This is a genomic window from Nostoc sp., from assembly GCF_036919615.1.
In the GTDB taxonomy this organism is placed as follows: domain Bacteria; phylum Cyanobacteriota; class Cyanobacteriia; order Cyanobacteriales; family Nostocaceae; genus Nostoc.
In genome coordinates this window covers 1-115343 of sequence record NZ_JBALCN010000039.1, presented here as the reverse complement: position 1 = coordinate 115343, position 115343 = coordinate 1, and the positions used below count along the sequence as shown (strand labels likewise).

Genomic DNA, 115343 nt, shown 5'->3' with positions numbered 1-115343 from the left:
GGTGTCAATAATCACCACTCGCTTCAGCAGATCATCTGCCAAAACACGGGCAATTTCCCGTAAGGCAGTAGTTTTGCCCACGCCTGGACGCCCCAGCATGAGAATCGATTTACCAGTTTCTACCAAATCGCGGATCATGCCAATGGTTCCAAATACCGCCCGACCAACACGACAGGTCAAGCCAATAATCTTACCCGTGCGGTTGCGGATGGCGCTGATCCGATGCAAAGTTTGCTCAATTCCTGCCCGATTATCTCCGCCAAAGATTCCGACTCGTTGAATACAATCATCTATCTGTTCTTGAGTAACGGGTACTTCGCTCAGATACTCCGCTTGATTAGGAAAGCGAGCCTCTGGGCGACGACCCAAATCCAAAACCACTTCTACTAAACTATCTTGTTTGGGATGACTCTCTAGTACTTGTCGCAGGTCTTGGGGCAAAATGTCTAATAACTTTTGGAGATCGTCTGTAATCGTCATGCTTTCTATGGTGACGTTTTTAGAGATAGCGAGGACACTTGCGTGCAGGAGAAGCCGCTTTGGGAAATTTTCAAAGAACCAGGGATTAGCGCTCCTGCTGTGACTTGATCTGGGAAACGAGAGAATGGGCAAGTTCTACAGCTTGCCAAAGTAATGTATCATCTTCTTCTAGGCAAATAGTCGCCTTCACATTGGTGTTACTTACCTCCTTATTCTCTAACTGTTCGAGAATCGGTGACAGCAGTACACGGGCGTAGCTACCGTAGGCGACCCCGGAAATGGAGCAGGAGGGGGACAAGGAGGACAAGGGGGATCTCCCTTGTCTCCCGCCTCTCCCTTGTCCTCCTCCCTTCAGCAGTCCCATCGCCTTTAACTTAGCAACGGTATAGCTATTAGTGCCGCCTGCTAACTGCACATATCCTGGTAACTTAGCTGCCAAAACTTTTTGCCCTAATTTCACCGCGGCTATTGTAGTGCCATCGCCAATATCACCACTCATGGGACGACCGTCGGTTTGCCAAATTAAAGCACTCTTAAGTGGGGCAATCAGGTCATATATTGCTCTCAGGTAGTCAGTCATCCCCTCGCCATCAGGACAGCTGATGGCTAGTAACTTTAATTGATCAGCCCACGGTGAAATTGCTTGCCATAATTGCTCAAATTCTGCCAACCGCCCGACTTTTGTATGGATTTCTACGGCATCTACTCCCGTTGACATTACCAATGGCGCGATCGCTCCCGGCGTTGACATATATGAACTAGTATAAATTATACTATAGGGACAAACTGGTATACAACGACCGCAGCCATAGCATTTTTGTGATAATACTCCCGAAAAGTCTTTTTTTATACTATTAAACACGATTGCTTGTGCCGGACAAATCCGTTCACAGGGTCTAGGGCAGTCTGTAGGACACTCAGTAGGATTAAATTCTGCTTTCCGAAAATGGGGGTCTTCTCCATCGTTCAGGCTGACCATCAAAAAGGGTGAGTTGCCTTTATAGTCAAAGCCTCGCTTTTGGGCATCCCTAGCAAAAGTTTTGGCTACTTGTAGTGCTACTTGCGCCGCTGCAATCACCGCTGGATCAGCTGCGACATCAATGCAGTCAGCGCCCGCCAAAGTATAGGCTAACGTTAAACTTCTGACTGCCGGCAAATGCTGGAAGCTGGCTCCGCAGATAAGCTTGAACCAGTCACCTTGTTTGAGAGATTGTAAAGGGACGAACAGATCAGTCACATTTCTATTATGCGTTTATACGACTAAAAAGAGTAGTCTGTAATCAATAAAAAGTCCGGATTTCCTAATTAAGGGACTTCCAAGTGAAAAAATATCCAACTATTTTTTGTGGGTTGAGCGAGACCCTCCGTCCCTTGTGCAGCGACTATAGAAGAAGTTCTGATGACTTCTGGTGCGTCCGCTACGTGTCAGCTTGCAGGGGTACGGCGCGGTGCTCAAACTTCTCTATATACCACAAGATTGGATAATTTATTTGTTGAAAATCCCTGACCGCAAACCTGGGTTAAATTTGATTACTTTTCCCAAAAGAGCATTAAAGCTAAAAGATGGTCAATAAATTGGGGTTACACTTCACGCAATAACTCAGATTAGTTGCTCCACCCAACAGATGAGGTAGAATTGCTGAACCAACTAGTGGTGCAACTAGCGATCGCCATTCAACAAGCCCAATACCACAAACTGCAAACCCTCAACACCGAATTAAAAGCCAAAATGCAGGAAAGCACATCTAAATTCCTGCCTCCTTCACAGTTCAGCTGCCGTTGAGGCTGTCAGAGTGATTAGTGACACAACGGGTTAATCAACAGTTAAACTCAAGGCATGATGAAAATTCAAACGCTCAACAGTAATTTATGCCTGCGAAGGACATTTTTCATGATGCGGTAAAACACGCTTTAGAGAAAGATGGTTGGCTGATCACCAATGACCCTCTCTTCCTACGTTTTGGTGGATTGGATATGTACATAGACCTTGGTGCAGAGAAAATTTTAGCAGCTGAACGAGACGAAGAAAAAATTGCTGTTGAAGTCAAAAGTTTTGTTAGTCCATCTGCTACAACAGAATTTAGTACTGCTTTGGGACAGTTTCTCAAATACCAACTGGCACTTGAAGAAGAACAACCCCAGAGACTCCTATATTTAGCAGTTCCTTTTGATACATATCGTTCCTTTTTCACTTTAGAACTGCCGCGCTTGTTAATCCAACGTTACCAAGTTCGACTGATTATTTTCGACCCAGAAGAGGAGATGATCGTCAAATGGCAAAAGTAGAACAATACCGACAAATAATTCAAGAATTGTTACAGGCTTACAGTCAAATTAAATCTAGTAACGAAGAAGTCGAAGCCGAAGTAATTTTTGATAACGAGCGCGATCGCTATCAACTTGTTCATGCAGGCTGGTCAAATAAACGACGTGTATATGGCTGTGTTTTACATCTAGATATTAAAAACGAAAAAATTTGGATTCAGCACGATGGTACTGAAGGAGGTATTGCCAATGAGCTTACGAATCGAGGTGTACCGAAACAAGATATTGTATTGGCTTTTCATTCCCCCTTCAAACGACAATTTACCGAGTTTGCTGTTGGCTAAATTTTTACAAAGAAAGTCACTAACTCCGCTGTGAAAAAACGGCGTAAGCAGAAGACTTACTATCTTTCAAATCCGAGACTAAAAAAGTGTCTAGCTATTTAGCTATTATGCGGAGTTTGAGAACGAGATGTTCTCACTTAACGCTCAGTTTGCTCTATGGGAATTTTGATCGCAAACTCTGCTCCTTTGCCAACAGACGAGGTGTAGGTAATCTGTCCTCGGTGTTTTTGCACAATAATCTGATAGCTAATCGATAATCCTAGCCCACTACCTTTACCTACAGATTTTGTCGTAAAAAATGGGTCAAATAAACGCGATCGCAACGACTCTTTTATACCAGAGCCATTATCAGCGATCGCAATTTTGACCATATTCAAGTCTGTCACCTCTGTATGAATCCGAATTTGGGGAGTGAATAGTTGGGAGTCAGGAGTAGGAGATTGATTTCCCACTCTCTCTTCTATTGCATCAATAGCATTATTCAACAGATGCATAAATACTTGATTTAGTTCACTTGGATAACAAGTGACTAGGGGCAAGTTACTATAATCTTTCACTACAAGAATTGCAGAATGGTCTACTGCTTGGCTGAGTCGATGTTGTAACATCACCAAAGTGTTTTCGATGTCTTCATGGATATTTACCCGCTTCATTTCTGCTTCATCATGCCGAGAAAAGTGTTGTAGCGCCAGGACAATTTCCCGAATGCGATCAGATCCTCTATACATTGCACCTATCAGGTTTTGCAAATCCTTAATCAGAAAATTCAGGTCTATATTTTTGGCTATTTGCTGAATTTTTGGTGTGGGTTTGGGATATTCCTGTTGATAGACCTCAATCATATTCACTAGGTCTTGCATATATTGGCCTGCATATTGGAGATTTCCATAAATAAAACTGATCGGGTTATTGATCTCATGAGCAAGCCCAGCCACTAATTGCCCCAGCGCCACCATCTTTTCATTCTGAATCTGTTGAACTTGAGAGGCTTTCAAGTTGTCAAGAGCCTGTTGAAGTAAAAAGTTTTTTTCTTGCAGTTTAACTTGGAGTAAACGTAAATTAATCTGATTTTCAATTCGCAACACAACCTCTGCCCCATGAAAAGGTTTGGCAATATAATCTACACCACCAACATCAAAGGCTTTTACCTTATCTACAACATCATCCAGAGCGCTAATAAAAATTACTGGGACTTCACAAGTTTTTTTATCAGCTTTCAGTAGTTGACAAACTTGATAGCCATCCATCTCTGGCATATTAATATCCAACAAAATTACATCTGGCAAAACCATTTGACACGCAGTCAGTGCCATTTTACCGTTTAAAGCTTTGCGAACTTCAAAACCTTGTGCAGTCAACATAGCCGATAAAAGCCGCAAATTATCTGGGGTATCATCTACCACTAAAATATTTCTTTTCTGATAGTTAGTTTGATTAAAATGCATTATTATCAAAAGCTAGGCGAATAATTATTGAGGATAAGCTAAACCACATCTAGTTTGCATAACCTGAAATTGTACATTTATTGTAGGGTGGGCGACACGAGTGCCCAATATCTGCTTTGGTTTTTGTCCAATAGCTTAGTAAATACTTCTTTGAAATCACCCTGAAATTTGTTGATTAATTTCACCAAAATACTTATATTTATAGTTTAACTCCCACAGTGGCTGGAGAGTTTTACAGACTATCAAAGCTATTAGCCAGTTACAGCGTTTTTCAGGTAAATTAGGTACACAGGTAGGGGCACAACAATATTCATGCGTGTCAACTTAACGTCAAAGCCTAGTCTGATAAGAAGAGTGAAAATTCTTCGATGTAGCACCGAGATTTTAAATCCCCCCTAACCCCCCTTTTTAAGGGGGGAATTAGAATCGAGTGCCCCCTTTTTAAGGGGGTTAGGGGATCTAAAACGAGGATAAATAAAGTGTTTGAGCTTAAGTTGACACCAATGAACATTGTTATGCCCTTAGAATAATCTGTACCTCACTAAGTCGCAATCTGCTGTATGAAGTTTGCGAACCTGATAGCCTGCTTACCGCAGTATAGTAGATAGCACGCGCAGATTATCTAGGCAAGTGTCAACAATGAAATTTTCCCAGGTGCTATTTGATAGCTACCATTGAGGTGCTGCGGCAAGCAACTTAAGAACCAATTGTTGTTCTATGGGTTTAGAAAACAGATATCCTTGAGCAAAATTACAGTTTAAACTTCTCAATTGGGCTAACTGTTTTTGTGTTTCGACACCTTCAGCGATCGCATTCATCCCCATCGAGTTGGCAATGCCAATCATTGCTGGTACTAATCCCATATTCTCTTTGTTCTCCTGCATCCGTTTGACGAAAGATTTATCAATTTTGAGTGCATTTAAAGGAAAGATGTGCAGGTAACTCAAAGAGGAATATCCTGTACCAAAGTCATCCATAATCAACTTGATTTTTCGCTGCTTTAGTTTTTGAAGAATTATTTTAATCGCATTAGTATTTTCCATAATGACACTTTCTGTAATTTCTAATTCTAAGTATGCAGGATTTATTTTATTTTCATAAATTATTCGGTCAATTTGTTCTACTAAATTGGGCTGTGAAAATAACCTTGCACTCAAATTGACACTAATAGTTAGAGGTTCTAGTGTCACTGGATGATGTTGCCAGATGCTTAGTTGATGACAAGCTGACTGTAATACCCAAGTATTGATGGCATTAATCAAACCTGTTTCTTCTGCTACAGGAATAAATTCTGTGGGATAAACTAGACCACGAATCGGATGTTGCCAGCGCACCAAAGCTTCAAATCCAGAAATTTTCCCTGTAGTCAAGGAAACAATTGGCTGATAATAAACGAGGAATTCTTGCCTTTCTACAGCCCTTCGCAGGTCATTTTCTAACTCTAAAAGCTGAATAGCTTCCTGATGCATTGCTGGATTGAAAACGTGATATTTGCCTCTTCCTTGAGCCTTGGCCCGATACATTGCCGTATCAGCATCTCGCAGCAAATAGTCTGGGCAATCGTAATCTTTATTACCCCAACTAATACCAATACAGGCATTCATAAATACTTCATATCTTGACAGTTTAAAAGCAAGTGATAGCTGTTGCAGAATCTGTTCGACAACTTGGATTGCTATGTTGATGTCTGTGATATTTTCTAGGATAATTCCAAATTCATCACCGCCTAATCGTGCTAGAGTATCAATAGGTATCAGACATGCTTGCAGGCGGCGAGCAATGGCTATCAGCAATTCATCTCCCACCAAATGACCAAGAGAATCATTGACAACTTTGAAGCGATCGCAGTCCAAAAAAAGTACCACAAACTGATAACTAGATTCTTGCTTTGCCCGATTTAGAGCATTTTCTAGTCGCCTGATAAACAAAACTCGGTTTGGTAATCCAGTCAGTGAATCATGCAGCGCCATATCTAGCAGTTGACTTTGCAATTTCTGGCGGGAAGTGATTTCTTCTTGGAGTTTTTCTAGAGCTTTTTCTAGCTCCCCAGTCCGCTGCTTTACCCGATGTTCTAGTTCGACATTTAGTTTCAATATTTCTAATCGCGCCGACCTCAATGCCAGTTGATTTTGCACGCGCACTAAAACTTCTTGAAACTCAAAAGGTTTGGTGATGTAGTCTACACCACCTACCCTAAAGGCTTTAACTTTGTCAAAAACATCATCTAAAGCGCTAATAAAAATTACCGGAATATCGGCTGTTAATTCCCAAGCTTTAAAGGTCTGACAAATTTGATAGCCATCTACTTCTGGCATCATAATATCAAGTAAAATTAAATCCGGTAATACTGTTTGAGTTGCTGTCAGTGCCATTTGCCAGTTCAAGGCTTTACGAACGTTGTACCCATTCTTTGTCAATATGGAGGATAAAACCCGGAGGTTGTCCGCCATATCGTCAATGATCAAAATATCTTTTTTATCAGCGTCTAAATGCTCGTAATTCATTCTACGTTTGTTCTAGTCAATTCCATGATTTTCTCAAACTGGTAGTTATTCGCTAAATCCCGGAGAACTTGGAAAACTTGACCATTATCTGATGGAATTTGCTTGAGTAACTCTAAAATCAGTTCATCACTACAGCTGGCTACCGCATAGTGTATCTGTTGGAACCACTTAGATAATATTTGTGATAAATGGCTCAGGAGTTGGGCAACACTGACAAGCATCTGTGTAGGGTGATCGATAACTCCTGTGTTTATGGTTTCTACTTGGTTAGTATACTTTACACCTAGATGTTAGCTCAGTTTTTCCAATAATACTTCCTGCGTGAATGGCTTGCGAATAAAATCATCGCAGCCAATTGACAAATTTTCTGGCGTTCTTCCTCAAAGGTGCTGGCAGTTAGGGCAATAATAATCGTGTGTGTAGTGGTTGCCAAGATTCCCAATTAGCGATCGCTTCAGTACCATCTGTAGCTTCTCTGACTTCAAAGCCTATAAATGTGACAATTTTAACTAGGCGATCGCCAATTTCATTTTCTAATTGAGTAGCAAACTCAAGAAAAATCCAAAAAATTTACTTTGTATTTTTTATTTTGAATAAATATTAATTTTATTATAAAAGTATTTCAACCTCATCACCGATTTGTAAAATTTTTCTGGCTGACGATGGGGGTAATTGAGTATTGACACTCAATCTGTAAAAGTGATTAAAAGGCGATGAAGTAACCCAATTTGGCAGAGTAGCTTGTCGCTTGGTTGCAAAGATTTTTTGAAAGTTTGGGTAAGCTTCCCCCAAGTAAGAATCGCGTGTTGGGACTATACAACGCTGACATGGGTTAACCCCAAAAAAGTGTACATCTCCCACTCGAAAGGAGACTAAATCACCTTGTTTACTAAATAGCTGATCTTCCCAAAATGGTGGTACACCATCAATCTCGATGTTGGCACGCATCCGACGGCGGATTTCATCTACACTTAAACCGGGAAACCAAGAAGATACTTCTACCAACGTTGCCGTACTAATTACCGTTGGCCCGAGTGAGTGTGTATCGTCAGGAAAACCAATCAGACAGTTTTGTCCCAATGTGACAGCAAACTCAAAAAAATCACTCAAAGCTGCTTCTAATGCTTGCCGTTCCTCATCCAGATGAAAAATGTGTTCTAAGTCGCCGTCTGGAATTTGCAACGAGATAGTTCTATTTAAGAGTGCAAATTGCGCCCTTAGTAAATGGATTTTAGGATGACGCTTGCCATTGACAAATCTACCCTGTTCGTCAAAAATGGCAAACTCGCGGTCATGCTGTAGTCCGCCACTGGCAAGAACTCTAGCATTCTCAACTTCAATACCATCTAGTGACTTAACTGGATACAGTAAAATCTTGGCTAGGTAAGGCATCATCGCAATTTTGGATTTTGGACTTCGGCTCCTTTCGACTTCTCTACGAGACGCTCTTGCTAGCTTGCTTCCCCGGAGGGGTACGCTCAAGGCTAAGTCGCTCAGTCGAACGATTTTGGATTAAAGATTGGTGATTTAGCAGTCTTTAATCTAAAATCTAAAATTCTTTTGTTATTTGTCCATCTTACCAATATTGTTAATATTGTTAATTATGGATATAGTGGCGATTTATCTATTCCTCCAACATGATTTAAAGGCCAGAAGCGAACTACAACACGTCCAATAATATTTTAGCGGGGGACAACACCCCAGCAGCGACCATCATAACTGTTCTGACGATTATCACCTAGTACTAAATATGAGTCGGCTGGTATAGTCTGGGGTTTTGCCAAAAAAGCTGGCTGTGGTGCTGATTGGCAAACATCAATTGCTGTACTCTGTCCTGAACTGAGATAATTAGCTTCTGGTAGGGGTTTGTTATTAACATAGACTTTGCCATCTCTAAGTTGTACTTGTTCTCCAGGTAAGCCAATTACCCCTTTGATAAAAGCATTCTGGTATTGTTCTTTTTGTAGTTCCTCTGTAGGTAAAAATACTACTATATCTCCCCGCTGTGGTGCAGCAAATTTATACTTCAACTTATCGACAATGATTTTGTCTGCCTCCGACTGGTTTGGCGTACCATGCAGAGTCGGTTCCATATTGCCAGAAGGAATCCAGCGAGCTTCGGTAAAAATAAGGATATATAGACCAATAGTCCAGAAGATTAGTATTACAGTACCCTCGATAATGGTCTTACATCTGATATTGGGCATATCCCATTCTCTTTTGCTTTCTTATGGAAGCTAGCTGATTGCTCAAGCAAAGAATATAACAGTCCTAAATTCTTCTTGAGCAAGAGCATCAAGCTAATTATTCGTCATGAAGTTGTTTATGGATATAGTGGTGATTTATCTATTCCTCCAACATGATTTAGAGGCCAGAAGCGAACTACAGCCCGTCCAATAATATTCTGACGGGGGACAACACCCCAGCAGCGACCATCATAACTGTTGTTACGATTGTCACCTAGTACTAAATATGAATCGGCTGGTATAGTCTGGGGTTTTGCCAAAAAGGCTGGCTGTGGTGCTGATTGGCAAACATCAATTATTGTACTCTGCCCTGAACTGAGATAATTAGCTTCTGGGAGGAGTTTGTTGTTGATATAAACTTTGCCATCCTTAAGTTGTACTTGTTCTCCAGGTAAGCCAATTACCCGTTTAATAAAAGCATCCTGGTATTGTTCTTTTTGTAATTCTTTTGTAGGTGAAAATACTACAATATCTCCCCGCTGCGGGTCAGCAAATTTATACTTCAACTTATCGACAATGATTTTGTCTGCCTCCCACTGGTTTGGCGTACCATGCAGAGTCGGTTCCATCGATCCAGAAGGAATCCAGCGTGCTTCAGCAACAAAGGTACGAATTCCCAGAGCTAGAACAATGCTCAATACAATTGTTCTACCTAGCTCTGCGATCCAGGAATTATCAGGTTGTTGACTAGAGTTGTTATCAGACACTTGATTATGCATGAAATTACTTAACTGAAGAAAAGATATAGGTAATTAACTCGCCTAGTGAGACTTTATCTGTTAATCTTAACGGGAAAACTTTAATTTCCTAGTCATGTTTGCATCTTGACTACCAATTTTAGATTGTGGATTTGAGATTTTGGATTGGGAGTGTTTATTCTGGTTCATGACTCGCCTCTGGTGGGCGAAACCAATTTAAAATTCCCAAACCATATCCTTTCTAGGATAAGGTCAATCCCTTCGGCTTGGTGCACTCGCTCATAGGGAGCCACTGCGGTGAGTCCAGCACTGCGGGAGGGTTTCCCTCCGCAGGTGACTGGCGAACCCGTAAGGGTGGACGGGTTAAGAGGCATAAAGCAAGTGGCGTGGAAACCCCCTACAGCCCTTCGGGCATCCTACGGCAGGCGCTAGCCTCTCCCAATGTGAGAAGAGCGCCCTGCTTCACCAAAATCCCAAATCTAAAATCCAAAATTGATTGACGGGGTTCTTCATAAATTAAAAATAAATTTTTTTTAATAGGTGGCAAAATTGCTCACTCTGATCGCGACTCAGTTTAACCTAAAAGCATAGTTCTCTGTAATACATAAGCTGCCTTTGCTTAAGAAAGCGTCCGGAAAATAGCCATAACTCTTGCCACGATTGAATCTATTCATTTTTAATTGTTGAACCCTATGTCATCTCCACAAATTCTACTGATTCGCCGCGCTCGCATAATCCTACCCAATGGTGAACTGATGATTGGGGATGTGTTGACGCGCGATCGCCAAATAGTCGAAGTTGCGCCAGAAATCTCCCAAACGCCACTAGCCATAGAAATTGACGCAGAAGGGTTAACTTTGTTGCCAGGAGTTATTGATCCGCAGGTGCATTTTCGAGAACCTGGACTAGAACACAAGGAAGATTTATTCACCGCCAGTTGTGCCTGTGCTAAAGGCGGAGTCACTTCCTTTTTGGAAATGCCCAATACACGCCCCCTGACAACTACACAGCAAGCTTTAGACGACAAGCTAGAACGTGCCTCAAACAAGTGCTTGGTTAATTATGGCTTTTTTATTGGGGCAACAGCAGAGAATCTTCCAGATTTGCTTTTGGCAAAGCCAACACCGGGAATTAAGATTTTCATGGGGTCGATGCATGGTCAGTTGCTGGTTGATGGTGAAACAGCCCTCTCTGCAATATTTGCTAAAGGCGATCGCTTGATTGCGGTTCATGCCGAAGATCAAGCTAGAATCAACCAACGACGCCAAGAATTTGCCAACATCCACTATCCAGCCATTCACTCCCAAATTCAAGATAATCAAGCGGCTTTGCTTGCAACCCAACTAGCATTAAAACTTTCTCAAAAATATCAACGTCGTCTGCATATTCTGCATATGTCAACAGCTGAAGAAGCAGATTTGCTGCGTCAGCATAAACCTAGTTGGGTAACAGCAGAAGTAACACCACAGCATTTGTTGTTAAATACTAGTGCCTATGAGCAGATTGGCACATTAGCACAGATGAATCCACCTTTGCGATCGCCCCACGATAACGAAGTTCTCTGGCAAGCTTTGCGCGATGGCGTGATTGATTTCATCGCTACAGATCACGCGCCGCACACTTTAGAAGAAAAAGCTCAAGAATACCCCAATAGTCCTTCAGGAATGCCTGGGGTGGAAACTTCCCTAGCTTTGATGTTAACTGCGGCGATGCAGGGACAGTGTACTGTGGCTCAAGTTGTCAACTGGATGTCCAAAGCTGTAGCTGTGGCTTATGGTATTCCTAATAAAGGAGCGATCGCACCTGGCTATGATGCCGATTTAGTGCTTGTAGATTTAAACATATACCGTCCAGTTCGGCGTGAGGAACTTTTAACAAAATCCCGTTGGAGTCCCTTTGAGGGCTGGAACCTCACTGGCTGGGCTAAAACCACCATTGTCGGTGGTGAAATAGTTTATGACAAAGGCCAGGTAAATACGCAAGTGCGGGGTCAAGCTTTAACTTTCTTATAGCAAATATTTATTTAAGATTACGTAGTAGACAAATAATTATACATCGAAGTCATACTTGAACATACCAGATAGGAGTAAATAAGCTAACAGAAATAATCAAGGAGAATTGCTATGTCCTTCAAAATTTTGGCTTTAGACGGTGGCGGTATTCGTGGAGTCGTTGCAGCACGAATACTTCAACAAGTAGAACAAGAAATTAGAAATCAGGGGAAAGGAAACTTTTTACACGAATACTTTGACCTGATTGCAGGCACTTCTACCGGTTCAATATTAGCAGGAGGGATTGCTCTAGGAAAGGAAAGTAATGAACTCATTAAACTGTATATAGATAGAGGTAAAGATATATTCCCGCTCAGTAGAAAAGAGCGCTATCAAAACTTCCCGTCTATCATCAAACCAATTCTTGATGTATTTTCAGCACCTAAATATTCTCATGATGGAATTATTAGCGTCCTCAAAGATGCGTATAAAGCCACAAGAATAAAGGATATTGAAAAACCGATTATCTTGATTCTTGCTTACGATACGCTATATCGTAATACAACCTTTTTTACAAATTGTCATCCCGATCTAGGAGACAAATGGTACGACGACTGTTATTTATGGGAGATATGTACCGCTTCTGCCTCAGCTCCCACTTTTTTCCCACCATATAAATTAAAACCTGTAGATCAACAAAAATTTGGTGATTGGGAATTTCCACACATTGATGGAGGAGTTTCTGCTAATAACCCCTCTCTTGCAGCTTTGAGTCTAGTTCTGAGGATTAGTCAGTCTTCAGTCTCTCCAACAATCAAGCAAAAATATAAACTTGATAATCTGCGATTGGAAGATATTTCTATCCTTTCTATTGGCACAGGTCAAACTGGTGAACCATATCAATATGAGCAAATAAGCAAATGGAGAGGCTTGAACTGGGCACAACATCTTACTAATATATTTATGGAACCTACATCTGAGATTGGTAGTACCATTTGCCGACAAATCATGGGTGGATACGATTCTAAACGTTACTTACGTCTTCAGTTTGACTTAAATGAGACATTTAAACCCAAACCAAAAGAGACTTATAAAGATCCTCGCATTGTATTACCTCCAGAAGATCGAAAAAACCGATTTACAGGCGAAAAAGTCACTGAAGAAATAGATAACGCTAGTTCAGAGATTCTTAAGCAGTTAATAGATACTACCTCTGCATTCATTGATCGAGGTCTGACGGATTATACCAGAGACGATTCCGGTTATCCGATAAAAAAGGCGATCGCCTCTTTCGTTAGAGATAACTAGTACGCCACGGCGTAAATAGAGCAACAATTTAAAATCCTTAAAAAGCCCATTCCATAATACTTTTGAATGAGTGAATGAGTAACTTCTGCCTTGCGGTACTAGTACTTTGTAAAGCTAGTGCAAGAGGTTTTGTAGTAAGCACGAAGAGTGCTTAGAAAATAAGGACTAAAGTCCTTACCCTTTTCCTAACAAAGACGCGCAAAGGACGGGTGAGGCTCAAACACAAACAGCGTGTCACAGACAAGACTCGAAAAGTATCATGCAGTTACAGGCCTGGCTATTAGCCGTAAGTTAACTGATGGGAGAATTTTAAGGCATTTACATAAACCAGGACAACATAAATTATGGTTCAAATCACACTAAAGACAGGTATTAGAACGGCTGTCTGTAGATTAAGGAAAAATTAAACCCCTGCTCTTGCAATGTTTGTTTATCTCCAGAGACGCTAATTAGGGGTATACCCCAATCAAATCGAGCCGTGAGGCGATCGCTCATATTGAACAGCAACCCTGAACCAATCGAAACTAAATCAAAATGATTTTGGGAAGGATTGACGACACTTTCCTGGTTAAAGCCATGACCAAAGTCTACAAAGGGGGTGAGTTGTAAGACCATTTTTGAATCACGAATTCTAAAGATGGGAATTCTGACTTCAGCAGACAGAAAGATGCCACTATCTGTAAGTAATAGGTCTTGGCGATAACCCCGGACGCTTTCCTCTCCTCCCAGTCCAAATTGTTCTAAGGGAACCAGGACTTTGTTTGCCAGTTGAATATCTCCTCGCAGCAGCAGCGATGTATCTTCAGCTAACAACCGGACATATTGTGCCTGTCCTCTCCACGAGAAAAAGTTGCCTTCAGGAGTAGAAGTATTGGGCGTAGCATTTAAAGCGTTTAAAGCACCCAATCCAAAACTGAACTGAGAACGAAGAGCCACCACTTGTTTACTGTTCTGGATTGTGTAATCTTGAAAAAACCGCAGGGCTGTAATGGCAGTCGTTCCTCCAGCATCGGCTCCCACTGATGGGAATGGGATCTCGCCTCCCAGCAGCGTTGCTCCACTTTCCCGATAGCTGCCTGTCAATCCGAGAGCAAACTCCTGAGTTGTGGTTCGTATAATTGGTTGACGCACCGTCAGTTCAATGTAATTGGAATTAGAGTCGATATCGAGGACATCAAATGGTTTCTCGATTACATGGCTGAAGGCAAAACCGCCGCTTAATGTAATCGTACCATTATGGGGATTGAAAGGAATGGTATAGCTGGTATCGAGGGAATTACTACCATCAGTATTGGTATAGGCCAGGAATAGACTGTCGCCCAAGCCCAGAAGGTCAAAATTGGTCAGTTGCAGTTGGCGACGAAAAGTACCCACACTAGGTGTGCGTGCGTTATCGAGGGTGAGTTGAGCCTCCCAAATCGGAGCTTCGGTCACTTGGATCTCCAGCAAACTTTCACCTGGCTGCGTCCCCGTAGACAGTTCAGCTGAAATATTCTTAATCAACCGATCATCTTTGAGTCGCAGAAGCTGGAGGGCTTCTACCAAACGCTTTTGATTCAGGGGTTTAGTTGTGGCTAGTGCTACACGATTGCGGACATAGTTCGGATTGAGATGCCGAGTTCCCGTAACTTTGATGTCTTCCACTCCCCCTTCACTAATTTGAATTTTGACCACTCCGCCTTCTAAATCTTGGGGCGGAATATAGGCTCCAGAAGTGATGTAGCCATTATCTAAATAGAGTTTAGTAATCTTGGATCGCATCTCAAATAGTTCTGCTAGAGAGATGGGATGGTTGGTGTAAGGTCTAGTGATATCGGCAAAATCTTGCTGTCTGAATACCGTACTCCCGATGACCTCAAATCGCGTGACTGTAATTGTGGCAGGAACATTCCCTGGTATGGGTGCCGAAGGTGGAGTAATTGGGGTGCCGGGTTGAAGGATTGGGGCTGAAGAGGGCGGTTGGGGTGAGGTGGGCGCAGGCGGGAGGGTAGGAGGCGTTGGAGAGGGAAGGGGGATGACATCCTGTGGGAGTGGCAGGGTAGGGGTGGGAGCTTGAGCAGAATTGATAGTTTGGGCATTGAGTGGTTTTACAGATAGATTACCGATCACTGCCAAACTCAAACAGAACCAGGGTAGATGGGATTTATTCAACATAGGGAACATATACTGATTTAGGAGTGCTGTAGCAATACTTACAAAACCCAATTTCATAAAATAGTGAAATATAGTCAGATAAACAGCAAAATTGCGCTTTACGAAAAATTTTCTGGTAAATTTTTATCACAATTGTAAGCATTAATCCGATAAAAGCTGGGTTAATAAATATTGCTAGATATTTAGCTTTTCACCAATATTTCTTCTGTCTAGTACACGATGAATATTTTTTTTAGGAGAATAAATATTAGTAATGTAATAAACAATTATCGTAACAGTTTACAGGGCGAGAAAAAATGTTCGATATGGAATCACGCGCAAACAGTACAATAACCAGTCTAGATTAGATTTTTTTCGATTAATTTTAAATAGTCAACGGTGCTATACTAGTTTGTAACTTTTCTTGTGGACATTTTGTAGGTACTATTAGCAGATATAATAAATCAGTCCCAATCCTTGCTAAACAACAGCTTTAGCATTTCAACGAATGATCTACCTCTGTGAACGGTTACTAAGTATTTCGGTAATTGCATCATTTCAAAGAAACAAAGCTTGTAGGATCTTGCGAAATCTAAGATTAAAAAACAAAGTTAATGATAAAAAATACACCTAAAATCTGGTTTGCAGTCAGAAATGCGATCGCCTACGGTGGAGCTTTGTCCATCGCATTTCTGACCAGCGTTAGTCCAGCGCAGGCGCAGATTGTGCCTGACAAGACGCTGCCGGTAAACTCGCAGGTGTCACCGGGAATGTGTGCTGCCTGTACGGTGATTAATGGCGGTACGGTGCGGGGGGCAAACCTGTTTCACAGTTTCCGCGAGTTTTCCATCCCCACGGGCGGGGAAGCCTATTTCAACAATGCCACTCAGATTCAAAATATCCTGACGCGGGTTACTGGCTCATCAATGTCGAATATTGATGGCTTGATTAGAGCGAATGGCATCGCCAATCTGTATCTGCTCAACCCGAATGGGATTGTGTTTGGTCCTAATGCCAGTCTGAATATTGGCGGTTCCTTTGTAGGGACGACTGCGGGAAGTCTGAAGTTGCCGGATGGCAGCGAGTATAGCGCGATAAATCCCCAGGCTCCCTCGTTGTTGGCGGTGAATTTAGTGCCGGGGGTGCAGTTTGGGGCGAGGCCATCGGGATCAACGATTACGAATGGCGGTAACTTAACCACAGGAAAAGACCTGACTCTGGCAGCAGATAATCTAGACTTGCATGGACAATTGCAGGCAGGTAGGGATTTGACGTTGCTGGCAACCAATACGGTGACAGCAAAAGACAGTCCAACAGTTCCGTTTGTAGCAGCGGCGGGGGGCAATCTTCTGATACAGGGAAATCAGGGGATTGATATTGCTGCCCTAAGTCACCCAAATAGTGGATTGTTTGCGGGTGAAAATTTGGTGTTGCGATCTGATAACACAGTAGGCGGTGATGCCCACTTTTGGAGTGGTGGTAATTTCAGAACTGAGCGCTTAGATGGCAGCTTAGGAAGTTTATTCAGCCCCCATGACCCAATTATCAAGACTGGTGGAGATGTCACCTTTGACACTTACACCGGAACTTCATTGCACATTCTGGCAGGTGGGAGCGTCACGATTACAGGTGATGTCAAAATTACAGGTAATGCTCCTTTTGGGCAAGCTCTTATAGAGAATGTCACCCTATCTGATGGAACGATAGTTCCTATTGATAGTAGTAATCAACCTACAGTGGATATTCGGTCTGGTGTAGATTCAAGTGCGATCAGTAATCCATTTCTAACTGGCGCGGGCACTTTTACCCCTGCACTTCCAGTTTCAACCCCCGCTCCAACAAGCGCAAATATTGCGATCGCTAATATTAGCATTGACCAGTCGAACGGATTAGTCTTCTTGAGCAATCAATATAAACCAAATAGCTCATTGGCAGGTAACATTACTTTAAACAACAATAATAATAAAAGAATAGATACTCGTGGTGGTCCAGTTGTCATTGATTCCCGTGGAGATATTAATATCAATGAAAAGGTTGTAGCGTCTACCACCGCCGGTGTTAGTGGCAATGTTGATACTATTTTCTTAATTGCTGCCAATTCTCTCAATGTTAATCCAGGTGCACAATTATCTAGTGCAAGCTTCGCAACGGGAAATGCAGGCGATATAAATATTTTTGCTGGTAAATCTGTAACGTTTGATGGTTCTCAGGCTTTCTCTACTTTAGAGCCTGGTGCTGATGGCACTGGTGGTAATATCACTATTACCACTGGAACACTTTCTTTAAAGAACGCAAGTTTGCAAACCCTTGTTGGTAGAAAAGACAACCCAAAACCGGCAACAGGGGATGCGGGCAATATAAATATTGTTGCCAGTAAATCTGTGACATTTGATAATAGTCAAGTCCTTAGCTCAGTCAGTTCTGGCTCAATTGGAAACGCAGGGGATATCTTCATTAATGCTCACGATCAGGTTTTAATTCAAAATAACAGCGAAGTTTCCAGCCAGGGTAATAATGGACGAATTTTGATTGGAACCAATTTGAATTCTGATAGGTCAACTACCCAAGAGTCCTTAAGTTCTTTTAAGCTGGATAACTCTAAAATTACAACAACTAATTTGGGTAGTGGTTTGGCAGGGGACATATTCATTAATGCCCGCGATCAAGTCTTGATTCAAAATAGCAGCGAAGTCTCCAGCCAGGGTGATTTTGGACGAATTTTGATTGGAACCAACTTGAATTCTGATAAAAGATCAACTACCCAAGGCTTGCTAAGTTCTTTGACGCTGGATAACTCTAAAATTACAACCAATGACTCTCCTGATCCTACAAAGCCTAATACAGATCCTCAAATTGAAGCAGGGAATATCTTCATTAATGCCCACGATCAGGTTTTAATTCAAAATAACAGCGAAGTTTCCAGCCAGGGTAATAATGGACGAATTTTGATTGGAACCAATTTGAATTCTGATAGGTCAACTACCCAAGAGTCCTTAAGTTCTTTTAAGCTGGATAACTCTAAAATTACAACAACTAATTTGGGTAGTGGTTTGGCAGGGGACATATTCATTAATGCCCGCGATCAAGTCTTGATTCAAAATAGCAGCGAAGTCTCCAGCCAGGGTGATTTTGGACGAATTTTGATTGGAACCAACTTGAATTCTGATAAAAGATCAACTACCCAAGGCTTGCTAAGTTCTTTGACGCTGGATAACTCTAAAATTACAACCAATGACTCTCCTGATCCTACAAAGCCTAATACAGATCCTCAAATTGAAGCAGGGAATATCTTCATTAATGCCCACGATCAGGTTTTAATTCAAAATAACAGCGAAGTTTCCAGCCAGGGTAATAATGGACGAATTTTGATTGGAACCAATTTGAATTCTGATAGGTCAACTACCCAAGAGTCCTTAAGTTCTTTTAAGCTGGATAACTCTAAAATTACAACAACTAATTTGGGTAGTGGTTTGGCAGGGGACATATTCATTAATGCCCGCGATCAAGTCTTGATTCAAAATAGCAGCGAAGTCTCCAGCCAGGGTGATTTTGGACGAATTTTGATTGGAACCAATTTGAATTCTGATAATAGATCAACTACTCAAGGCTCGTTAAGTTCTTTGACGCTGAATACCTCTAAAATTACAACAACTAATTCTGGTAGTGGTATAGCAGGGTTTATCTTTCTTAATGCCCGCGATCAAGTCTTGATCCAAGATAAAAGCGAAGTCTCTAGCGAGGGAAATGTTGGACGAATTTTTATTGGAACCAATTTGAATTCTGATAATAGCTCAACTACCCAAGGCTCGTTAAGTTCTTTGACGCTGGATAACTCTAAAATTACAACCGATGACTCTCCTGATTCCAAAAAGCCTAATACAGATCCTAAAATTCAAGCAGGGTATATCATAATTAATGCCCGCGATCAGGTTTTTATCAAAGGTAACAGCACAGTTCTCAGCCAGGGTAATAATGGACGAATTTTTATTGGAACCAACTTGAATTCTGATAATAGATCAACTACCCAAGGATCGCTAAGTTCTTTGACGCTGGATAACTCTAAAATTACAACCAGTGACTCTCCTGATCCTGATAAGCCTAATACAACTCCTCAAATTAAAGCAGGGGATATCTTCATTAATGCCCGCGATCAAGTCCTGATTCAAAAGGGCAGCGAAGTCTCCAGTGATGGTAATAATGGAGGGATTTTTATTGGAACCAACTTGAATTCTGATGGAAAATTAATTACCCAAGGCTCGCTACGTTCTTTGACGCTGCTGAATAACTCTAAAATTACAACCAATGACTCTTCTGATTCCACAAATCCTAACATTCAAGCAGGGAGTATCTTTTTTAATGCCCGCAATCGAATCACTCTTGATAATAATTCTTCTGTGACTGCTACTAGCAAAAACGGTAATGGGGGCAACATCACGATTGATCCCGATATTTTGCTGCTACGTCGCGGCAGTAAGATTTCTACCACTTCAGGTACAGATGGGTCTGGCAGTGGTAATGGTGGTAACATCACAATTGACAGCACATTTATCGTTTCTGACCCACTAAAAAATAATGATATTACTGCCAACGCCTTTGGTGGCAGTGGCGGTAAAGTAACGATCAATGCCAAAAACCTCTTTTGGATTTTCCCGTTAAGTCGGCAGGATCTAGCTACACGGTTAGGGTTATCCCCTAACACTACAGATTTCAACCAACTGGACCCCAGTAATGTAACTTTAAATAAAGCGAATTTTCAGAATGATATTACTGCCATCTCCCAGACTAATCCCACGTTGAATGGTGTTGTCACTGTTAACGCACTCAATCTGGATGTTACTCAGGGATTGGAAGAACTCAACCTAGTACCAATTGACACTTCACGACTGATTGCTCAGGGTTGTGCCACTGGTAAACGGTTTACCTTGAATGAAAATAAATTTGTGGTAACAGGTCGGAGTGGCATTCCCGCCAGTCCAGAGGATGTCTTCCCCAGCTCCCGCGTCCTCACCGAACTAGGCACCCCCACAGTTACAAATAATCTTGCCAACAGCCCCGCTACCCCTGCTACTACCACCCCCCGCACCTCACCCCACCCCATCATCGAAGCCCAAGGATGGATTGTTGCCCCTAATGGCAAGATTCGCCTAGTTGCCCAATCCACCAACCCGATCGCATCACCCCTCCAGCAGAACCCGATCACCTGTCCAGCCGATTCCAGCCTCCTGAAGCCCTAAAAAGGAATTAACCATGCAATTACCGCTTTTACGGCAGATGAAACGTTTATTACGATTCTTGGGTTTAGGAATTGGCACAACTCTATTGATTCTGGTTTTGAGCCTCATTTATATTCCTAGTAATGCACAACTGATTCCAGCTCATCGCCATCCCCCTGATTTCGCCCCCCCTCTGTTTCAGGGGAGTGGGGATCTGGCTTCATCCACGCAAAGTAATTTCCCCGCTCAAGCTAATCAATCAACCAGTTCTGCCCTTGATCTAGTGCAGCAAGGTAAAACCAATTACCAGAAAGGGCAACTGGAACAGGCAGTCACCCTTTGGCAACAAGCAGCAGATGCCTTTGCCGCTCAAGGCGATCGCTTGCATCAAGCCATGACCCTGAGCTACCTGGCTCAGGCATACCAGCAATTAGGCGCATGGAACAAAGCCAATCCGGCGATCGCTCAGAGTCTGCAACTGCTGAAACAACCCAATCAGGGAACCACGGGTGAGTGGCTACATATTTTGGCAGAAGCCCAAACCATTCAAGGTAGCCTACAACTAGACCAGGGACAGGCATCCGATGCCTTCACTAGCTGGCAACTCGCCGCTAATGCCTTTCAACAGGCAGGCGATCAAGCCGATGTTGTCCGTAGTCAAATCAACCAGTCCCAAGCATTAGTAACCCTCGGTCTCTACAAGCGAGCGAATAATCTGCTGGGGTCACTGTATGAAAAACTGCCACCAGAAGAACCCCTCCAGCTGGCCATTCTCCTCAACTATGGCGAAACTTTGAGATTAGTCGGGTACTTACAAGCAGATCAACTGGCGCAGCCCCAAACGTCGCAGCCATCCCAAAACTCCGCAGCCATCTTACAGCAAGGTCTGGAACTGGCTCGAAAATTAAAGGCTTCCGTTGACATCACCAAAGCCCAGATTAGCTTAGGCAATACCTACCGCGCCATTTATCAACAGCAAAAACGGCTACAACCCGCTCCATGTCTTCAGCCGGAAGTGCGAGCATATCGAAGCAAGGCGCTGAAATATTATCTGCAGGCGGCTCAAGAAACTGACTCCCCAACTAGCAAAATTCAGGCCCTATCCAATCAACAAAGTCTGCTGTTGGCTACTCAGTCTGATTATGAACCGATTAATGTCGATAATGCCCAACCAACGCAGGAAGTTTTGGCGATCGCAACCAAAATTCAAGGGCAACTCGATCGCCTGCCACTCAGTCGGATAGCCCTTTATGCACAAATTCAACTAGCGCATAATCTGTTGCAGCTAGACCAGCTCCCATCAAAACTCAAAGACAGCAAAGCCAGCAATCAAGCCGCTCAACTTCTAGAAGTTGCAGTCAAACAAGCCCAAACACTAGGCGATCAGGCAGCACAATCCTATGCATTAGGTTATTTGGGTCAAGCCTATGCCCAACAGCAGCAGGGCAATAATGCCTTCAAGCTGACAGCCCAGGCGTTGAGCCTCACAACTAAAGCGCTGAACCTAGCCAAAACGATCAATGCTCCCGAAATTGCCTATCGCTGGTTTTGGCAGTTAGGTCGTCTCGACCGGGCAAACAATCCAGAGCGGGCAATCAAAAACTACAATCAAGCCTATAACACCCTACAACTGCTCAGAACAGATTTGGTATTCGATAACTCGGATCTGCAATTCTCGTTTCAAGAACATCCAGTAGAACAAGCCTATCGGGAATTTGCCGATTTGCTGCTGCAACCTCAAATTACCGGAGCAAAAGAACTCCAACAGACAAAAGAGGCAGATGATACAAATCTGCAAACAGCACGTGAGGTCATGCGATCGCTGCAAATTACCGAATTGCAAAACTTCCTTCAGCAACCCTGTGCTGAAAAAAGCTTGCAACAGCTTGACAAGATTATGGATAAGCCCAATTCTCTGACCGCGATCCTCTCTCCGATCATCTTTGGCGATCGCATTGAGGTGATCGTCAGACTACCCAATCAAAAGCTGTTCCACTATCGAACCGATTTACCTGAAGCAACCGCTAAGGCTACGATCACCCAATTTCAACGCGATCTGCAAGAGTCTTATACCTTTGATGCCGTCAAAGGGAACGGGCAGAAGATTTACAAATGGCTAATTCAGCCTGCCCAGAAACAGTTGGAAAGCGCACACATAAAAACGATTGTTTTTGTTCTGGATGGGCCTTTCCGTAACATCCCGATGACTGCGCTTTATGACGGAGAGCATTATCTGATTGAGAAATATGCGGTTTCGGTTTCTCTGGGGTTAGATTTGAGTAATCCTCAGCCACTTCCAAACGAGCACTTAAAAGTATTGGCAGCTAGCCTCGCCAATCCTCCGTATCAATCTGGGGACAAGTTTAAGTTTGCCAAATTAACCAATGTAGAGGGGGAGTTGGATGCGATTCAAAAGATTGAAAAAACGATGCGAGTCACAGCGACTCTGATTCGGGATGAAAAATTTACACGCGATTTGTTCAATCAAAAATTCAATGATTCTTCCTTTCAAATTGTTCACCTCGCGACCCACGGACAGTTTAGCTCCAACCCTCAGGATACCTTCATCTTAACCGCGGCCAGCAAGCTTTTTCTCAATGGCAAAATCCGGTTGAAAGATTTTGATGAAATGTTCCGTACCCGCGTCCTCAATCGAGCCGATGCCATTGAACTGCTGATCCTGAGTGCCTGTGAAACCGCTTCCGGTGACGATCGTGCCACCTTGGGAATTGCCGGAGCGGCTGTTAAAGCTGGCGCGCGGAGTGCGATCGCTTCCCTCTGGAGCTTGGACGACGAATCCAGTCAAAAGTTGATCTCAACGTTCTACAATAGCATCACTCAGCCCCACACAAGCCGCGCTGAAGCCCTGCGCCAAGCCCAACTCGCATTATTAGCGGATAGCCTCTATAGCCACCCCCGCTACTGGGCGCCCTTCTTACTGGTTGGAAACTGGCTCTAGCCCATCTTTAGCCCCATCTAAAATAACACATGGAGGATGCGAATGCTCAATGAACATCTCTATTTCAATGGGATCGATGGTGCCACTGGTGAGTATCTCCTCCCACCACTGACTCCTGAGCAAGTCGCCAAAATTGCTCAGGGCGAAGAATTTAACCCAGCGCACTTGCAAGAACTCCAGCGTAAAGACCGCTATGTTAAAGGGTTAGAACCAGATTTTGCCCCATTAGAGGGCGTTGATCCCAAAAATTTGGCAGAAACTGGCTGGGGAGTAATCTTTGCCTGTGACCCAGAGGCAAAAGGTCCTAATCCAGCCATAAAAGAAGCGTTGCGGGAATTATTAGAGCATCGGCAAACGCAAGCAACCCAGAACAACGAGAAATACTACCAGGAATACCTCTATCGTCCTGGTGAATCAAAAAATAAGTTTTTAGCCCGGTATAGCGTTGGGCCAGGACCCGCCGATCCGGACAAAATGCCCTATTATTTACTGATCGTGGGCGATCCCGAAAGCATTCCCTATCGCTTTCAGTATCAACTTGATGTGCAATATGCCGTAGGTCGAATTTGCTTCGACAAACCTGAAGAGTATGCTCAGTATGCTCGCAGTGTAGTAGAAGCGGAAACTGGTCACTTTTCACTGCCATGTCAGGCTAGCTTCTTTGGTGTCTGCAATCACGAAGATAATGCCACACAACTGAGTACTGCTCATCTAGTTCAACCCCTAGCCGAATGGATGACTCAAGACCAACCAGACTGGGAGGTGCAGTCGATCCTTCGAGAAGCAGCCACTAAAACCCGCTTAAGCGAGTTACTAGGCGGCAATGCCACCCCAGGATTACTGTTTACCGCCAGTCATGGGATGGGGTTTCCCAACGGAGATATTCGCCAAGCTCCACATCAGGGCGCATTGCTTTGTCAGGATTGGCCAGGTTCGCAGTGGCGCAGTGCAATTCCAGAAGACTTTTACTTTTCAGCAGGTGATGTCAGTGACGAAGCGCAATTGCTCGGTTTAATAGCCTTTCACTTCGCCTGTTACGGGGCAGGTACGCCCAAACTGGATGACTTTCTCCATCGAGACAACCTAGCCGGAGGAAATAGTACCGAACGATCGGCGATCGCCCCCCATGCCTTTGTTGCCCGCTTACCCCAACGACTGCTGAGTCATCCCAAGGGCGGTGCATTGGCCGTCATCGGGCATGTAGAGCGCGCCTGGGGCTGCTCTTTCTCTTGGTCAGACATTCGCGGGACTGATGTCGCTCGCAGACAGCTAGGGGTTTTTCAAAGCACTCTGAAGCGGCTGCTAGAAGGGCATCCGGTCGGATCTGCTGTAGAATATTTTAACGAACGCTATGCCGAACTTTCCTCCGATCTGAGTGTCGAACTGGAAGACATTAAGTTCGGCAAAACTGCCGATGATTTGAATTTAGCAAGTCTGTGGACAGCGAATAATGATGCCCGCAGCTATGCCATTATCGGCGATCCGGCGGTAAAGTAGGGTCAACGGTTGAGGGTTATCCAACATTTTGGTTTTATCTTCCTCCTTACCAACCTTCAGTAAAATTAGCAAAATTTGTGCTGTTAGATGAAAACAGACATCTTGTTCAAGCCCCTGTTTATGCCCAACTTCCTCAGACCTTAGGAGAGTTTCAGCTTTCTAAAAATCCAGGTATCATTGCCGGATTGACACTGTCAAGCAAAGAAAAAGCCCTGGAAATTGGTAAACAATATAGTTGGTATTTCTCGATTCTGTGTGATCTTCAAAAGCCGTCCAGAAACCCTGAGGTGGCTGGACAGATTCAACGAGTTCTTCCAGGTCTACTGCCCAGGGTTCCGGAACCCGCGTATATTGTCCATAGCGATACTCACAATAGCATTGAGAATGTAGTGTTTTACGATACTGTGACCCAACTGGTTAAAAAACGTCACACTTATTCATCTGCCTGGAACACTTTACTGCTCGAATCAGACGTTCCCAGTTCTGTTGAGACGGTTGAATTGAAAATTCTGTATGAAACTCCAAAAATCTGTGATTCCCCGGCTATCTAAGAGAGCGATTTTTTCTAGAACTGCAAAGCTTGCTAGAGCAGTAGTGTCTCAAGAGTTGCCAAGTAATTGCCGGAGGAATTATTAGAGAAGCTTTTTAATTACTTGATACAAAGCTTAGAAAAGAAAGTGGAAGAAGAACATTTGTGGTGTGGTCACAATGGGAAGGTAATAGACGGTTCAACTGTCTCTATGCCGGACACCGTAGAGAACCAAAAAGAATACCCTCAATCTAGTAGCCAGAAACCCGGATGTGGATTCCCAATTGCCAAAATTGGTGTGATATTCAATTTAGTGACGATGTAAAACACCCTCAATGATACGCAAAGAAATTTACGTTTTTTTGCTGGCTTACAATCTACTTCGTAGCTTAATGTGGTCGGCTGTAACTACTTACACCACTCCTCCATTACGCTTATCGTTGCAAGGTACTCGCCACCATTTAATTAACTTTATTCCCAAATTATTAGCAGCAACTTCAACAAAACATCTCCGAGTTTATCGCACTTTGCTAAAAGTTATTGCTCACAAGGCTTTAATATATTAGGATTTAGAAAAAGATTATACGGAGAGTTTCCGTATAATAAATAGTTATGCAGCTTAGATTGTTGGTTAGGGCAGCGATTTGAAGTTGTCGTTGGGGTAATTAATCTTTAAGGTGGTGTGGAGTTTAAGCAACTATTCAGAGGAGGCTCAATGATTCCAGTGATTCTAGCCCTGCTATTGAACTCTGCTCTTCTTACAGGCAACGAATTTGCTGTAGCTGCGTTTATACATCCGTCCTTGTCTCGTCAAGATCATCGTTCAAATCTCTCTGCGATACAGCGTTTTGCACATCTTTATGGCGGAGTGATGCCGATATGGATGGCGGTAACTACAGCGCTACACATTTTTGTATGCGTGATGGCATGGTTCTACTCTCCATCCGCGTTTCCTTGGTTATGTGCTGCTGCCTTAATTTGGGTTATTGTGATTCCCTTCAGCCTCATCTTTCCAGTTCCTTTGAATAATCAAGTTAAGGAATGGGATCTCAACAATTTACCTTCAGATTGGGAGAGTATCAGGAGCAGATGGGACTTGTATAACTGGCTCAGAGTCATACTTTTAATATCTGCATTTGTTTTGTTATCAGTGGGATTGAAGAACTATTCTTCTTAAGCTACTAAATCTGAAGCTCTAAAATCGGGTTTCAGTAAGCGTGGGAAGTAGTCTGTTTTGTAAGTACGAGCTCGCTGCATAACAACTCAGATATTGCTTGTTTAATTGTAGATTCTGGCAATAATTCTTTAAAAGGTAGTCCTAAACTTTGACTAAATTATCAAGTGAGGATTTGTACTCGTAGTGTCACAGTAGTAATTATGGTATTTGCTTGCTCGTCTCAAAGAAAGTATTTCATGAACGAGTAAGCTTTTTCTACCTCCAAAAAATTTTTAGACAACTGTACATCATTCCTCCATCTGTGATCGCCTGACTCATGCCATGACTGCGGGAACTGGCATTAAAGCTGTAGCCCTTATTCCACATACCTTAGAGCTTTTCTTAGTGCCATTCGGACATGATATAGTTCACAATCCAAGCGGACAAAATATACTTCAAATTTATAATTCAAGTTTAAAAAACCTAAAACTTAGCTACAGCAAGTAATTTGGCTAAAAAAGTTTCAAGAGAGCGATCGCGCTTCAAGGCGTAAAACATACGAGGCTGCACAAACTGCACTTGAATCTATTTTCCCTCAAATAGTCGTGTCTCTTCTTTTACTTGAGATTGAACGATTAATTCCTCTTATATCATGTCCGCTTGATTGCTTATTAAACCTGAAGAACCCCACCCCCAACCCCTCCCCACAGGCGGGGAGGGGAGCTAAAGCGTAGCTTTTGCGGGGTGGGGTTCTTTTATTATGGGTAATTTGGCGGACATGATATTACACGTAGTTGCATTTTTGACATTATAATTCCAGGTGCAAGATGTGAGTTGAGCGTCTCGTTGGCGCAGCCTAAGAAGAGAAGACAGTTGCTCATGGAGAAAACCCCCAGACGCCTGCAGGCTCCCCTTCTACCTTTGGGAGAAGCTAGCGCCTGCCGTAGGATGCCCGTTCGCGGAGCGTCTCGTAGAGAAGGGCTGTAGGCAGAAGACTGCGCTAACTCACTACGAACTTGTTTACCCATTAATTTAAACTTGACAGACTACTAGCGGGCACGTAAATAAACCAACCATACCCTCCGGGAAGCCGCTCTGCATCTACAAAATGGTGCAAGAGCAAGGAATATAATTCTTTTGAATGAGCGAATGAATGACTTTTAACTTCCGCCTTGCGGTACTAGTGCATCCACGTAGGCATATTAATGTCAACTAATATAGGATAAAATATCTCGTATTTCTACATAAAATCGTAGAAATACGAGATGTTGTATTTAAAAAATGCTTGATATCAGTGCTAATTACAGATGTGAATATAAGAATTATTTGCTAGTTAAAATAATTTAAAATAATTTAAAAAAATCATAAACTAGTTTTTTATTTTGTATAGATTATGAATATAACTGGGGAATACTAAGTGTAAGGAAAGTTAGACGACTTATACAGAACTTAATTGTTGTCTAACCTTTTCTCTACTAGCTTTCGCTGCTAAATAATCCCGATTGTATTTCCGAATGACAGTCGGGAACTAATCTGGTTTAAGCAAGCTGACTAAGTTCTGTAAAAACTCTCATTTAACCCAACAACAGTTTATTTACGTTTGCGTGATTAATACACCATCTAAATCAGTTTTTAACTGCTTATTACAGCAAGAAAGCTAGTAAATGCCAATTTTGAATATCTATCAATAGCGTTCAGTTAAAATCACTGTAGGTTCAATACTATTCGGATAAGATCCTTCCGTCTGCATTGTCTCCCTTTTTAAGGGGGTAAAGGGAAAAAACTCAACCTATTTGTGCCTCTGTTTTTAGCTTGAATTGAACCCTATTGCAAGATATCTGCTGTTGAACAATTCTTTGTTTATTTTTGGTTGAGATAACAATGTTAGTGACTTACAATGGCGAACGTGGTAGTGGCAGATAGGACGAGTGTGGAGTTCTCCCTCGACTATTTGCAGAAATTTTTTAGTGTTGTGACGGGAAAAGTGAAATCCCTCGTACTTCAGTCGGGAGATGAGCTTAAATCGCAGTAATGACTTCGCTAATGGCACAATTAAATGGTATGAGTTCGACTTGACGAGTGCCCCCATGCTCATAAGTCAAACTCATACTTAAATAACTATCTGGCTTGTAGGGCATTCGTTCTGCCCATTCAACTGCCACAATTCCTGGTATGACTTCAACACCTTCCCAGTAACTTTCTAAATTCAGGGCTGCAACTTCTTGTGGTTCTAAACGATATAAATCCAGGTGGTAAAGGGGGAAGCGTCCTTCCGTGTACTCATTAATCAGCATGAAAGTAGGACTGACAATGGGTTCAGCGATTCCCAAACCCTTGCCAATACCTTGAACTAGGGTAGTTTTACCAGCACCTAAATCACCTTTTAGTAAAATTACACTACCAGGGGTTAGGGATTTACCAAGAGTAATACCTAAGCGTAGCGTCGCCTCTGTATCTGCAAGAAAAATTTTCATAATTAGTCAAGAGTCAAGAGCTAGCTCACAATGAATTTCGGACTATTAACTCATCTTCCATGATGAACTCTACCGTACCACCGCAACAACACTTGTGCTAGTTTCTGCGGATTGTGACGGACAAAACCTGTTTCATCTTCATACAAAACATTAGCTGGAACAATCCTGCGCCCTAGCTGAGTTACGGCTTCTCTATCCAGGAAAACGGGATGGGAGTTTTGTTGGGCGTAGCGGATGAGTGATTGCTCCGAAGGGGATTTTTTGTGGATTAGCACGGCATCGAATAGCCGTCTTTGCCCACAAGCAGCATCAATTGCTCTGATGTGATCGGCAACAGTGTAGCCTTCAGTTTCTCCTGGTTGAGTCATTATATTGCAGATATAAATACGGGGGGCATCTGTTTGAGCGATCGCATCGGCAATTTCTGGTACTAATAAATTAGGAATCAGGCTAGTATAAAGGCTACCTGGGCCAATAATGATGTAATCAGCTTCTTTAAGTGCCTTAATAGCTGCTGGTATCGCTGGAGGATTAGCTGGAATGCAGCCAATTTTGACAATTTTACCGCCAGCTTTGGGAATGCTAGACTCCCCATCAATGCGGCGACCATCGGCTAATTCTGCCCAGAGGCGAACATCACTGAGAGTTGCTGGTAGTACTTGTCCCCGTACCGCTAGCACTTTGGAACTGGCTGCAACTGCTTGTTCTAAATCTCCAGTAATATCACTCATTGCCGTTAAAAACAAATTGCCAAAACTGTGACCCGTCAATCCATCTCCAGCCCGAAAACGGTATTGAAACAATTCTGTTAATAACTTTTCTTCATCTGCTAGTGCAGCCAAACAATTGCGAATATCCCCTGGTGGTAGCACTCCAAATTCTTGACGCAACCGCCCAGAAGATCCACCATCATCGGCGACAGTGACAATAGCAGTAATATTAGCACTGTAGGTTTTCAGTCCCCTTAACAACGTAGAAAGTCCCGTACCACCACCAATTACCACTATTTTCGGGCCTCGGTACAATCGATGATGTGCCAGCAAGACATCGATAAGTTCTTCTCCGCCTTCTGCTCTTAGTACCTTAGTAATTGAGCCTACAGTGCGAGTTTGCCCCCAAAGCACTAACAGCAAGCCGCCAACCAGCACCAAAGGCCCACTGACATAGTTGGGTAAGATGTTGGTAATTACTCCCAGAAAACTCCTAAACAACTCGATCATTAAAAAAATGGGGGTCAGCTTAATCCAAATAGCTAACCCCAAACTCGCCAGCAGTACACCCCCAATACTGATTAACAACCAACGTTTTACCGATAGTCCAGGGGATAACCATTTGAACCACTGGTTAACCCGATAGGAAGTACGAGAACGCGACTGCTTTTGCAGGGCGTTGAGGGCTTGTCTGAGAAAACCAATTGACATACCTGATTTGGAGCAGTGCTACAAACAATAATTAACAGAAAATGTACACCACTTGGTTTAAATCACCAGGCGTGAAACTATTATATTTGTCAATCCCATTAGACTAAGAGCAAGTCGTGAAGATTGCCAGTATTCCTAGTTAAACAATAGCCTGGCTTGGTAAAAGTGAATTTAATGGAAAAACGAATTTTAGGATTAGATCCAGGACTAGCAATTTTAGGATTTGGGGTAATTACCTGCACACAAACTCCTAACAAGGTGCAAGAGACTACAGTAAATATGCTGGATTTTGGGGTAATTAAAACGTCAGCAGGTGTAGAAATGGGACAGCGCCTCTGTACCTTGTTTGATGATTTACACACCCTGTTGGAGGAATTTCAACCAGATTTGGTGGCGATCGAGAAACTATTCTTCTATCGGATGTCAAGTACAATCATAGTTGCACAGGCGCGGGGTGTACTCATTTTGGTCTTGGGCCAGCGTCGTCTTCCCTACGTAGAGTATACTCCTGCTCAAATTAAGCAAGCTTTAACAGGCTATGGCAATGCTGATAAGTCAGAAGTGCAAGAGGCGGTAGCGCGGGAGCTGGATTTAGATGAAATTCCCAAGCCTGATGATGCTGCGGATGCATTGGCGGTAGCATTAACGGCTTCGTATCAGTTGTAAGTTTGAATGCAAACAATAAAGTTCTTTACTAACTGGTAAAGTCCTTTACTGGTTCGTAAAGTTCTGGGGATTAATAGAACTGCGATACCCCGAACGACTAAATCACCCTCAGCAGGCATACAAAACGGTATCTTCACCAAATACAGAAATTAACTAGGCTTCTGAAACTCCGCCATCTGTGCAAAACTCATAAAACACCGCGTTGACATTAAAAGTGAACTAAAGCATTTTTTCTAAAAATTGCTTGGCCCTTTGGGACTGAGGATTTTCAAAAAACTTGTTGGGAGTCGTATCTTCTGCTAAAGTCCCTTGATCGAGAAACATAATTCGACTAGCCACAACTCTAGCAAATCCCATTTCATGGGTAACAATCGCCATTGTTATCCCTGTTTGAGCTAAATCTTGGATCACTTGAAGCACATCTTTGACCATTTCTGGGTCTAAAGCAGAGGTGGGTTCATCAAATAAAATCATCTCTGGTGACATTGCCAAAGTGCGGGCTATAGCTACCCTTTGTTTCTGTCCCCCTGATAATTTGGATGGAAAGACATCTGCTTTTTCCTCTAAGCCCACCTTTGTCAATAACTCCATTCCTTGATTTCGGGCTAACTGCCGATTTACTCCTTTCACCTTGATCGGAGCATAGGTGACATTTTGCAATACTGTCATGTGGGGAAATAGATTAAAATGTTGAAACACCATCACCAGCTGTTGACGAACCTTGGCAATATTTACCTTGGGATGAGTGATTTCTTGCTCTTGAAAATAGATTCTGCCTTTAGTGGGGCGTTCTAGCAGGTTCATGCACCGCAGAAAGGTAGATTTACCTGAACCAGAAGGCCCAAGAATAGCAACAACTTCCCCTTGGTGAATCTCCGTAGAAATATCTTTGAGGACGTCGAGTTTGCCAAAGGATTTACACAAGAATTCTGTCCGAATTACGACTTTACTCACTTTGTCTTAACTTCCTTTCTAAAACGGATGCACTCCTAGTCAGACCCATAACTAAAATATAGTAAATTAACCCTGCAAACAGCAGAGGTTCAAAATAAATATACTTATTCGCACCAATAATTTGGGCACTGCGTAATATTTCCACTACACCAATTGTTGATACCAAAGCTGAGTCTTTCAACAGTCCAATAGTTTCATTCACCAATGCAGGTAGAATGTTCTTCAATGCTTGGGGCAAAATGATGTCCCACATCATCAAACGATAAGGAACACCCATAGACATCGCTGCCTCAGTTTGTCCTTTATCTACTGCTTGAATTCCACCCCGGATGGTTTCTGACATATAAGCCCCAGAGTTAAGGGTAAAAGTTAGCACCCCTGCTTCTAAAGCCGAGATATCATAACCTGTGAGCTGGGGTGTGGCATAGTAAACTAAAGCCAACTGTAACAGCAGGGGTGTGCCTCGAAATACGGAGGTGTAGGCGTTGGCAAGCCAGGTGAAGGGCTTAATACCAGTGATTTTGCACAAAGAAAGAACTGTACCCCAAATTAACCCGAGAAATACTGACAAAAGCGTAAACAACAATGTCAAAGGGATGCCTTTGAGAATAAAAGGAATGTCTGGGATAATTCTGGTAAAGTCTAGATTCAGCCCACCTTTAGCAGGAGATTTAGATACAGTAGCGGTTGAGGTAGTTTGTGAAAACCACTTGGTGACTAATTTTTCTAGTTCTTTTTTGGACTTCATTTGTTGCAGGACTTTATTAAAAGGTTCTACTAAGCCCGAATCTTTAGGAAAAGCGATCGCCGAGCCACTCACCTCATCTGAGGAAATAACGTTAAACTCTAAATCTGTGTTGGCTTGGGCAAATCCTCTAGCAACGGTGTCCTCAACAATTGCTGCATCAATTCGCCCCGATTTGAGTTCCTGAATTATTTCTGGTACTTTATTGAGTTGTTTTAGCTGAATCCCTGTAATTTTTTGGGCAATTTTTTTAGCATTTTGCTCTTGGATAGTCCCCAATTGTACCCCGACTTTTTTAAAAGCTAGGTCTTGGGTCTGTTTAAGATTGCTATTTTTGGGAGCGACAATCGTATCTTTTGCTTGGTAATAAATAATTGAAAAATCAACATTTTTCTGACGTTCTGGGGTGGGAGTCATCCCAGCCATAACAAAGTCAGCCCGCTTCGCTTGCAGTGCAGGAATTAATCCATTGAAATCTGATTCTATTACCTTTAGTTGAAATCCTAGCTCTTGAGCAAGAGTCTTGGCTATATCTACATCAAAGCCAACAATTTGCCTCTCACCTCCCTTAGTATCATAAAACTCATAAGGTGGATAATCTGGGGAAGTAATCATCGTCAGCGTATCTTTGCCTAAAGATGAGGCTGCTTTTAAAGAATGGCTATAACCTGTGATGATACTAATCAATACCATTGTTGCAAATAGCATCATTAATAACCATATTTTTCTTTGATTCATGAACTTGATAATTATTTAGGGAAACAGTGTATAACTCTCAAACATGAACAATAGCCAAAGAAACAAAAATTAATGTCACATCTAAAACTCTATATTGATCTGGTGTTTGTGGCGATGAGACAAACTATTCAAAAAGATTTCAATTTTTGGGGCTACCGCATCAGCTAACTAGTCAATATATTCCTCAAACTCTGATTATGCCAAAGTTTGGCTGTAAAATACCTCTTGTGTAATCATGTTAATGACTTCATTGATGGGGTTCGACAAAAGGCGATGTCTACGACGGGCTATGACGCTCGTTCGCCTTTGGCGTCTCCCCTTGGGAGAAGACTCGCTAACGCTTCGCTATCGGCGTCGCGGACTCTTCCCAGAGAGCGATCGCACTTTATCTTCTCAGCCAATTACACCTTGAGGTGCTTTGCCAAACGTTTTTTGAGATAATTGAGGGGATAACTAATTATCCGGACTTGATATTACACGGTATAGGATCTCGCCAGCCTTGGGAACAAGCAAGATACCTTCATCTTCACGGTTAGCCCATTCTGTGGGTTTAATGGTAGCCGGGTCACAATAGTTCAAGTTATGAGCAGCACAGCGTTCAGTAGAAATACCAGTAGCTAAAGTAACGCGAATCCGCGCTTGTTCCCCTTCTATGGGACCAAAAGTACCCATACCTTTTAAATGAGTACTATGAGCCAGCACTCCACCAGGATATGCTTGAAATTTATCCCACTGTTTGAGGAAGTAATCCCGCACATGATAGCCAATTTGGGCTAGGATTTCGCCGTGCGTATAGCTAAACTCAGTAATGTGAGGGGCATATATAATTACCTCGCCTCCGTCGGTCACTACTGGCTCTAGCTTGTACATTCCTTTAGCTGCTGTCCAAATGTCATCATACATTTGGGGCATTACTGAAAGCACTTGTTTAAAAGGCTGATCTACATATTTAATATGCAGTTTGGCTGATAATTTTGCAGCAGCTTCCCAAGCTGACTCTGGTTTATCTATATAAAGTCCAGCTAGCTGATTCGTTTTGGGTGCAACCACCATCGCCAGACAAAGCTTTGGGGTAGAAATTAGGTTAGCGGCTCGGTTAATCAAGCGCCGAACTGGTGTTATTCCCGGTGTACCAATGATTTCGTAACAGGTAATTAAAGCACCCAACCAGTGTGATAGATCAATTACTTCCTGACCACCAATACCGGGAAAAAAGTATTTATTTCCACCAGAGAAACCGACAACTTCGTGGGGAAAGACCGGGCCGCAAATCATTATTAGATCGTACTTTGTTACAAGCTTGTTAACACGTACTTCAACTGCTTGATGTAGCATTCCCCGGCTGATCTGTCCTATCTCATCTGCCGAAATTACTCCACAAGAAATAAAAGTATCTGGTATATTCCAAAGGTGGTTAAAAATTTGAACCTTTTTAAAAGTTGTCTCTCGCTCCTGGTGTGTTACCCCCACCAAGCGATTGATCTGTTCTTCACTCATGGGATTATGTGTACCCAGAGCAATTAAAAAATCCAGAGCCGCTACCCTTTTACCCAACTCATTATGAAGCAATCGAAACATTTGAGGTATGGGAGCAGTGCGAGTTCCATCTGGAATTAATACTAGGATGCGCTGTCCATCCAACTTAGGGTCTGCTAAAGCTTGATGAACCAGTTCGGAAACTTGCTCGTCTGAAAGTGTTCCGTTAGTTACGGCTAGTGAATACATTATTATTAAACTCCGCTGTAGATATTAAACCCACCGTCTACAGGTACGACTACTCCGTTAACGAAACTAGAACCAGAACTACATAACCAAATCAAGGTGCTGAGTAATTCATCCGGTTTTCCGAAACGTCCAGCAGGGGTATGGTCGATAATTTTTTGCCCGCGTATAGTCAAACTGCCATCTGCATTTAACAGTAAATCTCGATTTTGTTCCCCAATAAAGAAACCTGGTGCGATCGCATTTACTCGCATTCCATCTCCATACTTTTGGGCGAGTTCTACCGCTAGCCAGCGAGTAAAGTTATCTATCCCGGCTTTAGCGGCTGAGTAGCCAAGCACGCGGCTAATCACCCGAATGGCAGACATAGAAGAAATATTCACAATACAACCGTGGGGCTGATTTTTTTCCACCATTGCTTGACCAAAAACTTGGCTGGGGAGTAGAGTACCGACTAAGTTTAGGCTAACTACTTCCTCAAAAGCTGCGTGTGGCAGATCAAAAATAGTCGCATCAGCAGTAATTGTGGCAGCAGGAATATTACCACCAGCCATGTTTACCAGGATGTCTATCTGACCCCAACGCTGTATAATGTCATCCCTGGCGATTTCTAATTGGGAGCGATCGCTAACATCTGCCAGTACAGCTATGCTTTCTCCACCGTTATTGGTAATTTCAGCCACTACCGCACTCGCTCGTGCTTCATTGCGACCCAAAACGGCGACTCGCGCTCCAGCAAGGGCCAAACCCTTTGCCATAGCCCCACCAAGCACACCAGAACCGCCAGTGACTACTATTACCTGCTCTTTTAGGCTAAAAAGTTTATTTAAAATCCAGTCTGACATCAATGATTCCCCTGCTTATTCCAATTCGTAATTCGTAATTAAAAAAGTCAATATTTAATCTGGGTTTCTAAGTTTTCTCTGTAGCTAGGACTAAGGCGTGTTTTCAAACTACTCGTTAAGTCTCCTAACTTTTTAGATTTCCCTAAATCTCTCGATAAATTGGGGGACTTTAAGAGGATGTTTTAAAAGTCCTATTGTCGGTATCAAAACGTTCTAGATCCTCCTAAATCCCCCTTAAAAAGGGGGACTTTGATTCCGGTTCCCCCTTTTTTAGGGGAGCCAGCGCGGTCTTCTCCCAAAAGGAGAGACTAACGCCTGCCGTAGGATGCCCGAAGGGCTGTAGGGGGTTTCCCCCATGAGCGACTGGCGTGGGTTAGGGGGGATCTAGAAGTGCCTAAAGTCACAGCAAAACACTTTTCAAACAACCTCTAAGAGACTCTTAGCTCCACTTAAAAAGGCTAAAGTGTACACACAAGTCCTAAAAACCTAGCTTGATGAGGCTTTCCTGATTCTCATGCAAAGCATAGGAACCAGTAAAATGCTATTGTCAGTCAACACAATGCTGTTGTTATTCAACACAATGCTATTGTTATTCAACACAATGCTGTTGTTATTCAACACAATGCTATTGTCAGTCAATACAATGCCATTGCAGGTGAAAAGACTTGTGTAGACTGTAGCTTTAAAAGGGAGGTTGGGGGGATCTAATACTTTGAAAACACGCCCTAGTGCTAATAGCTTGATTTTAGAAAATTGGTATTAATCCAACTTGTAAGCAACCTTAGCGAGGTCGTAAGCCAAAGCGCGGGCCATATCATACCCTTCTTCTTCCTCAACTAATCCCCGTGTGACTAATCCGGCTAACCAGTTACAAGCTACTCGCCGCCAGATATTGTGACGAGCTGGAATAGAGACGAAAGCGCGGGTATCATCATTAAACCCAGCAGTATTATAAATTCCGGCAGTTTCCATTACCTGATTAAAGTAGCGCTCCATACCATTTACGCTGTCGTGAAACCACCAAGGCGGCCCGAGCAATATAGTGGGATAATGACCGGCTAGCGGAGCCATTTCTCGGCTCAGGGTGCTTTCATCCATACCAAAAATGATTAGGTGGAAGCGCTGATCATTACCGTAAGCTGATAACAACGGGTGCAGATTTTGAGTCCATTCTATTTTCAGTGGAATATCAGCACCTTTATCAGATCCAAATCTCTCAAATAAAGTGGCGTTATGGTTACGCATAACACCACAATGCATTTGCATCACCAAACCATCTTCCACACTCATCCGCGCCATTTCCATAAACATATGACCGATAAACTGTTCTACATCACCTGGATTCAGCTTGTCGGCTAATGCTCTAGCAAAGATAGCTTCTGCTTCCTGGTCAGAAAGGCGTGTGGTATAAGGTGTAGCTGCACCTTGATCGGTAGCTGTCGCGCCCATTTTTTTAAAGAAAGCCCGACGTTCTTCTAGAGCTTGCACAAAAGTAGCATAAGTGTTAATTTCTCTGTCTACGGTGCTTTCCAACTTTGCAAGATTTTTGCGCCAACCAGGAGTATCCAGATTAACTACTGCATCTGGTCGAAAAGTTGGTCTAATTTGAGTAAAACCTTCTTCGTGGAGCGATCGCTGATTCTCTAGGGTATCACTGGCTGCATCGGTGGTACAAAGCACTTCGATGTTAAAGCGTTTGAATAAAGCACGAGGGGAAAACTCAGGCAAGGCTAACAGACCTTCTAGGTAATCATAAATATGTCCAGCATTGCAAGAATTTAAAGGTTCATCTACGCCAAAGACGTTAGTTAGTTCGTCTTTGAGCCACAACCCGGATGGAGTACCCTGGAATAGATAAAAATGTTCGGCGAACAGCTGCCAGATTTTGCGGTGGTCGGTTTGTGCTGGTGCATCACTAGTAGGTATGCCCAAAGCTTGTAGAGGTACGCCTCGACTGTAGAGCATCCGCAAAAGGTAGTGGTCAGGGATAATAAATAATTCCGTCGGTGTACCAAAACGGGCGGCGGGATTCGCTAACAAGGCTGGATCTACGTGGCCGTGTGGGCAGACCAGAGGTAACGCAGATATACTGTCAAAAAATTGATGGGCTAGTCGTCTTTGCACTGGTTCTGGAGAAAAGCAGCGATCGGGAGATAAACTCGGTTTTTTGGTTAACATATTTTTGTCCGGTTAAAATTTTGGCGTTGCTGCCTGAAAACATGAATTTGCCGGGCTACGCCCCGCTAACGCTAACACGCAGAGATGCAGAGGTAAGAGTTTGCAATTTTTTCAAATTAAACCCCGTCCATTTTTAAACCTGGAGTTTTTAAGGAGAGGATATTTTCAGTTGTGGCTTGAAGATCAGCTTTCCTCTGATTACAAAAAAACTACAATTTTCAAGCTAGACACGCTTTAAGATTATTTTCTTAATGCTGCACTACTACCACGCTGTACTAGAAAAGGAGATAAAATGCGGTTTTCTACAGTTTTTTCTTCTAATAAATCGAGTAACATTTGCATGGCTATGCCACCAATTTCTAACATTGGCTGGCTGACTGTGGTGAGTGCAGGCGTAACGTAACGCCCCAAAGCAATACCATCAAATCCAACCAGACTCAAATTTCGCGGCACTAAAATACCTAGTTCTTGGCAGACCAGTAGAGCGCCAACTGCCACCATATCGTTGTAACAAAAGATGCCTGTCACCTCAGCAGTCAATAGTTTAGATAGCATCTGTTGTCCAGTACTAACATCGCTTATTCTGGTATCATCTTCATCACTAATTGCAACCCAATCAGTATTTTGTGGTAGACCAGCTTCAGCAAGAGCCATTCGATATCCTTCCAGGCGCTGCTGGTTCGATCTGCTGCGATCGCCTACACCCAGATAACCAATAGTGGTGTGTCCCAGACTTATTAAATGCTCTGTGGCTAATCTAGCACCTAAGCGATCGTCTATTGCCACTGAGTGAAATATTTCGCATTGATCTTCGGTCTGGCTGTTAATCAGAACTGTTGGCACAGCAAATTGCGTAAGTTGTTTGGTATGCTGTTTACTAATTCGTGAGTCCGCTACTAAGATCCCGTCCACTCGACGGCGATGAAAAGTATCAATAGCTGCTATTTCCTGCTCAAAATTTCGGTGTGAAGCACTCAACAAAACACTCAAGCCTGCGGGTCTAGCTATCTTCTCAATTCCCTCTACTACTTCAGCAAAAAAGGGATCTGCGATGGAAGTTACTACTACACCAATGGTATTAGTACGTTTATTTTGCAAGCTTTGAGCAATTGCATTCGGCACATAGCTCATCTCTTGCGCCAGTCGCTTAATTTCTTCTCGCACTTTCGGGCTAATTAGAGCGTTATCTCGCAAAGCGCGTGAAACTGTGGAATGAGAAACACCTGCTCTTTGAGCAATATCTTCAATTGAAATTCTTCGTTTATTCATTTTTTATCTGAGCTTTAAAATATTGCACACGTGTGCATTTAGTATGTATTATAGAAAATAATCGTTATTTGTCAAGAGATTTTAATACAACTCACATCACATTTTGCATGGAAAAGAGTTAGGAGTCCTGATTTCTATCTCCATTTCAATAACTTAACTTTTCTTAAGAAAAATATGATTAAGCAGTCGATGATTATTCTGGTAATGGGTATATCCGGTTCTGGCAAAACTGAGACCAATGCTTAAATAGCAAGGCTTTATGTTTATTTCCCCTAGATTACTACTCATTTGTGACTCAAGTCAGCTATTCTTACCCCGATTTTTGGCGATCGCTGCTTGCGATCGCGCTACTCAGAGATGGGGGCTTTTTCAGTATTTTTCATGCAGTGGTAACTATATTCATGTATGGGGATAAGGCACGGGCGAATAAATTTGCTGTTAAATATTGAACAAGGATAAAGGAGTGCAGTGTTGATGGAAAGACTTAAACTTGGACGTTCTGGGCTAGAAGTATCACGATTATGTTTTGGTGGCAATGTGTTTGGGTGGACTATTGATGAAGATACTTCATTTGAGATTTTAGATCACTTCATCAAGGCTGGAGGTAATTTTATTGACACTGCTGATGTCTATTCCAAATGGGTTACAGGCAATCAGGGTGGAGAGTCGGAGATCATCTTAGGGAAGTGGCTCAAGCAGCGAGGCAACCGTGACCAAGTGGTGATCGCTACTAAAGTTGGCAATGATATGGGTATTCAAGGCAAAGGGCTTTCTCGCAAACATATCCAACAAGCTGTTGAAGACTCATTGCACAGGTTACAAACCGATTATATTGATTTGTACCAATCACATATCGATGATCAAAGCACTTCCCTTGCAGAAACCCTAGAAACTTATGGGGAATTAATTGATCAGGGAAAAGTGCGCTTCATTGGTGCTTCCAACTATAGTGCAGAGCGTTTGGTAGAGGCATTGCAAATCAGCCAGCAGCATAATTATCCTCGCTATGAGAGCCTTCAGCCTCGTTATAATTTGTATGACCGAGCCGAGTACGAGCAGGAGCTACAACAAATCTCCCAAGAACACTCAATTGGTGTGATTAACTATTCCTCTCTGTGTAGTGGCTTTCTCTCTGGTAAATATCGTTCAGAAAAAGACCTCTCTATTAGTGCTCGTGGTAATTCTGTCAAGAAATATTTGAATGCTCGTGGTTTAGCAATTCTAGAGGCACTGGATGAAGTCGCCAAGATTTATAATGTGACTTCCACCCAAGTTGCTCTAGCCTGGCTAATTGCACGTCCCACTATTACCGCTCCTATTGTTAGTGCTACAAAAATTGAGCAGCTTCAAGATATCATCAAATCTGTAGGTCTTAAACTTGAGCCAGATGCTATTCACCTTCTAAATCAAGCCAGTTCCTGAAACAAGTAGTTCAATAACAATTCGACCAACAAGCCAGATACCACCAACAAGCCCCCTACAATGAGTTGACGTAGTAAGAGAAGATAAGTCCAGATGGGCGGACTACCCTTCCCTGCGGGGTGCTACGCGTAGCGGGCTTTTGAGTAGGGGTACGCCTAAGTTTGTGTAGCCGCGACTTCCAGTTGTTCGGGCTGCTAAAATTTTGCTTAGTCTCTAATCTGTAGAAAATGCTTCGACACCGTAACCAAACAATATTTATTATTTTTTCTGTGCTCATCGTTGTACCGATGGGCTTTTTGTTTAAATATTATAACGGGCCTGCCCATCACTGGTTTAATGATTACGGAGCAGCTGTATTTTACGAAATATTTTGGTGTCTGTTTGCATTTTGGTTTTTCAGAAGTCGGACGGCGGTAATTCAAATTCCTATATGGGTTTTTGTCATCACCTCTATACTAGAATTCTTGCAACTTTGGCATCCGCCACTATTAGAGGAGATTCGCGCCACCTTAATAGGTAAATTGTTACTTGGTACTACTTTTGTTTGGTGGGATTTTCCTCATTATGTATTGGGTTGTGTTTTAGGTTGGTTGTGGCTGCGACAATTACATGGAATAAGTCATGCAAAAAAAAGTCAAGGTTAAACCTAATTCAAAACAGCAAAAGATTGAAGAACAACCTGATGGGAGTTTGACTGTGTATTTAAAATCACCCCCAATTGATGGTAAAGTGAATCGAGAGTTAATTAAACTACTAGCAGAGAAATTTAATGTAACTAAATCTCATATCAGAATTAAGTCAGGTTTGTCTTCCAGGCAAAAGCTGATAGAAATTAATACAGATATCTAGTTGCTGTTTAGTAACATCTTCAATGAAGACTTTGCCTGCCTCCTGAAAATGAGGCAATGTCCCACCCAGTACATCCTCTACTAGAGCCAAAAAACGAGAGACAGAAACTCGCAAAATATAATTTTTATGCTTGTGTAATACTGATATACCTTGGTTGAGATTTGACTCTTTCTATCCAAGCTTGGATAGCAGGAAATTGTATTAAATTAAACCCACCTTCATCAGCTACATGAGTATAAGCGAATAAGGCAATATCAGCGATCGTGTAACGCTCTCCCACAAAAAAAGTCTGAGAAGTTAAATGTTTTTCCATCAAGTTAAGTGCTGCATAACCTGGTTCACGTTTTTGCTTGATAGCTTCACTATATTCTTCAGTTTTACCTAAAATAGAAATCCAAAATCTTGATGTAGCAATAAAAGGTTCATGGCTATACTGTTCAAAACATAACCATTGCAGCACCTGTGCTCGTAAAAATCGGTCATAGGGTAAAAATTCTGTGCATTCACTCAGATACACCAATATGGCATTTGATTCTGCCAAGTATCTCCCTGGCTTAATTTCCAAAATGGGTATCTTACCATTAGGATTTTTACTTAAAAATTCTGGTGTTCGAGTCTCGCCTTTCAAGATGTTAAGCTCTACCCTCTCAAAAGGCATACCTAGTTGTGTCAATAATAGACGTATCTTATAACCATTGCCAGAAGGTAAAAAATCGTACAAATGCAGTAGTTCCATGCTAGAATACAGTTAGGAATATGTTGATAAGTGAAGGTTTGAAATACAATATCTTACCAAAAGATTCTCCCAAAACCGGATAATTGTTTTTATATGTTAGCTTCTGAGTACTAGATAAAATTATTCCAAAAAATAAAAAAAGTATTATTTATTTCTAGATTGAGATGTTTAATTCAGTGAGTAGTGGAGAATAAAAGTATGTGTGGAAGATTTACTCTAAACCAGTCGGCAGCAAGTTTAGCTCAAGCTTTCCATGTTGAACCAGTTTCAGATTTAGCAGCAGAATATAACATTGCACCTACGCAAATGGTTGCTACAGTGTTACAAAATCCCGAAAGCAAAAAGCGTGAATTTAAGCAGTTGCATTGGGGCTTAATTCCGTCATGGGCGAAAGATGCAGGAATGGGGGCAAAGCTGATTAACGCTAGGGCAGAAACTGTTGCCGAAAAACCTGCTTTCCGCTCGGCTTTTAAGCACAGACGCTGTTTAGTGCTAGCTGATGGCTTTTATGAGTGGCAACGCCAACAAGGCAAAAAGCAGCCGTTTTATTTTCGCCTTCAAGATGGGCAAACCTTCGGCTTTGCAGGTTTGTGGGAAAGATGGCGATCGCCTGCTGACGAGGAAATAATCTCTTGTACAATTTTGACAACGGCAGCTAACGAATTACTCCAACCTATCCACGAGCGGATGCCAGTGATTCTAGAGCCACAAGATTACGATTTATGGCTAGATTCCCAAGTGCAAACGCCCCAAACCTTACAGCAACTATTGCGTCCTTATCCAGCGCCAGCAATGACTGCCTATCCAGTTAGCACTTTGGTCAATAACGCTCGGCATAATAATTCGCAATGCATCATACCCCTCAGTGAGAAGAATGCACCCGCAAATCAGTTAAATTAGCTATTGAGTGTACTAGGGGATTGGGGAGATGAGGAAGCAGGGGAAGAAAAACTATTGATTATTGCCCAATGCCCAATGCCCCAATCCCTAATACTCAATCCCCAATCCCCAATCCCCAGAGACAAATATGCCAAGAACACAAAAAAACGATAATTTTGTTGACAAATCCTTTACAGTAATGGCAGATATCATTCTGAAAATCCTGCCAACCAATAAAAAAGCTAAAGAAGCGTTTGTTTATTATCGAGATGGCATGTCAGCCCAAGCAGAAGGGGAATATGCTGAAGCATTGGAATACTATGAAGAAGCTCTAACACTAGAGGAAGACACCAACGATCGCGGCTATATTCTTTACAATATGGGGCTAATCTATGCCAGCAACGGCGACCACAAAAAAGCTTTAGAACTGTATCACCAGGCAGTTGAGTTAAACCCACGTATGCCCCAAGCCTTAAACAACATCGCCGTGATTTATCACTACCAAGGCGAAAGGGAGAAAGAAGCTGGAGATAACGAGGCTGGCGAAGCACTGTTTGACCAAGCAGCAGACTATTGGATTCGGGCTATTCGCATGGCTCCCAATAACTACATCGAAGCCCAAAACTGGCTGAAAACCACTAAGCGATCGCAAATTGACGTATTCTTCTAAAAGTGATGAGTTAGGAATTATGAATCATTCACTCCTAACTCCTGTACAGACGCGATTAATCGCGTCTCTCTTCACTCCTAACAAAAAAAATATGATTGACCAAGAACAAGTTCACAAAGTAGCTAATCTTGCTCGTTTAGAATTGACTTCAGAAGAAGAGGAACAATTGACTACCCAGTTAGGAAATATTCTGGATTATATTGAACAGTTGAATGAACTTGATGTCAGTAATGTGTCCCCAACAACACGGGCAATTGATGTCAGCAACATCACACGAGAGGATAAATTGCAACCTTATTCAGACCGAGAAAGTATTCTTAACAGTGCGCCTGAACAGGAAGGTGAATTTTTTAAAGTACCAAAAATCCTCAACGCTGAATAATCAAGCAATTTTGGATTTTGGACTTTCCTGCGGAACGCTGCGCGTACCTTACTTCTCCGTTCGCGGAGCGTCTGTCTGCGACACGCTGCGCGAACGTAGAGAAGGAGTACGGCTACGCCCTTCTCTTCTTAGGCTGCGCCTTAAGCGAAGCTATGCCGCAGGCTTTACGACGCCGCTCAGGCTACGCTCAGTCGAACAATTTTAGATTGACTCCAGCAATCAAGTCACTTGCTTGTCAAAAAATGTTTGGATTTTGGATAATAGAATTATTCTCACGTTTAAATTCGTTTGCTCTCAAACATGCATTAAATAATGGAACACAAGAATCTTCTCTAGGAGAGGCTCCGCCAACAATTCCATTTTCCAAAATTTAAACATTGTACAATTCGGTCAAAAGTCAAAAGTCGAGAGTTTTAGATTCTTGACTCTTGACTAATAACTAAGTACAACATTTTATTAATTTGTAGCGAAATAAATTAGGCAAAACTCTGTGTCACTTTGCGTTTACTTTGCATCCCTCTGCGTTTAAAAACATTACGCTTTTACGCAAAACTGTACTAAGGAGATAATTATGGGTTTGGGAATTCTTAAGGATGGTCAGTGGATATCTCAAAGAGATGAAGAAGACTCAGAAGGTAAATTTATCCGTCCATCAACAACTTTCCGCAACCAGATTACAGCTGATGGTTCTAGTGGTTTGAAAGCTGAAGCAGGACGCTATCATCTGTATATTTCTTGGGCTTGCCCTTGGGCGTGTCGCACCGCCATCATCCGCCAATTGAAAGGACTTCAAGATGTTATTGGGTTATCGGTTGTTGCAGCAGAAATTCCTCAAAATAGCTGGGAATTTGGCGATGAACCGGGGTGCATTCCCGATACAGTCAACGGTACTCAATATCTTTGGCAACTTTATCTGAAAGCTGACCCTAATTATAGTGGCCGGGTGACGGTTCCAGTTTTATGGGATATCCAAAATAGGACAATTGTCAATAATGAGTCCCGTGAAATCATCCGGATGTTTGATACAGAATTCAATGCTTTCGCTAAACAAAATATTAACTTTTATCCCGAACATTTACAAAAAGTAATTGACGAGACGATTGATACAATTTATCAACCAATAAATAACGGTGTCTACCGGGCGGGATTTGCTACCACTCAGTCGGCTTATGATGAAGCGGTAACGGAATTATTCATGGCTCTCGACTACTGGCAAAAAGTATTGGGAAATCAACGCTATCTTTGCGGAAATGAAATTACTGAGGCGGACTGGTGTATGTTCACTACTCTGTTTCGTTTTGATGTAGTTTATTATATGCATTTCAAATGCAACTTACGCAGGATTATAGATTATCCGAATCTGTGGAATTATCTCAAAGAACTTTACCAACTGCCGGGAGTCAAAGAGACTTGCAATCTTGACCACATCAAACGGCATTATTATAAGAGCCATCCCCAGGTTAACCCAACTCGCATCGTCCCCAAAGGCCCACTGATTGATTTTGATGCACCCCATAACCGAGATAAAATATTTGCTTGATTAACACTGCTGACCTTTAACTATTTTGTTCGCTTGTCGCGTCATCGCTTGGGGCTTCTCTTTTTTCCAAACAATATAGTCAACACGACTCTGTTAATCGACAAACTGACGCAGCAGCCTGTCCCAAAGTTCAAAATTAATCATTCTTACTTGTATAATTTAGAGTGATAAAATCAAAACGCTAGCACTTTTAAAACTGTTGATTATATGAGTAATGTTACCTCCTCAACTGAAGCTTTAAATAACGTTCCTGTAACATGGGAACGTTTGATTCCTAATCGTTTAGCTAAAGATTTAGCTAGTCGCAAGATTCTGGAGTTACATATTGGGCGCTACGAAATTGCAACTAACTATGTTTTAGGCAAAAGAGTTTTAGATATCGCATGTGGTAGTGGATATGGTAGCCAAATGCTACGTGTTGCAGGCGCAAGTAGTGTAGTTGGAGTCGATATATCCTCACCGATTGTAGAATATGCTCAGAAACAGTACCAAATACCCGGAATAGATTTCATTTGCGCTGATGCAGAGCAGTTTGAGTGTTCAGAGCCTTTTGACGTTGTTGTATCATTTGAGACGATAGAACATTTAAAAGATCCGACCAATTTTTTGAAAAAGCTTCGTAATTATCTAGCTATTAATGGTGTATTGATAATATCTGTACCATTGGGTGAAACACGCCATTTCGATCCATACCACCTTCATGCCTTCACTCAGGATCAAATATTTACGCTTTTAGAAAAAACAGGTTTTTGTGTAGATTACTACCGTTGTGACCAGTGTTTTTTGACTCGTAATGAGATGCTTTCCTGGAAACAGTTATACTCAGAATCCAGCCCATCGTTTTGGGAGCTATTGTTTACTCGAAGGGGATGGCAGATAATACACGACCTTGTACTTAAGGGCGGTTTTGATGTTCCTCAACTATTGGTTACTGCTTATAAGAGACTTCCATAAAATAAAATCCTCACTGAGAGCGATGCCTTCAGTAAGCAGTAGATTGGAAGTTAATTGAGTAGACCCCTTCCCTAACCTCCCCAAGGCATCGGGGAGGATGGGTTAGTGTACCTTACTTAGATGAAAAGCGCTGTCAATTGACAACATTGAGTCTACTTTGTTTGGGCAACTGGCTGGACACGCAAACCCTCTGTCTCATCAACCGTAGGAGTGGCAATCAGCGATTCATTTCCTGTCAGACCTGATGTAATTTCTACTTCAGTACCATAATCTCGCCCAACGACAACTTTTTGATAATGCACTGTTTGGTCTTTGGTTAGAGTTGCTACCTGCGTACCTCCGGCGTTAACAACTAAGGCACTATCTGGCACAACAAAGGGAGTATTAGTGCGGTTAATCGCAAATTTGACAGTGGCATACATCCCAGGTCGCAGCGTCGCGTTGTAGTTCTCCACTTCTAGTTGTGTCAGCAAAGTGCGAGTATTTGGATCTATAGCGTTGCTAGTACGCACTACTTTACCCGTAAACACTCGTTGTGGTAACTCTTTGACTGTAATTTCTGCTGTTTGACCAGTTTGAAAAGACGGTGATAAACTCTGTGGAACATTCACATTCACGTCTAACTTGTCATAAGCAGCAATGGTATAAAGGCTGGTATTGCTAGTGTTGGTGTTGCTGGTACTGGTGTTACTACTAGTATTGCTGGTGCCACTACCTGCTGAAATTAAAACACCTGTATTTACATTACGTGCGGTAATTACTCCTGCGAAAGGAGCAGTGACTTTTTTATAAGACTGCAATACGGTATTACGCTGGAAGTTTGCTTGACTTGCATAAACGTTAGCTTGTGCTGCTTTGACGTTAGCAGAGTCAGAATTGACAGTATTTTTTGCTGCCTCAACGTTGGCAAGATTAGCCTGATATGTGGCATATCTTGTATCTGCATCTTGTTGAGGCACTGCACCTTGCTTGACAAGAACACTCCAGCGCAACCAACTCTGACGTGCGATCAATAAATTAGCCTGGGCTTGCTTCAAATCAGAAACGCCTTTAGCTAAACTAGCACGACTTTGAAGGACGTTAGCTTGTGCTTGTGCTAACTCTGCTTTCGCTTGTAAAACTTGCTGATCTATATCTGGTGAATCAATCTCTGCTAATAATTGACCAGCCTGCACGCGATCGCCAATGTCTGCGTACCACCGCCGCAAATACCCAGTACTGCGAGCGTAGATGGTCGTTTGGTTAAGGGCTACAACACTGCCAGGTAGTTCCAAATTGGTAGTAGCAGCAGCGCGACGGGGAGTGATAATGTTGACTGAGGTTAAGGTGCTTGCTTCCTTGACTGCTGCTTTTAATTCTGACCTTTGGCTTAACCGGGGCAGAATACCTATGGCTAATAGGCTACCAAAAAAAACAACACCAATTACAGTCCAACCAATTCGACCGATGCCGCGCCTTTGTTTTCTAGAAGTCGTTTGTTGTTCTAAATCAGGAGATGCAGGAGGCTGAGAATCCATAGGTAAGCTGTCCCATATTATCTAATTTGCAGAAATTCAGCAGCTAGAGTCATTACCATTATTGGCTTTGGCAATTTTGAACTTTGAATTGCGGCGTTGCATAAATGCAGGATGAATTAGCGACTGAAACTATTAATAATTCGCTCAACATCGCCTGAAATCATCTCATGATTCAGCAACGCCTGAATTGCTTACTCCTTGCCTTGGGATGATGACAAAGAATATGCGGTCTGTGGATCTGAGAAATTTAAATCCTCATCATCCTGATCAATAGGACGAGGTTGTTTACGCCGTAACATGCTGTATACAACAGGTACAAAGATGAGAGTCGCAACTGTTGCAGCTGACAAGCCGCCAATTACAGCGCGACCCAAGGGCGCATTCTGCTCACCACCTTCACCAAGACCGAGAGACATTGGCACCATCCCAATGAGCATGGCTAAGGCAGTCATTAACACAGGACGCAATCGCGTGTGACCCGCTGCTTGCGCTGCTTTATAGGCATTTTGACCTTCTTGACGCTGGTCATTCGCAAAAGTGATCATTAGAATACTGTTTGATGTCGCCACACCTATACTCATAATTGCACCCATTAACGAAGGAACGCTGAAAGTAGTGCGGGTGACAAACAGCATCCAGACAATACCAGCTAAAGCACTCGGCAATGCCATCATAATAATCAGGGGATCGAGCCAAGATTGGAAGTTCACCACCATTAAGCAGTAAACCAGCACAATTGCAAACACAAGTCCGAAACCAAGTCCCAAAAACGAAGAGTTCATCGTTTGCACTTGCCCGCGGACATTAATCTGACTACCGTGAGGCAATTTTTTCTTATAATCAGCGATGATTCGATCTACATCGCGGGCAACTCCCCCCAGATCGCGATCGTAGGAATTAGCGTAGATATCAAAAACTGGCTGAATATTGTAGTGATTTACAACTTGCATCACTGTGTCGCGTTTGACACTAGCCAAATTACCTAAAAGTTGGGGTGCAGTTTGACCATTACTAACTGGCGTATTTTTCAGGCTGTCAATAGAGTCAATTTTGTACTGGGGAACTTGTACAGCAAGGGTGTAACTCACACCTTTTTTGGGATCGAGCCATTGATTGATTGCGGCTTGACCGCTTGAACTTAAAGAAGTAAGAACGCTATTGGCAACATCACGCTGAGTCATACCCAGTTGTTGAGCCTCAGTGCGATCAACATTAAGACGTAACTCTGGAGCATCGACAACTTGCTGCATGTGTACATCTACAGCACCAGGAATCAGCGTCATTCGGGCTTCGATTTGTTTGGCAATTTTAAAGTTGGCCTTTGAGTTTTGCAGAGGGCCAGATACTTGCACGTCAACAGCAGCAGGCAAACCGAAATTCAGAATTTGAGTAACAATATCAGCCGGTTCAAAAAAGAAGGTGTAATTGGGAAATGTCGCTTTCAATTTCTGGCGGAGTTGCTTGACATAAGAAAAAGTTGAACCAGATTTTTTTAGGGACACAAGAATGTCAGCATCAGCCGGGCCAATTGTAGCACCGTTGTAGCCATAAGTAAGGTTAATGCCACTGTTGGGTAAGCCGATGTTATCCAGAATCTTCGAGAGATTTTCTTTCGGTACAGTTTGGCGGATAACGCCTTCGACTTGGCTGACAATTCTTTCTGTCTCTTCCAAACGAGTACCAGGTAAGGCTCGAACATGCAAGCTAAACTGACCACCATCGACTTCAGGGAAAAAATCTTGACCGACGAACGGCAACAAAACTCCTGCACTTACGATAAAAGCACCAAACAGCACAAAGACTATGCGACGGTGATTTAATGCTGAGGTCAGGACATCGTAGTACCAACTGCGAAATTTCTCAAATTGTCGGTTAAACTTTTCGTGTAGCCGCCATATCCAATCTTTCTTAACAGGTTCAGCAGTTTTTGTTGTTGCTTCTTCTGTTTGGTGGTGGTTGTCGCGACCATTATTATTTTGGACTGACGAATTATGGTGGTTGTCGCGACTATCATGGATTTCGACTAGTGAATGGATGTGGCGATCGCCATGACCATTATTGTTTTGGACTGGCGAATCTAGATGATGGTTGTCGCGACCATTATTGTTTTGGACTGGCGAATCTATATTATGGCGATCGCCATGACCATTATGATCCTCATTTTCTCTATGCAAATCCGCTTCATGTGGTAGGAGATAATTTGCCATCGTCGGTACTACAGTCCGAGATAGCAGATAGGAAGCAAGCATAGCAAATACTACCGCCATCGCTAAGGGGACAAACAGGTATTTTGCCACTCCACTCAAAAACACAACCGGCACAAAAACAATACAAATACATAATGTTGCTACAAGTGCTGGAGTTGCGATTTGCTGCGCCCCATCCAAGATTGCTCGCTTGATTGGTTTGCCTTGTCCAAGATTTCGGTGGATATTTTCAATTTCGACTGTGGCATCATCTACGAGAATACCGACAGCTAAGGACAAACCACCCAAAGTCATAATATTGAAAGTTTGTCCCAAACGACTCATCACAATAATCGAAACCAGCATCGAGAGGGGAATCGATACGGCTACAATTACAGTGCTGCGCCAACTTCCCAGGAAAATCAAAATCATCAACGCAGTGAGACACCCGGCAATCAATCCTTCTTTAAGAACGCCTTGAATCGAAGCTTTAACAAATATAGATTGATCGAACAAAAAAGCTAAATTCAGTCCTGGGGGTAAAGTGGATTGGATGCGAGGCAAAGTTTTTTTCACTCGATCAATCACATCAATAGTTGAGGCATTGCCACTCTTGAGAATACTCAGTAAGCTTGATCGCCTGCCATTTTCACGTACTATGTTCGTTTGCACGGCAAAGCCATCCCGTACCTGCGCCACATCGCGAATGTAAGTCACATCACCATTAACTTGCTTAATCGGCAAATTGTTGAGGGCTGCCACTATATCTGGACTATTGTTGATTTGTACAGCAAAGTCGCGAGTGCCTATCTTCATATCGCCTGCTGGCAAAACCAAGTTTTGGGCACTGACAGCATTAGTCACGTCTTGGGCAGAAACGCCTTTAGCCAACATCGCTTGGGGATCGATATCAACCATAATTTGCCGAGCTTTACCACCATAGGGCAAAGGTACACTCGCCCCTTGTACTGTTGCTAACTGGGTACGGACAAAGTTGGTAGCATAGTCGTTGAGCGCTTGTTCCGGCAAGTTTTTGCTGCTGACACTCATCTGGATAATCGGCACGCTAGAAGCGTTGTATTGAATGATGAATGGCGGCGTGATACCGGGTGGCAAAGGGCGGAGAATTGTTTGGCTGACAGAGGTGATTTGAGCGACTGCTGAGGCTATATTGACGCTCGGTTGGAAGAAAACCTTGACGACACTAACACCGCTCAAAGATTGAGACTCAATGTGTTCGATGTCTCCAACAGTTGTTGTCATAGCACGTTCGCTAATTGTCACAATTCGCTGTGCCATTTCCTCAGATGTCGTACCAGTATAAGTCCAAACTATACTGACAACCGGAATGTTGATTGCGGGAAAAATATCAACCGCTGTGCCAAATATCGTTACTACACCCAGGATCACAATCATCAAGGCAGCGATCGCGAATGTATATGGAAGACGTAAAGCAATTTTGACGATCCACATGCAATTTCCTTTTAAATGGGTTTAGCCCTCTATTATCACTATTGCCAGAGAATAATTTAGAATCCTTCTTACAAGTGGCTTTTGTCAAAAAGTCACAATTTTGTGCATTGTATTAGAAAATAAAAACTAAACCCATTTCTTGTCTTGTATTAAAAATGGCATCTGATTTTTCGTTTTCTAAAAGTGATGAAACAGAGTTAGATATATAAAGGTCTACTGAAGACATTGTAAATAAATGTAACGCGTTTTTTCTTTTGTGATCCGTGTCACCAGTCATAAATGCTATTAACGAAATATTTCTTAACATTAACTAGACAGGTGTCGGGTCAATAGGGTTCAGTTAAGCTTTTGGTTTCTGGGTGGATACTCATTCAGCCCCAAAGTTCCGAAATTTGGGCATCCATAGCTTGAAAACAACTAGCAGTGCTACGCGGTTCTTCTCCTAAGAGAAGTTACTGAATTTTGGTTTAACCTTCGGCTAGAGCGTCCAACATTAGAGCATAGTGAAGATCCCCAGCACCCGGATGCAACCCTCTAAAGATAGCCCAAAAGAGTGGCCGCTGAATAATTAACTTGTGAGAAAGGTCTTCATGAGTTTCTCTTCGTGAGTTTCTACGGTTATAACTGAAGCCGACATTAGGATACACTGGCTTTTAAATACACTGGAAGTTCAGCAGAGACAAACAAAGTCGCTGCTGGTGACTTCCTGCCTAGTACAGCACGCCTAAATAAACCAACCCCTTCGGGTTCGGCAGTTCCTCATGGGGGAACCCCAAGACCGGACTGCCTCACCATTCAAAATGGCGCAAGAGCAAGGAATATAATTCTTTTGACTTTTGACCCTTCGACTGCGCTCAGGGTCAAGGTTGAGCGAACGCGAACAGCGTCTCGTAGAGAAGCCGAAGCCTTGACTTTTAACTTCCGCCTTGCGGTACTAGTATCCTATCGCTTTTTGCTGTATGAAACTTACTCCAATCTATGAAAGTCTCCCTTAAGAAGGTTTCTTAGCATCTACAACGACTCCTACTGTTTTGAGGCTATAGCCTTAGAATATTTACAAGCTTTACTTACGAATTAGCTCTCTCTAAAAAAAGTACTGTTTTTGCTGTCTAAGCTGACATTCTACCTATTTCTATCCGGATTTGTGTAGCTTAACAAATCAGCGGATTCATTAATATTAAGCTTGTTTTACTATTTAGTTTCTTACCCTGACCTATTAGACAGCTAGAGTGTTCATTTTACTTTGTTCAATAGCTATTAGCCCTTATCGCTCCCATGCTGACCCATCACCGCAAGCCCGTGTGCTTATCACTTATTTCCACTGACCTACCAATCTGGTCTGTTGTTGAAACTGCCGGGACATTGTATCAAAAAGACACTGATAGATTCCACTTACTATTGACCGCACCGCCCCTAATTAGCTGCGAAGTAGAGAGTGTCATAAGGCCAAAGGACACACTTCCCCAAAGTAAGAGTAAAGCATATGCCCCTAACAGTCCCAGAATTTTGTGGCTGGAGATTTCCCCTTATCGGGTAATCATGACTATGCAAGGTAACGCTCAAGTGAGTTACCGTCACTTTTGGGAACAGGGCGTTTATGGTATTAGCCGTTATTGGTTGCCAACTGAATCGTTGCAACCTAATGATCCGATTCGTTTACGAAATTTTACTAGTAGCCTAACTCTTAACGGACATCCATTGCCAGAGCATTTGCGTCTGGAATATGAATTATGGGCAGAAAAAGTCCAATTAGGATGCTACATACTAAATTTGGAAATTAAACACTAATACTCATGGGGACTGGGGATTGGGGACTGGGGACTAAGAAGATTTCCCAATACCCAATACTTAGAACACCGATTCACTAATAAAACACGAGACTGAAAAACCCTATTTAAACGTCTTTTACAACCAACCATTACTTGTTGCAATCCCCAAAATCCTGGTTTTTTCGTCATGATTATGAATACTGAATCGGTGTTCTAGTACGTCATGGCGTAAATAGAGTAACCATTTAAAAACTCTAAAAATCCCATTTTATAATACTTTTGACTTTTGACTTTTACTTTTCTACGAGAGGCTGCGCCTTAAGCGAAGCTATGCCGCAGGCTTTACGGCTTTGCTCGGTACAAGTGGCTTTTGACTTCCGCCTTGCGGTACTAGTCCTTTTCAACCAAAATAACTGGGTTGGTTTCCAAGTTTCCATTTAATGTTGCAACCAACACTCGGTTTTTGCTCATTCGTAACAGGTTTATCCGCCAGCACTGCTTCAATGGCTGCGCGTAAATCTGCGCCTGTTACAGGTTTACCATTACTAGGGCGGCTATCATCTAATTGTCCCCGATAAACAAGTTGGCGTTGGTCATCAAATACAAAAAAATCAGGTGTACAAGCTGCTGTGTAAGCCTTTGCCGTTTCCTGGCTCTCGTCGTAGCATAAGGTAAAATTAAATCCTTGTTCTGTAACAAATGCTTGTAACGACTCTGGTGCATCATCTGGATAATTGTGTGCATCGTTAGCACTGATAGCAACGATCGCTAAATTACCTGTAAAATAATCTTTTCCTAACTGCGCTAATTCTTTTTGGACGTGCTTTACAAATGGGCAATGCCGACATATAAACATTACCAACAGCGCTTTTTTATCTGCAAAGGTAGAAAGTGAAGTTGCCTTTCCAGATACCACTTCCGGTAGATCAAAATCTGGTGCTTTTGTGCCTAGCGGCAACATAGTTGAAGTAGTTAAAGCCATAATTTACCTGATAACTTTACGCTGATAACTAACGGCTTTTGCTATCAGTATATTTTTACTCTAGCACTAAGTTTTCCATAAATTAAGAGACGGTAAATTTACCGTCTCTTACATTTGTTGAGAGTTATGTTACAGGAATCAGTTTTTACAGGCTTGTAAAAATACCAACGATGCCGTGTCCTGTGAATACTTCTAATGCTATCAGAGAGACAAAACCAATCATTGCTAAACGACCGTTGAGCAGTTCTGCAAAAGGAGTGAAGCCTGTGCGATCGCCTTGCTCATCTATATAAACCCTAGGCTCGATCGCAAAGTTGTTCAGTTTTCCTTGGTCGTCAATTATAGCAGTGTTTGTACGCATGGTTTTTTCCCTGTCTTCTCTTTATGTAAATAACTGTAACAAATTTATTAATATTTGTAAAGCAAATGCAGTGATTTATAAAATATTGGCTGTGTATTAAGTACACTCCCAAAGCCTAACCTTCGATAAAACCACTACCAATGTTAGATTTAGGTTATACTCAAAGATTATTAACTTTTTAATTTTTAGCCAATCATGACAGCAACGGGTAAGGCAACCCAATTCGAGTACAAAGCACTGCACAAGCCCAACCAGCTTATTTATGGTCTAGGTCAGACGGCAGTGATTACAGGATGGACAGTAAAGCAGGCGATCGCTAAACACCTACAACCCGAAGAGTATGCTGTAATTGGACAACTATACTCGCCAACCCGTGGGATAAACTTACTAATTCGCAATTTGCTGTTGAATCCCCACGTTCGCTATTTAGTTGTTCTCAACGCTACGAAGGAAGACAAGAACGCAGGCGGATGTCAGTGCCTGCTGGACTTTTTTCGCAATGGTTTTGAAGAAGGAAGGAGTGACACTGGACGGCGTTGTTGGATAATTCGGTCTGCTATTCTTAGTTATATTGATATTGATATTGATATTAATGCCCTGGAAAAATTACGACAGTCCGTAGACTGGAAAGAAGCCAAATTAATTACTGATGCAGTTAATCAAGTTAAGTCCTATGCCGAACGAAACGTGATTGAACCGTGGAGTTTGCCGTTAAGGTTTGATATGTCAACTGTTGAATCAACTGTTTTACCTGGTCCACGCTACGGACACCGAATTGAAGGCAAGACCATAGCTGAAACTTGGGTAAAAATTATCCACCGCATTAAAACAACAGGCACGATTCGCCCTACGCTTCATGATGGGCAATGGCAAGAACTGATTGACTTAATGGCAATTGTCACAGATGAGCCTGATGAATTCTATTTTCCAGAACCTAATTACTTACCATTTGATCGCTCTTTTATTGATCCTTATACCTCAAACATTTTAGATGATATTTCTCACAGTGAAGAAGGAGTAAAGTATACATATGGTCAACTTCTCCGTTCAGGGTTTTATGAAATTGATCAAATTAAGGCAGTAATTAAAAAACTTTCAGATAATATTGATTCAGCTAGGGTAGTGATGTCTCTTTGGAATGTACGTAATGACCTTCTCTTAAACGATAGTCCACCTTGCCTTAATCACATTTGGATACGAGTGGTTGATCAGGAACTATCTTTAACAGCAACTTTCCGCAGTAATGATATGTTTTCAGCATGGCCTGCTAATGCTATGGGGTTAAGAGCTTTGCAAAAACATATTTGGGATGAAGTGACTAAACAATCAACGCATCATCTAAAAATGGGGCCATTAATTACTATTAGCCAGAGTGCCCATATTTATGATGACTGTTTTGAAAATGCTGATAAGCTGATTCAACATCAGTACCCCAAAATTTTTAAGCAAAAGGATTACATTGATCCTTCAGGTAACTTTATGATCAGTGTACAGGATGGCATTATTTTACTAGAACACACAACACCTGGATCTGGAGAAGTCGTTAATTGTTATTCAGGTAAATCTGCAAGTCAACTTTATGGGCAAATAGCAGATGATTGTCCAGGTTTACAAGTAGAACATGCAATGTACTTGGGAGCAGAGTTGCAAAAAGCAGAAGTTGCTTTGTCAATAAGCCAAGGTCTAATTTATGAACAAGATAAGCCGTTAAAAACCTATTTGGTTTCAAAATAAATTTACTTTATGGGTGGCGCTGATGGTATTAACTACAGTGTTTATATGCAAAACCTGACAAAATTTGCAGTGGTATAAAGCGATTTATAGGGCTGGATTCAGAGCGATGTCTACGACGGGCTACGCCTAGGCCCAATGGTATGAAAAGCAGCGTCTGGGTAAGGCAAGACTAGCACCTTAATGGATAAAATTGAGATACCAGTCAAGTGTCCTGATCAATTCTCATAAAGAGCTAAATGGCTAAAGACCGCTTTCATGATGCAGTTAGAATGGCTTTGGAGAAAGAAGGATGGTCAATTACTGCCGATCCCTACGAGATCAGCGTTGGAGATGTAGATTTTGAAATAGATTTAGCAGCAGAAATGTTAGCTGCCGAACGAGCAGACGAAAAAATTGCAGTTGAAATTAAGAGTTTTATTGGGCGATCAAGTGTCTCAGAATTCCACACAGCCCTTGGACAATTTATCAATTATCAATTTGCTCTCGAAGAATTGGAACCGGAACGCAAACTTTATCTTGCAGTGCCTGAATCAATTCATAACTCATTTTTTCAGCGTCGTTTTATCCGGTCAGTGATTTCACGAACTCAAATTCGGCTATTGGTTTACGATGAAAAACAGGAGGTTATTGTCCAATGGCTGTAGAGCAGTATCGTCAAATCATTCAACAGTTAATTTTAGAACGAGCAAAAAGAGGTTTATCACTAGAGGAAATGGAAACACAAGCCATTCTAGATACGGAACGTGACCACTACCTCTTGCTACATACAGGCTGGCGCGGGAATCGTCGAACACATGGATGCAGCCTACATCTCGATATCAAAGATGGTAAAATCTGGATACAGCATGATGGAACCGAAGTCGGCATTGCGACACAACTCCTCGAACTAGGTATACCAAAAGAAGATATCGTTTTGGCGTTTCATTCTCCCTATATGCGCCAATTTACAGAGTTTGCCATCAATTGAGCTTTAGAGATTGCGCGATGTCTACGACGGGCTATTCGGCGTCGCCCAATGGTATGAAAAGCAGTGTCTAAGTAGAGTAAGGTTAGCACCCTAAATCTCTAAACAGGATATTTAGATCAAAATCAGCGAACGTACAGCAGTCAGGCGCAGCACCTGGTTTAGCAGCATAGTTCTCACCTACAGACCAAATTGGGCTGACTACCGTACAACCGAAATAACGGCTGGTGACTAACTTTTACATTGCTATGCCGCAGATTGAAATCTGTCGGTTGGAGTCGATACTCGGCAAAAAGCCGCAGCAGTTCCGCTTCGTGTTCGATGGCGAACACCAAGAATAGATCCGGTCGGCGATCCCCAGTTAGAACATTGATCGCCTGATGCACTGGCTCAGGGATGAAGAACGGGGGATCAACGACAATCATATCAAATTCTCGGTTAATCGGCTGTGGCTCCCGCAAATCATAAGGGAAAAACTCCGCGAATTCGGCAAACTTCGGGTCGATGTCTAGAAGCGTGACCTGACGCCCTCGTCGAGACCATTCGGCTGCAAGCCGAGGCGTACAAAGGCAACAGGGATTCGCATATATATCCAACGCGCACACGAGCGTGGAAGCGGTTTGTTGTGTAAAGAAAATCTGGCTCAGCGTGAAGTCAGGAGGCACGAACTGGTCGATGGGATCTACTCTAGACTCAAACCACGGCTGACCAGGGCCGATTGCCATCCGCTCCGTCAAAACCCGCTTAAGTTGATCTTTGTCCATACGTAGACCTCTTGCGACATCTGCATAACGTCTCAAATCAGCGGCTACTGAGGTCTTTGATCCACCACTAGGATCTGGTATCAGTCCGCTGCATTGTAATGTTAGCCCGAATTTCTCGCTTGTGAGAAAAAATAATTTAGGTGATTTTTGAATAAACAGTTGCTAAATAAATAACCCAAAACCCTTTCCCCAAGAGCTATTTAGACCTGATAATGTGTTTGAGTAGGTTAATTAAACCGGATGAAGTTCCAACAAATGAATCAGATTCCGGGGTGTCAAAACTTGCAATGGCGTACCTGCTCTTTCCGGTGGCGATCGGATTCTCGGAATTTTTTCGCGTTCAACCAGCACCTTAGATATTGGCGTCTCAGCCTTTTTATACGGCTACGCATCTTGGCGCTCCGAATTTTGAAGTTGGATTCAGGGCGATCGCTCCAACTCCTGCCTTAGAGCTAGAATCTGATGAAGGTTTAGACTATCTCATATAGACATTTGCAGGACAATGGATATTGAAAAAGTTCTATGCGATCGCCGAATTATTTCCTCTAATCCATGATTAAGCTATATATTCGCTTCCCATCTTCCAGTGATCGCCGTGACTGTGTTGATAGCCCTAATAGTTAATTAGATTCTAGATATGAGTGACTCAAAAACCCCAAACCATCAACCAGGATTAATTTTCATGCCAGGCTCTGAAGGTTGGTGGGATTCCGAACGAGTATCTTCGCCACAGGTTTTATTTTGTGCTGATGGAACTTGGAGGATGTGGTATTACGGTCGGGATGCATCTTTTGATCGGCAAATAAATTTGCCCACAGGTAGATGTGGTTTAGCGATTTCTGCTGATGGAATTGATTGGCAACGCGTCCAGGGATTATTAACTAGGGGGGCTGTCTTTGAGCCTCATCCAGATCCAAATCGGTTCGACTCAGCCCATGTTGGTGTGAGCAATGTGTATTTTCAGGATGGTCTTTATTGGATGTGGTATTTTGGGGGCGATCACACAGTTGTTGATCGGGGAGGGTTTAAAGCGAAAGGGTTAAATATGCGCCCTGGCTGTGCTATATCGCGTGATGGGATAAATTGGGTACGGTTGGAAAGTACTTACCAAGGAGCCTTTCTAGATTTAGGCAAGGCAGGGGAGTTTGATGCCTTGTTTTGTGCCTGGCCACAAGTTTTACCTGATGATAATGGAATGTGGAAATTGTACTACCATACCTTAAATCCTGAGAAAGGATTCTTAGTAGGTTTAGCTGTGTCTAGCGATGGTTTTCATTGGCAAAAAGTCGGTCAGATTTTAGAAGCAGGTAAATCTGGAAGTTTTGATGAGAGAGGCATTGGTACTCGCCATGTTCTGAAAATAAACGGCGAGTACGTAATGTTCTACGAAGGTGTTAACAGCAGCGGTTATCACTCCATCGGTCTAGCTGTTTCTGAGGACGGGATTCATTGGCAAAAAGTTCCAGGAGAGCAACTTGGAGGTTCAGTATTTTCCCATGCTCAAAAGGGTTCTGGTCGTTGGGATGCACGAGCAGTAGGCACACCTTGTGTAGTCGCAATGGATGATGGCAGTTTCCGTATGTACTATATTGGCGCAAACGAAGGTGGCTATGATGAACTTTCCTCACAACACCAAATTGGTTTAGCTGTGAGTGCCGGAACTAATTTTCGCCAGTGGGATCGCTGGGGTGAACATTAAACCAATATTTTGATGTACATCCTTTCCCAAACAGGTGAATGAGTGACTTTTAACTTCCGCCTTGCGGTACTAGCGTGATTTTCTGGTTTGATTTTAGGCGATCGCACAATCGTATGAAAAGCAGGGTCTAGGTAAGGCGAGATTAGCACCTTAAAAAATTGGGTATCTAGCAAATTATGTAGAGTATAATAAATTACACCATTTCACAAGCATAAAACAATGAGTGTTATCCCATTTATATTGGATGGTAGTAATAGAACAGTCGTAGAGACTAGGGAAGAGTATGAGAAAGCTGGTGGTCTTGAAGGAAATGTAATTTTTATACAGAATTTGAATATCAAACAAATTCATAATACGAAGTCTAGCAATGCTAGCTATGATTTAAGAGTTGGTGATGAATATAGAGATCATAGAGACTCCGGTAAGACTGATTTGTTAGAGAATGGCATAATATCTCTTCAACCAGGTTCTGCCGTAATTATTGAGACAGTTGAATCAGTTCAATTTCCAAAATCTAGATTTGGCCATGTAGTTCCAAAAGTATCTCTTCTGCAAGATGGGTTATCTAACACCTCATCAAAGATAGACCCTGGATATGAAGGAAAACTTTCTATCACAGTTTTCAATTTAGGCAAAAGAACCGTTCAGCTTAAGAAAGGACAAGATTTTTGTACACTCTATGTACTTGATGTTAGAGAAGGAGTTATTCCTTATACAAAAGACCCGAAAAAAATTGCTGGAAACTCTAGAAAGGATTTATTAAGTAGACTTAGAGATTTTATTGAGACAAATCAGACGTATTTTACTATTATTTTAACTATCGCAACCATAGTTTTAATAATAGTTCAAATTGTGCAGCCTTTAGGTAAACAGGAAGTACAGACACTTCCCAAAGAAAGCAAAGAGAAAACTAAATAATTATTTTGAAGTTTAAACCTTAGCCAGAGTTACACCATTTAGCTGGTCTTGATACTTACCCTGTCGTGCTTCGTAATTAACAGCGCAGGGTTCTCCTTCCAAAAACATCAACTGTACTATTCCTTCACTGGCGTAAATGCGGCAGTCAGCACTAGAAGCATTGGATAATTCTAATGTCAAGTAACCACGCCAAGCAGCTTCGGCTGGAGTTACATTTGCAATTATTCCGCAACGAGCATAAGTACTCTTACCTATACAAATTACTGTAATATTATCTGGTATTTCCAGCCTTTCGAGGGCAACCCCAAGCCCATATGAGTGGGCAGGCAGAATGAAGTATTTGCCATTAACATCTGTATGGAGTGCTGTTCGCTCTAAGTTTTCAGGATTAAAATTCTTAGGATCTACGACAGTGCCTGGAATATGCTTAAAAATGCGAAAATCATCTGGTGATAGTCTGATGTCATAGCCAAAGCTGCTAAGACCATATGAAATTACAGGTAAATTCTCAAGGTGACGTATTAAACTTGGCTCAAAGGGCGAAATCAAACCCTGTTGAGCCATTTTAGTAATCCAGATATCGTTCTTAATCACAAGTTCGCTGCTAAGGTTAATTCAAACCGACTTGATATATTAGCACGAACTGAGTATTTTGTTTAAGGCCGATAACTCCGTCGAATTTCTGTAATTTGATCTGCCACATCCAAGAGAGATTTCGGCATCTCTGGCCCTGTGAGAATGATATCAACGTGGGGAGGGCGTTTTGCCAGAAAGGCTAAAACTTCGCTTTCAGGAATTAAACCAAAGTTAATCGCTAAACTTAACTCATCCAAGACTACGAGAGAATACTTATTCTCACACACTACCTGCTGTGTATACTGCCACAGCTTTTGTAAGGCTTGGTTTTCCGTATCGTCTAAATGTGGTGTATCAATATAACGAGGCAAATCACAGCGAATCCAATCTAAATTTTGTCCTAGTTGTATGGGTCGCTCCTGTCCTTGACAAATACCTCCTTTGAGGAACTGCACTATTAATACTGGCGTTCCTTGTCCAGCTATTCTCAGTGATTGAGCCATAACACTTGTAAAAAAATTGCGATGGGAGCTAGTGAAAACTTGCACTAGTCCTTCAACTGGATATGGTAACGTTAGATTTGAATTTATACTTGGAGTTTCTAGCTGGGCAACCATAGGGTGAAGTTCAAAAAGTTACAATAAATTAAAGGTTTGTGCTGGCGGTACTTATTACAAATCTGCCTGTATAATCAATCTGTTTTTCACAGGTGTGGTGGATTTGGCAAATTGCATTCTTAGTCAAACACTACGTTTGTGCTGAAGTCAAGAGTTATTTTTGTTTTTTCTCTGAAAGCAGTTGTAAAAATGAAAACACATGAGTTAGAGTTCCAATTATTTAAAAAAGCTGGAGATAACGGCTGAAAATCGCTAAATGTTAGATTTTCCGGTTGTTTGAGCAAAACAGACTTAGCAAGTAGTCAATTTGACAGGATTAGGAGTTAATTGTTGTGAGATTGGTGTTTCTAGGAGGTTCAGGATCGGGTAAAAGCACTCAAGCACAAAGGCTTTGCAGATACTTTGAGATTCCTTTGATTTCTACAGGTGAGATTTTACGGGAAGCAATATCTGGCGATCAGATCCTCCCGGAGTTGCAATGGTCACAAGCCGATCCCCGGACTTCTCTTTCGGTTTACGCTAGCCTGAGTGAACTAGGTTACCACGTGCGACCTTACATGGAAAAAGGGGAGTTAGTTCCAGACGAAATGATCATTGAATTGATCCGAATTCGCCTTAGACAACCAGATATTAACTGCGATTGGGTCTTAGAAGGCTATCCCCGTAACGCCTTCCAAGCTGAAGAATTAGATTTTTTATTGGATAATTTAAGGCAAAAGCTAGATTGGGCAATTTATCTCCAAGTCCCAGAAGCTGTCATGGTTAGCCGATCCTTGGGGCGATCGCTACCAGATGACCAACCAGAAATCGTGCAACGCCGGATAGAATTATTCTATGATCGCACCATTCCCATCCTAGAATATTACGACCGTCGTCGCTGCTTGTTGACCATCAACGGCGACCAGTCACCAGAAATGGTGCAGCAAAATATTTTGACTCTGCTTTCGGTTCCTTAAAAAAGAAGCAGGGGAGACAAATCAATTCAAAATTCAAAATGACGCTCTCTTACGAGACGCTGCGCGAATGCGGACTCGCTCTAAGCGAACGCGAATAGCGTCTCTAAGAGTTGCCATGCCGCAGGCTTTATGCTGCGCTAACAAAATTCAAAATTAAAGATTAAAGAACTTCTGCCTCCTCTTTCCCAATGCCCCTCAAATGATGATTTGCAACACTAAGGTAACCTTAAGGCAGTATTGTAAAACTTGAGGCAACTCCAATGGCTTGGCAGCGTCCAGATGGTCGGATTCCTTACGAACTACGTCCGATCAGCTTTTACCCCAGTTTCACCCGCTTTGCCCCCGGTTCTGTTCTTGCAAGATGCGGTGATACTCAAGTACTTTGTACTGTTAGCGTTAATAAGGGAGTTCCGAAGTTTCTTGAAGGAACTGGTAAAGGCTGGTTAACTGCTGAGTACCGGATGCTACCATCTGCTACTCAAAAACGGCAAGAAAGGGAATTATTGAAATTATCTGGACGGACGCAAGAAATTCAACGTCTAATTGGCCGCAGCTTACGTGCAGCAGTGGATTTTAAGGCACTGGGAGAACGCACGCTAACTGTGGATGCTGATGTGTTACAAGCAGACGCTGGAACTCGGACAACAGCGATTACAGGCTCTTTTGTAGCGTTGGCTCATGCGATTTCTAAATTGTTGCAGGAGGGCGTGTTGGAGCGATCGCCTCTGTGTGGACAGGTAGCAGCGGTTTCCGTAGGATTAGTGGAGGGAGAGCCATTTTTGGATCTTAATTATATTGAAGATATGGCTGCAACAGTAGATTTCAACGTAGTGATGAATCAACATTTGGGAATCATTGAAGTCCAAGGAACAGCTGAAGAAGGCAGCTTTAGCCGCACTCAGTTGGATCAGCTGCTAGATGTCGCCCAAAAAGGAATTCAGCAATTATTAATTGCCCAACGTGAAGCGATCGCTGACTGGGAAACGTTGTTTGTGATTAATTAGTTTTATTAATTTTTAATAAGAATTAATAAATGTATCCTCTGTGGCGTTAATCAACCAAGTATCAAGTAACTGGGTGTAAATAAAAATAATCATCAGAGTAGTTAGTACCTTAGTACGACTGACTACTGACAATTTACCGTTAAGGGTGATAAAGTGCGTCTAGGTTTTTCCAGCCTACCTAATCCACGATGTTAAATGTTTCAAAAGTTCAAAAGGGGGATTGGAATAAGTTCGGTATTGTATTGCTGGAAGCAAGCAATATGATCATGAAGCCATGAACAAAACCGTTGAAGTTCTACCGGATCTGCCAGCGCTGGTTGCACGGGCGCTAGAATTAATTCTGTCCAAGTTAGAAACTGCCATTGAGCAGCGGGGGCGGTTTACCATCGCCTTATCTGGCGGCAGTACACCTAAACCGTTATATGAAGCGATCGCTAATCAAAAACTGCCTTGGGATAAAATTCATATATTCTGGGGGGATGAGCGTTACGTACCACCAGATCACCCCGATAGCAATGAACTGATGACGCGTCGTGCGTGGCTAGATCACGTTGATATCCCAGCAGCTAACATTCATCCCGTATCAACTTTAGAAGCCAATCCAGAACTAGCTGCTGCTAAGTATGAACAAGAACTCAAAGAATTTTTCAATTCTTCTGGGGTCGAGTTTCCCTCGTTGGATGTAGTATTACTAGGAATGGGTGATGATGCACATACCGCATCTTTGTTTCCCCACACAGAGGCTCTGAAAGTACGCGATCGCCTGCTGACCGTGGGTAACAAAAACGGAAACCCCAGGATAAGTTTCACATACCCCTTGATCAACTCTGCTCACAGCGTGATTTTTTTGGTTGCTGGTGCTAATAAACGACCAGCTTTGGCGCAAGTCTTTGCACCTGTAGCCGATGACTTCACTTACCCATCCCGCTTAATTCAGCCCCAAGGAGAACTTTGGTGGCTGCTGGATGCGGCAGCAGGTTTGGAACTCCAACATTGAACAGGTAATTAGTAATTCATAGTTCGTAATGACGCTCTCTACCAGATGTGCAAGGGACAAATATTCGGTTTAGCTACGCTAACGTAATTCGTAATTAGCTGATCAAGGTTTTAAAGTTACTAAACTTGGTTATGGAAAAGAAAAAAACACATTCCTTGCCCTAAGTCAGCGCATTTATGTGTAAAACAATTACGAATTATGTTAGCCGCAGGGTAACGAGTCCGCGTCCCTTGTGCGTCTTGTAGAGAGCGTCATTATCAATTACGAATTATTCTAACCATCAGCAGTAATTGTTAGAATCTAAAGCTAGGGCCGCCCTCTGCTTGCCAGTCCTACCTATATTTATGATGATCTTGAACAAAGGCTAAATATCGATGATCGTCTGCCCTAATTGCAATCATCCCAACCCTGATGGCGCTGTCCAGTGTGAAGCTTGCTATACACCGTTACCCGCGACTACTAACTGTCCCAGTTGTGGGGCAACTGTGCAGGCAGATGCTGCATTTTGCGGTCAGTGTGGCTATAACCTTCACTCTGCAGGAGTTCCACACGTTCATACTCCGGTAGCTGCAACAGTTACTCCCGATATTCCTGTGGAAGTACCGCCGTTAGTTTCACCTGATCCACTGTTAGAACTTTTAGAACCAGATGCTTTGGGAATAAGCGGTTCTACTAACTCCCATTCCCCTGGCTCATCTTTACCACCAACAACGGTGGCAGTTTCCCCAGTAGCTCCGCCACAGGTACCTGTTACAGAAAGCAGCTCCCCAGAACCACCGCCAACTGTCCTCGCTCAACCTGTAGTCTCTGGACAAAGTATTCCTACTCCACCACCTGTGGAACCAGCACCAGCCTCTAAAGCCGAAGTACCTCCATCAGCAGCACCAGCACCAACTGCAACTGCTGCTAGAACGCAATTACAGCAGGTTACAGCGCGGTTAATCCACGTTCAAAGCGATCGGTTAATTGAATTGCCACAAAATTTCTCTGTGATTCATATCGGCAAGCCCAATGATCGGATTCCCCCAGATATAGATGTTTCAGGATTTCCCAATTCAGAAGTTGTCTCGCGGATTCATGCAGATATTCGCGTCGAGGGAGATGCCCATTATGTAGAAGATGTGGGAAGTTCTAATGGCACCTACATTAATAATTTGCCGCTTTTACCGGGGAATCGTCATCGATTGCGACCAGGCGATCGCATCAGCTTGGGTAAAGGAGACTTGATGACATTCCTGTTTCAACTTGCTTAACTGATTCTCGATCAATTGTGACATCAGTCTAGGCATTTTCTACCCATCCTCCGGCATCATTGAAGGAGGATAAACAAATGAACCGCATCAGACAAGCGACGGATAACTATGTTGTTCTTGATAGCGCCATAGTTTACAGCCGTCGCTTTGATGTGCGAATTGTTGCATTGCCCAGCAACCCCACTACCTTAATAATTACACTAGGATGGATAAAAATACACTGCGAATTTTAGATTTCGAATTTTGGATTTTAGGTTGAAGGGATAATCTAGAATCTAAAATCCCAAATTGAATGTCCCCAGATTAATTCCTGGGGATAATCTAGAATCTAAAATCCCAAATTGAATGTACCCAGATTAATTCCTGGGGATAATCTAAAATCTAAAATCTAAAATCTAAAATTGAGTGACCTATGAGGGAACCAAGCAAAAATTTTGAACCCTTGCTGACCAAAGAAGCCCCGCGAGTTGTTGAACGCATGGGGCTAACGTGGCTAGTTGCAGCGGCGATCGCAACTGCTTTACTGTGGCAAGTACCAGGAGGGGATTATATCTTATACCCGTTTACAATTCTGGCAACCTGGTTTCATGAAATGGGTCACGGCTTAATGGCACTGCTATTAGGGGGACAGTTTCAGAAATTGCAGATTTTTAGCAATGGTTCCGGTGTGGCAACTTATGGCATTCAGTCGTCATTGGGGCCAATTGGGCCAGCAATGGTCGCAGCAGCAGGGCCAATGGGGCCGCCTCTTGCCGGTGCAGCTTTGATTCTGGCTTCCCGCAGTTTTAGAGCAGCAACCCTCTGTTTAAAAATTTTAGGGAGTTTTTTACTCTTCTCCACATTAATTTGGGTACGTTCTTGGTTTGGATTGGTGGCAATTCCCTTACTGGGTTTAATAATCTTGGGTATCGCTCTAAAAGCCCCTCGCTGGACACAAGGGTTTGTTATTCAATTTCTGGGTGTGCAAGCTTGTGTAAGTACGTACCATCAACTTGATTATCTATTTAGTCAGTCTGCTGGCCCCCTTGGAGTCTCTGATACAGCACAAATGCAGCGGTATTTGCTTTTACCTTACTGGTTTTGGGGCGGGTTAATGGCGATCGCATCTCTGGTGATTTTAGTCCAAAGTCTCCGCGTTGCCTATCGTTCAGAATGAATATCCTCCCTTAGCGATCGCTCTGTTGCAGTCACTAATTCAACCTCAGTACCTTGATTGCTGAATTAGATACAGAGTGGCTGAAAGTACAAGCCAAAGTTTAACCAGTTACAGTTATCTAGTTTAACTGCTAACCAACAAGCTGAAATTCTTGACAGACTCCTAGCTGCTGCGGTTCATCTGCATAATCATTGTGACGAAGATTTTCAGACGCTAATTACTGAGGAAATCGAGAATTTGCCTGATAATCAGGATTGACTGGTGATTTTAGTCCAAAGTTTTTGCGATCGCCAACCATTATCTAAGTTGACGGTTGAATGCGAATTTCATTGGCACAAGGACGACCCTGTTCAACATCAGCAATATTAGCTAAAGTTGTTTCTGCAATATTGTACAGAGCTTCTGCTGTAAAAAAGGCTTGATGTCCGGTAATCAGTACATTGGGGAACGTTGTCAAACGCTGGAAAATATCATCTTGAATAATTTCGCCAGACAAATCCTCAAAGAACAATTCTGATTCTTGTTCGTAGACATCTACACCGAGATAGCCAATCTTACCAGACTTCAATCCCTCAATCACTGCTTGGGTATCAATCAGCGCTCCTCGGCTAGTGTTAATTAGCATCACGCCTGACTTGATCTGTTTTATAGACTCAGCGTTAATCAAGTGATGCGTTTCCGGAGTCAGAGGGCAATGCAGGGAGATAATATCAGAGTTTGCAAATAGCTCAGGTAGTTCTACATACTTTCCACCTAGCGCCTCCAATTCTGGATTGCGATAAACGTCATAGGCAAGTAGGTGACAGCCAAACCCCCTCATAATCTGTCCTAAAATCAGACCGATTTTGCCAGTGCCAACAATCCCCACTGTGCGCTGATGCAAATTAAATCCTAATAGTCCATCTAGGGAAAAATTGCCTTCTCGGACACGGTTATAGGCACGATGAATTTTGCGATCCAAGCTTAAAATCAATCCTACAGCATGTTCTGCTACTCCGTAGGGTGAATAGGCGGGAACACGGACAACGGTAATTCCTAAATCTGCTGCGGCTTGTAAGTCTACATTGTTAAACCCTGCACAGCGAAGGACAACCAGCCGAGTTCCCCATGAGGCGAGAAGCTCTAAAGTTGGGGCATCAACCTGATCATGCACAAATACGCAAACCGTCGGAAATCCGGCGGCGAGGATAGCAGTATCCTGATTTAAACGGGGTTCAAAAAACACTAATTCGTGTTGGGTGGGAGAATTTGCAGCTGACAAAAAATGCCGATCATAGACTTTTGTACTGAAGACTGCTACTTTCATGCAAAACCTCAAACTGTATGCTGCACGATATTCGACTAGATAATACCTTGGCAGTTAGAAGAAGCGATGTCTACGACGAGCGTAGCTGCGGCATCTTTGAAGATTGCCAGTTATTAGGTAGGACTTACGCACACTCTACGATTCTTCTCTACGAGACGCTGCGCGTTGGCGTCAGCCTCTCCAAGAGTTGGCAGTTCGATAAATTAAGCTTTTTAGCGATTTTTGCGTAAGTCTTATTAAGGTTAGAAAGTGTAAGGGTTAAGGATAGTTGTAGCTACCCATTTAGGACTTACGCACAAGAGATCCCCCAACCCCCTTAAAAAGGGGGCTTTCAGGGTTCCCCTCTTTTTAAGGGGGGTTCGAGGGGATCTAGGTTGGGCAACTTTGGGTAGGTTTTATATAAGAGGTTGTTTTAAAAGTCCCAAAAGGTAGAATCTTCTGGTTCTGACTTGGATCAACTACAACGAAAAAACAAGGTTTCAGCCATGTACTGAGATGCTTCGCTGTGTATGAGAGTAAAAGACCCTTTTAAAACATCCTCTAACCAATTGCCAATATATTGTTGGCGATAAGAAGCTTATTGCCAATCTTAGGTATTTGTTTCAGAGGTGATCTTGGTTAACCTGATGAATTGATAACTGCCAGAGCTGGATTTGATAACAGAGATGGTTATCAAAAATGGTGCGTGCTGCTAACCCTTCGACAATCGGCTTTTCCAGCCAGCGTTTGAACGCTAAACGACCAAGTGCGTGTAACGGTGGGACTGCGATCGCTACAACATCAGCAATATATTTGATGGTAGTCAGTCCAAAAGTACGGAAGTAATCAATACACAAGTCAATTGTTGGTGCAATTTGGCTGGAGATGTCCTCAGTCTTAATTAACTTAAATCCAGTCTGTATCAACGCTGTCTGAAGCTCGCTGGCGACATGACAATTAGAAAAAATGCCCTTTCGGTATTCAGCATCAGAACGCATCATATCCGCAATCAATAGATAGCCACCACTACTTAATAAACGAGCTGCACCCTGAGCTAAATCGTCAACAGCAATATATTGGCTGCTTTCACTGAACAGAACTAGGTCGTAAGAGCGTGAGGTGTGAAAATCTTCAAATCTCGTTAAGTAGAAAGGTACTTGAGAGTTGGTATTCTTGATAAACTTTTCTTGTTGGAGTACATCGGGTGCTAATCCCTCAACGCCCAAACCGCGATCGCACAAATATACTGCGTTACCACCAATACCACAGCCTACGTCAAGCACAGTTTTTGTCCCTTCTGGAATGAAACTAAAAAGCTTTGCTGCATAGGCAACTTGCGCAGCACGCATGCGAGTTATGGTCAATTCCTCACCAGCAGTAGGTAGTGGCTCCCAATACCCGTAATGGAGATAGGAGGTATTTATGAGTCCTATGTAATAATCTATCGCCGCATTTTGATAGCGAGTTGGTTTGGGAATGTTGATTGATTTTAACTTGAGCATTGATGAATAAAGTAAGTTTTAGGGTATTGGACTTAGTTGAAATTCTGACCAACGTTTACAAACTTGTTCGTTGCAATCGCGTAGAGTAATTTTTAGTTGGTGTAAAAAATTGACCTCAATCTGAGGATCAACCTTCTCTACGAGACGCTGTGTCGACACCACCAGAATAATATCTCTGGGTGTCATTGACTCAGTGGGTGATTGCACCAACCACGATAATCAGAAATGTCTTGAGCTTGGGCGTTGCCGGAGCATTCCGTTACGCAAAAAAAGCGATAATGTTATAGTAGTATAGGAGATTCGCTAAAATTTCCCTTACTTCATGGCATTTGAGTATACAATAGATACTCAAATCTGTAAATAAATAGCTGGAGAGGTGTCCGAGTGGTTGATGGTGACGCACTCGAAATGCGTTTTGGGGAAACTCAACGGGGGTTCGAATCCCCCCCTCTCCGTTCAAAAAGATTGCTGAAGAAGCAGACAAACCAATGGTGTTTGGCTTGATAACTGGGATGTATGATTATTTACAAGTAAGGGCACACAGCTGCGCCCTTAACTATGTATATACAGCAGATTGCAACTTAGTGAAGTACAGATTATTGTAAGGGCACAACATTGTTGTGCCCTTACCTGTGTACCTAATTTAATTTACTTGAAAAACGCTGTATAACGGATATTGTATGAAACAGAATTAAATTTTCGTGGTTACTGAGTCAAATATTTCTCACAAAACACTAAAATATACACTGCCAGCACAGATTTTTAGGATAAACTAATGCCATTGTGTGAGGAGTGAACGATGGCAAATCGCAGCATAGGGAGAGTGCTCTCATTTAGTTTTATCAGCATTTGTTTATATCTGGGTATTAGTATAGGAGTCGTTATCCGGCTTGGACAATCACAGCGATTAAACGCTGCTACTACACCTACTGAGCCTGTACAATTTCCATTACCTATCCCTGAACTTACGCCATCAACAACAGAACAACAAACCTTTCCAGACATTATTACTATTAAAGCCGTTGGAGATATTATTCCCGGTACTAATTTCCCTAACTATAGATTACCCCGCTTTCGAGATCAATTATTACCAAAATCAGTCAGAACTCACTTGCAAGGATCTGATATTTTGTTTGGTAATTTTGAAAGTAGCTTAACTAATTATCCCTACACTGCCAAAGATATTAGTCAAGGACAAGTCTTTGCCTTTCGCTCCCCACCTGCATATGCCCAGCTATTTGCTGAGGCTGGTTTTAATGTATTTAATATGGCGAATAACCATGCAATGGACTTCGGGCCTGTAGGATTCAAAGATACAATGAAAAATCTTGAGGCTGCGGGCATTGCAACATTAGGTCATAAAAATCAAATTCTCTATTTGGAAGCTAACAATATCCCTGTGGCAATGGTTGGGTTTTCTCCTTATGAAATGTATAATTCCATCGATAATTTAGGAGCAGCCCAAGCCCTGGTAACAGAAGCTAAAAATCATGCCAGCATTGTAGTAGTATCAATGCACGCTGGAGCCGAAGGAACGGGGGCATTACACGTGAAGAATCAGACAGAGTTTTTTTATGGAGAAAACCGAGGTAATTCGATCAAGTTTGCTCGAAACATGATTGATGCAGGAGCAGACTTAGTATTAGGACATGGCCCTCATGTTCCGAGAGCGATGGAAATTTATAAGGGAAAAATCATTGCCTATTCTTTAGGAAACTTTTTGGGATATCGGACTTTATCTACAAATGCCGAGACGGGTGACTCAATGATTTTAGAAGTTAAACTCAACTCTGCGGGAGATTTGGTATCAAGTAAAATTATCCCTGTGCGGATGGATCGCCAGGGAATCCCTCATATTGATCAGCGTTTTCAAACTGTAAGACTTATGCGTAATTTGAATAATCAAGCTTTTCCCAAGAATCCGGTGAAGATTAATCAGAAGGGGGAAATTGTTGTACACAATCCCCATTAAGGCACCCCACCTCCAAGAAACTGCGCCGCGATCGCAAAAACAAAACCTTGGCAAAATATCTTTTACTTCTTGTTTTTCTTGGTCGTTAGTTAGGAAATTATAAGGATTGCCGTTATCACCTCGTAAAAACTCCCCAGCACCTGCAAGATAAACCTTATCCCACGGTGTTGAACTGCTAAATGGGTAAATTTGCTTGTCGTGCCATATGCAACCTGGGTACTGCACAACAGCGCTGTTGTACTCTAGGCGAACTATACCCAACCCCCGTGATTTAGCAAACCCAATGCCAAACCAGCCTGCATCTAAGTCACGCAATACAAGTGCAATTAATCCTAACTGCGCCAGCGAAAAGTTTTTCAGGTGGATTTTGATCTTAAACGCACCATCAGTGCAGACTTGATAATCAAAAGGCCCGTGTGCTACTGAACCAAATACTCTATCAATGGCCACACCATTATGTTCTTCGATTTTGAGTGGTGCTAAGGTATCAGGATAAGTATATTGAATACGGAGACAGCTGGCGATCGCAATATTATCAAATATCTGGTCAGTGAAGGATGATTCTTTGTAAATATAAAAAATTTGCCAGCCTAAGGCCCGTGCGAGTTTTTCACATTCGTGGCGTAGCCTACCTTTAATTTCAGAACCAGGAATCAGCAGTTGTCCTTGGGCATTGCGGACAATGGGTTTATCTACAAGCGACCCCGATGAACCACCTGCACCAACGCATAGTGCAGTGTCGATAATTGCACTCACTGGCCAATGTTCAGATAATCTTCACTATTCTCTCTACTTTTACCTATGAAGATAGATAAGAGGTTATTGATAAAGTAAAAATAAAACTACTGTAGTAGCACTGGTGGTTCTGTATTAGGGGAAGCGATCGCTTCTCCAGTAGTCAGTAATCAGTGATAAATTTAGTATAAATTTTCAAATTCACAACTGATAACTGAATACTCATGATTCGCCCATTTTAAATTGAGTTAGAAAAAAACCGAACGATTTAATTAGGGTTCCAAGCTGTAATTAAAATGTACTATCGTTCCGACTTTATGCGAACGTATAAAAATAGAGTTTTGTGAGCGGAGTGGTAATTTAAAGGGAATTTAGTAAAATCTCTAAAACCAGAGTGATGGAAGAGCGATAACTCCTCCACGATCGTTAGTGTTGGCGTACTTCTGCAAAGAAGCAAGCTAGCAAGAGCGTCTTATAGAGAAGCGATAGCGATAGCGCAGCGTAAAGCCAACTCTTGGAGAGGCTGTGCCAACGGCATGGCAACTCCAAAAGACGCTCTTGTGTTCTTAGAGCGAGTAATCGTTCGTGCAGCCTCTCATAGAGAGCGTCGGAATGAGCGTCATTACGAATTATTTAATTGCTTCTCCCCGTGGTGAATAGCCCTTCTACTATCAGAGATGGAGTGTAACAAGAACCATTCCAATCAGCATCGTTGCCCAGTGTCACCAATTGCTTGAGGGCTGTGTAGACATTACCTGCAACCATCGTATCCTTAACGCGCCCAATTACGTGACCCTTTTGCACACGGTAGCCTAAATCAACGTTGATTGAAAAATCTCCAGAAATACTGCCGCCACCACCCAACATTTGATCCACAATCAAGCCATCATCTAGTTGTTGAATCAAATCTGGTAGTGATGCCGAACCTGGCTGAATCAGAAAATTAAATAAACCAGGGGTGGGATAGCTGCCCAAACCAGGACGAAAACCATTTCCAGTGGTGTTAGTACCCAGTTGGTATCCGGTGGTGCGATCGCCATAGAAATGCTGTAAAGTCCCGTTTTGGATAAATACTAAAGATTGAGTAGGAGTACCTTCATCATCGAAAGGACAACTATAAGGGCCCGCTTCTGGGTCTTGGTAGAGAGTGAGGCTGGGTGAAATTACTAGGTTACCTAAGCGTTCTGCCCAAGGCGAAGCTACTTCTAAAACTTGCTTGCCATTCAAAGCTGCTTGCACAGTACTCCAAAGCATATCGGCGGCTTTAGAAGTGAACAAAATCGGGACGCGACCAGTAGGAGGTGAGACATTTTCTCTGGCCCAAATTAATCGCTGTAAAATTTGATTAGCTAATTTCTCAGAGTGGAGTTCACCCCGCTGAGTTTGTCCATCGGAAACATTCAAAAAATCATCGCCACGCACCCATTCTGCTGATATGTAGCAGCTAAGGGTAGTGTCGGTGTAGTGACAATCTAAACCTTTGGTATTGATTAGTCTAGTGGTTTCAACATCACATTCCCAGTCACCATTGCAAACAACATCGGGATAGGCATCGCGGATGAGTGCGATCGCTTCTTTGCCCCAGTCTACCAAAACCTCTATCGGCACACTTTCCCCTAAATCTGGGTAGGAGGGCTGAAAATTAGAGCCTAATTCTACTGTTTCTGGTTGATTTAGTTGACTCAGTGCCAGAGCTTTTTCCACCATTACTTCGGCTAGGACAGAACCATAAGCCACCGTGAGTCCCGGACACCCGTTTCGCCAAAGCCGTAGTGCTGTACCTTCAGATTGGTTGGTTTCTAGCTGTTTGAGTCGGTTTGCCTCAAAAAACACTGGACGAGAAAGCGATCGCGACTGATACACCTCAGCAGTTTCTGCTCCAGATTTTATCGCTAGTTCCAGTAACTGTTCGGCTAGTGTATCTTGTGACAAATTTTCAGAACCCATGACCCTTAGTGAATTGTGGATTTTGAACCGCATATCAACGCACGTTGGAGAAAGTGCGATCGCCAAAAGCTGACGATTAGACTTTCTGCTGATGGACGCAGATAACTATCCAAAAATCATCAGCGTGTTTCGGCAGTTGCAATTTTGAACCACAGATGCAGATCAACACTGATGGACGCAGTTAATTATCCCAAATCATCGCCATGTCTCGACGGATCTTAGCGATCGCTATTTTCAGTTCTTAATCATTAGTCATTCTCTGCCCATGCCCCATGCTCTAATACACTTGGATAAGCCTATTTTTCTTCCCCTGCCTGCCTACACTGAGAAATTATTCTTAACCCAAGCGTATTGCCCCACTCCCCACTTTCAGAGATTAACCTCTTGCAACAGCCAAAAACCAGCAAAAGATTCTGCTTTGGGATCAGACTGGATACCGATAAAATGCACTCCGTTAGCTTTTTGCTTGGCTTCTTCAAAACCTTTGGCTTCTGCTAAAATTTGAGGTTTTTTGATATTTGCCACAATCCAGCTTTCAGTTACACCAGTTTCTAAAAGCAATCTTGCCTCTTCACTAGTGTCAAATCTTAAGAAAGCCAACTCCAAACCAGACATCCAGCCTGCTAAGGGCAACGCTCTCGGTGAGAAAATCAAAATACCAGGAATACGGGCTTCGGGTGAAACTTGCGCCAGCTCTAGGGGGAAAGCTTCACCAAAGCCAATTTCCCACTCTGGCATATCTGCCAAATCCGCAGCATCTAAGGTAACAAATACCCATTGCTGTCCTTCCAAAGCATCTGGTAAACGTTGCGGCAAAGGTTTTTCCAAGCGGACTGAGGGATTAGTCCCCCCTTGATACCCTGATTCTTGAGGATACACTTCCTCCATTCGCTGTTCTAACCATTGGTTGAGAACCAAAGTGCGGCGGCTAGGCTGGGCGGGTATGCTCAAGTCTTGGCAAGCTTTAGTAATCATGTTGTTCATTTGGCGGCGGAAAAAGCGGATTTTAATTGGTGCTTTTCCAGCTTGGTTAATAGCCTCCTGTAATGCTGTCCGCAACCAGCCCGAATTTACCTGGGTACTGGGACAATATTCAGCATAACGAAACAAAGAATCTGCTTTTGTGCTGATATCCAAGGGACTTTCGCAGACTAAGACTTCCCAAATTTTTTTCTGATTGGCGTCCAAAATCGGACGGGAGTAAAAATCGATTTCCCAAATACTGCCCATGTTTTGCGGTAAAAATCTGGCTGTTATGTTTTCCTGATATTTTGATCATACGAGTGTTGGGGCAGCACGGGGAATAACCCTCTTTTGTCACTATAATGAGGAGAAAACGACGAAACCGTTTCAGGGAGCATGATAGAGTCTCGTTTAACCATACCAACAATGAAATTCGTGGACGAATATTGTCAGTGGTATAAATTTTTTTCAAAAATCAAATATGAGTCCTATAGTATTTTTGTTGGTTGACATTAGCCCTTTCAAGGTAGTGAAATTTGGAACGAAGATTGGTTATTTCAACTTTCAAAAAGTCCAAAATCTGAACGGAGGACTCAAGATGGTAGCGCTGAAACAACGTATCTTCGTTAGTCACCTTGAAAGGGCTAGTCCTAAAGGCCAACGCTCGGTTTCAAGAATATTTTCAATGTGAAATATAGCGTTTCCTAATCACATGAGGTACATCTTAGCCCCCTCCTCGCTTGCTCTTAGGGGGTTGGGGGTGGGGTTCTTGTACCTCACTCAACCGAGAACCACTATATATCGAGGCTCCCTTCTCTAGTTTTTTCTGCCACTTAATGTTCCATAAGGTACAGGTTGCAAAAGAAAAGCTCGTGTTTGCTTTTGCCCAAGGCTATTAGTATATGAGCCATAACCGACAATTTGCCCAAGGTCATTGATTCCTGTCGCCTGCGTCAGAACCCAGCCATAACCTCCAACTATTAGACTGTTGAGGTCAGAAATCTGCCCTTTTTCCCAAATAAAAGCATGAGAAACTTCTTGACCTGTGATTCGATCTTTACGTGTGTTTGAGAAACCAACTACCTGAGTCCGATTGTTGATACTCAGAGCGCTACCAGCACTACCGCCAAGGCTCCCCAAGTCAGTCTCATTACCCTTTTCCCAGATAAAGGGGATCGATTTATTTGCTTTAGGGAGGTACTGACCAACCACCTGGCTAGCATTATTGATGTTCAAGGCAAAGCTTTGCTGCCCACCAAATACTCCCAAGTTATGCAGGGTGAATTTCCCATTACGGTCTTTTCGCCAAAGAGCTGCCGTTACTGTCGTTTGATTAGGACCAGTTGCAACATTGCCCACCAATTCACTTTTTTCATTGATGGCTCTAGCAGCGCCAATAATACCTCCCAATGTGGGTAATTCCTGCGTGACACCCTTTGCCCAATAAAAAGCACGGGACGGCCTAGGAACAGGAAAACCTGGAATAGTAGGAACACCTGGAACAGTCCTAGCATCTATGTACTCACCAGCCACTTGGTTTTTGTTATTAATGTCACGGAAATACTTTTCCACGACATTAGGCTCGCCGTAATATGCTCCGCTGTAACCTCTGGAATTTTTTGTCCAGATAAAACCCTGCTCTTGATCTGCTCCGACGACAGTGTCTACAGTACCTGCTATAGTACCACTGTCATTGATGGATCTGGCAACGATATCAACATAATTGAATTCGGGTAATTGTGAGATCTTTCCCTTATTCCAGACAAAGCCATGATTGGCTTTGTCTTTTCCCACTTCCCTGCCGACAACCTGACCAAAGTTGTTGATCGCATTGGCGCGAATGTCAGTGCTAGCAGAACTGAGGTTACCAAGGTCAGTAATAACATATTTAGACTTAGCTATGACTGGGCTGGAAGTGGCTATTCCAGCAATACTTAGGACTGCCATAGCAAAGCCAACCTTACCAAGATTTAATGTAAGCATGTTCTTGCAAGTGTTGATGTTTGTTGAGATTAGTTTTCTTTGTGCAAGGCTTAGAAGCAGTAAGGAGCATCTTTCCTGCAACTGAAAATCAGTTATAGCGGTTATCGATTGGATGAGAACACCAAAATCCTTACTGTCAAACCATTTCAGCAAATTTTTTGTATCTCACTCAACTGCACACCGCCATAACACAAATGGCAACTAGTAAACCTCTGTTCACTAGAAGCTAGTTGATTTTTATTATCGTTAGGATAAAAGCTAATTAATCAATTTGAGATAAACTAGCGTAGACCATCATAAGAAATCAGGAGGTTTAAAGCTATGCTTCTACAGCATTTGACCTCCTTAATAGGAATATGAGTTGCTACAGATTCAAAATAATTGCTATTTATCCTCAATAAGCTAGAAAAAATATTACCACACTTGTTGCACTAATTGTCAATTTCAATATTCCACTTTCCGCACTTCAAAACGCAGCATAGAATGTTACAACGAGAGGTCTGACGGAAGCAAGTAAAAATACTCAGAAAGCTCAGATACCTTTGAGGCTGAAACTTCGAGTTCTGACTCTCCCTTTATTTCCCCACCTCTTATTCTTGTTTAGCAAACAAGCGTGTCATGGGCTTGACTCCTTTAACTGTATCGCCCGCCAGATTCAGGTATTCGTAGATCCCAAAAGCATCCTCGGTAGTTCGCAATAGTGAGTAGTGATTATAGAGTGTTTTATCTACTACACTCCGTGAACCGTGGTTAGTAATTACAATGGTCGCAATGTGACCACCACCAAAGTTAGCATTACTTTTGGGGTCAAAACCGCAACAACCTTGAGTGCCTTTTTTGTTGCGTGGATTGTTATCTTCATCCCAAGTAATCACGATCGCATTATTCCCTGACGCAGCCCAAAGCTTTGAGGTGGTGATTTGTTTGACAACTGCACCAATCATTGTGTCAGCAGTTTTAATTAGTTGTTGCAGATTGGGACACTCTTGTAAACCGTGCATTTCATGGCATTGGTTAAATATAATATGGCTGTAATTGGGAACATTGCCGCTTTTTAGGTCAGTAGCAAGCTGGTCAATACCCACAATCTTGCTTGACAAATTAGGATCGTCTTGTACTTTTTTGAAGTTGAGAAAACCGTTATGCTTTGAGGCATAAAGCGCACGCTTCAGGCTAGGAGCAACAACTGCTTTAGAACCTGGGGTGGGGATGTCTTCAAAGTATCCCTTCCAAGTTAGACCTTTCTGTTCTAGTTGGTCGATTAAGCTTTTAGAGGCGACAGTGTGACTAACATAGTCAGATTTTTGAGAATTTGGACAAAACATGTCAAAACTACCAACCTGACAATAAAAAGCGTCATCGTCATGGATACCAAAAGTACTACCACCTAAAATGGCGACGTAGTTAGCCTCGCTGGGATGAACCTCAGCGTAGAAGTTGCTAGCCAAGCCGTAAGTTTTTGCTAGTTGATTGATTATTGGTGCATTGGAGTTGCCAATAATCTGATCATAAGATTTGTTTTCTTCAATAATCACAAAAATATGATCGTATTTAGGGATTGCCTTATCTTCTTTTGTAGGGACGGAGGCTACTACTGCTGTATTTTCATTTGTGATCGGTTGTTGAGTGGGTTCCGTCTTTCTAAATACTTGAGACTTTGACGAGCAAGCGATCGCGCTCAGGCTCAAATTAAGTAAACAAAGCGCAAAAATAATCTTTTGAGGCGTTTGGCGTGCTGACATAACCACTATGAATTATTAGTATTATCAGCTGTTGAGTATATGCTTTGTTTTCTGTGATATCAATTGTGTTGAGATTCTAGAAAAATGGCCAGTGCGTCCATTTGAGGCGCTATAAAAAATAGCGATCGTCAAAATATCTCCCTCATTTTCCCCGGTTGATCCAAACGCCTCTGAGTCCAGCGGCTTTGGCTGCATGATAGTCTTCTATAATGCTATCGCCTATATGCCATGCTCCCTCTGGAGAACATTTATGTTTGTCTAAAGCAATGGCAAAAATTTGAGGATCGGGTTTAGCTGCACGTACCTGGGTAGAAATGGTAACGGAGGTAAAAAACTCTCTCAATCCCAAACTTTGCAATACAGAGTAAATCCGAGAATCAAAATTGGACAGCACCCCCAAGGTAACTCCCAACCGCCGCCAGTTGACTAAAGCTGGTAAAACATCGGGATAGACAAACCACGGTTCGCCGGTGCCAAAGTGGATATAAAGTTCGCTAAAAAAAGCCGAAAAGTCAGAAAACTCCTTGAGAACACCCGCACCTTCAAAAGTGTTCAGGGCAATTATCCGCCACCAATCAAACTCGCGCTGGGGAATATCTTGCACTTCTGCATCTGGAAATATCGGCGGCGGCGATGCTTTAAAGCTTTGGATGAACGTTGTATTTAAAGTTTCAGCTGAAACTGTAACGCCAAATTCCTCAGCTATCTGACTATAAACTTCACCCACACTGCCTTTGACATCGAAGAGTGTGCCCACAGCATCTAAAAAAATAACTTTCGGTTGTTCCATTAAAGTCTGAAGATTTTAAATCTTGAATTTTAGATTTTGGCTTGTTAAAAACTTTAGTATTCGACTAACTAAAAATTAAATAGGGAATGGGGCATCAATGCCCAATGACGCCAGTCGCCTCAAGTCGGGAAACCCGCCCACGGCGCTGGCTCCCCAATACCCAATGTCCAACCTTAAGTTACCGAGAAAGTGTTTCTATGATCGGACGGACTAGCCAATTAAAACCAACTTTAAGTTGATGGTCTAAAGTTGGCAACCTATATAAATAGGCAATCCGCCGGGCAACGGATGCCAAACGCCCATCTAGTTTAATTCCCAAACCAGTGAGAGTGGCGTTGTCTATTCCTAGTGCCATCATTTCTCCTAACTGCTGATAGCGGAAGGGAAGTAGGGGGCGATTAGTCAGAGTTGCCCAGATATTCCAAGCAGTATAATCAGCTTGTTGGAAAGCCGCTTGTGCGGTGGCGGGGACTTGCTGTCCTTCAGCATCATGACAGTCTGCTAAATCTCCCAAGGCAAAGATTTCTGGATGATCAAGGACTTGCAGATTGGATGTAGTGCTGATTTGACCACGCTGATTTTGCTTCAGGGAAAGAGATTTCACTACGGGCGCAACCCTTGTTCCCACAGTCCAAATTACCAAATCCACGGGAATTGTGTCTAACTGGTTTTTGTACTCTAGGGAAATGGTATTTTGCTCTATTGATTCGACTTTGGTTTCTAAATCAAGAAACACGCCACGGGCTTCTATTGCTTTCTTTGCTGCTTCCCGGTTAAACTCTGGGGAAGTTCGCAAAATTTGGTCAGCGATTTCAACGATCCGAAAGCGTCCTCTTTCCCCTAGTCTGTCGGCTAACTTACAGGCTAACTCTACACCACTGTAACCAGCCCCAACGATCGCCACCCGAATTTTATCAGCATCCGATTCTTCTAAAAATCGCAGGCGTTCTTCCAAACGATAGGCATCAGAGATTGTGCGGAATGTGTAAGCGTAGGCTGTTGCACCAGGTACTAAATCTAACGGTGTCTCACCTCCTAGCGCCAGCACTAATCGGTCATAAGAGATTTCCGGCCCTTCATCTAAGTTTACCCGTTGCTGGTCGATGTCAATTCCAGACACAACTCCTTGATAAAAACGCACCCCTGTGCCTTGTAAAAGTTCTTCAAACGGTGGGGCAATTTCCCAGGTTTGCAATTCGCCAGTGAGTAATTCGTAAAGTAAAGGAGAAAATAGAAAGCGATCGCTTTGATCTACCAGAACAATTTCGGGTTTTTGTGTAGATTCCCAAGGTAACTGGCTTAAGCGCAGGGCTGTGTAGAGACCACCAAAGCCTCCGCCAAGGATACAAATTTTAGAAGTTTGTTGAGTCATCTATTCTATCTATGGGACAGTCAATGCTAGTTGGGCAACTAACTTCAGGGTAACTGAAAGTTTAGGTTTCAAAACCCTTCGTTTGTATGAAAGGTTTTAACATCAGGTTAGAGGAATTATTTTACACAATTCCTATAACAGCAGATTTACTACTTTATTCATCAGCTTTAGAAAGAATGTGCTTGCCACCTAGCAGCTTCTGGCCTTGCTCACTGACTGTCTTCTTGAGTGAGTCACGGTGGTTAATCAATTGCTTGGTCAGTTCGTTCTCTAGTAGTCTTCCGGTTTCCACATCCGGCAAAATATATTGCCATAAAATGATTCGGCACAAGGATGAACGGCATTCCAAGTGATGTCAGGGATAAACCACTCCGCTTCTTGGCGCTCCTTATCACCTTGCAATTGCTTTCTGTGCTTGCAGTGAAACGCGAAGAGCGGCTTTAATTAAATCAGCTGCTTTTTCGCCGATCATAATGGTGGGCGCGTTAGTATGTCCTGTGATTAGAGTTGGCATGATGGACGCATCAACAACACGCAATCCTTCAACTCCATGTACCCGTAGTTCAGGGTCTACAACCGCCATTGGGTCAGTTCCCATTTTACAGGTGCCGACCGGATGATACACCGTATTGCAAGTTTCCCGGATGTAAGCTTCGAGTGCTTCATCGCTAGTCACATCGGCACCAGGAGCAATTTCCTTACCCCGAAACTCATCAAAGGCACGGGTCTGAAACAATTGGCGGATTAATTTAATGCCAGCAACTAGCTTTTTCACATCGGATTGGCTTTGCAGATAGTTCATCCGAATTATTGGTGCATCTATAGGGTCAAGCGCACGCAAACTGACACTGCCAATGTTTTCAGGATGAGTCAAAACGACTTTCCCTGAGAATCCCAAGCTAGAGTTGGGATAATCAGGAGGTGACGACAGAATCAGACCGAAGATCATCTCTAAATCTGGTGCTGGGTCTAGATTACCTTCGCTATGCAAAAACAATCCGGCTTCACCGGCCCCATTACTGGTAATTGCCGTGTGTAAATGCTGAGTTGCCTCGGATGACACAGAAACAAGAACGTGGTCTTGGAGGTTTTGACCGACACCGGGTAGATCGGCGACAACAGCAATCCCCAAAGATTGCAGGTATTCTGCATCACCAATGCCGGACAGCAGTAGCAGTTTGGGTGAATCGAACGCGCCAGCACTTAAAATCACTTCGGAGTTGACCCTGGCTTGGTGCAGCGTTCCCTTGTGCAGATATTCCACCCCAACCGTGCGGGTTCCCTCAAATAACAATCGAGTTACTAATGCTCCGGTGATCGTGGTTAAATTGGGACGCTTGAGAATGGGCAAGAGAAAGGCAGCAGCAGCACTGTGCCGCTTACCATCTTTGACTGTTAACTGAAAAAGTCCTGCCCCTTCTTGCTGCATTCCGTTGAAATCAGGATTGTAGTCATATCCCAGTGCCACCGATGCATCTACAAAGCGTTGGGATATCACAGCAGGGGAAATGAGATCGGTTACACTCAAAGCCCCATCAATACTGTGATATTCGGAGGCACCGCGTTGCTGGTTCTCAGATTTCTTGAAATAGGGCAATACATCTTGGTAACTCCAACCGGGATTACCCAGTTCCTGCCAGTGGTCATAATCGTGATGATTGCCTCGGACATAATTCAGAAAATTAATTGAACTGCTGCCACCCAAGACTTTCCCGCGGGGACAAAAGATTTTGCGGTTATTCAGGTACGGTTCTGGTTCAGTAAAATATCCCCAGTCCACCTCCGTACCTGGTAGGCTTGTGCATTCTAAAGGAATTTGAATCTCCGGTTTAGTATCTGGGTTGCCAGCTTCGAGTAATAACACTGTTGTTTCACTGTCTTCTGTCATCCGGTTAGCGACAACGCAGCCTGCTGAACCTGCACCAATCACAATGTAGTCATATTGAGTCATGAAATTCTTCTGTACCTGTGCTGTTTTAAGTGTAAATAAAATTGCCAGCCCGACAAAATTTTTGCATTATTATTTTTGCAATACAAAATTATTTATGAAAAATTTTCCAGATCCAGCTTTTAGAGCGTTAACAGGTTGAGAGAATGTTATTTTTTCAAGCAAATCTAGGCTCGCCAATTCCCATTGCTGCTGTGAAATCGCTGTGGAGTTCCTTCCATTTGTGCCGATCGCAGTCACAGTAACCGGAATCTCAATGTAAATTGAGCCTGCACCTGGGTCTGGTCTACCCGGTTTTCCAACTTCTACAGCAACGGATGTGGTGTTGGCAAAACCCTGCTTGAACTGCTCAAACGATTGCTTGCTAGCAGCGCCATTTCCCTCCCAAGCTGAATAAGCTTGTTTGTAGTCTTGACGAGCGATCGCACTATAATAGTCATTCATGACTTGGACTGCTTGCTGCTCAGGCGGCTTGGTATTAGCAGCGCTTTGTGTAGGAGAAACCGATGCTGGGGTCGGACTGGACGCAATCAGATTTGCAACCGATGAGGTATTCGCAGGTGGCTGCGATTTAACAGAGGCATTACAGCCTGTGATCGCGATCGCAAGCAGGACTCCTCCAACGGCTATACGGTGCTGTTTTAACCAGATATATTAAATAAAAGTAAATCTTTGACAAAGATACCTGGCTACCACTGGATCTCTTCGAGCAGCAACGTGCAACTTACTTATATACCAGTTGAGAAACCGTATAATAAACTTGTCTGCAAAACTAAAGTCAGGAGCTTGTACCTTTAATTACGTAGCTTGCTTCTTGCAGAGGAAGTATTAGGAATTAGTAATTATTTGGTCAAACTTCTGTTTCGCTCGATAAAACTTTTGTGACTTCAAAAACCGTATGGGGACTTTTGAAGGTTAGCCGCGCTTGTGGTTTCTGGAGTGCCACCATTGTTTTCACATGTTCGCATTCGTCATCACGAATGTTCACAAACACGTCGTATAAATTATCTACCTTGGGACGGCGAAATTCATGACCTGGTGCAGTCTGAACTTCATCAAACATATAGAGATCGCCATCGCGGTAGAAGTTGATTGCAACCTGGGGCGCTTTTTGAGCTTTCAGTTGGGCTTCATTAGTTTGCAAATATTCGTCATAGGTGTGGTAGGCATGACCTTCAATCAGTTCCATCAGATAGTAGGCGTAAGAGGGAAACAACATATAAATCGGCACAACCACCCAGTAGTAAGCTACAGCAACGTGTTGAGCGATGAAGCGATCGATCCAGAGGCGATCGCCCCCCAGTGATTCCATGATCAACAGATGATGTAATTCGTTCCAGGTTTCAGCAAAGTGAACCTTCAACAAGTCAGCTTTGCGCCAGTAACCCAATGTCTCGTAAAAATGCAGCACCGATAGATAAGAAAAGTAAGGAACGCGGGCGATGGTTTCCAACATATAAAACCGGGCGTAGGAACGATTTCCGTACACGACATCAACAATGAATACAAAAAAACTGACGATCAATCGAATCAAAACTTTCATGGTGCATTCCTCCAAAATCAGAACACATTACTGATTTACAAATTCCGATATCTGGCTAACTTACTTAGACCGCTAATTCATTTCAGTTCTTTACTGACTTTGCCCTCAAGAGAGTGGGCTGTTTCTTGTAATTCTCGTACTTCTCGTTGTAAAAAGAAGTTGAGAAAGGTACGGATACCAGTAATCGCTGCAAGTTTTGCCACTGCATCCCACGAGGGGGAAATAGCTGTGCCGACGATATCGGCAGCTAATAGAAATTCCAGCGCTAACGCTAACACCACTCCTAGTTCTAAACGGATCGTTTCTTGGAGAACCCGATCGCGTCTCCAAAGATGAAAGATTTTTCGGAGTGTGAGAATGAGTGCGATTGCAACTGTTAAAACTGCAATGCCTTCCAGAAAAACTTTCAAAAACATTGCGAATTCTTGCAATAGTCCTTCTGCCAAAAGTGTGAATTTAGAGGTGTGTTCTACACCAGAGGCAGAGTCTAAGACAATGGCTATCCAAGCAGCATAAACTGACATACCCATCTAAGCTCATCTGTTCGAGTGAGGGTGATGCTGGAAATGAGGCAGTTTGACATTTTTGAAAATACTGGGGTAATTAAAAACGTGATAGAGTTTTCCAGTCAGAACATCCCTTTCACCTAACGTGATCAGCCGAAACGCCCCCACTGCGATCGCAGCACCCATTGGCGGAGCAATCCCATAAATCCACTGATGATGCCAATTTCCACTCACCAGTGCAGCAGCGAAACTCCGTGCCGGATTGAGACTTGTTCCCGAAATTGGAGCTTCTTGCCACACCATCCCGGCAATTAAGAGCCAAATGACCAAAGGTGTCCAGCGCATCAGCCGATGATGACTGACAAAGATAAAAATCGTCAACACTAAGAGAAATGTAATCGTGACTTCTGATAAAAATACCATCCACAGCGGATAATTCAACCCAGGTAGCGTCATGCCGTTACTAACGCTTCTGGCATAATCTCCCCACAGAGTCACTAGCAGTAACACAGCAGCGATCGCTCCAAGAAACTGTCCAATCACAAAGCCAATAAAATCTCGGAGGTGCATTTTGCCATGTATCCAAAATGCAAGTGAGACAGAAGGATTGATATGAGAGCCACTCAGTTTCCCGATCGGAGAAACGGCTACAATCGCTCCACTTCCAGCAAAAATTAGTCCCGTAATCAGCCGCCGAATACTTGAATCAGGCACAACCTGTTCTATTGGCAAACCGTGCCCAAAATTAAAGACGATTGCACTCAAGCCGATGAAAATATTGAAAGCGGCTCCCAAGAATTCTGCAAAGTATTCGCGCCAATGCCACTGATTCGGAACGCTAAAATGCATAGGTTATGAGTCTTGTCAAGGAGTTTAGGTTAACGCCAAGCAATTAACTAGAAAGAGCAATCATTTGTGTTCTAGATATTGCGAGATACTACTTCCACCAATTGTTGGCGGAAGTAGTTGGCAAGCAAGATTATTCAGGATCGTCTAAAACTGAACTATATGCTTGCGGCTCTTCGACGCGGTGGTGGATGTTACTCCGTCGAGCCTTTACTATCTCCTGATAAACTTTTTTGCGAGCTAAATTGACACTACCCAAGGGTGCATGTTCTGGGAGGGTATGCCAAGCCATGAACGATAGGCCCTCATCCAGTCGCTTCCGCTCCTCGAAGTCAAATTTCTGAGCTGGAACTGTGATGGTCGCAAGCTTGATAAACGGTGAGTCCTTCTCTTCCCACTCCTGCATTGGATCTTCAATTGGAGTTTTCTCATCGTTGACATAGAGCTGCACCAAGAAGTCAAAGGTTGCATCTTTGCCCTCTTCCGACAGATATTTGACGACTGCCTCACGCAGGTAAGTTTCGGAAGTGGGGTTTGAACCTGGAGCATCTTGCTGATGAGGTTTTACAGAAAACTTGATGGACACAGAGCCAAGTTTATAGGGAGTGGTACTCCAATATTGGATCAGCAGCGGATTTGCAACTTGTTTGCTCGTAACCGCTTTGAGAACTTCAAACGTGGATTCTAGCGATCGCAGTTCTTCTTCATTTGCCTGACCAACGCTTGCTTTGGTCAGGTTGGCAAATCCTTGGGCATCGTGGACAAAGAACACCGGATGATTAATCATCAAAAAGTCTTGGGTTTCCTGCTCATCATCCAGCACTTTTTCACCCTCTACCTGTAAGAGTTTGATCGCGAGTGCCCGAACATCGGGATCAAGATCCGACTTTAGCTGACCGCGCTTCTCTACTGAAGAAGCATTAGAGAGCCTCATCCAAAGCGGGTAGGTTTTGGACTGGGCAAATATACCCACCTTCAACGATTCTGGAATATTTTCCTCAACTTTGAACTCTCCCCAAACTAAGCCGTGACTTTTAGGATGGTCTTTTCGCAGGTCTGGACCCTTCTGGGCTTGAACGTTAAGATCAATGTCCACGATGGTATCAGTAGCCGCTTCTTGAGCAGCAGTGTCCAAGATGGTATTGGTAGCCGTTTCTTGGGTAGCAGTGGATAAATTAGATTGGCTCATGATTCTTTCTCCCTGTAGTGCAAGATAGTGTAAGTGTTTCAACACTGAGAAAATGAATGTTACAAATGGATTTTGAGAAACCCTAACTGCTTGTTGATTGTGAGTTTACAGTGCTACTGCCCCCAGTGTTGCGATCTCTAGGAACGATGATGGTTACGAACTCATAAAACCTCCTCTGGTTCCTGAATCGTTTTCAATGCCCATATACCAACCCAACAGCCAAATGCATCCACAATTAATATCAGGATGGCGGTGATTTGGAATAGCATTCCCCAACCTGCAAAGGCAACTTGAGACACATGATCTGAACTAATGACAATGAAATGATTGTATATTCCAAAAAGCAGCGATCCTGCTATTGAACTCAGCAACAGCCAACTACCAGTGCGGTAGAACTGTGTCCAAAGTAAAACGGCGGCAATGATGGGAGTTAGAAAAATCACAATCCCCACAAATGAACTCTGAAGCAAAGATAGGGCAACTGGAATTTCTATATGTGCTAAACCATGCAGTCCGTTGGCGAGCGCATGAAGAACCGCGATCGCTGTTCCATATTGAGCAATCTTCATTTTTCTTCTACCTTGGGGTAAAATCCCCATTACAAAAAGTAATTGCGTTAGCGTAGCGAAGCCCATTGCGAATTGGTATGAGTCACTTGGCAATTGCTTTCTGTACTTGCTTGGAAACGCTACCTGCTGCTTTAATTAAATCGGCTGCTTTTTCGCCGATCATAATTGTGGGCGCGTTTGTATGTCCTGTATTTAGAGTTGGCATAATGGAGGCATCGACGATGCGTAAGCCTTCAACATGTGAATCTCTGGTTTTGTATCTGGATTGCCCGCTTCGAGCAATAACACAGTCGTGTCAGGGTCTTCAGTCAGACGGTTAGCAACCACGCAGCCTGCTGACCCAGCACCAATCACAATGTAGTCATAGTAAGTCATGATGATTTATCCTTGTTGATTGTCTGTTGTAGTTTGCTTCTTGCTAAAATTGCTAACTGGCATTGGCATGAGCCACAACATTTCCAACCAGCCATTCCAAAGATCGCGGCTGAAAATTCAGTTCGCGTTTTGCCTTGGCGTTTGATGCGCCGCGCATTTGAGTACCGTAGTAAACAGCATCTGCACCACCTATTTCTAGAGCCTCTTGAACTGATATCTGGGGAGGTGGTGGCGCATTCAACCAACGAGCAAAAGCCGAGAGCCACTCGCGCACTTCTAAGGGGCGATCATCCGTAATTAGGTAAATGCCGGGATTACCTCGCTCTGCTGCTGCAACTGTAGCGATCGCTGCATCCTCAACGTGTAACCATGACCATACACCTTCCCCATTCCCCACGATTGGGAATTGTTGCTGTCGTACTTGGTTTGCAACGTCGCCATCAGCAGCAAACCAAGTGCCAGGCCCATAAAAGAAGCCATAGCGCAGGACAATCCTTTCTATGTTTGACGCTTCGAGAAGGCGATGCTCGATTTCGGTGACTGTATGTGCATCTGCTGCAACTGCTCTCGATGCATCCAAAGATATCGATGTTTCTTCGTCTGCTAATCCAGTACCAGGAACCCCCCAAAATGCGATCGACTGCCTCAGATAACGGCGCACGCCTACCGCTTGTGCTGCTCCCAGCACATTAGTACCCCCTTCTAGACGAATACGATGGTTGAGTGGGGCAGCAGCACTCATTGATTCGCCAGTGTAGGTTTTGGGTAGAGCGGTGAGTTGTTCAATCACCACTTCTGGTTGAGCGCGAACGAGAGCTGCAATGACAGCATCTACATCAAATACATCTGTGATCGCAGGTTCCACACCTTGTTCGGCTAAAGTTTGTGCGTTTTCTGAAGAACGGGTCAATGCAACTAGATCATGACCTTTGGCAAGCAATTGCGCGATTAGCGGACGACCAATCACTCCCGTCGCCCCTGCGACAAAAATCTTCATCTGTGAATCTCCTGTTAAAACCTGTGAAACATTTTATAAATAAGACGAATTAAACCAACTTGTTAGGCTAATGTCAGTGCGGTTTTCATTGCATCAGTGTCGATGTAAACTTCTAATCGAACAATTTTTTCTTCCTTGAGTGTCCAAATGTGAGCCAAGTTACAACTGAATGATTTCCCAGTTAGTTTTGCTAAGCCATTCGTCTTACCGATCGCAACAATTTGCTCACCCGCATGAATGTAGTGAGATATCTCGACTGAAGAATCAATCAGTGAAAAAATCTTTGAGAAAAAAACTTTGATCTCATCAAAACCACGATAATGACCGCCCCAAGGGAGTTCTTCCGTTTGATAAAACTCGACATTAGGAGACATCAGGGAAAAATAATTAGAAATATCTTTTTCTCCTAAGTAAATGTAAGCTTTCTTAATTATTTCCAGAGAGTTCATTTGGTTCATTCAACCTCAAACAAAAATAGTTTTGAGATAGCTTGAGCAGTAGTCTTAGCAGATATCCCACACCTATTAAATAGATTCAGAATTTCTAGCTGACGCGTTGGCGTAGTCATTTCCCTAGAGAATCGCTGCGAGTAGTCTCTCTATACCCCAGGCATCCCTGTAGCGAACTCCGTTGATGAATAAAGCTGGCGTACTACTGACACCACTTTGTATACCACCTTGCATGTTTTGAGTGACCCGTTCAGCATGAACATGGTCTGTCATATCCCGAAGGAATTGATCAACGTCAAGTTGTATCTCATTGGCATACTCTAGAAGATAGCCGTCGTCAAGTGCGGATTGATTTGCAAATAAAAGATTATGCATCTGCCAAAACTTATTTTGTGCAGCAGCGGCTTCTGCTGCTTCTGCTGCCTTTTGTGCTTGGGGATGAAGATGTATGCGCGGGAAATGGCAGAATACAAAGCACAATTGGATTTGTTGCTGAATCTCTTGAATCATCCTGTGAACCTCACTACAGGAAAGACATTGATAGTCACCGTATTCCACTAAAACGACTGATGCATCGATTGTTCCTTGGGTGCGATCGTGTTCTGAAATAGGCATGAGCAACCTGTTGCTATCGCTTGTCTGACTCATTGTTGTTTTATGCGGTCTGTGGATAGCATCTTAACGATGAAAATGCTGGAAAGAACAGTAAGAAATTGAATATCGTTTCTTGATTCTGAGAATATAGAAATTGCTGCTACTTGTCGCATCCCCCACGGTAAGTTTTTAGGCTAACAATAAGGGTAGCAAATAACTTACTCTTAAGGCTAGAAACAACCTATCCTTAAGAGCAGGTATTTGATAAAATTGCCGGAAAGTGCAGTCAAGGATTTGTAATAATAAAAATTATTACAAATCTATGGATAGTCTTTTTGCTAAAGCAGACAAATTTAAGGTGTTCAAGATACTAGACTTAATTGGACGCTTTTCATCCCAAAAAATTAGAGAAGAGTAGAACTCTATTGCTGGTGTAGAAGTCAAAAGTGCAAATATTTGGCTAGCAACTTGTTCGTCATCAAAACTTAGAAAATAGACAGTATCATCAAAGACAATAGCTTTACCATCCATTTTTCCAACCAGCCTAAAATCTAGTTTTTTATAAAGTCCACAAATTGCAATCTTCCAGGGAGCGAATGTGTATGAGCCAACTCCAAATATAGAAAAACGGAAACTCTTTTTATAAATTTTGCTTTTTCTACTATCTAAATATTCTGAATGAGTCTCTAAATATTCCCAAGTTTTAGGATCTAAGTCTCTGATATACTCAGTTGTTTCACCAATACATTTTTGAGTAACTAAAACATATCGATTAAGGCTTTTTATCCGATTCTGAGCAACATCAGAACCCTTAGCCAAAGGAAACAGATAAGTCTCCTCAATATCAACAACTTCTCCTAGTCCATTGGTAAAAATATCATTAACTTTAGAGAGTTCCATGACAACAGAAGAATCATGCTTAATGCCAGATCGCCATTTTAATCCCATCTTCGGATTATGTAAATCCTGTAGCTTATCGAAAGATATTACATCTTTAATTTGAGTATTGCTACGATAGCCTATTCGGTAATAATTATTGGAGTTAAAACTATTAAATACATCACAAAAATAGTTTTGCGAATTGAAGTCAAATTTGCAAAATAGAAAACAAGCATCAACAGTTGCATTAAAATATTTTTTGGCATCTATTTTGTAAGTTGCACAGTAAGCAAGATTTAAACTTTGGGAATGAATGTAATTCAATAATTTTCTTGAAACAGAAGTTTTGCATAGCATTGCCAGATAAGCTTCATGCTTTTGCAACCACTGAATTGAATGAATTAACATCCACTCAGAAATATCAAAATTGCTCTTGCCTGTGATTGCCTCTAAACCTTTGTGATTCTGAAAATTATTTTTCTGGGGCAAATTTTCGCCACCTATTAAACCTTGTTGAGAGTTAGTAACCCAAGGAAAGTTTCCTAGTACCAATATTTTTCCATTAAACTCATCACTTAATAATGACCAATCAAACTCAAAAAAATTTCCTTGCTGAACTCGGATTCTTTGATCGTTTAAAAGCTGATTATTTTTGCTAATCTCTTGTATATAGTCTTGATTTATTTCCAATCCAATGATTTTACTTGCCAATGGAAACGAATTTGCGGCAGCTTGAATAAAGTTGCCAATACCACAAGTAGGCTCAACAATTACATCAGGAATTACATCAAGCTCTAGTAGTTTATGGCAAATTTTTTCAGCTAACTCTGATGGAGTTTGAAAGTCTCCGTACTCCGCTTTCAGCTTTGCAGGAATCTGAATCATAAGATTGCCCTATAAACAGCAACTACACCTGCTTCTTGCCCAGCACGCTCAATGACTCTTCCATATTGAAGCCGCCATTGCAAAGCATTGGAAATTGTTAAAAATCCTTGGATTGGAGGATTCGCAAATATTTCATCTGCAATGTTTGCTGCTTCAATCTCATCAACAGGCAGGTTTCGATCCAGCATAAATGCAATCAAATCATCTTTATTGCCTTCATTGTCCAAAATATGCAGTTCAATTCTTAAAGTGTAATAATACCGCGCTTGAGCGCAACAATCATCGCTTGAGTCCGATCGCTCACTCCCAGTTTGCTCAAAATATTTTTCACATGGAATTTGACCGTTCCCTCAGCGATCAACAAAGCAGTGCTAATCTCTAAGTTACTCTTGCCCGTTGCCATCAGGCGCAGCACCTGCAACTCGCGATCGCTCAGTTCTGGACTCTGCATCCGCTCTGCCAGTTTTGCGCCCACAGCAGGGGGGATGTACTTTTGACCGCTGTGAACTGCTCGAATTGCTGCCAGTAGTTCATCCGGTTCTGCGTCCTTTAAGACATAGCCCTTTGCCCCCGCTCGCAGTCCCCGATAGATGTCTTCATCCCCGTCGTAGGTCGTTAGGACAATGATCCGAGCGTCGGCAAACTCAGCGCAAATGGTAGCGATCGCTTCAACTCCACTCAACTCAGGCATCCGCAAATCCATCAACGTCACATCGGGTTGATGTTGGCGGAACAATTCTATTGCTTCGTGCCCATTGCAGGCTTGTCCAACCACGGTCATATCTGGTTTATAGTCGAGTACAGCTGCTAGACCTTCTCGCATAAACGGATGATCATCACTGATCAAGATGCGGATAACAAAGGAGCCTGGTGTAGGGGATGAGCGGTGCGGGTGCGTCATGGCGTTTCTACTCTGACTACGATTTCTGTCCCTTGTCCCAGGTGGCTCTGAATCGTCAATTCTGCCCCAATCCGTTGGGCGCGTTCGGTCATTCCGAGTAACCCAAAGCCCCTATTGAGTGACAGACTGCCGCTTTCAAATCCTTGCCCATTGTCTTTGATCTGCAAGACGCACTGCGATGGCTCCGCTCGCCGCAGACATCGCTCATACCGCAACTCAACCCGAATTTCGCTGGCATTCGCATACTTAAATGCGTTGGTTAAAGCTTCTTGCCCAATGCGAAGCAGATTCGCTTCAACCTCGTTCGGTAAAGCATAAGGTTCACCGATCATAATGCAAACTACCTGAACGTGTGTCATGGAAAACATCTGAGTTATGAATCGATCAAGGGCGCTATGCAAATCCCCTTGTTCTAAAATCTGCGGCCGGAGTGCCTCCACTGATCGACGGGCATCGGCAAGCCCGGAACGTGCCAAGATCCGCCCTGTTTTCAGGTGGGACTGGGCGGCATCTGGATCGAGGGTGAGGCGCTGGGAGGCAGCATCTAAGTGAACAATGATGCTGGTAAAAGCTTGGGCTAGTGTGTCGTGAATTTCTCGCGCCATCCGGTTGCGTTCTTCTAGAATTGAGGTTTCCTCAGCCCGTTTGCGATCGCTAATATCTGTAATCAGACCATAGTATCCTCTCACCTGAGCATTGAGATCAAAATCGGGGATGGAGGTGACAGCAATATACTTTTTGCCCAACGGCAAAGGGATTTCTGCCTCATAGGTTATAATCTGTCCTGCTAGCGCTCGATCAATGTACGGTTCAATAATTTGATAAGCGATCTCACTCATGACTTCACGAACCTGCTTACCCAGAATTTCATCTCGACTACAGCCAAACCAGTCCTCATAGGTTTGGTTGGCAAATCGATAGCGCTGATCTGTATCTATATAATAGATACAAGCGGGGAGAGCGTCGGTGATCAATCGTAATTCCTGTTCTTGCTGGCGCAGTGCTGCTTCGCTTTTCTGTAAAGCCGCCGTCCTTTGAGCCACCTGTTGCTCTAAGGTGCGGTTGTAATTGGCTAATAGCTGCTCTGCTTGTTTGCGCTCTGTGATCTCTTGAAAAGCTGCGATTGCATAAATCACATTGCCCTGTTCATCAAAAATTGGAGTTCCCCACCCTTCAACTGGAATGATTACATTGTTTTGGTGAATTTCTAAATCGTCAATTCTAGTACGTTCACCGCTCAATGCCCGCATCATCGGCAGGTTCTCAATTGGATATGGTTGAGCCGTTCCTGCCAGATAAAGTTGATAAACCTCTGCAAGTTGATCCGGTGTTGCGGCAGGAACAATCCCTTTACCCAATAGCTGAATTGCCTGTTGATTGACATAGCAAGGGCGACCCAGCGCATCTACCACTCCAATTCCGACTGGCACAGCTTCTAGAAATTGAGCCATCCGACTTTCGCTCTTCCGTAGCTTTGAGTATAGTTTGGCATTTTCGATTGCAATGGCTGCCTGGGTCGATAACAGATGCAAAACTTGCGTTCGCGTAGCGTCTCCAAAGGAGACTCGCTCTGGTGTAAATGCTCCAGTTGCTAATTGATTTTCTAGATACAATACGCCCACGAGCTTACCTTGATTCAGCAGCGGCAAACAGAGGATTGATTGAGTTTGGTTGTGTTGAATGTATGGCTCATTGACAAAATTACCTTCACAAGTGGCATCATTTAAGATCACAGATTCATGAGTCCGAATCACATAATTAATAATTGATTCAGGCAATCGATTTGCTGGTGGGATAGATTGCAGTACTTGTGTAGCACAGATATTCTCAGGATCATTGAGTTCACAAGAAGCTTCAATCGCCCATTCTCCTGAGTTTTCCAAAATCAGAAATCCTGTTTGTGCGCCAGCATTCTCAATTAAGATTTTCATTAAAGAACTGAGCAATTGATCCAGTTCCATTTCACTGGAAATTGCTTGGGATGCTTTTAGTACTGCTGCTAAATCGAAAGTGATCTCTGAGTTATTAGAGGTGGTTCCAGAAGTTGTATGGATTGGCGTATAAGTCATACCCAATGGCTGAAGAAATAGCTGCGGATAGTGAGTCTCTAAATCTTTGACCTTTGCAGATGCTCCCCAACGTTCATAGCAGTAGTGAGCTTCTTTCATGTAGGTTTGGGCAAACTTTTCTCTACCTCGCACCAAATAATGTTTTGCAGCCAATTCATAAGCTAACGCTTCTTCTTGAATATATCCATTTTCCCTGGCTCCTTGAATAGCTTGTTCATAGAATTCTTCTGCCTCAAGCAACTGACCTAAAACTCGTGCAATCTCTGCTTGCACCAAATGATATTTATGTAAATAATTCATGGGTGCATAACATGCCCACTCTTTTATTGTCTCCTGGTTAACCGCAACTTTTTTGAGGATTTCCTCTTGCACTTGATTATTGCTTCCAGGGTATACCGCAAGCCTTGCCAGAGAGTCATACAGGTAGTACAAAGGAACAGAGGGTGTCGCTCTTACTTGGAGTAAATAACTTTCCGCTCTAGCTGAGTTTTCAACTGCCTGATCGTACTTAGAAAATAGATAGCAGACAAGAAGTTTGTTGAAATACACTAAAAAGATTGCAAATCCATCTTGTTCGTCTTGTATAAGTGTATTGTCCTGATTGTTAGATTTGCCAATTAAACTGGTTGGATTGACCGGGCATTCCCTCAAATTTAAGATAGACTGCTGAAATATTTCAGCCCAATTGAGTACTGCTTCCTGTTTAAATTGACGGATTGCTTCACTGAATGTTCTCATCTCCCGTTCAACCTCCAAGAGTTCCTTTCCAACGACAAAGGATTGGAGGCAGTAAGTATGAGCGCAATAAGCAGCAAACTCAAAATCCCCAGTTTCTAATCCACTTTGATAGGCTTCTAGTAATGGCTGCAATATTTTTCTAAGATGTTCTTTCCGATGGATGATGAAGATATTTACAAACATCAATGTCCTGGCTCTGAGGGAATGGGTATTCGGCTGTGACAACTGCCTTAAAGCAAGCTGTCCAAACTGATAGCCAGACTCGATGTTTCCGACCATTCCACAAAGAATTAATCCACATAAGGCATAGGCAAAGGGAGAGGCAAACGCATTACCATACTGGATGGACAAGTTGACCTGTTTAGATGCAAGTAGAGGCATCAAATCAGGAGCCACAATATAGGCAGGAACCGTGATGCTTGATAGAATTCGCATCGCTGCTAACTTGTCTGGCTCTGTCATTTGGGGCAAATGGCTCAAGTCCTCAATTGGCTTTGAGCCGATGAGTGATGCGATCGCCTTTAGTTCAAGGTGAATATCTGATTGACTGGGCTTTTCAGGGAAACCGATCCCCAGTTGCTGCAAAACTTGCAATGCTGTATCGATCGCTTTCAATCGCTGGTTCTGTGCGATGTCGGTTTGAATTTTGACTTCGTAAACTTTTACGGTGTCGAGAACCGTTTTGGCTGATTGTAGAACGATCGCCACCCAATATTCTACCTGCTCAAAATCACCACACAAATATGCTACTTCTGTTGTTTCTGAATATAAATCTAAGGTCAGGTGATGGTTTGTTTGCCAGCTAGAATCTGAGAGCCATTCTCTTCCTGTAGCTAAATATTTTTTCGCCATCCTATGGGCGATCGCTGTTTTTGCTTTCTGAGCTGCAATTAAATTTAATCGAGCAATTTCATTACGTTCTGCTTGATTGGTGACAAGCTCAATCCCATGATTAAGATGATCGACAATTTCAAACAGCCTGTCTGATATTCGCTCCGGTAAAGTTTTCTCTAGTAGATTGTGACCGATTTGGAGATGAACAATTTGTTTTTGCGACTCATCGATTAAGGAGTAGGCGGCTTGCTGCACGCGATCATGCAAAAACTTATATTCTTCAACTAACAAGTTCTCGTCTAATTCCGAGAGGGGTTGTATTAATCCACCTTGGATGGCTGCCAGCAAATCTAGAAAAATTGTTTTAGGTGATTGATCACAAACAATCGATAAGGTATATAAATTAAATTCAGCACCAACGCAAGCCGCTAATCGGAGAATTTGCTGTGTGACATCTGGCAGTTTCTTCAACTTGTGAAGCATCAACTCCACAACATTATCAGTGATATTTTGAGCTTGAATCTGAGCAATGTTCCACTGCCAGCTTAAGTGTTCAGCATTAAAGGTCAAAAGGTTTTCGCTATACAGCATTCTCAAAAATTCACTGACAAAGAAGGGATTGCCCTCAGTTTTACGCAACACCAACTCAGCTAAGGAACGAACGCTGTCTGCATTCTGATGTAGCGTCTCGGCAATCAACTGACTCAACGGCTCAAGCGTTAAAGGTGTCAGGATCATCTCCCGAAGCACTGCTCCTTGTTTTCGCAGTCTCTGTAGCGTTAATGCTAATGGATGCGTTGGATTCACTTCATTATCTCGATAGGCTCCAATCATAAATAAGGATTGGGCTTGCTCATCAAGCAGCATTAACTCGATTAACTTCAGCGTGGCTGAGTCTATCCACTGCAAATCATCTAAGAAGATCACCAGGGGATGTGACTTTGAACAAAACACCCGCACAAACTGCCCAAAGATTCGATGAAAACGATTTTGAGCTTCAGTTGCCCCAACTTCCGGTACAGGCGGTTGCTTGCCAACAATCAATTCAACTTCCGGGATCACGTCAATAATGATTTGTCCGTTGGTTCCCAAAGCTGTTAGAAGTCGCGATCGCCACTGTTGCACTTGCTCGTCTGATTCACCGAGTAGTTGCTGCACCAATTTTTGCAGGGCATCCGCGATCGCGCTGTAGGGAATATTGCGTTGAAATTGATCAAATTTACCAGAGATAAAATAACCGCGCTTTTGGGTGATTGGTTTATAGATTTCCTGCACTAACGCTGATTTTCCAATTCCAGCATAGCCAGATACCAACATCATCTCGACTTGGAATCTTGGATTGCCAGTTTGTGTTCTTTCTGAAGTCGTTTCTGAATTGTTTTGTAAAGAAGCAACGCGATTGTCCTCCGGACACGCTACGCGAACAAACGCCGCGAGTAACATTGCAACTTCCTTGTCCCTTCCATACAGTTTTTGGGGAATTTGAAACTGATCGCAAACATCTTGAAGAGCTAGTTGAATGCTATCAATTTGACCGATTTTTTCTAATTGATCCGCACAGTTTTTTAAATCTGCTTTAATTCCCCAAGCACTCTGATAGCGATCCTCCGCATTTTTGGCCATTAGTTTCAGAATGATATCTGAAACTGGTTTGGGAATCGTTGCATTTATTTCATTAGGCTCAACAGGCTGTTTAGCAATATGACAATGGACTAGCTCAAGTATGTCTGTGTTGGGAAACGGCAGATGTCCGGTTAGCAGTTCGTAGAACGTCACACCAAGCGAGTAAAAATCGGTGCGGTAATCGAGTAAACGGTTCATACGCCCGGTTTGCTCTGGAGATAAGTAAGCAAGTGTCCCTTCTAAAACATAGTGGCTCTTGAAAGTCGGATTTGTGCGATTGAATTGGGTGGCAATCCCGAAGTCAATAATTTTGACAACGCCGGTATCTGGATTGAGGACGATGTTTCCAGGATTGATATCTTTATGAATAACATTGGCTGCATGTACTCTGCTCAGAATATCGCAAAGAGTGATGGCAAGACGTAGAAAAGTGGATAAGGGCATAGGGCAGAAAATATCTGGGCGCTTATGCATCCATTGCTCTAGGGACTCACCGCCAAAATCTTCTAAGAGAATGACAAGAGTGCGTTGATAGTCCTGCTGACTGTATGCTTTGACAACTCCTTCCACTGTGAGGGAACGGGTGATTTCATATTCCTGTCTGTAGCGGGTTAGTTCTTCAGGAGAGGGATAATCTTGCTTAAGTATTTTTGCAACGATCGGTAGTCCATCGTCTCTGATGCCCCGATACACTAGAGAATTAGAACTTTCGTATATCTTGCCTTGGATGGCAATACCAGGTGGAACAATCATAGAGCAACTCTTAAGAGTATGATCTGGCATACCTCAAACTATACAGCAATTCTCATGATCAGAATAATTACTCGCTGTTTGCGTAATCAGAATAAGTTTGATGAAATAAGAGATGGTGGAGGAACAGATTGTTTTCACAATCTCTTGTTGTAGAGCGACGAATTATTTGACTAAAAGGGTAGATTAGAACTCTTGCATAAATATTTTGTGGTATAATATTTGGTTATTTTAATTTCAGTTTTGGCAATTAAAATAGGAAGAGTTGATCAATTTTTTCGATGAGAGACCATTTATAAAGTAAATCTTTAGGCTACAAGACGACGCAGCATGATACGAGTCATGACAGCATATATGGCTATTTCACTCATTTCTGGTAGACGCTCATAATCTTTGCTAAGACGATGGTATTGATTAAACTCCTCTAGCAATTCCACTAAAGCGTAAGCAGCTAGTACTCGTTCTGGAGCATTCGCTTCATGAATAAGTATGTAAATACACTGTATGTGGGGTATCTTATCATTGCAAAAATCCCTTCTACTTGCCTTTGGATTTACTTTATAAATAGACTCTTATTTGTTCACGAAAAAATTAAGTAGTATTTAACGATTATTTTTCAATCTTATACTAGACTGGTGGTTAATTATCTTAAATGAGTATTACAAATGGCATTACAACCCCCAAAATACTTAGAAAGAGCCAGTTTCCAGCCTGTGGAATTAGTAGAAATAGAAGCACTTAAAGCAGCGGAATCTCAAAGACTAGTTGCGATCACTGTTGAAAAAATTCGTCAGTCTCTTGACTTAGAATATATTTTCCAGACAACCACTCAAGAAATCAGGCAACTGTTCAGCTCTGACCGCGTGATTTTATATCGTTTCAATCCAGATTGGAGCGGAACATTTGTCTCTGAATCCTTAGCACAAGGGTGGTTGCCTCTAATTGAGCAGCAAGTACCTCAACCAGAATTAGTAGAAAATATCAGTGAATGTAACTTGAAAAGTTTATCTATTCCTCCAATTATTGATACTTACTTACAACATACACAGGGAGGGGGCTTTGCTAAAAATGAACCATATCGTGTTTGTCACGATATTTACAGTGCTGGCTTTAATAAATGCTACCTCAAAATTTTAGAGCAATTGCAGGCAAGAGCTTATGTGATTGCTGCTATTTACCAAAGCCAACGACTTTGGGGACTGCTAGCAGTTTACCAAAATGATGCACCTCGACAATGGCAAACAGATGAAGTGTATGTACTTAGCCAAATTGCTTCTCAACTAGGTATAGCATTACAGCAAGCAGAATTACTCAAACAAACTCAAAACCAAAAAGAAGAACTTATCACAGCTCTTAAAGACTTACAGCAAGCTCAAGCTCAGTTAATTCAAAATGAGAAAATGCTCAGTTTAGAGCAATTAGTAGCTGGAATTGCTCATGAAATTAACAACCCAGTTAGCTTTATCTACGGCAACCTCAAATCGGCTAATGAATACACCGAAAATTTGTTTTCATTATTAGACATCTACCAAAAACATTATCCCCAATCAATCAAAGTAATTGAGGAGTTTACAAACCTGATCGAACTAGATTTTTTAAGATCAGACTTCCCAAAATTATTCAAATCGATGATGATTGGAGCAGAGCGAATTCGAGATATTGTTCTTTCTCTGCGGACTTTTTCACGCTTAGATGAAGCTTCCATGAAAGCAGTTAATATACATGAGGGAATTGATAGTACATTGATGCTCGTCCAAAGCCGCCTCAACTCTACTGGAGAACGTCCACAAATTGAGTTGATCAAAGAATACGTTGACCTCCCTTTGGTTGAATGTTATGCTGGGCAGTTAAACCAGGTATTCCTGAATATTTTAGTCAATGCCATCGATGCTTTAGAAGATTCAGTCGTTAAAGGTCGGTGGACAACAAAAAAATGCAATTTAATGGATAATCCTCGAATTTATATCCGCACCCAATTATTAAAACCAGATCAAGTCACAATTCGCATTGCTGATAATGGATTAGGAATACCATTCGATACTTTAAAACAAATATTTAATCCTTTTTTTACAACCAAGCTTGTTGGACAAGGTACGGGGATGGGGCTGGCTATTAGTCACCAAATTATCACACAAAGACATGGAGGTTCTTTAGAATGCATTTCGCAACCAGGAGTTGGTACTGAGTTTATTATTGAAATTCCCCTCCTTCAACGAGCAAGAGAATTCAAGCAATAACCTACTGAAAAGCATGATGTATGATGCGGACTGGCTTACTATCGGAAGCGGACACTGTACCGCTCCCTTCATTAGAGAGCGGGTATTGCTGGTTGCCGTCTCCAGGAGCATTAAGCCTCAGTGGGAAAGGGCGGCCACTTGGACAGACCAAGCAAGATATGATCAAATAATTCTGTCGCTCTACAATTACAGAAGCTCATAGTTCAGCTTTATAGCTACTATAAGTAGTTCACAACTTGAGTATTTCCCGGTCATAGTTGTCCGGAAAAGGTTCTATTTCCCAGACTATGTTTTCTCCTGCTTCTAAGGCAACTTCTATGTAGAGTTGTTCTACAGTCGTTGTGGCGACATCTTCGTTATTGGGAAAAGGCTGTAAATCTTCGGTAAGTAATCGGAGTTTAAAACCACCGGGAATAGCTGCACCGACGGCGGCGTTACGTAATTCAAAACGCCAAATAGTTGCATCTGGCTCACCTTGTGGTATAATTAAAAGCTCATAAATTTGACTTGCGATCGCCAACCGACGGGAGAGAATAGTACTTAGTTGTGTGTCATCCGCACCCCGCGCCCCAGCAGCACTCAGTTGTAAATCAAAGCTTCCCCAACCGACAGCCTTAGCAACTTGAGAAACACCGCTTTGCAACCATTGGAGAACTGACCACTGTTCTGGTAATCCTAAGCGTCGTTGATATAAGTTTTGTCGCCAACCGCTATGTTGAATTAATCCACCCCACAATTGAAAAGGGATTTCTTGTCGGGGCGTAAGTATTTCCGGGTTTCCCAGACGGGCAATTAAATTTTGTGCCTGTTGTGGCAATAAGCTCGGAATCTCTTCAATGGCGCTACGGGTGGGTTCTTCTGGACATAATTGACGCGCCATCACCAAAACGTTGATATCGTTGATTATATCAGTAGCATCCAAGGAATAAGTGCGATCGCTAGCATCATAACTGCCTTGATTTTTAAGTTTTTCATGGCTACAATAACCCCAAATCCTAACATAGCCTTCGTCTGGTTCGACTTGCACAGCTAAATAATAATCACCTACCCAACTAGGAATATCCACCCATTCTTGGGGTACTCGCAATTCACTTAAATCAATTGCCTCGCTAGGAATCAAGACTAATCTGATTGCATCAAGAGTGAGTGCAATTCCATTAACCAGTTCCCAGAAACTAGGTAGAGCAGTGGTAGTGGGCCAAACCTTTGTCTGTGGTGTCCAGTCTTCTTGCAACCATAGTAAGATAGCACCCAGGCAAAGTTGATTAATATAAGCTTGATAGCGAGAATTAGGATTAGAAAAAGCTTGACTGTCCAAATCCGCTTGGTTTTGGGTAATTATAGGGATTTCTAAAACCAGATCTGTTGAACTAGCGAAAGTAAATACAGTGGTGTCAATAGTCATGGCGGTTGCTCTTGGGGATTGGGCACTTGTACTGAGCATCTCGGCTTCGCCCTTCTCTACGAGAGGCTGCGCCAACGCTTAAGGCGCAGCCTCTCGTAGAGAAGCTATGCCGCAGGCTTTACGACGCCGCTCTTGGCGGCAACTCTTGGAGACGCGGCGCGTACCCCTATGGGAAGCAAGCTACGCGTAGCGTTCCGTTGGCGTAGCCTCTCTAAGAGAAGGAAAGGCGGTTTGATAGTTTTCACAACTTAAATAGGATTGCTATAGTAATTTTTCAACCATTCTTCCATTAGTGTGTTTATAATCTTGAGTAGGTCTGAGGTGACGGAAATATGCAAACTATCTTTACTCCAATTAGCTAAAAAGCGTAACAAAGTTTCTTGGGCTTTTTTTAGTCGCCGTGAGACAGTATATTGCTGTATTTGTAATTGTTTAGCAATTTTGTCTTGAGTTAGTTCTTGAGCATAATAAAGTTGCAAAATTTCTTGTACTTGCAGTTCAAGTTGAGCGATCGCAGCCACTAAAACTTTGTTAATCTCAGTTTGTTGAAAGTTTCTTGTTTGTTCTTCTTCTTGGGCAAGAATTTGATTAATTAGAGATTCTTGTTGTGTTCCTGGAATATTATCAAGCCACTCCCACGAATCATCGCCACCTTTAGGGATATTGAGAGAGTCAACCCTAAAATAACGATAGCGACGTGCGGCTTTAGCAGCAGTTAAAAGCCATTTTTCTAAGGTTTGGGAATTGACTTGCTGACTACTTTGTGAATTATAAGCTTTGGTGATCGCCTGCCAAATCTCATTGTCTGGTTGAGCAATTTGGCGAGAAGTACCTTTTTGTGTTGGAATATATAAAGTTTTGAAACAGTTCCAAGCTAGGACATAAGCATTAATATCCTCTGGCAATAAGCCTGCATTTTGTAAAGACTCTACCAAAAACTTTTTAGTGATTTTTCGTAATAGTCCCCAATCTGTACAAATATCAATTTCACGATTTTGGCGTAAATTTTCCCGAATAGCACTGCTAAAGATGGCACTAGCGTAGTTTTTTAAAATAAAGCCTTGATCTGGATTAAATCCTTTGAGGACTTTATCAACTTGAGCGATCGCAATTTGAAAACAGTCTGATAGCTTGTACTGAGTACTCGCAAAACTGTTAACTGTTTTTTGAGATGCCCAATAACAGGATTCTTGCAAGTAAGCTGCCAGATGCTGTTTAGCCAGTAGCTTCGTTTCAGGAATGAGCCAAAATTTATACCAATATAAAGCCCAAAAATGTTCGGAAGTTTCTTGGGGCGTGGGGTTGAGACAACTTTGGATACTGCGACGTAACCTTGATTCCGTCGCCCAACGACTGAAGCGATCGGCATCAAATTGCACAAAAGTTGAAAAGATTTCAATGATGCTTTGCCGAGGATGCATAAAAAATTGGAACCCAACCTATAGGAAGACTGAAAGCATTAAACGATACCTACACAAACTTTACTACAAGGGGTGAGGATTATATTTGAGCATTTGGTGCATTTTCCTTCCTCTGCATGGGTTTGAGGCTTGTTTCTCCCCTCAAAAATATTTAAGTCCCGTTAACGGTAAAAATCAAGTATTAAACCTCACTTCTGTGGGGTTTTTTGTTTCCACTCAAATTGAATTATTCCCAAAAAATAATTTTGATAAAATTCTCAAAAATTTTCCCAAAGCCTGCATAAAAATATCAAAGCAAACCTATCGACTAAGTGAAAGGTGAAAATTGAAAACTCTAATCTGAGTTTTCTTTAGTCCTTATTTTCTAAGCATGGTTTGTGTTTACTACAAACCCTTCATTACTAGCTTGACAGACTAGTAGCCGGATACTTTTGACAAATCCACTCACAGTCAGAAAAGCAATAAATCAATTTTAAGGAGAATCAGAATGAAGATTACAAGTTCAACTTCTACACGTTTAGCATTAGTAATGGGTTTAGCAATTGCTAGTTCAATTATTAGTACTGTAGCTAAAGCTGAATCTATCCCAAATTTAGCAAATTCTCATAGCTCTAGCGTATCTAATAAGCCTTTTATTAGCAATTCTGCCCGTCGTGATACTCTTCATAATTTGAACCAACGACCATTGAATAGTATCTTACAAACTGACGGTGGTAAAACAAAAGAATCGAGCGATAAAGGCAAAGATTCTAGTGATAAAGGTAAGGATAGTAAAGAGACTTGCGAAAGTGGCAACTGTGGGGGTGGTCTTATAGATAGAGTGAATCCAGTTGTTTTACCAGCAGAGCAACTGAAAATTCCTGTACTACGAAATGCCCGTCCTAAAACTTTAATTAAAGTTAACAAGCCAATTTTCTAAACAATAGAGATTGTGAAAAAATAGATTCCCGATTTCTTCAAGAAGTCGGGAATCTAAACCTCCGATGAGAAAAAATCTGGACTAAATATTATGGATTTATTAATTATTGGTTCGAGTGATGACATTTTTTGTAAAGCAGTTAATGAATTGGTTAGACAAAAAGGTTATACGAGTGCAGTTTTAGATGTTTGCAATGCTGCAAGAATCTTTTCTATCAGTGTTACTTCTGAAAAACCATATATTACACCAGAAATCCCAGTTATTTTACGAATTCCGCCACAGATGCCCATTCGCACTAGTTTTGACGATTCTTTTATTTATGATGAGTGTCTTGCTACTTTATGGGCAGCGATGACATTATCTAAATCACCAGTAATTAATCGTCCAACTGCAAACAGTCTTTGGGGTAATTTATCATATTCTTCTAACTTGACTAAATTAAAGGCTGGTTATACTAGCAATCTAGAAGTATTCTCTTCGCAAGTTCCACCATCACCACAAGCATTATTTGATAAACAATGGTATCTCCAAGATTTAACTACTTATAATACTGCTGCGTATCCAGAAATCCCTGAAGGGGTAGGGCCATTTCGCGCAAGTTGGGTTTCGGCTAACCTTGAATATGAAATTGTTGTTGTTTTAGAAGATAAAGCATGGCGTTGCACCAATACATCTCTAGAACATTTGCAGCTAGAGGAAAAAAGTATTTCGCTGCTGAGAAATTTAGATTTGGTATTTGGCACTGTAACTTGGAGTATTGATAGCAACCTAGAGAGTGCCAATATTGCTCGGATTAATCCTTATCCATCGCTGGAAGAAATAGAGTTTGTTTGGTCAGATTTTGCACCCACACTTTTGGAGAATATTTTCTCATGATTTATGCAATTGGTCTCGATTCAGATCGCACTTTTTGTCATTTTGTTAACTATGCTGAATCTCGTGGTGTCGAAGTTCAAGTAATTAATTTACGCGAAGTGATTCAAAATGGAGATTGGAGGCTAGCATTACCCGATGATAATCAAAGTTGGATAAATTGTTCTAGCCAGAAGTACATCTTAAATCCTCATGGTTCTTATTATTGTCGCTTGATTGACCTTTCAACCGTACAATCAGATGTACAAGATGCGATGCGATGGAAAAGTCTTCTTGCTGCACTTTGCTGTTGGCTAGAATATATTCCCGGTAACGTAATTAATCGTCCTGGTGCTGGTGCCAATAATTTTTCAAAACCGCTTCATGAATTTCATCTCCAATCTTTAGGTTTTCAAGTTGCTGATAGCGTTACTAGTTCCAATCCAGAAGTTTTAGCTGAGTTTGCTAAAGCTGGATTAACTATTGTTAAGACAACATCGGGTATTCGTGCCGATAGTAGACTGGTAAAATCAGAGGAGTTTCTCGATTTTCACCCAGACGCTGGTCCAGTTCATTTGCAAAGATATATAAAGGGTGCTGATGTGCGCGCGCATGTAGTGGGTAATAGAGTTCACGCAGAATTAATAAAATGTCCACAGGTAGACTATCGCAATTTTCATGAAGAAGCTGAGTATATTGAGTGGGAGTTACCAGAAGCTTTACACCAAAAAATTATTAATGCAACTGCTGCGTTGGGGTTAAAGTTTGCAGGTTGGGATTTTAAAGTTACTAACGAGCTAGAGTACTGGTGTTTAGAAGTTAATCCAATGCCCGGATACGATGGATATGATATTCGGGCAGATGGTAAAATAACAGATTCGCTATTAGCTTTGCTTACAAAAAATATTACAGAAAATAGTATTAGTTGGTATACAGATTCGAGTAATGAAATTTTCTCAGAACAAATTGTGACGTTTGAACAGTGTAATGATATTTGTTCTGTAATTCATAGTTTAAAAGAATTGTGGATAAAACGAGGAAATTCTCCAAAATTTTTCTATACTTTAGGTACAGCTAGTTACTTAGAATTCTTAAATAAACCCACTTTTTCTAGGGATTATTATATTATAGCTTATGAATATAATCTACTTCTAGAACTACACTTAGGTTGGCTTTATAAGTTAATCAAAGAATATTTAGAGCAGACGCTTATAAACCCTGTAATGTATAAACCAGATGCAGCGCTGCCTGGTTTTCATATTTGGCAAGATTCTAATCTGATCACTAAACCAAATGCTACTACACACTTCGATTTACAATACCGAAACCTTAAATGGAATGAAAGTAAACTCGATACTATAAACACAATATCCTTTACTTTACCAATTAAACTGCCTAAAAGTGGCGGTGGGTTAAATGTTTGGGATTTTAACTATATAAATGATTATAGTCAAGCGATCGCAGGTGATGTAGACATTCTTAAACGATTTAGAACCAAAACTTTTCATCGTTACCAAGTTGGTGAAATTATCTTGCACAGTGGACATACACTTCATCAGATTGCACCAACTACTTACATTTCTCCTGACGATGAAAGAATAACTCTGCAAGGTCATGGGTTGTTTTGCGATGGTCAATGGTTACTTTACTGGTAATCTGATTCCCCCAACCTTTGAGAAGTCTTTTTGATTTTCCTAAGTTGCAACAGTATATATCTTGTTTACAACTCATTTAGGACTACTATAATGTCACCAATTGGGATCACAAATCGCTCAACTTCAGTCAAACAAACTGCAACTCCTAAGCTGTGGCTAATGTTGGTGGGAGTCAATCAATATCAAGATGATGGATTACCCAGTCTGAGTTATTCAACAGTAGATTGTCAAAGTTTAGCAGAAGCATTGGTAGATGCAGCCGCACAATTTACCCAAACTGAGGTCAAAATATACCATGATTTTGCACCGCAACCACCATCTTTAGAAAACATCCGTGCCAGTCTCCGGCAAATTACGACTGTGGCTCAACCTATCGATACTATTTTATTTTATTTTTCTGGACATGGGATTGTAGAACCAAACACGCAGCAAGCATTTTTGTGTTTGGCAGATACTCAAAAATCCGATCTTCAAAACACAGCTTTAGCTTTACAAGAACTTTTGCTATTGTTAGGTAATAGTGGAGTGCAAAATCAGCTTGTTTGGCTAGATGCTTGTCATAGTGGCGGGATGACACTCAGAGGTGCAACAATAGAACCATTGCTGAATGCTACACCAAAACTGGTTGAAGTATTACAACAGTGTGCTGCTAAAAGTAAAGGTTTTTATGCTTTGCTTTCCTGTGATAATAACCAGCAATCTTGGGAGTTTCCCGAATTGGGACACGGGGTATTTACTTATTATTTAATAAGAGGGTTGCAAGGTGAGGCAGCAGATAGCCAAGGCTTAATTTATGTAGATAGTTTGTATCGATATGTATATCATCAAACTCTCCAATATATAGATAAAAGTAATCAACAATTGCGGCTGATTAATCAGCAGAAAAGAGCCAAAGGAGAAACTAAACTTTTTCGAGAATATCCGTTGCAAACTCCTAAACGAATTGTTGAGGGAGTTGGAGAATTAATTGTAGGCAAAGGATTAACCAAGGCAACTCCTGGGGTGCATCGCCGGATCGGAATAGTAGTAGAGGGATTATCAGTTAGTAAAACAACATTAGATATTAGCAAATTTCTCGGAAGTGCTGGGGGTTTTACACTAGAGTATTTACCAGCAACAAAAGTATCTGCTGATCAGATCAAAGAAGCGATCGCTCGTCATTTACAACAACCAGTATCAGAAGTTATTCTGCTTTATCTGCGGGGACGAATTGAAGAAACCGACGCCGGCGAATGGTTATTGCTGGGAGAAAATATCCGCATCAAGCGTTCCTGGTTTAAACAACAGCTACGCCTGTGTACAGCTCAACAAATTATCATCCTTGATTGTCCTGTAGCTAATACATCTTTGCAAGATTGGGTAGAAGATTTACAAATTGACTCCCACCAAGGACAATGTTTAATAGCCTACGCCTCACCTGTTGACGCACCCGAACGCTTCGCCCAAAAATTTCTTGACACTTTGATGGCGGCAAAGCATACAGATGGACTCTCAGCCGCCGGAGCGATCGCTCAACTACAATTATTCTTGGCGGGTAGTGGTGTGCCTCTTTACATCTGGCTATCAGGTACACAAGGCATTATAGAAATTCTCCAAGCAAAAACTTACCCAAACACACCAGAATCAACCACAGGATTGGATCTGGGAGTATGCCCTTACATGGGTTTAAGTGCTTTTTATGAAGATGATAGCCAGTATTTTTACGGTAGAGAAGCTTTAACTCAGCAGTTAATTCATCAACTACGCGATCGCTCCTTTCTAGCCGTCATCGGTGCTTCTGGAAGCGGCAAATCTTCAATTGTGCAAGCTGGTGTAATTCCCCAACTGCGATTGGGAAAACAAATACCCAGTAGCGAACAATGGTGGATTAGAAGCATTCGTCCAGGAGCAAATCCTCTTGAAGCTTTAGCGCGGCGGCTGGGGGGAGTAGGGGGGCAGGGGGGGCAGGGGGAGCAGGGGGAGATGAGGGAGCAGGGGGAGAATTATTCTTCTTCATCTTTCCATCTCTTGTTAGAGGGAATATTTCACCAAGGGATAGAGGGATTTGTTTACTGGATACGCAATCAACCCCATCGAGTTGTGGTGCTAGTGGTAGATCAGTTTGAGGAACTCTTTACTCTGGCTCCAACCCCAGACAGAGAGCTATTTTTAGAATTATTGCTGGGAGCGGTGCAATATGCTGGCGATCGCTTCAAATTAATTATTACTTTACGGGCAGACTTTATTGCCTCCTGTTTAGAAGTACCAGCGCTGGCTAAAGCTTTGCAAGATTTGAGCGTGTTAGTTCCACCGAAGCTAAGTTTGGATGATTATCGGCGGGTGATTCTTAACCCGGCTCAACAAGTCGGGTTAAAAGTAGAACCAGAACTGGTGGAAGTATTGTTGCGGGAGCTAAATCACTCACCAGGAGATTTACCGTTACTGGAATTTGTTTTAGAGCAATTATGGCAATATCGAGTTGCTGGTGAGTTGACTTTACAAACCTATCAAGAGCAACTAGGCGGAATTAAAGGAGCATTAGAGCGATCGTCTCAGGCTGTTTACGAAAGTTTAGATCCCCAAATGCGGGAGTGTGCTAAATGGATTTTTTTATCTTTGACACAACTAGGTGAAGGTACAGAAGATACTCGCAGGCGGGTACATAAATCAGAGTTGATAGTCAAAAAATATCCCGCCGCATTGGTAGAAAAAACCCTCAACACCTTAACTGCTGCCAAGTTAGTGGTGATGAATTTAGAAGAAGAAGAAGTAACAAAAGGACAAAGTAGACAAGGAGAACAAGAAAAAATTTCTCCCCCTGCCTCCCCTGCCTCCCCTGCCTCCCCTGCTCCCCTACTCCCCTACTCCCCTTCCCCCATAACAGTAGAAGTTGCCCATGAAATCCTCATCCGTCATTGGTCAACTTTACGCTGGTGGTTAGAGGAAAACCGCGATCGCTTGCGAAAACAAAGGCAAATTGAGCAGGCTTCCCAATTGTGGCTACAACGTAGTCAGCAAGCTGATTTCTTGTTGCAAGGAGTGCGACTAGCTGAGGCAGAAGATATTTATATCAAATATACTGACGAACTTTCAGCTGATGTGCAACGGTTTATTGAAGCTTGTTTAATACAAAGAAAACAACAGCAACTACAAGAGAAAACCAGACTCAAGCAAGCCCAAAAAGCTGTAGTTGCACTCAGTGTTTTGGGATTAGCGGCTATCTGTTTCGGCTCTTTAGCCTATTGGAAATCCCAAGCAGCCCAATTGCGAGAAATTGAAGCATTAAATGCCTCATCTCAAGCTAATCTTTTATCACATCAGCAGTTAGAAGCACTGATTGCCAGTGTCAAAGCAGGTAAACAGCTAAAAAACACTCTTGGCGCACCAGCCGATCTGCAAACTCAGACTCTGAGTGTTTTACAACAAGTAATTTCTGGAACCCAAGAGCGCAACCGCTTGGAAGGGCATAGCGCTGAAGTATTGAGCGTGAGTTTCAGTCCTGACGGCAAAACAATTGTATCGGCTGGTAATGACAAAACAGCCATACTTTGGGAACGTGATGGCACAAAGCTACGAACATTAACAGGGCATACTGCTACAGTGCGGAGTGTTAGTTTTAGCCCAGATGGTCAAATGATTGCTACTGCTAGTTTTGATCATACCGTTAAGCTGTGGAGAACTAGCGACGGTACTTTAATTAGAACACTAAACGGTCATACTGCGGAAGTTCTGAGCTTATCTTGGTCTGGCAACGGTGAGATAATCGCCACTGGTAGCGCCGATCGCACTGCTAAAATTTGGAAAGTTAGCGATGGTCATTTGCTGAGAACTTTTAGCGGATATAAAGATTTTGTTAATAGTGTAAGTGTTAGCCCTGATGGTGAAATTTTGGCGATCGCTAGTGCAGATAAGACTGTTAAACTTTGGAGTGTTAGTGATGGGTTGTTGCAAAAAACCCTACAAGGGCATAGTGCCGGAGTTTCCAGTGTTGCTTTTAGCCCCGATGGTCAAACTCTAGCTTCAGCCAGTGAAGATAAAACCGTGAGACTGTGGCGTAGAGACGGCAGCTTACTGAGAATTATTGCAGCGCACAATGCAGAGGTTCTCAGCGTCAACTTTAGTCATGATGGTCAAACCCTAGCTTCTACCAGCGCTGATAGCACAATCAAACTTTGGAGTTCTAAGGATGGCTCTTTACGCCAAACTTTACTAGGACATAGTATTGCAGTCTACAGCGCCAGTTTTAGCTCAGATGACCAGACTTTAGTTTCGGCTGGCGCTGATAAAACTGTTAGACTTTGGCAGCGAGATGATCCTCTATTCAAAACTCTCACAGGACATCAAGGTAAACTTTATAGTGTGAGTTTTAGCCCCGATGGGCAAACTTTAGCCACCGCCAGTGAAGACACTACTATTAAACTTTGGCAGCGTGACGGAACTTTGCGCCAAACCTTGGAAGGTCATAGTACTTCAGTTTATGGACACAGTGCTGATGTCTACAGTTTAGCCTTCAGTCCTGATGGCGAGACATTAGCCTCAGCTAGTCAAGACTATTACATTAAACTTTGGCGGACTCGTGACGGCTATATGATTAAAACCCTCCAAGGGCATCGCCGAGAAGTCAATAGTCTCAGTTTTAGCCCTAATAGTCAAATTCTGGCAAGCGCCAGTGCTGATATGACCATTAAACTTTGGAATATTCAAAAAAAAGCTTTAATTAAAACTCTCCAAGGACATTCGGCTGAAGTTTTGAGCGTTCGTTTCAGCCCTGATGGTCAAGTACTGGCCTCAGCTGGTAGAGATAACAAAGTTTTGCTTTGGAGAGTTAAGGATGGCAAGTTACTATATACTCTGCCAGGACATAGTAACGCTGTCAACGCTATCAGTTTTAGTCCTGATGGTCAAGTTCTCGCCTCCGCTAGTGCTGATAAAACTATCAAACTTTGGCAAGTCAGCAATGGAGCTTTACTACAAACTCTTACCGGACATACTGATGGCGTCTACAGCGTCAGCTTTAGTCCTGATGGCAAGATGATCGCCTCAGCTAGCGGTGATGGAAGCATCAAACTTTGGAACCGTGATGGTAGAGAACTCAAAACTCTTCCAGGTCATACTGATGCAGTATTAAGCGTCAGTTTTAGCCCTGATGGGAAATTTTTGGCTTCTGCCAGTTTTGATGGTACAGCTAAACTTTGGCGTCTTCTTAGCACAGAACTGCAAACCCAAGATTTAGACAATCTCCTGATTCGCAGTTGTAGTTTGCTAAACGATTACCTCAAAACTAACCCTAAGATTAGCGACCAAGAACGGGGTTCTCTATGTTCAGATTTACGGAGCGAGAATTGATCGTATTTTGTAAACCTGTACCCAAATTTTGCAACAAGATATCTTTGCGAGGAGGTTTGGGCCCAGGGCCTTTTAGCGGCGTGCTACTACCGGTTGGCCCCGGAGATTGATCATCCCCTGGGTTCCTGAGTTGATTCTGAATTGCAGGAACTTGTAGCAAAACTGGTTGTAAATTACCAACTTTGGGTGTAATAGGTTGTATGGGATTTGCTAAAGTGGGTAAGGCAGTGAATAATATCGTCGGTAATGCGATCGCTAAACTCAAAATTTGCTTTTGCATATCAAGCCTTTTTTCTCTTTAATATATACTTCAAGCTGAACTACTAGTGAGCCTGTCTCTTTATAGATACTTAACTACAAACGCAAGCAACAGCATTCCAGATTGTGGATTTAAAACCTTTCAATGACTTAATAGATCCAGTTAAGTTTTTTTATGCAGTTTTCTGAGTAGTGTTTCCAGAACTTATATCCATAAGTAATCATTCGCACATGATATTAGCCACCGTCCCCCGATAAATCTAGCTGCCCATAGACATTGATATCAAATGTAAATTGAATATGGATGTGGTTACTGGTATATCCTGTGGGCAAAGGTGCAAAGGGTGCAGATCGCTGTATAGCGTTGAGCGCCGCTTGATCCGTGACGCCGAATCCAGAGGTTTGTGCGAGTTGGAGATTGCTTACTTGCCCGGAACGGTTAATAGTGAAGTTAAGCACTGTTCGCCGAGAAGACTGGCTCACTTCTGGTAGCCACTGTTGCTTGACTTGTTGCTTTAGTTGGTTTAAGTAAGAAGTGATATCTATATCTTGACTGCTAGCATCAATACCAGAACGAGCTTGGTTCTCTCGGTTGGAATTAGGTAAGGCTGCCAGATAATTACCGCTAAAATTCCGACTAGATACACTCAAAGTACCACCCAGCAAGCTTGCTGCACCTTTTTTCTGAGATGAACGAGCTATAGGTGTTCGCCCACTTGAGAGTGTTCTCGACTGGCCTAAGTTCTTAGGATTGGGTACTGGTGATGTAATAGCAGGTGCAAGCGCTGTTTTTCGGGGTAGGGCTGACGGTGGTGTAGTCTTAGGCGCTACTGCTATTTTTTTAGGTTTGGGTGCTGGTGGTATTGCTCTTGCGATCGCAGTTGGCTGAACTTTCGGTGCTAGTGGTATAGTTGCTTTTGCGATCGCAGTTGGCTGAACTTTCGGTACTAGTGGTATTGCTCTTGCGATCGCAGTTGGCTGAACTTTCGGTGCTGGTGGTATTGCTGTTGCGATCGCAGTTGGCTGAACTTTCGGTGCTGGTGGTATTGCTGTTGCGATCGCAGTTGGCTGAACTTTCGGTGCTGGTGGTATTGCTCTTGCGATTGCAGTTGGCTGAACTTTCGGTGCTGGTGGTATTGCTCTTGCG

93 protein-coding genes, 1 tRNA gene and 7 pseudogenes (1 of these 101 running past the window's edge) are annotated in these 115343 nt (G+C 42.5%); 44 read left to right on the top strand and 57 right to left on the bottom strand.

The annotated features are described in order from the left end of the window. Together V7K48_RS12510 and ldpA are read right to left on the bottom strand one after the other, a co-directional pair. Positions 1–480, bottom strand: the start of a protein-coding gene (locus V7K48_RS12510; protein WP_335072823.1) for a R3H domain-containing nucleic acid-binding protein. Its footprint begins 1254 nt before the window's first position; the window shows 480 of its 1734 coding nt (coding positions 1–480); it begins with the start codon at positions 478–480; its stop codon lies beyond the left edge, outside the window. A gap of 85 nt (positions 481–565) precedes the next feature. Next, on the bottom strand, positions 566–1717 hold the full coding sequence (gene ldpA / locus V7K48_RS12505) for a circadian clock protein LdpA (RefSeq protein ID WP_335072821.1): 1152 nt from the start codon (positions 1715–1717) through the stop codon (positions 566–568). 372 nt (positions 1718–2089) lie between these two features. On the opposite strand from ldpA, the gene V7K48_RS12500 reads away from it, so the two are divergent. The 3 genes from V7K48_RS12500 (at position 2090) to V7K48_RS12490 (ending at position 3089) form a co-directional block, all read left to right on the top strand. Beyond that, on the top strand, positions 2090–2263 hold the full coding sequence (locus V7K48_RS12500; RefSeq protein WP_335072819.1) for a hypothetical protein: 174 nt from the start codon (positions 2090–2092) through the stop codon (positions 2261–2263). Positions 2264–2349: 86 nt separating this feature from the next. Then, a complete protein-coding gene (locus V7K48_RS12495; protein ID WP_335072817.1) occupies positions 2350–2766 on the top strand; it encodes a XisH family protein in 417 nt (138 codons plus the stop codon). After that, positions 2754–3089: a XisI protein gene (locus tag V7K48_RS12490; protein WP_335072815.1), complete on the top strand. Its 336-nt coding sequence runs from the start codon at positions 2754–2756 to the stop codon at positions 3087–3089. Before V7K48_RS12495 ends, V7K48_RS12490 begins: the two co-directional genes overlap by 13 nt. 137 nt (positions 3090–3226) lie before the next feature. On the opposite strand, the gene V7K48_RS12485 is transcribed toward V7K48_RS12490, so the two are convergent. From V7K48_RS12485 to lepB (V7K48_RS12460), 6 genes and pseudogenes are all read right to left on the bottom strand, one after another. Continuing rightward, positions 3227–4534, bottom strand: coding sequence for a hybrid sensor histidine kinase/response regulator (locus tag V7K48_RS12485; protein ID WP_335072813.1), 1308 nt, complete (start codon positions 4532–4534; stop codon positions 3227–3229). Between the two features lie 668 nt (positions 4535–5202). Next, positions 5203–7038, bottom strand: a complete 1836-nt coding sequence (locus V7K48_RS12480; protein ID WP_335072811.1) for a two-component system response regulator — start codon at positions 7036–7038, stop codon at positions 5203–5205. Next, positions 7035–7456 (bottom strand): annotated as a pseudogene (locus V7K48_RS34995) (response regulator); the annotation flags it as partial. The gene V7K48_RS12480 and the pseudogene V7K48_RS34995, both read right to left, overlap by 4 nt. Positions 7457–7647: 191 nt before the next feature. Next, positions 7648–8430: an MOSC domain-containing protein gene (locus V7K48_RS12470; RefSeq protein ID WP_335072844.1), complete on the bottom strand. Its 783-nt coding sequence runs from the start codon at positions 8428–8430 to the stop codon at positions 7648–7650. Between the two features lie 209 nt (positions 8431–8639). After that, positions 8640–9245: pseudogene (gene lepB, locus V7K48_RS12465) on the bottom strand (signal peptidase I). Between the two features lie 116 nt (positions 9246–9361). Continuing rightward, the gene (lepB, locus tag V7K48_RS12460) at positions 9362–10003 is read right to left on the bottom strand and encodes a signal peptidase I (protein ID WP_335072807.1); all 642 of its coding nucleotides are present in this window, start codon (positions 10001–10003) and stop codon (positions 9362–9364) included. Between the two features lie 671 nt (positions 10004–10674). On the opposite strand from lepB (V7K48_RS12460), the gene V7K48_RS12455 reads away from it, so the two are divergent. Beyond that, positions 10675–11994: a dihydroorotase gene (locus V7K48_RS12455; RefSeq protein WP_335072805.1), complete on the top strand. Its 1320-nt coding sequence runs from the start codon at positions 10675–10677 to the stop codon at positions 11992–11994. Between the two features lie 111 nt (positions 11995–12105). Beyond that, on the top strand, positions 12106–13281 hold the full coding sequence (locus V7K48_RS12450; protein WP_335072803.1) for a patatin-like phospholipase family protein: 1176 nt from the start codon (positions 12106–12108) through the stop codon (positions 13279–13281). Between the two features lie 372 nt (positions 13282–13653). Here the strand turns inward: V7K48_RS12450 and V7K48_RS12445 are convergent, their stop codons facing one another. Next, positions 13654–15492, bottom strand: coding sequence for a ShlB/FhaC/HecB family hemolysin secretion/activation protein (locus V7K48_RS12445; RefSeq protein ID WP_335072801.1), 1839 nt, complete (start codon positions 15490–15492; stop codon positions 13654–13656). Positions 15493–16028: 536 nt separating this feature from the next. On the opposite strand from V7K48_RS12445, the gene V7K48_RS12440 reads away from it, so the two are divergent. The 6 genes and pseudogenes from V7K48_RS12440 (at position 16029) to V7K48_RS12415 (ending at position 26789) form a co-directional block, all read left to right on the top strand. Next, positions 16029–20648, top strand: coding sequence for a two-partner secretion domain-containing protein (locus V7K48_RS12440; protein ID WP_335072800.1), 4620 nt, complete (start codon positions 16029–16031; stop codon positions 20646–20648). A 13-nt stretch (positions 20649–20661) separates the two neighbouring features. Then, positions 20662–23586, top strand: coding sequence for a CHAT domain-containing protein (locus V7K48_RS12435; protein ID WP_335072798.1), 2925 nt, complete (start codon positions 20662–20664; stop codon positions 23584–23586). A 42-nt stretch (positions 23587–23628) separates the two neighbouring features. Beyond that, entirely contained in the window at positions 23629–25083 is a 1455-nt protein-coding gene (locus V7K48_RS12430; protein WP_335072796.1) for a hypothetical protein, read from the top strand. A gap of 53 nt (positions 25084–25136) precedes the next feature. Beyond that, positions 25137–25634 (top strand): annotated as a pseudogene (locus V7K48_RS12425) (DUF928 domain-containing protein); the annotation flags it as partial. 313 nt (positions 25635–25947) lie between these two features. Then, positions 25948–26178 carry a hypothetical protein gene (locus V7K48_RS12420; protein ID WP_335072794.1) on the top strand — a complete coding sequence of 77 codons (231 nt, stop codon included), beginning with the start codon at positions 25948–25950 and terminating at the stop codon, positions 26176–26178. Positions 26179–26327: 149 nt separating this feature from the next. Beyond that, entirely contained in the window at positions 26328–26789 is a 462-nt protein-coding gene (locus tag V7K48_RS12415; RefSeq protein WP_335072792.1) for a DUF1772 domain-containing protein, read from the top strand. 1997 nt (positions 26790–28786) lie between these two features. Here the strand turns inward: V7K48_RS12415 and tsaE are convergent. Beyond that, positions 28787–29242 carry a tRNA (adenosine(37)-N6)-threonylcarbamoyltransferase complex ATPase subunit type 1 TsaE gene (gene tsaE / locus V7K48_RS12410; protein ID WP_335072790.1) on the bottom strand — a complete coding sequence of 152 codons (456 nt, stop codon included), beginning with the start codon at positions 29240–29242 and terminating at the stop codon, positions 28787–28789. A 50-nt stretch (positions 29243–29292) separates the two neighbouring features. Beyond that, entirely contained in the window at positions 29293–30663 is a 1371-nt protein-coding gene (locus tag V7K48_RS12405) for a gluconeogenesis factor YvcK family protein (protein WP_335072788.1), read from the bottom strand. A gap of 174 nt (positions 30664–30837) precedes the next feature. Here V7K48_RS12405 and ruvC point away from each other — a divergent pair, with 174 nt between their 5' ends. Then, positions 30838–31329 (top strand): crossover junction endodeoxyribonuclease RuvC, encoded by a 492-nt coding sequence (ruvC, locus tag V7K48_RS12400; RefSeq protein WP_335072786.1) that lies wholly within the window; start codon positions 30838–30840, stop codon positions 31327–31329. A gap of 219 nt (positions 31330–31548) precedes the next feature. Here ruvC and V7K48_RS12395 read toward each other — a convergent pair whose 3' ends face one another. Next, positions 31549–32283: an amino acid ABC transporter ATP-binding protein gene (locus tag V7K48_RS12395; protein WP_335072784.1), complete on the bottom strand. Its 735-nt coding sequence runs from the start codon at positions 32281–32283 to the stop codon at positions 31549–31551. Continuing rightward, positions 32276–33766, bottom strand: coding sequence for an ABC transporter permease subunit (locus V7K48_RS12390; protein ID WP_335072782.1), 1491 nt, complete (start codon positions 33764–33766; stop codon positions 32276–32278). The genes V7K48_RS12395 and V7K48_RS12390 overlap by 8 nt, the downstream gene beginning before the upstream one ends. A 241-nt stretch (positions 33767–34007) precedes the next feature. Here V7K48_RS12390 and V7K48_RS12385 point away from each other — a divergent pair, with 241 nt between their 5' ends. Beyond that, the gene (locus V7K48_RS12385; RefSeq protein ID WP_335072780.1) at positions 34008–34178 is read left to right on the top strand and encodes a hypothetical protein; all 171 of its coding nucleotides are present in this window, start codon (positions 34008–34010) and stop codon (positions 34176–34178) included. Between the two features lie 41 nt (positions 34179–34219). Here V7K48_RS12385 and V7K48_RS12380 read toward each other — a convergent pair whose 3' ends face one another. From V7K48_RS12380 to V7K48_RS12365, 4 genes are all read right to left on the bottom strand, one after another. Beyond that, entirely contained in the window at positions 34220–35491 is a 1272-nt protein-coding gene (locus V7K48_RS12380; protein WP_335072778.1) for a lactate racemase domain-containing protein, read from the bottom strand. Between the two features lie 5 nt (positions 35492–35496). Beyond that, positions 35497–36333 carry an SDR family oxidoreductase gene (locus V7K48_RS12375; RefSeq protein ID WP_335072776.1) on the bottom strand — a complete coding sequence of 279 codons (837 nt, stop codon included), beginning with the start codon at positions 36331–36333 and terminating at the stop codon, positions 35497–35499. Positions 36334–37092: 759 nt separating this feature from the next. Further along, positions 37093–38511, bottom strand: coding sequence for a glucuronate isomerase (gene uxaC / locus V7K48_RS12370; RefSeq protein WP_335072774.1), 1419 nt, complete (start codon positions 38509–38511; stop codon positions 37093–37095). Between the two features lie 240 nt (positions 38512–38751). Next, a complete protein-coding gene (locus tag V7K48_RS12365; RefSeq protein WP_335072772.1) occupies positions 38752–39780 on the bottom strand; it encodes a LacI family DNA-binding transcriptional regulator in 1029 nt (342 codons plus the stop codon). A 290-nt stretch (positions 39781–40070) separates the two neighbouring features. On the opposite strand from V7K48_RS12365, the gene V7K48_RS12360 reads away from it, so the two are divergent. From V7K48_RS12360 to V7K48_RS12345, 4 genes are all read left to right on the top strand, one after another. Further along, positions 40071–40229, top strand: coding sequence for a hypothetical protein (locus tag V7K48_RS12360; RefSeq protein ID WP_335072770.1), 159 nt, complete (start codon positions 40071–40073; stop codon positions 40227–40229). Positions 40230–40254: 25 nt separating this feature from the next. Beyond that, positions 40255–41202: an aldo/keto reductase gene (locus tag V7K48_RS12355; protein ID WP_335072768.1), complete on the top strand. Its 948-nt coding sequence runs from the start codon at positions 40255–40257 to the stop codon at positions 41200–41202. Positions 41203–41429: 227 nt separating this feature from the next. Further along, positions 41430–41846, top strand: a complete 417-nt coding sequence (locus tag V7K48_RS12350) for a ribosomal maturation YjgA family protein (protein ID WP_335072766.1) — start codon at positions 41430–41432, stop codon at positions 41844–41846. Continuing rightward, a complete protein-coding gene (locus V7K48_RS12345; protein ID WP_335072764.1) occupies positions 41824–42051 on the top strand; it encodes a DUF167 domain-containing protein in 228 nt (75 codons plus the stop codon). The genes V7K48_RS12350 and V7K48_RS12345 overlap by 23 nt, the downstream gene beginning before the upstream one ends. A 124-nt stretch (positions 42052–42175) precedes the next feature. On the opposite strand, the gene V7K48_RS12340 is transcribed toward V7K48_RS12345, so the two are convergent. Further along, positions 42176–42787, bottom strand: coding sequence for a glutathione S-transferase family protein (locus V7K48_RS12340; protein WP_335072762.1), 612 nt, complete (start codon positions 42785–42787; stop codon positions 42176–42178). Positions 42788–42985: 198 nt separating this feature from the next. On the opposite strand from V7K48_RS12340, the gene V7K48_RS12335 reads away from it, so the two are divergent. From V7K48_RS12335 to V7K48_RS12315, 5 genes are all read left to right on the top strand, one after another. Further along, positions 42986–43687 (top strand): SOS response-associated peptidase, encoded by a 702-nt coding sequence (locus tag V7K48_RS12335; RefSeq protein ID WP_335072760.1) that lies wholly within the window; start codon positions 42986–42988, stop codon positions 43685–43687. Between the two features lie 127 nt (positions 43688–43814). Further along, entirely contained in the window at positions 43815–44336 is a 522-nt protein-coding gene (locus V7K48_RS12330) for a photosystem I assembly protein Ycf3 (RefSeq protein ID WP_334816679.1), read from the top strand. A gap of 91 nt (positions 44337–44427) precedes the next feature. After that, positions 44428–44718, top strand: coding sequence for an Asp-tRNA(Asn)/Glu-tRNA(Gln) amidotransferase subunit GatC (gene gatC, locus V7K48_RS12325; RefSeq protein ID WP_335072842.1), 291 nt, complete (start codon positions 44428–44430; stop codon positions 44716–44718). A gap of 571 nt (positions 44719–45289) precedes the next feature. Beyond that, positions 45290–46258, top strand: a complete 969-nt coding sequence (locus tag V7K48_RS12320) for a glutathione S-transferase family protein (protein ID WP_335072758.1) — start codon at positions 45290–45292, stop codon at positions 46256–46258. A gap of 207 nt (positions 46259–46465) precedes the next feature. Beyond that, positions 46466–47212 (top strand): class I SAM-dependent methyltransferase, encoded by a 747-nt coding sequence (locus V7K48_RS12315; RefSeq protein ID WP_335072756.1) that lies wholly within the window; start codon positions 46466–46468, stop codon positions 47210–47212. Between the two features lie 152 nt (positions 47213–47364). On the opposite strand, the gene V7K48_RS12310 is transcribed toward V7K48_RS12315, so the two are convergent. Together V7K48_RS12310 and V7K48_RS12305 are read right to left on the bottom strand one after the other, a co-directional pair. Next, complete coding sequence (locus V7K48_RS12310) at positions 47365–48729, bottom strand: efflux RND transporter periplasmic adaptor subunit (RefSeq protein WP_335072754.1); 1365 nt, start codon at positions 48727–48729, stop codon at positions 47365–47367. 191 nt (positions 48730–48920) lie between these two features. Then, the gene (locus V7K48_RS12305; protein ID WP_335072752.1) at positions 48921–52388 is read right to left on the bottom strand and encodes an efflux RND transporter permease subunit; all 3468 of its coding nucleotides are present in this window, start codon (positions 52386–52388) and stop codon (positions 48921–48923) included. 1275 nt (positions 52389–53663) lie between these two features. Here V7K48_RS12305 and V7K48_RS12295 point away from each other — a divergent pair. Further along, on the top strand, positions 53664–54176 hold the full coding sequence (locus V7K48_RS12295) for a hypothetical protein (protein WP_335072750.1): 513 nt from the start codon (positions 53664–53666) through the stop codon (positions 54174–54176). A gap of 381 nt (positions 54177–54557) precedes the next feature. On the opposite strand, the gene V7K48_RS12290 is transcribed toward V7K48_RS12295, so the two are convergent. Together V7K48_RS12290 and V7K48_RS12285 are read right to left on the bottom strand one after the other, a co-directional pair. Further along, a complete protein-coding gene (locus tag V7K48_RS12290) occupies positions 54558–55139 on the bottom strand; it encodes a thioredoxin family protein (protein WP_335072748.1) in 582 nt (193 codons plus the stop codon). Positions 55140–55284: 145 nt separating this feature from the next. Further along, on the bottom strand, positions 55285–55500 hold the full coding sequence (locus V7K48_RS12285; protein WP_335072746.1) for a high light inducible protein: 216 nt from the start codon (positions 55498–55500) through the stop codon (positions 55285–55287). Positions 55501–55695: 195 nt separating this feature from the next. On the opposite strand from V7K48_RS12285, the gene V7K48_RS12280 reads away from it, so the two are divergent. The 3 genes from V7K48_RS12280 to V7K48_RS12270 all read left to right on the top strand — a co-directional run bounded on the left by V7K48_RS12280 (position 55696) and on the right by V7K48_RS12270 (position 58201). Then, positions 55696–57234, top strand: coding sequence for a thymidylate synthase (locus V7K48_RS12280; RefSeq protein WP_335072744.1), 1539 nt, complete (start codon positions 55696–55698; stop codon positions 57232–57234). Between the two features lie 236 nt (positions 57235–57470). Continuing rightward, positions 57471–57878, top strand: coding sequence for a XisH family protein (locus V7K48_RS12275; protein ID WP_335072742.1), 408 nt, complete (start codon positions 57471–57473; stop codon positions 57876–57878). Continuing rightward, positions 57869–58201, top strand: coding sequence for a XisI protein (locus tag V7K48_RS12270; RefSeq protein WP_335072740.1), 333 nt, complete (start codon positions 57869–57871; stop codon positions 58199–58201). The genes V7K48_RS12275 and V7K48_RS12270 overlap by 10 nt, the downstream gene beginning before the upstream one ends. 173 nt (positions 58202–58374) lie before the next feature. Here V7K48_RS12270 and V7K48_RS12265 read toward each other — a convergent pair whose 3' ends face one another. Next, positions 58375–58923, bottom strand: a complete 549-nt coding sequence (locus V7K48_RS12265; RefSeq protein ID WP_335072840.1) for a hypothetical protein — start codon at positions 58921–58923, stop codon at positions 58375–58377. Positions 58924–59321: 398 nt separating this feature from the next. Between V7K48_RS12265 and V7K48_RS12260 the strand changes: the two genes are divergently transcribed. The 3 genes from V7K48_RS12260 to V7K48_RS12250 all read left to right on the top strand — a co-directional run bounded on the left by V7K48_RS12260 (position 59322) and on the right by V7K48_RS12250 (position 61579). Further along, the gene (locus V7K48_RS12260; protein WP_335072738.1) at positions 59322–59450 is read left to right on the top strand and encodes a hypothetical protein; all 129 of its coding nucleotides are present in this window, start codon (positions 59322–59324) and stop codon (positions 59448–59450) included. A 149-nt stretch (positions 59451–59599) separates the two neighbouring features. Then, positions 59600–60661 carry a glycosyl hydrolase gene (locus V7K48_RS12255; protein WP_335072736.1) on the top strand — a complete coding sequence of 354 codons (1062 nt, stop codon included), beginning with the start codon at positions 59600–59602 and terminating at the stop codon, positions 60659–60661. A gap of 219 nt (positions 60662–60880) precedes the next feature. Continuing rightward, entirely contained in the window at positions 60881–61579 is a 699-nt protein-coding gene (locus V7K48_RS12250; RefSeq protein ID WP_335072735.1) for a dCTP deaminase domain-containing protein, read from the top strand. Positions 61580–61591: 12 nt separating this feature from the next. On the opposite strand, the gene dcd is transcribed toward V7K48_RS12250, so the two are convergent. Together dcd and V7K48_RS12240 are read right to left on the bottom strand one after the other, a co-directional pair. Further along, complete coding sequence (gene dcd, locus V7K48_RS12245; protein WP_442949435.1) at positions 61592–62173, bottom strand: dCTP deaminase; 582 nt, start codon at positions 62171–62173, stop codon at positions 61592–61594. Positions 62174–62235: 62 nt separating this feature from the next. After that, positions 62236–62772 (bottom strand): P-loop NTPase family protein, encoded by a 537-nt coding sequence (locus V7K48_RS12240; RefSeq protein WP_335072733.1) that lies wholly within the window; start codon positions 62770–62772, stop codon positions 62236–62238. Positions 62773–63104: 332 nt separating this feature from the next. On the opposite strand from V7K48_RS12240, the gene V7K48_RS12235 reads away from it, so the two are divergent. From V7K48_RS12235 to V7K48_RS12210, 6 genes are all read left to right on the top strand, one after another. Further along, the gene (locus V7K48_RS12235) at positions 63105–63728 is read left to right on the top strand and encodes an adenylate kinase family protein (protein WP_335072731.1); all 624 of its coding nucleotides are present in this window, start codon (positions 63105–63107) and stop codon (positions 63726–63728) included. Positions 63729–63988: 260 nt separating this feature from the next. Beyond that, the gene (gene rph / locus V7K48_RS12230; RefSeq protein WP_335072729.1) at positions 63989–64732 is read left to right on the top strand and encodes a ribonuclease PH; all 744 of its coding nucleotides are present in this window, start codon (positions 63989–63991) and stop codon (positions 64730–64732) included. A 274-nt stretch (positions 64733–65006) separates the two neighbouring features. After that, positions 65007–65729, top strand: a complete 723-nt coding sequence (gene pgl, locus V7K48_RS12225) for a 6-phosphogluconolactonase (RefSeq protein ID WP_335072727.1) — start codon at positions 65007–65009, stop codon at positions 65727–65729. A gap of 374 nt (positions 65730–66103) precedes the next feature. Beyond that, a complete protein-coding gene (locus tag V7K48_RS12220) occupies positions 66104–66982 on the top strand; it encodes an FHA domain-containing protein (RefSeq protein WP_335072725.1) in 879 nt (292 codons plus the stop codon). A 77-nt stretch (positions 66983–67059) separates the two neighbouring features. After that, positions 67060–67215 carry a hypothetical protein gene (locus V7K48_RS12215; RefSeq protein WP_335072723.1) on the top strand — a complete coding sequence of 52 codons (156 nt, stop codon included), beginning with the start codon at positions 67060–67062 and terminating at the stop codon, positions 67213–67215. A 179-nt stretch (positions 67216–67394) separates the two neighbouring features. Then, positions 67395–68138, top strand: coding sequence for a M50 family metallopeptidase (locus tag V7K48_RS12210; RefSeq protein WP_334976220.1), 744 nt, complete (start codon positions 67395–67397; stop codon positions 68136–68138). A 301-nt stretch (positions 68139–68439) separates the two neighbouring features. On the opposite strand, the gene V7K48_RS12205 is transcribed toward V7K48_RS12210, so the two are convergent. Further along, positions 68440–69444 carry a 2-hydroxyacid dehydrogenase gene (locus V7K48_RS12205; RefSeq protein WP_335072721.1) on the bottom strand — a complete coding sequence of 335 codons (1005 nt, stop codon included), beginning with the start codon at positions 69442–69444 and terminating at the stop codon, positions 68440–68442. A gap of 17 nt (positions 69445–69461) precedes the next feature. Here V7K48_RS12205 and V7K48_RS12200 point away from each other — a divergent pair, with 17 nt between their 5' ends. Next, entirely contained in the window at positions 69462–69674 is a 213-nt protein-coding gene (locus V7K48_RS12200) for a hypothetical protein (protein ID WP_335072719.1), read from the top strand. Positions 69675–70046: 372 nt separating this feature from the next. Here V7K48_RS12200 and V7K48_RS12195 read toward each other — a convergent pair whose 3' ends face one another. Beyond that, positions 70047–70925: a methyltransferase domain-containing protein gene (locus V7K48_RS12195; RefSeq protein ID WP_335072718.1), complete on the bottom strand. Its 879-nt coding sequence runs from the start codon at positions 70923–70925 to the stop codon at positions 70047–70049. 370 nt (positions 70926–71295) lie between these two features. On the opposite strand from V7K48_RS12195, the gene V7K48_RS12190 reads away from it, so the two are divergent. Further along, a tRNA-Ser gene (locus V7K48_RS12190) sits at positions 71296–71380 on the top strand. A gap of 344 nt (positions 71381–71724) precedes the next feature. Further along, positions 71725–72897, top strand: a complete 1173-nt coding sequence (locus tag V7K48_RS12185) for a CapA family protein (protein ID WP_335072716.1) — start codon at positions 71725–71727, stop codon at positions 72895–72897. A 75-nt stretch (positions 72898–72972) separates the two neighbouring features. Here the strand turns inward: V7K48_RS12185 and V7K48_RS12180 are convergent. The 11 genes and pseudogenes from V7K48_RS12180 to V7K48_RS12130 form a co-directional block, all read right to left on the bottom strand. After that, positions 72973–73653, bottom strand: a pseudogene (locus V7K48_RS12180) (RAMP superfamily CRISPR-associated protein); the annotation flags it as partial. A 612-nt stretch (positions 73654–74265) separates the two neighbouring features. Continuing rightward, positions 74266–75579 (bottom strand): TldD/PmbA family protein, encoded by a 1314-nt coding sequence (locus tag V7K48_RS12175; protein ID WP_335072714.1) that lies wholly within the window; start codon positions 75577–75579, stop codon positions 74266–74268. A gap of 369 nt (positions 75580–75948) precedes the next feature. Beyond that, complete coding sequence (locus tag V7K48_RS12170; protein WP_335072712.1) at positions 75949–76809, bottom strand: Tab2/Atab2 family RNA-binding protein; 861 nt, start codon at positions 76807–76809, stop codon at positions 75949–75951. A gap of 549 nt (positions 76810–77358) precedes the next feature. Then, on the bottom strand, positions 77359–78525 hold the full coding sequence (locus tag V7K48_RS12165) for a DUF3466 family protein (protein WP_335072710.1): 1167 nt from the start codon (positions 78523–78525) through the stop codon (positions 77359–77361). A 590-nt stretch (positions 78526–79115) separates the two neighbouring features. Next, positions 79116–80267 (bottom strand): alkaline phosphatase family protein, encoded by a 1152-nt coding sequence (locus V7K48_RS12160; protein ID WP_335072708.1) that lies wholly within the window; start codon positions 80265–80267, stop codon positions 79116–79118. 142 nt (positions 80268–80409) lie between these two features. Beyond that, a complete protein-coding gene (locus tag V7K48_RS12155; RefSeq protein WP_335072706.1) occupies positions 80410–81057 on the bottom strand; it encodes an HAD-IA family hydrolase in 648 nt (215 codons plus the stop codon). A gap of 178 nt (positions 81058–81235) precedes the next feature. Beyond that, positions 81236–82429, bottom strand: a complete 1194-nt coding sequence (locus tag V7K48_RS12150) for an NAD(P)/FAD-dependent oxidoreductase (protein ID WP_335072704.1) — start codon at positions 82427–82429, stop codon at positions 81236–81238. A gap of 154 nt (positions 82430–82583) precedes the next feature. After that, positions 82584–82721, bottom strand: a complete 138-nt coding sequence (locus V7K48_RS12145) for a hypothetical protein (RefSeq protein WP_335072702.1) — start codon at positions 82719–82721, stop codon at positions 82584–82586. Continuing rightward, a complete protein-coding gene (locus V7K48_RS12140; protein WP_335072700.1) occupies positions 82700–82831 on the bottom strand; it encodes a hypothetical protein in 132 nt (43 codons plus the stop codon). The genes V7K48_RS12145 and V7K48_RS12140 overlap by 22 nt, the downstream gene beginning before the upstream one ends. Beyond that, entirely contained in the window at positions 82821–84380 is a 1560-nt protein-coding gene (locus V7K48_RS12135; protein ID WP_335072698.1) for a GMC family oxidoreductase, read from the bottom strand. The genes V7K48_RS12140 and V7K48_RS12135 overlap by 11 nt, the downstream gene beginning before the upstream one ends. A 69-nt stretch (positions 84381–84449) precedes the next feature. After that, positions 84450–84821 carry a hypothetical protein gene (locus tag V7K48_RS12130; protein ID WP_335072696.1) on the bottom strand — a complete coding sequence of 124 codons (372 nt, stop codon included), beginning with the start codon at positions 84819–84821 and terminating at the stop codon, positions 84450–84452. On the opposite strand from V7K48_RS12130, the gene V7K48_RS12125 reads away from it, so the two are divergent. After that, positions 84820–85035, top strand: coding sequence for a hypothetical protein (locus V7K48_RS12125; protein ID WP_335072694.1), 216 nt, complete (start codon positions 84820–84822; stop codon positions 85033–85035). The genes V7K48_RS12130 and V7K48_RS12125 overlap by 2 nt on opposite strands. Before the next feature lie 192 nt (positions 85036–85227). On the opposite strand, the gene V7K48_RS12120 is transcribed toward V7K48_RS12125, so the two are convergent. From V7K48_RS12120 to V7K48_RS12050, 15 genes and pseudogenes are all read right to left on the bottom strand, one after another. Next, complete coding sequence (locus V7K48_RS12120) at positions 85228–85920, bottom strand: alternative oxidase (RefSeq protein WP_335072692.1); 693 nt, start codon at positions 85918–85920, stop codon at positions 85228–85230. A 77-nt stretch (positions 85921–85997) separates the two neighbouring features. Then, positions 85998–86444, bottom strand: coding sequence for a DUF1622 domain-containing protein (locus tag V7K48_RS12115; protein ID WP_335072690.1), 447 nt, complete (start codon positions 86442–86444; stop codon positions 85998–86000). Positions 86445–86456: 12 nt separating this feature from the next. After that, positions 86457–87275, bottom strand: coding sequence for an MIP/aquaporin family protein (locus V7K48_RS12110; protein WP_335072688.1), 819 nt, complete (start codon positions 87273–87275; stop codon positions 86457–86459). A gap of 130 nt (positions 87276–87405) precedes the next feature. Then, a complete protein-coding gene (locus V7K48_RS12105; RefSeq protein ID WP_335072686.1) occupies positions 87406–88461 on the bottom strand; it encodes a catalase family protein in 1056 nt (351 codons plus the stop codon). A gap of 161 nt (positions 88462–88622) precedes the next feature. Beyond that, positions 88623–89030, bottom strand: a complete 408-nt coding sequence (locus V7K48_RS12100) for a hypothetical protein (protein WP_335072684.1) — start codon at positions 89028–89030, stop codon at positions 88623–88625. 82 nt (positions 89031–89112) lie between these two features. Continuing rightward, positions 89113–89235, bottom strand: a complete 123-nt coding sequence (locus V7K48_RS12095) for a hypothetical protein (protein WP_335072682.1) — start codon at positions 89233–89235, stop codon at positions 89113–89115. Positions 89236–89267: 32 nt separating this feature from the next. Continuing rightward, a pseudogene (locus V7K48_RS12090) lies at positions 89268–89405 on the bottom strand (lycopene cyclase family protein); the annotation flags it as partial. A 52-nt stretch (positions 89406–89457) separates the two neighbouring features. Continuing rightward, complete coding sequence (locus V7K48_RS12085; protein ID WP_335072680.1) at positions 89458–90402, bottom strand: NAD-dependent epimerase/dehydratase family protein; 945 nt, start codon at positions 90400–90402, stop codon at positions 89458–89460. Between the two features lie 62 nt (positions 90403–90464). Further along, positions 90465–90860 carry a nuclear transport factor 2 family protein gene (locus tag V7K48_RS12080; RefSeq protein ID WP_335072678.1) on the bottom strand — a complete coding sequence of 132 codons (396 nt, stop codon included), beginning with the start codon at positions 90858–90860 and terminating at the stop codon, positions 90465–90467. Between the two features lie 114 nt (positions 90861–90974). Continuing rightward, positions 90975–91466: a DsbA family protein gene (locus tag V7K48_RS12075; RefSeq protein WP_335072676.1), complete on the bottom strand. Its 492-nt coding sequence runs from the start codon at positions 91464–91466 to the stop codon at positions 90975–90977. A 291-nt stretch (positions 91467–91757) separates the two neighbouring features. Further along, on the bottom strand, positions 91758–93209 hold the full coding sequence (locus V7K48_RS12070; protein ID WP_335072675.1) for a class I SAM-dependent methyltransferase: 1452 nt from the start codon (positions 93207–93209) through the stop codon (positions 91758–91760). Then, positions 93206–93442, bottom strand: a pseudogene (locus V7K48_RS12065) (restriction endonuclease); the annotation flags it as partial. The pseudogene V7K48_RS12065 and the gene V7K48_RS12070, both read right to left, overlap by 4 nt. An 11-nt stretch (positions 93443–93453) precedes the next feature. Beyond that, positions 93454–94110: a response regulator transcription factor gene (locus tag V7K48_RS12060; protein ID WP_335072673.1), complete on the bottom strand. Its 657-nt coding sequence runs from the start codon at positions 94108–94110 to the stop codon at positions 93454–93456. Continuing rightward, positions 94107–100127, bottom strand: a complete 6021-nt coding sequence (locus V7K48_RS12055; protein WP_335072671.1) for an AAA family ATPase — start codon at positions 100125–100127, stop codon at positions 94107–94109. Before V7K48_RS12055 ends, V7K48_RS12060 begins: the two co-directional genes overlap by 4 nt. A 305-nt stretch (positions 100128–100432) precedes the next feature. Then, a pseudogene (locus V7K48_RS12050) lies at positions 100433–100615 on the bottom strand (transposase); the annotation flags it as partial. A gap of 174 nt (positions 100616–100789) precedes the next feature. Between V7K48_RS12050 and V7K48_RS12045 the strand changes: the two are divergent. Further along, positions 100790–102361 (top strand): GAF domain-containing sensor histidine kinase, encoded by a 1572-nt coding sequence (locus V7K48_RS12045; RefSeq protein ID WP_335072669.1) that lies wholly within the window; start codon positions 100790–100792, stop codon positions 102359–102361. 229 nt (positions 102362–102590) lie between these two features. Here V7K48_RS12045 and V7K48_RS12040 read toward each other — a convergent pair whose 3' ends face one another. Both V7K48_RS12040 and V7K48_RS12035 read right to left on the bottom strand, forming a co-directional pair. After that, entirely contained in the window at positions 102591–103766 is a 1176-nt protein-coding gene (locus V7K48_RS12040) for a DUF1822 family protein (protein ID WP_335072836.1), read from the bottom strand. 248 nt (positions 103767–104014) lie between these two features. Continuing rightward, positions 104015–105187, bottom strand: a complete 1173-nt coding sequence (locus V7K48_RS12035; protein ID WP_335072667.1) for a sigma-70 family RNA polymerase sigma factor — start codon at positions 105185–105187, stop codon at positions 104015–104017. Between the two features lie 487 nt (positions 105188–105674). Here V7K48_RS12035 and V7K48_RS12030 point away from each other — a divergent pair, with 487 nt between their 5' ends. The 4 genes from V7K48_RS12030 to V7K48_RS12015 all read left to right on the top strand — a co-directional run bounded on the left by V7K48_RS12030 (position 105675) and on the right by V7K48_RS12015 (position 113938). Beyond that, on the top strand, positions 105675–106106 hold the full coding sequence (locus V7K48_RS12030; protein WP_335072665.1) for a hypothetical protein: 432 nt from the start codon (positions 105675–105677) through the stop codon (positions 106104–106106). A 90-nt stretch (positions 106107–106196) separates the two neighbouring features. After that, positions 106197–106982, top strand: coding sequence for a hypothetical protein (locus V7K48_RS12025; protein ID WP_335072663.1), 786 nt, complete (start codon positions 106197–106199; stop codon positions 106980–106982). Further along, positions 106979–108613: an ATP-grasp domain-containing protein gene (locus V7K48_RS12020; RefSeq protein WP_335072662.1), complete on the top strand. Its 1635-nt coding sequence runs from the start codon at positions 106979–106981 to the stop codon at positions 108611–108613. The genes V7K48_RS12025 and V7K48_RS12020 overlap by 4 nt, the downstream gene beginning before the upstream one ends. A 90-nt stretch (positions 108614–108703) precedes the next feature. Beyond that, positions 108704–113938, top strand: a complete 5235-nt coding sequence (locus V7K48_RS12015) for an nSTAND1 domain-containing NTPase (protein WP_335072660.1) — start codon at positions 108704–108706, stop codon at positions 113936–113938. On the opposite strand, the gene V7K48_RS12010 is transcribed toward V7K48_RS12015, so the two are convergent. Together V7K48_RS12010 and V7K48_RS12005 are read right to left on the bottom strand one after the other, a co-directional pair. Further along, on the bottom strand, positions 113886–114218 hold the full coding sequence (locus V7K48_RS12010) for a hypothetical protein (protein WP_335072658.1): 333 nt from the start codon (positions 114216–114218) through the stop codon (positions 113886–113888). The genes V7K48_RS12015 and V7K48_RS12010 overlap by 53 nt on opposite strands. A 215-nt stretch (positions 114219–114433) precedes the next feature. Next, positions 114434–115343: TonB family protein (locus tag V7K48_RS12005; RefSeq protein ID WP_335072656.1), on the bottom strand; the 910-nt coding region annotated here is incomplete at its 5' end.

What these genes read in the sequence shown, in the direction of transcription:
- V7K48_RS12440 (WP_335072800.1), top strand. Translation starts at nt 16,029, where the DNA reads ATGATAAAAAATACACCTAAAATCTGGTTTGCAGTCAGAAATGCGATC.
- V7K48_RS12270 (WP_335072740.1), top strand. Translation starts at nt 57,869, where the DNA reads ATGGCTGTAGAGCAGTATCGTCAAATCATTCAACAGTTAATTTTAGAA.
- V7K48_RS12010 (WP_335072658.1), bottom strand. Translation starts at nt 114,218, where the DNA reads ATGCAAAAGCAAATTTTGAGTTTAGCGATCGCATTACCGACGATATTA.
- V7K48_RS12250 (WP_335072735.1), top strand. Translation starts at nt 60,881, where the DNA reads ATGAGTGTTATCCCATTTATATTGGATGGTAGTAATAGAACAGTCGTA.
- V7K48_RS12485 (WP_335072813.1), bottom strand. Translation starts at nt 4,534, where the DNA reads ATGCATTTTAATCAAACTAACTATCAGAAAAGAAATATTTTAGTGGTA.
- V7K48_RS12150 (WP_335072704.1), bottom strand. Translation starts at nt 82,429, where the DNA reads ATGACTCAACAAACTTCTAAAATTTGTATCCTTGGCGGAGGCTTTGGT.
- V7K48_RS12305 (WP_335072752.1), bottom strand. Translation starts at nt 52,388, where the DNA reads ATGTGGATCGTCAAAATTGCTTTACGTCTTCCATATACATTCGCGATC.
- V7K48_RS12185 (WP_335072716.1), top strand. Translation starts at nt 71,725, where the DNA reads ATGGCAAATCGCAGCATAGGGAGAGTGCTCTCATTTAGTTTTATCAGC.
- V7K48_RS12220 (WP_335072725.1), top strand. Translation starts at nt 66,104, where the DNA reads ATGATCGTCTGCCCTAATTGCAATCATCCCAACCCTGATGGCGCTGTC.
- V7K48_RS12495 (WP_335072817.1), top strand. Translation starts at nt 2,350, where the DNA reads ATGCCTGCGAAGGACATTTTTCATGATGCGGTAAAACACGCTTTAGAG.
- V7K48_RS12315 (WP_335072756.1), top strand. Translation starts at nt 46,466, where the DNA reads ATGAGTAATGTTACCTCCTCAACTGAAGCTTTAAATAACGTTCCTGTA.
- V7K48_RS12125 (WP_335072694.1), top strand. Translation starts at nt 84,820, where the DNA reads ATGACTTGGACTGCTTGCTGCTCAGGCGGCTTGGTATTAGCAGCGCTT.
- V7K48_RS12025 (WP_335072663.1), top strand. Translation starts at nt 106,197, where the DNA reads ATGGATTTATTAATTATTGGTTCGAGTGATGACATTTTTTGTAAAGCA.
- lepB (WP_335072807.1), bottom strand. Translation starts at nt 10,003, where the DNA reads ATGCATAATCAAGTGTCTGATAACAACTCTAGTCAACAACCTGATAAT.
- V7K48_RS12015 (WP_335072660.1), top strand. Translation starts at nt 108,704, where the DNA reads ATGTCACCAATTGGGATCACAAATCGCTCAACTTCAGTCAAACAAACT.
- pgl (WP_335072727.1), top strand. Translation starts at nt 65,007, where the DNA reads ATGAACAAAACCGTTGAAGTTCTACCGGATCTGCCAGCGCTGGTTGCA.
- rph (WP_335072729.1), top strand. Translation starts at nt 63,989, where the DNA reads ATGGCTTGGCAGCGTCCAGATGGTCGGATTCCTTACGAACTACGTCCG.
- V7K48_RS12100 (WP_335072684.1), bottom strand. Translation starts at nt 89,030, where the DNA reads ATGAAGATTGCTCAATATGGAACAGCGATCGCGGTTCTTCATGCGCTC.
- V7K48_RS12060 (WP_335072673.1), bottom strand. Translation starts at nt 94,110, where the DNA reads ATGACGCACCCGCACCGCTCATCCCCTACACCAGGCTCCTTTGTTATC.
- V7K48_RS12215 (WP_335072723.1), top strand. Translation starts at nt 67,060, where the DNA reads ATGAACCGCATCAGACAAGCGACGGATAACTATGTTGTTCTTGATAGC.
- V7K48_RS12020 (WP_335072662.1), top strand. Translation starts at nt 106,979, where the DNA reads ATGATTTATGCAATTGGTCTCGATTCAGATCGCACTTTTTGTCATTTT.
- V7K48_RS12345 (WP_335072764.1), top strand. Translation starts at nt 41,824, where the DNA reads ATGCAAAAAAAAGTCAAGGTTAAACCTAATTCAAAACAGCAAAAGATT.
- V7K48_RS12390 (WP_335072782.1), bottom strand. Translation starts at nt 33,766, where the DNA reads ATGAATCAAAGAAAAATATGGTTATTAATGATGCTATTTGCAACAATG.
- V7K48_RS12195 (WP_335072718.1), bottom strand. Translation starts at nt 70,925, where the DNA reads ATGCTCAAGTTAAAATCAATCAACATTCCCAAACCAACTCGCTATCAA.
- V7K48_RS12290 (WP_335072748.1), bottom strand. Translation starts at nt 55,139, where the DNA reads ATGGCTTTAACTACTTCAACTATGTTGCCGCTAGGCACAAAAGCACCA.
- V7K48_RS12035 (WP_335072667.1), bottom strand. Translation starts at nt 105,187, where the DNA reads ATGCATCCTCGGCAAAGCATCATTGAAATCTTTTCAACTTTTGTGCAA.
- V7K48_RS12210 (WP_334976220.1), top strand. Translation starts at nt 67,395, where the DNA reads ATGAGGGAACCAAGCAAAAATTTTGAACCCTTGCTGACCAAAGAAGCC.
- V7K48_RS12335 (WP_335072760.1), top strand. Translation starts at nt 42,986, where the DNA reads ATGTGTGGAAGATTTACTCTAAACCAGTCGGCAGCAAGTTTAGCTCAA.
- V7K48_RS12310 (WP_335072754.1), bottom strand. Translation starts at nt 48,729, where the DNA reads ATGGATTCTCAGCCTCCTGCATCTCCTGATTTAGAACAACAAACGACT.
- V7K48_RS12445 (WP_335072801.1), bottom strand. Translation starts at nt 15,492, where the DNA reads ATGAAATTGGGTTTTGTAAGTATTGCTACAGCACTCCTAAATCAGTAT.
- V7K48_RS12200 (WP_335072719.1), top strand. Translation starts at nt 69,462, where the DNA reads ATGCTGCACGATATTCGACTAGATAATACCTTGGCAGTTAGAAGAAGC.
- tsaE (WP_335072790.1), bottom strand. Translation starts at nt 29,242, where the DNA reads ATGAAAATTTTTCTTGCAGATACAGAGGCGACGCTACGCTTAGGTATT.
- V7K48_RS12155 (WP_335072706.1), bottom strand. Translation starts at nt 81,057, where the DNA reads ATGGAACAACCGAAAGTTATTTTTTTAGATGCTGTGGGCACACTCTTC.
- V7K48_RS12430 (WP_335072796.1), top strand. Translation starts at nt 23,629, where the DNA reads ATGCTCAATGAACATCTCTATTTCAATGGGATCGATGGTGCCACTGGT.
- V7K48_RS12420 (WP_335072794.1), top strand. Translation starts at nt 25,948, where the DNA reads ATGATACGCAAAGAAATTTACGTTTTTTTGCTGGCTTACAATCTACTT.
- ruvC (WP_335072786.1), top strand. Translation starts at nt 30,838, where the DNA reads ATGGAAAAACGAATTTTAGGATTAGATCCAGGACTAGCAATTTTAGGA.
- V7K48_RS12480 (WP_335072811.1), bottom strand. Translation starts at nt 7,038, where the DNA reads ATGAATTACGAGCATTTAGACGCTGATAAAAAAGATATTTTGATCATT.
- V7K48_RS12170 (WP_335072712.1), bottom strand. Translation starts at nt 76,809, where the DNA reads ATGGGCAGTATTTGGGAAATCGATTTTTACTCCCGTCCGATTTTGGAC.
- V7K48_RS12320 (WP_335072758.1), top strand. Translation starts at nt 45,290, where the DNA reads ATGGGTTTGGGAATTCTTAAGGATGGTCAGTGGATATCTCAAAGAGAT.
- V7K48_RS12275 (WP_335072742.1), top strand. Translation starts at nt 57,471, where the DNA reads ATGGCTAAAGACCGCTTTCATGATGCAGTTAGAATGGCTTTGGAGAAA.
- gatC (WP_335072842.1), top strand. Translation starts at nt 44,428, where the DNA reads ATGATTGACCAAGAACAAGTTCACAAAGTAGCTAATCTTGCTCGTTTA.
- V7K48_RS12380 (WP_335072778.1), bottom strand. Translation starts at nt 35,491, where the DNA reads ATGTATTCACTAGCCGTAACTAACGGAACACTTTCAGACGAGCAAGTT.
- V7K48_RS12470 (WP_335072844.1), bottom strand. Translation starts at nt 8,430, where the DNA reads ATGCCTTACCTAGCCAAGATTTTACTGTATCCAGTTAAGTCACTAGAT.
- V7K48_RS12135 (WP_335072698.1), bottom strand. Translation starts at nt 84,380, where the DNA reads ATGACTCAATATGACTACATTGTGATTGGTGCAGGTTCAGCAGGCTGC.
- V7K48_RS12115 (WP_335072690.1), bottom strand. Translation starts at nt 86,444, where the DNA reads ATGTCAGTTTATGCTGCTTGGATAGCCATTGTCTTAGACTCTGCCTCT.
- V7K48_RS12255 (WP_335072736.1), top strand. Translation starts at nt 59,600, where the DNA reads ATGAGTGACTCAAAAACCCCAAACCATCAACCAGGATTAATTTTCATG.
- V7K48_RS12285 (WP_335072746.1), bottom strand. Translation starts at nt 55,500, where the DNA reads ATGCGTACAAACACTGCTATAATTGACGACCAAGGAAAACTGAACAAC.
- V7K48_RS12330 (WP_334816679.1), top strand. Translation starts at nt 43,815, where the DNA reads ATGCCAAGAACACAAAAAAACGATAATTTTGTTGACAAATCCTTTACA.
- V7K48_RS12105 (WP_335072686.1), bottom strand. Translation starts at nt 88,461, where the DNA reads ATGAGCCAATCTAATTTATCCACTGCTACCCAAGAAACGGCTACCAAT.
- uxaC (WP_335072774.1), bottom strand. Translation starts at nt 38,511, where the DNA reads ATGTTAACCAAAAAACCGAGTTTATCTCCCGATCGCTGCTTTTCTCCA.
- V7K48_RS12165 (WP_335072710.1), bottom strand. Translation starts at nt 78,525, where the DNA reads ATGCTTACATTAAATCTTGGTAAGGTTGGCTTTGCTATGGCAGTCCTA.
- V7K48_RS12040 (WP_335072836.1), bottom strand. Translation starts at nt 103,766, where the DNA reads ATGACTATTGACACCACTGTATTTACTTTCGCTAGTTCAACAGATCTG.
- V7K48_RS12455 (WP_335072805.1), top strand. Translation starts at nt 10,675, where the DNA reads ATGTCATCTCCACAAATTCTACTGATTCGCCGCGCTCGCATAATCCTA.
- V7K48_RS12405 (WP_335072788.1), bottom strand. Translation starts at nt 30,663, where the DNA reads ATGTCAATTGGTTTTCTCAGACAAGCCCTCAACGCCCTGCAAAAGCAG.
- V7K48_RS12080 (WP_335072678.1), bottom strand. Translation starts at nt 90,860, where the DNA reads ATGAACCAAATGAACTCTCTGGAAATAATTAAGAAAGCTTACATTTAC.
- V7K48_RS12375 (WP_335072776.1), bottom strand. Translation starts at nt 36,333, where the DNA reads ATGTCAGACTGGATTTTAAATAAACTTTTTAGCCTAAAAGAGCAGGTA.
- V7K48_RS12295 (WP_335072750.1), top strand. Translation starts at nt 53,664, where the DNA reads ATGCTGACCCATCACCGCAAGCCCGTGTGCTTATCACTTATTTCCACT.
- V7K48_RS12280 (WP_335072744.1), top strand. Translation starts at nt 55,696, where the DNA reads ATGACAGCAACGGGTAAGGCAACCCAATTCGAGTACAAAGCACTGCAC.
- V7K48_RS12490 (WP_335072815.1), top strand. Translation starts at nt 2,754, where the DNA reads ATGGCAAAAGTAGAACAATACCGACAAATAATTCAAGAATTGTTACAG.
- V7K48_RS12350 (WP_335072766.1), top strand. Translation starts at nt 41,430, where the DNA reads ATGCTTCGACACCGTAACCAAACAATATTTATTATTTTTTCTGTGCTC.
- V7K48_RS12095 (WP_335072682.1), bottom strand. Translation starts at nt 89,235, where the DNA reads ATGCCAACTCTAAATACAGGACATACAAACGCGCCCACAATTATGATC.
- V7K48_RS12450 (WP_335072803.1), top strand. Translation starts at nt 12,106, where the DNA reads ATGTCCTTCAAAATTTTGGCTTTAGACGGTGGCGGTATTCGTGGAGTC.
- V7K48_RS12085 (WP_335072680.1), bottom strand. Translation starts at nt 90,402, where the DNA reads ATGAAGATTTTTGTCGCAGGGGCGACGGGAGTGATTGGTCGTCCGCTA.
- V7K48_RS12175 (WP_335072714.1), bottom strand. Translation starts at nt 75,579, where the DNA reads ATGGGTTCTGAAAATTTGTCACAAGATACACTAGCCGAACAGTTACTG.
- V7K48_RS12435 (WP_335072798.1), top strand. Translation starts at nt 20,662, where the DNA reads ATGCAATTACCGCTTTTACGGCAGATGAAACGTTTATTACGATTCTTG.
- V7K48_RS12055 (WP_335072671.1), bottom strand. Translation starts at nt 100,127, where the DNA reads ATGATTGTTCCACCTGGTATTGCCATCCAAGGCAAGATATACGAAAGT.
- V7K48_RS12415 (WP_335072792.1), top strand. Translation starts at nt 26,328, where the DNA reads ATGATTCCAGTGATTCTAGCCCTGCTATTGAACTCTGCTCTTCTTACA.
- V7K48_RS12160 (WP_335072708.1), bottom strand. Translation starts at nt 80,267, where the DNA reads ATGTCAGCACGCCAAACGCCTCAAAAGATTATTTTTGCGCTTTGTTTA.
- V7K48_RS12075 (WP_335072676.1), bottom strand. Translation starts at nt 91,466, where the DNA reads ATGCCTATTTCAGAACACGATCGCACCCAAGGAACAATCGATGCATCA.
- V7K48_RS12205 (WP_335072721.1), bottom strand. Translation starts at nt 69,444, where the DNA reads ATGAAAGTAGCAGTCTTCAGTACAAAAGTCTATGATCGGCATTTTTTG.
- V7K48_RS12385 (WP_335072780.1), top strand. Translation starts at nt 34,008, where the DNA reads ATGACTTCATTGATGGGGTTCGACAAAAGGCGATGTCTACGACGGGCT.
- V7K48_RS12365 (WP_335072772.1), bottom strand. Translation starts at nt 39,780, where the DNA reads ATGAATAAACGAAGAATTTCAATTGAAGATATTGCTCAAAGAGCAGGT.
- V7K48_RS12110 (WP_335072688.1), bottom strand. Translation starts at nt 87,275, where the DNA reads ATGCATTTTAGCGTTCCGAATCAGTGGCATTGGCGCGAATACTTTGCA.
- V7K48_RS12045 (WP_335072669.1), top strand. Translation starts at nt 100,790, where the DNA reads ATGGCATTACAACCCCCAAAATACTTAGAAAGAGCCAGTTTCCAGCCT.
- V7K48_RS12030 (WP_335072665.1), top strand. Translation starts at nt 105,675, where the DNA reads ATGAAGATTACAAGTTCAACTTCTACACGTTTAGCATTAGTAATGGGT.
- V7K48_RS12340 (WP_335072762.1), bottom strand. Translation starts at nt 42,787, where the DNA reads ATGGAACTACTGCATTTGTACGATTTTTTACCTTCTGGCAATGGTTAT.
- V7K48_RS12355 (WP_335072768.1), top strand. Translation starts at nt 40,255, where the DNA reads ATGGAAAGACTTAAACTTGGACGTTCTGGGCTAGAAGTATCACGATTA.
- V7K48_RS12265 (WP_335072840.1), bottom strand. Translation starts at nt 58,923, where the DNA reads ATGGCAATCGGCCCTGGTCAGCCGTGGTTTGAGTCTAGAGTAGATCCC.
- V7K48_RS12130 (WP_335072696.1), bottom strand. Translation starts at nt 84,821, where the DNA reads ATGAATGACTATTATAGTGCGATCGCTCGTCAAGACTACAAACAAGCT.
- V7K48_RS12120 (WP_335072692.1), bottom strand. Translation starts at nt 85,920, where the DNA reads ATGAAAGTTTTGATTCGATTGATCGTCAGTTTTTTTGTATTCATTGTT.
- V7K48_RS12240 (WP_335072733.1), bottom strand. Translation starts at nt 62,772, where the DNA reads ATGGTTGCCCAGCTAGAAACTCCAAGTATAAATTCAAATCTAACGTTA.
- V7K48_RS12070 (WP_335072675.1), bottom strand. Translation starts at nt 93,209, where the DNA reads ATGATTCAGATTCCTGCAAAGCTGAAAGCGGAGTACGGAGACTTTCAA.